We start from the raw sequence: 83,208 nt of genomic DNA, 5'->3' as shown, positions 1-83,208 counted from the left end.
TTTCTGTCCTTTTTTAGCCATACAAATATCCCCTTCAAGTTCACTCAATCCTCATGATACCATGCGGACTTTTTTGAGTGTCTACTTGAAGGGGATAATACCAGGAAGAAGCAGCCTTTATGGTGTGAACATATATAATTGGGTCAGTAAAGCCGCTTTGCTGTACTTATAAAGTACGATTATTATGTGCGCTGACTATACGAACATTGGGGATGTGCACTATGGCGATGTGGCAACCGGTGGCTTAATAATAAGGCAGCAGGCTAATCGCAGTTAGCGCAGCCAGTGGCAGAATCAGACGATTAAAGCGTCGGCGCCCGTAAGGGAAACCATATCCATATCCATAAGGTGGTATGGGGCCTAGATAAGGTGGATAGAACGCATATCCCCCATAAGCACGGGAGCCACCACAGCCGCAATTGTTGGGTGGATAAGGGAGATTCGCGTTTACGTTCATGTTCGCGTTCACGTTTGCGTTCTCCATCTCCCCCCCGGGAACGGCTAAATACAATTTTTCATCATCCACATGTTCTACGATCCCATCATACATGGTCCCGTCCTTCACCCATACGCATACATAACGATGCATATGCTTTTGACATAGTGTTTTAGCATCCGTTTGTTCCGGTGCTGTAACGGTTGGCATACTATTTTCCATGGTTGTTTCCTCCTAGGCTCTTGCATGTATACCGTATGTTATTCAAAAACGGGCTATGTGCTACAAGAAATTGGGCGAATTTCGGGTTGCAAAAAAAAAGAAGCACCCCGGAGGCTCTTGGCAGAGCCCCTCTGAACGGACGTATACCGGGAAATACCTTCCTCAGCATACGTCCGCCGGGGTGCTGTATGATTAACTTGTCGGCTTAGCTGTATTATAACAACACTTTGAAACTGTATCTGTGATCTGCATCACGTCACTTCAAAATGTTTCCATGACTACTCTGGAGCCGCCTCCAGCCTGTTCAGCAGGAAGAACGACCAGCTTACGTGGAAGACGAGCCCTTAGTTCAGGGACATGGCTGATTACACCAACAGACAGTTGATCGTGATGCAGCTTTTCGAGTGAGGTGATCACCGTGTCCAGCAAATCAGGGTCGAGCGTTCCAAAGCCTTCATCCAGAAAGAAAAATTGAAGCGGGTATTGGCCCCGCAATTGAATCTGAGCTGATAGCGCAAGCGCAAGCGACAAGGAGGTCAGGAATGTCTCGCCGCCGGACAAAGTCGATACCGGACGCTTGACTCCACCGTTGGCATCGTCACTAATGACAAAACCACCACTGGAATCTACCTCTAACGCGTAACGCTGCTTGGTCAGAAAACGCAAACGTCGTGAAGCAGACTGACTTACCTGCATGAGCTGCTCCTCTGCAATGTATTCAACAAAGGCATTGCCCCGAAAAACAGACTGGAGCTTGGACATCTTTTCTGCCTCGCTTCGCAATTGGATACGATTGGACTCCAGCTCCACCCAGCGGACATGCCGGCGCTGCAAATCCTCCAAATCACGCTCAGCCTTGGCACGATTCTGAAGCGCCTCTTCGTCACGTGTACGGCAATCGCGGAGCTGCGCAGCAGCCCTTTCCCACTCTTCCGCTGTGACCGTTGCTCCATTCAGCTGTTCTTCCACGTGTTTTAAGCGGGAAGACAGCTCTTGTTCCCGTTGTCGATGCAGGCTCACTTCACGTTCATAACGTGCGGCTTCATCCGGTTCCAAACAGCATTCCATGACCTCTGCTTCCGTCGCAAAAGATGAATCTGCCAGACGACTTCCCCACCGGGACTCAGACGTCTGCCGTCTTTCTTCGGCCGAGTCGGAAGCCTGCCGGGCAATCAACGAAGCATGAACGGCCTGCTGCTTGCGTTCCTCTGCTTCAGTACGTCGACGTGCCGCGGCTTCAGCTTCTTTTTTAAGTCTCTGCAGGAATGAAGTCGCTTCTGCCAACAAGGAGGCTGCCTGCCCTTCGCCAACCCATTTTCGGAGCTGTACCTGCTTCTCACGCAACGAATCGTCTTTGCTTTGGAGCCCGGTACGACGGGCAATAATGATTTTATCTTCCTCGATGATGCTCTGCTGTATCTGCTGAATACGTGCAGCTTTTTGTTCGAGGAAGGTCACGCTCGTCTCCAGCCGCGACCGCAGCTCTTCCGCACGCCCGTCGCGTTCCTGCATGGCGCGATAACGCTCCGCGGCTTCGCCTGGTGCCACGTCCGGCAGCTGCGCGGCCCATTCGGCACGCAATCCTTCGCTGCGCTTAGCGCATGCCTCGCGCTTGCTCCGCGCCTGCGTCAGCGCTGCGGCAGCCGCTTCCTGCTCCGCAGCTGCACGGATGCGCCGCTGCTGTCCGGCGGCGTCTGCCTCACGCAAGGCGTGCGCCTCCGCGGGCAGCGCATGTGCACGGGCGGCTAGCTCAGCCGCTGCCCGTTCCAGCGCCATGCAGCGCTCCGCCCAAGCGGCGGCACCGCGCGGCTCAGCTGGCGCTGCCGGGGACGCGTTAGGCTCGCCCGTGGCAGCAGCCCCACTGTCTGCGACGACGGGCTGCATCAGCAGGCTGCGCTGCTCGTGCAGCTGCTGGCGCAGTGTGAGGCGCAGCTCCTGTAAGCCAAGCCGCAGGCGATGCAGCTCGTCCGGTGCCGCCGCATCCGCGTCACGGACAGCCGTGGCGGCAGGTGCAGGGTGATGCAGCGAGCCACATACCGCGCACGGCTCGCCCTCGCGCAGCTCAGAAGCTAGACGCTGTGCGAGACGGCCCAGTTCCTCTACGCGGAGCTTGTGGCGCAGTTGCTCCTCCTCGGCTGCCAGTGCCGACACGTCGGCCGTGATTTCCGTCTCCAGCGTCAGTAACGCCTCGATGCTCTCAGCAGCCTGTGCAGCAAGGGCAGAACGCCGCGCCTCCGTCTCCTGTGTCTCCTGCTCCGTCAGCTTCAGATGTTCGTCAGCTTGCGCAAGCCGTTTCTCCTGAACGTCGTACTCCTGTTCAGCTTCACGCAATTGCTCATTCACCGTCTCCAGCTGTTGCAGACGTTGAATGGCCTCTTGCAGCATACGTCGCTCATCTGCCCGTACTTCATTTTGCTTTAGCTCCTGTTGCAGCTCCTGCTGTCGCTTCAAGCCTCGTACCTGCAGCTCTTGCTCCTTGGCGAGTCCTTCGCCATATGAAGCAAGGGTTTGCTCACTTTGCAGCAGCTCTGCCGCCAGACGTTCTCGTTCAGTGTGCAACACTTCCGTATCACGCTCCAACTGAAGCGCCTGTTCCAGCTGATCGATCCGGAGCAGCAGCTTTGGCTCCTCCGCGCTCAGCGCTTGCCGGGCCTGTTCGTCGGCTTGTGCAGACACAAGCGCAGCCTCCTGGGCTGATGCGACCTGAACCGCAGCTTCTTCGGCAGCCTTTTGACGTTGATCCGCTTCGGCAACGGCTTCCTTCCAATCCGTCAGCACTGGCAGCAATGCCTCAGCTGCCGATGCTTGACGCAGCTTGTGCTCCAGCAAAGCAATAGCTGGCTCCAGGGCAGCCAGCTGGCCCAGTTCCTTCGCCCGGCGGCTGCGCTCCATGACCAGCTCGCGGATTTTGTTCAGCGCTTCCGCCTCGCGAGTAACATGCTCCAGCTCACGGCGCGAAGCCTCTGCATTCGCAATCGCTTCTTTGAGGCGCAACTCCACCTGTTCAAGCGCTTCAGCACTCGCGTTTCCCAGACCTTGCTGCTCCGCCTCCAGTTCTTTCAGTGCCATGTCATTGTCCTTCACACGACGGCTGAGCTTCTGTGCGAGTTGATCGCCATACTTCTCCAGATGGAACAAACGCTGCAGCATCTGCCTGCGTTCACTGCCCTTCAAGGACAAAAATTCCGCAAACTTTCCCTGCGGCAATACGACAGCACGTGTAAAATCGTCCATTTTCAGGCCAATATACTCCTCCACACAGCGCGTCACATCCTGTACCTTGTCAGCAAGCACTTCCTCGCCGTCATCCGTGCATACAATAAAACGACTGAGCGTGTTATTCACCGATACACCTCCAGCGCGTTTGAAACGTCGTTCTACACGGTAACGGCGAGGTCCCTGGGCTGACATTAATTCGAACGTAAAAGCAACGGACAATGTATCCTCAGCATGATTCATAATGCCTTGAGTGCCATTCACCGCTCGCTCCACTTTACCGTACATAGCCAGCGTAATGGCGTCAAGCAACGTTGATTTGCCACTGCCCGTAGGGCCAAAAATCCCAAACAATCCAGTTTCAGTCAGCTCGTCAAAACGAATTTCCTGCGGTTCCCGATAGCTTTGCAGCCCCGCCAATTTCAGAAGAATCGGCTTCATGCATCATCCTCCTCAGCGTGGTCCCTTGCATCATCCTGTTCCACCAGTTCCAGAAACAGCTGCATCAATCCGTCATCCGGCTGCGCTCCACCTGTCTGTCGCTGATAGAAGGCCCGGAACAGCTCATGAACCGGCAGCTCTGATCGTTGATGCTCCAGCTGAGCCGCAGCCATTTCCGGATACATTGGACGAATGTGAATGATCCCTTCACGGCTTTTGCGCAGCCGCTGAATATCCCCCATCGACATCGCTTCGTCCAGCGTAATCTCCAGATCAATAAAGGCATCCGTATCCAGCCCTTCGTCCAACCAGCGGTATACTTCTTCCAGACCTCCCCGTGCACGCCACCTCACTAATGGACGTCCACTGGTAATATACAGTTCCTCGACCTGTGCAGGCTTGCCAGCAACCACGTCAATCAACGTAACCGATTTGGCTTGTCCTGCCTCGGAAAAGCTATATGCCAGCGGAGAGCCGCTATAACGCATCAGCCCGTCTCCCTTCACATACTGGGGACGATGCAGATGTCCTAGAGCTGTATATTGCGCCCCGATGCTCAGCGCTGACGGATCGACTGTATAAGCTCCCCCGACCTGAATCGGACGTTCCGAGTCTGATTCCAGCCCGCCGAGCACATAAATATGGCTCATCGACAAATTGACAGTGTCAGGCCGAAACTCTGTACCCAGCTGTGCCATCAGCAACCCTACACGGCGGCTATATGCCTCGCGCAATACCGTCTCATCTCCGTCCTCAGACAACAGCTCGTTCAGACGGGACTCGGAGGGATACGGCAGGGCTGCGATGCATGCCATTTCACCCGTTCGCGGTGTATGAACCTGCACCGCCTTTCCGCTGGGTAGTCCCAGCAGTGTAATTCCGCGCCCGCTTACCAGCGGCGTGACCGAGGATACCCTTTCCGGCTGATCGTGATTGCCCGCAATAACGACCAGGGGTCTTCCTCCAGCCGTAAGGCGGGCAGATGCTTCATAAAACAACTGCTCGGCGGCCGCCGAAGGATTAACCGAATCGTACACATCTCCAGCCATCATAATTAAATCTGCCTGCTGATCATCAGCCATTTTCGCCAATTCTTCCAAAAACGCTTCCTGCTCCTTCAAACGGCTGCGTCCTTCCAAAGTGCGACCCAAATGCCAATCACCTGTATGCAAAATCCGCATGCTCTTCCTCCTCCCTCTAGTACATAACTACAGCCGCACACTCTCTCCAGCCTCAAAAAAATACAACCATTTCTCAGCAACCTTTTTTCCTGTAATTTCTTCGATCACGCGGGCATAAAGCTCCAATTGAAAACGATACTGCTCCGTTAAATGAGATAGCGTACGGTACTGCGATACTCGATCTGTTTTATAATCTACCAACACAAGTCCTTCCGAAGTTTCAAACAGGCAGTCAATAATCCCGTTCATCAGCACTTTATCGTCCTGACCGCCTTCCGAATCTATTTCCTGTGTTTCCTGTGCTGGCAGCATCGATGGCAGGCTGTGGTTCCAGTAATCGGCTGCCCGCATCGTATAAGTAAACGGAAGCTCACGTTGAACATGGGATGCCTCCAGCATTCTGCCACCCAGCTCACTGGTGAAAAAGCGCAATATTTTGTCCGTATCCAGCACCTTCGCATGAATCTCCAGCAATATGCGTTGATTCAACAGACGGGCCTTGGTTTCCTCAATAACCTCGGCGTTCATCACCCCATCCAACGGCAAATGCAGCATTAGCATATGATACACTGTTCCGCGTTCCGTCGGAGTCAGACGTTGATTTCCCATAAACCTAGGTCTGCGCAGATGTAATCCATTGCCGCCTGTACGAGAATCTTTTTGATCCTCCGGTAACTCTGCTAGTTGGGAGGCAGATAGATTCAGCCAATCTTCCGCTCCAATCTCCTGCATTTCCAGCCATCTTTTCATCTCGGTAACCGACGTATTGGCTGCCGTCTTGCCTGCCCGTTCATACGGATAGGTCCAGGAAAGAGCTGCGGCCATATCCGTTTCACTCTTTGCGTTCACGTCAATCGGCTGTGCATTTCTCAGCGCTTCCGTTTTCTTGTGTCGCTCCTCGCCGGATATCTCTTCCTCATGGGCCGAGCTCACACGGGAGCCGGAAAGAGTCTCCGAAGCCACAATTTTAAAAAGCCAGTCTGCCCCTGGCATATGCTCCAACCTGTGAAAATATCCAGCTTGAACACCCGCCGCTTCCCGCAATGCAACAGCAGAAGGATGGCGAATCAAAGCGGGACCTACCCAGTCCAGGTAACTGCGGCCTGCCGCTAGCATATAGTCTGGCAGGACGGTTTCGGTATGCTCTTTGGCACGTGCCCAGCCTGCTGCGCGTGAAGCGAGGTCCTTCACCGTTCCGGTCATGATAAGCTTTTCGCGTGGACGTGTAAGCGCCACGTATAACACCCGCATTTCTTCAGCCAATAACTCCAACTGGGAGCGTCGACGAATCGCCAAATTAGGCAGCGTCGGGTAGCTGACCCGATTTTGTTCCTCCACATATTTGGGACCAAACCCCAACTCCTTGTGCATGAGAAACGGCGCGTTCAGATCCTGCTGATTGAACATTTTAGCCGTCCCGGCAATGAACACAACAGGGAATTCAAGTCCTTTACTTTTATGAATGGTCATAATACGAACGGCCTGATCGGGCTCTGTACCACCACTGCTGGAACCCAAATCACCACCTCGCTCCCGCAAACGGGAAATGAAGGTCAGAAATCGGAACAATCCACGGTTAGACGTTGAAGTCTCATATTGTCTGGCCCGGTCATACAGCGCCCGCAAGTTGCTTTGACGTTGTGAGCCGCCAGGCAGACCGCCTACCCAATCCAGATATCCCGTTTCCTCCAGCAAATTCCAAACCAATTCACTTAAGCTGCCTTGTCTGGCTTCCTTCCGCCACGCTTCCAATTTATGCAAAAATGAACGCAGTCGGGTAGACAACGTATTCCCGTTATTTCTGTCACTAAATTCAAATGAAGAGAGCGAGTCCTCGGTGAAAAGGTCCGGTCCCATGATGTCAGCGGAGCTTGCATTTTCTCTCTCCTCAAGTGGGGCGGCCTCTGCTGCCGCCAGCAAAGCACCATAAAACAGTCCGTCAGGCTTCTGTAATCGAATTTGAGCCAGCTCGTCCTCGGTCAAGCCCACAATCGGCGAACGAAGCACAGATGCAAGCGGGATATCCTGCTGCGGATTATCAATAATATGCAGTAAGGACAACATCACCTCTACCTCTGTTGCTTTGAAAAAGCCTGTCGTCTGCTCCCCGGAAGCCGGAATGCCCTCAAGCCGCAGTTCCTCCACAATTAAAGGAGCCCACACGCTGGCTGAACGAAGCAAAATGACGATATCACCGTAGACTGCCGGGCGCATCGCTTTTAAACCTCTGTCGTAAATCAACAGTGGTTGTCCCGTATCTCCAGTCAGCTCCTTAATCCGTTGCGCGATCGCACGCGCTTCTAACTGCGCCGTTTCCAGCTCAGCAAGCTCGGCCAATTCGTTTTCCTGTACAGCAGACTCATCATTTGCTTCAGCTTCTTCCAATGCATCCGAAAGACCTTTCCCGCCTTTATCAACTAGCAGCAACTCGGGTGCGTAGGCAGATGCAGCATCTTTCTCCGTCTGCTCGGGATAGGATGCGCCGTGTACCAGCCAAGCCCGTTCGTCATATTCAATTTCAGCCACATCAACGCTCATAATCTGACGGAACACCAAATTGACCGCATCGACAACTTCCTCCCGACTGCGGAAATTACGCGCCAAATCAATCAAAAGGCCATCTTCCTGCTCCTGCAACCCATATCGTTGATACTTATTCAAAAACAGACCTGGCTCTGCCAGCCGAAACCGGTATATACTCTGCTTCACGTCTCCTACCATAAAACGGTTACCCGGTTCCTCGCGAGAAACCAATCTGACGATATCTTCCTGTACGGTGTTCGTATCCTGATATTCATCCAGCAATACTTCATCGAATTGCGCCTTGTATTCAAGCGCAGCGTCCGAAGGCAGCAATCTATCTGGAGTAGAATCAGGATGACGCAATATTTTTAGACAATAATGCTCCAAATCCCCGAAATCCACCAGCCCTTTAGACTGCTTGTGCTGCTGAAATCGTTCCCCGAATGCAATGACGGTCTCTACTAGTTCGTCCATCAGAGGAGCCGCTGCGTGTAATTCCTCCAAATAAGCTTCCGCTCTCCTGCCGAACAGGGAAGCTTTCATATCTGTAATCATTTTTTTCGCTGCCTCACGCAGCAGCTTGACCCGTTCCTGCAATGCAGGCTCGGTCTGATCTTTTTTGACCGGCTTGAGCTTGCTGAAGGACGCCAGCTGAAAGTGATCATACAGGGTCGCCCACGGCTGTATCTCCAACTCCTGCAGCAATCCCTTCACCATCGCCGCATCCTCTTGCAGCGTTGCTGCATAAGGTGCAGGACCGCCGGGCTGCATAGCTGTTTCATACGCCTGTTCCAGCAAGCTTGCAGCTCCGCGCAGGGAAAGTGCGGCATCCGCCACAATGCTGCGAACCCAAGGAGTCTCTCCCAAAGCGGCCACATCCTGTACACGGAAAGCTGCTGCTGTCTGCTTCAACCAATGCTCCGGCCAAGGATGACTTTGAGAAAAATCGTACAGCCGCTGAACAAGCACATACATCGCATCATCGGTGCGTTCTCCACTAAACCAGTCCACCAGTCTGCGGAACGTGCTGCCTTCATCATGAGCCTCATATTTTTCCTCAAACAGCTCTTCCAGCAGCTCCTGTCGCAGCAATTCCGTCTCATGCTCATTCATAATCCGAAAACCGGGATCTAGGGGAATGGCCTGATAATGCCTGCGAATGACCTCCATACAAAAAGAGTGAAGCGTCGTAATCGAGGCCCGATTCAGCAACGATAGCTGACGACGTACATGCTCACTTTCCGGTTCCTGTTCCAGCACGCGCTCCAGTGCTTCCCGTATCCGTTGACGCATTTCGGCAGCTGCGGCCTTTGTAAAGGTCGCCACCAACAACCGATCCACGCTGAAGCCGAGCTGGGGATCGACGATTTTGCGAATAATACGCTCTACAAGCACCGCTGTTTTGCCAGACCCCGCCGCTGCGGCCACCAGCATGTTGTTGCCGGATTCCGAAATTGCGCGCCACTGGTCATCACTCCACATGCTGCCTTCCGGCTTCGGTATGCCTTTTGTGTTGAGTATGCTTTTCGTGTTAGAAGCTTCTATCATTGGTCCATTCCTCCTTTCCCTTCCTCTGTATAACCCAGCAGATTCCATATTTGATCCTTACCCGGTTTCCCCCATTGATTGTAGCCACTGCCTTCCAGACTGTCGTCAAATTGACAAACTGGCTTGAATGAGCAGAATGTACATGCCGTCTCCTGCTGAATACGATAAGGTTCAATGGCCACATCGCCCTCTGTCATCCGTGTTCCAATCGTTCGAATATTGTTACGCACCGAAGCCAGCAGACGATCCCACTGTTCCGGCGAAGCGACTGAGGCACTGCTGTAAAAGCTGCCGTCTGCTTTCACCGCAACAGGTAAAATGGAGGAATACCCTTTATCCAGTGCCGTATCCATCTGTCCAACCACATCTCGATCCGCCAGCAATAGTCCCTTCATCTTGAAGCGTTTCAAAAGCTCCTGACGAGCCTGTTCCGCACTAAGACCGTTAGGCGACTGCAACATCGGATTGTGAACGTGGAAATATAGCGTCCCCGCCGGATAGGCCGTTTCGCCCAACCATTCCTCTGCTGCATTTAACAGCACGTCCAGATATGTGAGCATTTGCAGGGACAAGCCATAGTACACCTCATGCAGCTTAAGATCCTTTTGGCTGGACTTGTAATCAATGACCCGCAATAGCAAACCTTTTTCTCCCTCTGCTACATCCACACGGTCAATTCGTCCGACAATTTCCATGATAACGCCGTTATCCAGTCGAAAGGTCAGGGGCGGAAGCGGTTGACCCGGCCCAAAGTCCAGCTCCAGCCCAATCGGCTCAAAGCTGCCTCTACGCGCATGCTCACCCAAAATCAATGAAGCACGGCTCACAATATCCTTCAGCTTGCGTAAAATGTAGCCGTATCGCTTGGAGCTCATTAAAATCTCGCCTTGCAGGCGAGGAGCCAAACGCTCCACTGTCGTTTCCGCCTCCTGGCGGCACTCCTCCGTGCTGAGACTCCCCCAGCTAATGTTTCTTTCGCGCAGATTGATCGCCATTTCACCGAGCGCTGCATGGAATAATTGTCCGATATCCGGTGCCTTCAGACGATACATCTGGCGCTCTTTCAAACGAAGACCGTGAGAGACAAAATGCGAAAACGGACATGCGACAAAACGTTCCATCCGAGATACACTCGTACGCAGCTTGCTGCCGTACAGACGGTGACTCGTTTCCTTCTGCAATTCGGCGTGGTTTTCGTAAAAAAGAGAGGTCAGCAGCTGACGCAGCTTGTCCTTCTCACACCCTTGCTGGCTGGCATACCAGTTGTATACCTCCCACCAAGGAGATAAAATATCACCGCCACGCCGCCAATGCCGTAATTGCTCAATGAGCTGCGGCAAAGCCTCGGACGGATGGGAAGCATACTCCCATTGCGTCGCCCAGTCATCCCCAGGCAGAGGGTATCCAGCCAATGGACGTTCTTCCAGACCGGGAAACAGCTGCCGGACATGCCGAACCAACTCTGACGGCAGCAGCGACTTCCCTTCTTCATCGGTCACAGCATAACTCATCCACAGGCTTTTGCCAGGTGATGTAAGAGCCGAATAAGCGAGAAAACGTTCATCCAACAGACGTCTTGTCATATCCGGTGCCAGCTCCACGCCTCGTTCGTTTAAAGCGGTACGCTCCTGCTCATTCAGCACACCGTCCTCATGAAACACAGCTGGCATCACACCTTCGTTCATGCCGAGAACAAAGGCATGCTGTATGCCCGCTACACGTGTCCGATCTGTGTTGCCGACAAGTACCTGATCCAGAGCCGGCGGCACAAGTCCCATACGGAACTCAGCCAAGCCCGTCTCCAGCACCCCCGCGAATAAAGAGGTATCCAGTCTCTCATCACCCATCATTTCGACGATCTGATCCAGCAGCTCAAGCACTGCATCCCATACCTGACGATGCTCCTTGGCCTGCTCAGGATTTCCGGCTTCCTCAGCCTGACGAATAAAGGCATCCAGCTTATGACCGATGTCTGCATCCTCCAGCAGCAGATATACAGCTTCACACTTCTCAAGTGCCGTGCGGGCCTTGCTCAGACGTTTTTCAAACACACGTATAGGCGTCACGATCACATCACGGCATAGCTCCATCAAATCTAATGTCTCATCTCTTTGCCGATTCCGCTCCTGCTCCTCCAACTCCAGCGACAGGCTGGGAACAGCCTGCCACGGTCGTCCGTCTGTCCAACGGCTGCCTTGTATTCCGCAGGCCAGTGCATAATTTTCCAGACGGTCCATGTCCTCACGGCTAACCCGACCATCCAACGGCAGCAGAAGATCTGTTTTGACCGCACGGAATACATCCTCATACCGCCAACGCCGCTGGACAATATCCAGCGAAGCCCGAATCATTTCCACTAAGGGATGGTGCAAAACACTTCTCCGCTGATCCAGAAATACCGGAACCTCATATTGTTTGAATATCGGCTCCACCCATGGCTCATAATCTTCAATATGACGTACAAACAAAGCCATTTCCCGATAACGCGCGCCCTCATCACGGGCCAGACGGCGCATTTCGCGTACGGCCCCTTCCAACTCAGCACGACGATTGGCCGCAGCGTACAGCTTTATGCCTTCCGGCTGTTTTTCTGGCCACTGCTCCCGTTGCTGCTGCCGCATCCGAAATCCTGTGCGATGTTCAAAATGTGCCTCCAAATATGCTAACGCCGGACGCTCCTTAAATCTCGGCATTGGATCAGGGCGCAGCAATTGCGTCTGCGTCTCCAGCATCAGCTCATCCGCCATCCCTTTAAGCTTTACATAGGTAGCTGCTGGCGGATGGAACAAATCCAGTTCATGCGGAAGCTGTCCGCTCTCATAGCTGCGGTTGCAGGTCAGCGCCACCGTCAACGAAGAAGCGTGCAGCATAAGCTGCTCCACCACCTTATATTCATGCGGCGTAAACCTGCGGTAGCCATCCATCCAAATATCTGCCCCGCGCACAAGGGAAGACTCGGCAATCTGTTCTGCCAGCATACGCAGCGTATCCTCACCGTCAATAAATCTAAGTGACAGCTCGCGTTCAAAATCCTCATAGATTAAGCTGATATCTTTGAGCTTACCGCGCAAAATCGGGGTTGACTCTCCCGCGGCATGCATGCGCTCCAGTTGCTCAGGTACAGACCGGGTATCATTCCCGTACTGCTTCAGCTCCGTAAACAACGTATTCAACCGATCCACAAAGCCAAGCTGGTCACCCGATTCCTTAAACAAACTCAGTTCATCCTTGCGACGACGAATAATTTTATATAAAAGCATCTTCTTGCCCTCTTCTGTCACTGGCACCAGCGCTGAACCGCCGGTTTCCTGCATGACTAAATAAGCAAGACGATGAAATCCCATCACCTGGGCGCGCACCGACCCCTGAATACCGTTTCCGGCTTCTGTAAGCAACGCATGCTCGGAAGCAAATGACGATTGCTCCGGCACAAGCAGCAGCATAGGCTTACCTAGCGACTGCTCGCGTAACATGGACGTCATCTCATGACGGATTAACGTGCTTTTCCCGCTACCCGAACGGCCAATCAACAAACGGACCGACATGATGCGGCCTCCTTTCCAACGAACAACATTCTATTAAACAGTATAGCACACGAGGCAAGGGAGAAAAGAACGTACGTTTGCCATTTTACAGCATGCATCCTTCCTAAAAAAACAAACAGTCCCGCAGGTTGGCTTGTGCATGCCTTCTCTACAGGACTGATATATACATTAAACGAGCCTATTTTTCTTATTTAACCATCCAAAAGGCGGTGGACTATGTTTGACACCTACAGCTGTTTCTGGCTGCGCACCTCAAAGATAGCGAATTTCAAATAATGGCCTTCCTCCACGCCCAAAATTTGGGGATGATCCTTGCCGGCTGCTCTCCAATCTACCAGACGAAGGATCTTCCCAGCATCAGCCGCTGCTTCCTTAATCGTATCCAGAAACAGCTCCGGCCGCATATGGTACGAACAGCTTGCCGTCACCAAATAGCCACCCTCATTAACAAGCTTCATCCCGTGCAGGTTAATATCTTTATATCCCCGCATAGCTCCTTTGACCGCACTCTTCGTTTTGGCAAAGGCTGGTGGATCAAGAATAACCACGTCAAATGTGCGCCCGCCACCAGCTGGTAGCGGCTTGGATGTATCCCCCTTGCCACCAGCTCTCGCGGCTCGTTCCTCTACACCTTTGACCTGATTGCGCAAATATTGAAAAGCATCATCCACAACAAACTCGACACGTTCCTCGAAGCCGTTCAACTTGACATTATCCCGCGCGCTTTCAATCGCATGCTCGGAAATATCAAGACAAGTTACTTTTTTTGCACCGTATTTACATGCATTAAGTGTAAAGCTTCCGGTATGTGAAAAGCACTCTAAAACAGTTGCGCCATCCCAAAATGGAAATTCAACAACCTTACCGCTTTTATTTACAGGCTTCATGACCGTGGTGCCAGAGCCGTCTTGCTCTGCCACTTCCTGGAGCGTAATTCCGCTGCGTGCACCCCAGCCTGTCATCAACGGTGCAATGGCTGCACGATTCTCACGTTGGTCGAAGAAATAACCTGTCTTCTGGCCTTCTACGATATCTACCTTGATTTGCAAGCCATTTTCTGTTACCACGACATGACGCGGGCAATCACCGTACAAAGGCCCTTTCGTCTGTTCTAGTCCTTCCAGCTCGCGGATGGATACATCACTGCGTTCATATATACCGACAGGGCTAACCACTTCAACGAGCGCGTCCCTGATTTCTTCCCTGCGCCGATCCATGCCCAGCGTCAACAGCTGCACGACCAACACATCTCCGAATCGGTCGACAATTAGTCCAGGCAAAAAATCAGCCTCGCCGTACACTAGCCGATAAGCGTCTCCTCCGGTCACAAAACGTTCACGGTGCTCCAAACAATTGCGGAAGCGTTCAACAAAGAAATTTTTGTCCATGGCTTGCAGCGGCTCGTATGATATCACACGCACTGTAATTTGTGAAGCCGGATTATAGTAGCCTGTCGCCAAATATCTACCTTGATGATTAACAATGCTAACCAGATCGCCCGCCTCTGGATCACCCTCGACCTTGGCTATTTCGTTTTTAAACACCCAAGGGTGTGAGTGCTCCAGCCTTTTTTTGCGGCCTCGTTCCAATATTACTGAAGGCAAAACCCTCACTCCTATCTTGAATTACTCAAAGTCCTTAAAAGCATGGAGTTCGATTGGGGCGCGGCTCCACGGTTCATTTGATCTTACGATCGCTGTTGCAACGGGATTATTGGATTTTCTAAATGAATTAGAGGTAAGAATCCCATTAGGTTTATGCTTCCGAAGCAGCTTTCCTTTGGAAAGCTTTCAGGCGAACGCTACCGCTTCTCCAGATTCAAATGAACCGCTCCGCTATTGCCCGCCTTTATATCGACGTCACGCTTTTAAAGCTTGTGTAGATACTACAAATTATCGTTCCGTAAAAAACAACTCGGCCATGCTTGTCATGGCTGTCCTCGGCAGATCATAGGCTGTTACATAAGTGTTTTAACGATACTCTGGAGAAGCGATATGCTTCGGTCCTCGTTTATAAGTAACTAGTGAAGATATGGTGATTTTAAGGCAGGCAACAGCGATTAAAAGATCAAATAAGCTGCGAAGTGCCTAGTTCAGCAACATTAAATAACCTTAGAAAAGGGGGTTAGGCCCGTGTTTATACACGTTATTTTGCCGCTGTGCGGTGGGCTGCTTATTTTTTTGGGCGGAATGAAGCTGATGGAAGCAGCCCTCCGGCATTTGGCTGGCCCCTTCCTCACCCACTGGCTGAATCGGGCCACCGTCTCCCCTTGGCGGGGCCTGCTGTTCAGCTCAGGCATTACCGCCCTGCTGCAAAGCAGCACCGCCGTAACGGTGATGACCATCGGCCTGGTCAACGCCGGGCTGTTGACCTACGGCCGCACGCTCGGCATCATCCTCGGCACCAATATTGGCACCTGCCTGACCACCGAGCTGATGGGACTCCAGCTCGGCAAGCTGGCTGTTCCGCTGCTATGCGGCTCACTGCTCTGCTGGAGCACTGCCGTCCTGTGGGGAGAAGCTGTCCCCGGCCGCCAGTATGCATCTGCCGGAGCTTCACCCGGTTCCAATGGGCTTAGCCGCCCGCAGGCTGTACAATTTATCAGCCTCGTCATCGCCGGATTTTCGCTCATCCTGGCGGGTATCCGCGTGATGCAAACAATCGGCCCCTGGATTGAGCAGGCCGGACTATTCCGCTGGTTTCTTGATCACGCTGCGGCCAACATGTGGTGGGCCTTCACCGCTGGAGCCTGCCTGACCGCACTGGTACACAGCAGCGCAGCCGTCATTGGCATGGCGATCAGCCTTGCTGCGGCGGGCGCCCTGCCAGCCGATGTGGGTATCGCCATCGTCATCGGCTCCAATGTAGGCACCTGCGTAACCGCTCTGATCGCCGCTGTTGGCGGCAGCGTGTCCGGCAAATTTGTGGCCTGGTCCCATGTGCTGCTGAACGTAGGCGGGGCATTGCTATTTATGCCATTGATTCCCGGGCTGGAAATAGCGGCTACCTGGATATCCGCCGAGCCCGGAGCCAAAGTAGCTCATGCCCAAACCCTGTTTAACGTGATCAGCTCTCTGCTTGTCCTGCCCTTCTGCTATTTACCTGTATGGACACGCTTAGAGGAACATATGCCTCTCCCTAGAATTAAACGTTAATTCCCAGCATAGACAGCGCCTTGCTCAGAATGATGTCATTGTTGTCGTATCCACCCTGGCGCTGAAGGCGCCATGCTTCCTCAGGCGTATGCCATGCGACACCTTTTATTTCTTCAATCTGTGCCTGTAAATCCCCATCCAGTGCCTCCACGAGATAATAATGAACTTCCTTGTCCACTTCCCCATATTCAGGGTGCTGGTACGTATAAGCAATTATATCCACATGCTGAATAATTCGCCCGTTCAGCCCTGTTTCCTCGCGAATTTCACGTAAAGCCGTTTGTTCGATCGTTTCTCCTGGCTCCATTTTGCCTTTAGCCAAGGATACCTTGCCATATCGGTCAGTAATCAGCTGGATTTCAAGTTGCTCCCCCTGTTTGCGAAACACAACACCACCTGCGGAAATTTCCTTTTTTGCTGTCATCCTGTAATCTCCCCTTCCTTGCGCAACAAGGATTCCGTCCTCTCTGTAAGGAAAGGCGAAATCCTTGTTTGCCATCGCTATTGCCTGTTCAGGCTTTTTATGTTCTTAGAGAGCTGCTTGCAGCCCATTCTCCAGTACGCGGACCAATTGACCTTCACATTCATTAACGCCCGCCTTCGTCAGCTTCACGCGGCACACTTTGCCCACCATATCCTCAGTACCTTCAAACACCAGTTGAATGTAATTGTCACTATAACCGTAGAGTATGCCGTCTTCGGTTCCTTTCGGCGCAACTTCCGGAATGACCTCCAGCACCTGACCTACGAACTTCTCAGCATAGGCCAGTTGCATTTGCTCTGACAGTTCAATCAGCTCATGTACACGTGCATTTTTCACGTCCTCGTCGACCTGATCCTCCATACGCGCCGCAGGCGTTCCAGTGCGCTTGGAATATGGGAACACGTGCATTTCCGAAAAACCGATTTTTTTCATCAGCTCATAGCCGTTGCGGAACATTTCGTCCGTTTCCCCAGGGAAGCCGACAATCACGTCTGTTGTAATCGCTACATCCGGCATTGCTTTTCGAATCATAAGCATCTTGTTATAAAACTCTTCTGTCGTGTACTTGCGGCGCATCCGTTTCAGCACAGTATCATCCCCTGCCTGAAGCGGTATGTGAAAATGACGGACCAGCTTGTTGGAGCGTTTCAGCACATCAAGCATTTTTTCATCGATCTGGCTGGCTTCAATCGAGCTGATACGGATGCGTTCCAGCCCCTCCACCTTCTCCAGATCCCACAACAGATCGGACAGGTCATAGTTTTCCATATCGTCACCATAGCCGCCAGTATGGATACCTGTAAGTACGATTTCCTTGTAGCCTGCGTGCACCAGCTGACGCGCCTGTGCAATAATGCTCACGGCATCACGGCTGCGGGATAGACCGCGCGACCACGGGATGATGCAGAAGGTGCAGAAGTTATTGCAGCCATCCTGAATTTTCAAAAAAGCACGGGTGTGATGAGCAAAATCAGGCACATCCATTTCCTCAAACACACGAGTCTTCATAATATTACGCACGGCGTTCACCGGTTGACGTGACTCTTGAATCTCCTTCACATACGGAATAATCTTGTCCCGATCCTGCGTACCAATAACGAGATCGACACCGGGAATATCCATAATTTCGGCAGGTGAAGTTTGAGCGTAACAGCCCGTTACTGCCACAATGGCATCTGGATTTCGGCGGATCGCGCGACGAATAATCTGACGACTCTTTTTATCGCCGGTATTCGTAACCGTACATGTATTAATCAAATAGACATCAGCAGTCTGCTCATCAAAATCCACCTGCTCATAACCTTCTTTTTTGAACAGCTGCCAGATTGCTTCCGTATCGTAAAAGTTTACTTTACAGCCCAATGTGTAAAATGCCACTGATGGCATGTTAAATCCCTCCCATTTCTCCTGACTCATATAAAATGCACGCCAATGCAGCCATACCTGCGGTCTCTGCGCGCAAAATACGTCTTCCCAGCCCTGTAGACTGAGCCCCGGCCTGCTCGGCCTCCTGGCTTTCTTTTTCAGTGAAGCCGCCTTCCGGACCTACCACCAACAGAACACGCGGCTTGTCTGCCGACGCCCATTGTCCTGCCAACGGCTGGATCACATCCCGTAGCTGCCGACCCTGCTCTTTTTCATAACAATAGCATATCAAATCATACCCCGCAAAAGAAGCCAGCAGCTCTTTCCACGTCATGGGTGCGCTAATTTCGGGAATCCGATTGCGATGGCTTTGCTCAGCCGCTTCCTTCACAATCTTGCGCCAGCGCTCCAGTCGCTTGCCTTCTTTTTTGGCATCATACTGCACGACTGTACGCTCGGACAAAAACGGTATAAAGCCCGCTACTCCAATTTCTGTACATTTTTGCATCACCGTCTCCATCTTGTCTCCTTTAGGAAGACTTTGAGCGATAGTGACCTGCACATGCGGTTCAGAGCTCATTTCCAGTTGCTCGACGATCGTCGCCGTAACCTGATCCTGCTCAATCGTATCCAGTGCAGCCAGCGCTTCTCTCGATACTCCGTCACTGACTATAATTTTGTCACCGCTACGGCCGCGCATGACTTTAGCGATATGCCGCGCGTCCTCACCCGCAACAATCACGTGATCTTCCAGAAATTGCTCTGCCGGAATAAAATAACGCTGCATCATCTCTCACACCTATTCTAAAAATAACTGTTTATCCACTGACTTTCCGTACAAAATCCGAATAAATCACCAAGCATCATCATATCATCTTTTACGCCTGAATGACCAGCCTGTTCCCTTTTCCATTAGCGTAATATTTATCTGTTCTCGCAAAAAAAGGAGCCCTTAGGCTCCAAATAATCCGGTGATATAAAAAGAGAACTGCAAAAACTGTATATATATCACTTGGGCCAGCGTGTAAAGAGGTTCAATCGTTACAGCCCGCACCTGTGGAATGACCAGTATAAGCAGAAAAATAAAGATGGACCACTGTTCAAACTGCTGAAGCTTGCGGCGCACAGGAGTTGGAGCTACATCCTCCACAATCCGGTATCCATCCAGCGGAGGCAGTGGAATCAAGTTAAAGATAAACAAAAACAGATTCAAATTGATCAGTGCATTGATAAACAGATAAATCGCCTGAGCAACCCGCTGGTTCTCCATGCCCGGCAGCACTTGAAAATGAAGGAGCATGGCATAGATCAATGTAGTGACAAATGCAAGCAGCAGATTACTCAGCGGACCGGCAGCCGAAACGATAATGCCCATGAGGCGCGGACGGCTGAAATTGTCACGGTTAACCGGAACAGGCTTGGCCCAGCCAAAGCCCCCGATCAGCAGCAACAACGTACCCAGCAGATCAATATGCACGGCCGGATTTAAAGTCACGCGCCCAAGCAGCTTGGCTGTGGGATCACCAAATTTATTGGCATAATACGCATGCGCAAACTCATGCACTGTAAAAGATATGATCACAGCCAGTAAGTAAAATGGAAGAACATTTAAATTTACGCGAAAAATACTTTGTAGAAAATCCATGTTTACCTCTTTCTCGCCACAAAAGCCAGCCAATCTTCATCGCGGCGTATTTCGGCAATTTCAAAGCCAGCTGCCTTCAACGCAGTTTCGACAACCTCTTCTTTATTCTTCCAAATCCCTGAAGCAATATAAACCCCGCCTGGCTCCAGAGCCTTATATACATCATCAATGAACAGCAAAATAATCTCGGCCAAAATATTAGCAACCACCAGCTTGACCGGCAACTGGATACCCAGTGTTGGATCGCTTGCATTAAGCACGGATAGCAGATCGCTTTCTTTGATGGTAATATGCTCCTCCAGTCCATTCAGACGCGTATTTTCTCGCGCACTTGAGACCGCTACCGGATCCAGATCCAGGGCAAGCACATGCTTCGCTCCCAGCTTTACAGCTCCAATGGCCAAAATACCGGAGCCTGTACCGACATCAATGACTTCTTCTCCACCCTTAATTACAGATTCCAGTGTTCTCAGGCAAAGTGATGTCGTAGGATGCGTTCCGGTGCCAAAGGCCATACCCGGGTCCAGCTCAATGATTTTTTCATCCTCACTTGCAGGCTCATAGTCCTCCCAAGTGGGTTTGATCGTTAGACGATCCGACACACGTAAAGGCTTGAAATATTGCTTCCAGGCATTTGCCCAGTCATCCTCATTGACCGTTTTCAGCTCATACCGAACCTCACCGGGGTCAATGTCGAAGGTTCTTAATTGTTCGACCCGCGGCTCAATTTCTGTACGTATGCTGTCCATATCCACTTCTTCGGCAAAATAGCCTTTGATAATCGCTTGTCCTTCAGGAATGTCGTTCAAGGGGCGATCATACCACTGCCCGTAAGACGTATCACGCGGTTTGTTGAGCGAGCCGGATTCTTCAATGGAAACCCCTCCCGCACCAGCTTCGTGCAAGAAATTCGAAATCATTTCGACGGCTTCTTCGCTTGTATGTATTGTTATTTCATTCCACAACATGGTTTTCATTTCCTCCTCATTTCACATGCATACACTACATTGTACTATATACATGCATTGGAGTTCAAAAAAGCTCAGGAGTTACACAAAATAAGACGAGCTATCCCTTAATTTGCTTCAAATAGGGATAACTCGTCTTATGAATCCTACTCGTTGTCGTTAATAATTCGCTCCTGACGACGATCAGCCACTTCAGCGCGCCGAATCGCTTCCAAATCCTGAGCATCTGCCTGCTCTGCCGAGAACTCAATATCCTCATTTTTAACAGATTGCGCACGCTTGATTTTCTCCGTTTTGGTCAGCACTTTATCAAAGCGTTTGTTTTTCGACATCGGTCACTGCTCCTTCCAAACTGTTCACAGCATTCCGCCTGCTTGCTCCACGATGGACATCGCCTGATGATGAATGGATTCATCTACCACAGCAGTCAACAAAATATCGCGGCCAGTTGGTCCGCCCTGTCCTCCATCGCTCATTCCGCTGGCAGCCGGATCAGCCGCAGCCAGTATCGCCGGACTAGCATCTGTAAATTCTACTCCCTGCGTTAGCGAGGACAAGCTGGTAATTTTCCCTGAAAATACAGGTAATCCATCGTTGCCAGTGGACTGTCGCGGATATCGGCTAAATCGGTCTATCGACACATCCGCTACCCGGAGAGCTTCCAGTTTTCTAGCAGCTCCCTGTGCTTCTTCAGGGCTTTTAAAATACGCCAAAATATTTTTTTCACCCATCCCCAAAACTCCCTGTATGATATTGAGCGCAACTTTTGTTCAAGAACGATACAATTGCGCTTTGCTATATCCTGCTCATTGGCACGAATTTATATTCTCCACAGAGATGGAACGGAACAGACACACCGGACATAGTAGGCGAAACACTGGAAACATCGTTTGTGAAGATTATAACTTTTCCGGGTGCAGGACAGCAGCGGGCATTTCTCCTGCCTTCGCTACCCCCGTCTCCCACGCAGCGCGAACGACAGCATCTCGAACCTTTTGCACCACCTTGGGATTAAACACATTAGGTATGATATAAGTTTCACTTAGCTCTTCAGGACTGATTGCATCCGCAATGGCAAGCCCGGCAGCCAGTTTCATTTCTTCATTAATCGTGGTGGCATGACAATCCAGTGCGCCCCGGAAAATTCCCGGGAAACACAGCACATTGTTAATCTGATTAGGAAAATCAGAGCGGCCCGTAGCCAATACACGTACAAAAGGCGCTGCTAAAGCTGGATCAATCTCTGGCTTCGGATTCGCCATGGCGAAGACTATAGGATCAGCGGCCATGCTCTGAATATCCTCCACAGTCAATAAATCCGGACCTGATACACCGATGAAAACATCAGCTCCCACAATCACCTCGGATAAACTTCCACTCAGATTATGGGGATTGGTCATATTGGCATACTCTGTCCAATGCGGGTTACTGTATTCCACTCCACGATGAATGGCTCCTTGCCGGTCGACGCCAATCAAATTGCGTACTCCCGCCTTGAGTAGCATACGAGAGCATGCCATACCAGCCGCACCGATACCTGCAAATACAACCTTGACATCTTCCATTTTCTTGCCGCATACCTTCAGTGCATTGACCAAGCCCGCCAATACGACGACTGCCGTGCCGTGCTGATCATCATGAAATACCGGAATATCCAACTCCTCTTTCAATCGTCTCTCGATCTCAAAACAGCGCGGTGAAGAGATATCCTCCAGATTAATGCCTCCAAAGGCAGGAGCGATCATTTTGACGATTTGAACAATTTCATCAGGGTCCTTCGTATTGAGACAGATTGGAAATGCATCGACACCTGCAAACTGTTTGAACAGGACCGCCTTCCCCTCCATCACAGGCATAGCCGCCTCCGGTCCGATATCCCCTAATCCAAGCACTGCAGTTCCATCCGATACAACGGCGACTGTATTTTTTTTGATTGTTAGCTCATACGCTTTGGCTGGATCATTCGCAATTTCCATGCAAATTTCAGCCACACCCGGCGTATAAACCTTGGATAATCCCTCCATCGTTTCAATCCGCTTTTTCGGTAAGGTCTCCATTTTGCCACCTTCGTGCAATTCTCTGATTTCGTCCAATAAACTACTCATATTTCTCTCCATCCTCTCGTGTCTGTATTTGAGCTATGAATTTCATATCTATATATAAACTCTTCAGCTCCATAAATTAAGTAACAAAGTTGCTAAAATGACCGTGGCCGCCCCGCCAATACGAGTTGCAATTTGCGCGAAAGGCATCAGTTCCATCCGATTTGATGCAGACAAGATGGCCACATCCCCCGTACCTCCCAATCCGCCACGACAACTAGTTACTATTGCAGCTTCCACTGGATACATATTAATCCATTTTCCGGTAAAATACCCGGCAATAATTAATGCAACGACAACCGACGCACAGGTGATGGCATAAGGTATCGTCAGAATCCCAACCACACTATCCAAAGGCACGTATAAAATCCCTAATCCTACCATCAATGGCCACGTCAGGCTTGCCGTTATACATTTATACAAATGAAAAGCTCCCTGCTCCAGCTGATTCGGCATGACTTGAACACATTTAATGATAGCCGCTGCCAAAATCATCAGAATCGGTCCTGGAATATGAAGATACGGCTCCAGTAGCTTGCCTACGATGAAGAAAGTACAGGCCAATAGCAGTCCTCCACCCATTAATGGGAAAGAAACGGGTTGATCCAAACTTGCAGGAGACAATTTCTCTTCTTTACCGAGTTTTAACAACATTCCGTTACCAGAAGTATTTGGTCTTTTCTCCGCTAATCTCTTAAGAACCCCCGCACCTATGATTGCAACAATGTTCCCGATGATTGCTGCCGGGATAAACTGGGATACGAATATCGCCGAATCTTTGCCCAAGACCAATCCATACGAGATAGACAAAGGTAAAATTCCTTCCCCAATCCCACCGGAGATAATGGGAATAATGATGTAAAAGAACGTATGATAGGCACTGTAGCCAAATGCCATCCCCACAACCATACCTGCTGCAACAGCTGCAATGGAGCCTACTATAATAGGGGCAAAAATTTTAACAATTCCGTTCATCAGCATTTTGCGATCCATACCAAGAATACTCCCGGTTACCAAACAAGCGATGTAGAAATAAAGAAAATTAGAGGTTTTCATGAGCGTGTGTACCGCTCCCATCGCGGACGGACTGAACATATTCCAAAATACCATCAACGATGGAACCATGAGTGACAAAATAGCTGGGCCACCAATATGCTTGAGCAGCGGAAGCTTGGAGCCCAGTTCACTGAGCAGTATGCCCAAAATCATGATGACGGCGAACCCGCCCAACATATCGTTCGGAAGTCTTTGTGTGATCGCAGCAAAGTATATAACCAACGCGATCACGAGGTAAAGCGGGAGTGGAATCACCCCTAGTTTTATCTTACCTAGCATCCTGATTCCAGCTACTGGACTTTTATTCCATTTTTGCTCCTTTTGAATGACAGCCCGGTTTGTGGCATTTTCCATAAAGCTCCCTCCTTGTAGTAAAGAACGATGATCATGCCTCGTAGTAAGGAACGATGATCATGCTTCCATTCTACACCTATGGAAAACGCTTTATTTGGTTTTAAAACTAATAATCTACTTTTGTAACTAAAGTAATCAAAGGGAGCCTAAATCATAACCGGTCATGATTTCTTCCGCCTGCGGCAAAATATGATATTGGTACACAGGTCGTCCGATGGTCCCATAAATCGTTTCCATAGCAAGCACCTCAATCTCCGTCAAAAAAGTCAGGTATTTACGCATAGACACTCTGGATATCCCTGCACTTTCTGCAATGTCCTCGGTGGAAAATAGCAGCGCTTCATGTTGCCGGATACAATTCCATATCATAGCCAGCGTTGACTTGGTTACCCCTTTGGGCAATCGGGCTAGGTCCTTGGTAGAGCTTTTATGATACAGGAGACGATCCAGCTCCTCCTGTGAAAGCAAGCTGTGCTCACGCACGATGCTGATATGCTCCCGATAACCCGTGAGTGCCTCCAGAAAACGATTAAAGTGGAACGGCTTAATCAAATAATCCACCGCGCCGAAATTCATCGCCTTCTTGACACTGTTCATGTCACTTGCAGCTGAAATCACAATGACGTCCGCATTTACTCCCGCCTCCCGGATGAATGACAGCAAATCCAGGCCATTGCTTTCCTGCATATACACATCTAATAAAATCAGGTCAACGGCCCGTTCAGCCAAAAATTTCTTGGCATCTTTTACAGAAGAAGCCCAGCCTACACATTGAAAACCCTCTACCTGCTCCATATATTTGCGGTTAAATTCGGCAACCATCGGATCATCTTCTACAATCAGGACATTAATCATGTTCATCATTCCCCGTTATCGTATATGGAATTGTAATCTCAAAACAGCACCCTTGCTCAGCTGGAATCAGTTCTACACTACCCTGTAATCTTTTCACGCTTTGCGCCACCAGATAAAGCCCCATTCCCCGTGACTCTCCCTTGGTCGAAAAACCTTTTTCAAATACCGTCTTTACAAGCCCTTCCGGTATACCTGGACCACTATCACACATGATACAGGTCAGACATCCATTCTCCTGATGCTTCTCATAATAAAGCGAAAGGGTGATCCGCTTGTGCTGGAGAGATTCCATCGCCTCTACCGCATTATCAAACAAATTACCAAGAATGGTAATCAGTTCATGGATCGTTTGAGTTTGACCCGATTCGGGCAAATAGCTACCTGGAGTCAATTCAAAACTCACCCCGACCTCTCTAGCCCGGCTTAATTTCCCCAACATAAAACCCGCCATGACAGGGTCTTTAATCTGCCGGGTAATGGAGCCAATCTCCACCTGATGATGCTCAACGGCATCCATAATGTAGTGCTCCAATTTATCGTACATTCGCAGATGCACCATCCCCATAATAACATGCAGCTTATTCATAAATTCGTGAGCTTGTGCACGCAGTGCCTCCGTATACAGAGACACCCCTGTCAGACGCTCAGCAAGCTGCTTCATCTCCGTTTTATCCCGAAAGGTTACAATCGCGCCCACGATTTCCCCTTTTACCCGGATCGGAACACTGGTAGTGAGCAAGGTTATTCCCCCCAGCTCCATTTCCTCATCCATCTGTGGAGTGCTTGCCTTCAAGACCTCTTGCAATCGGAAAGCAGATAAATAAGTGGTAATTTCCTGTCCAGAGGACGAAAAATCTTCAATTCCCGCTTGCCTTAGCATACGAATCGCTTCTGCATTCATTAACATAACACGTCCGGATTCATCCACCGCAATGACGCCTTCCTTAATGGACTGGAGCATAGCACTTCGCTCCTCCAGCAAGCGCGCGATTTCCGGCGGCTCCAGACCGGCCAGCATATTTTTAATTTTACGGGCCAGCACAACAGCTCCTCCGGTGCCGATTAACATTCCGACACCAATAGCGATAGCAATAAGGCGGTAGTTGCCTTCCTGAGCCCTTAGCACATCTTGCATGGATATACCGACGACAATCGCTCCCAACTGCTTCCCCGTCGAGCTAAACACGGGAGAAAAGGCACGCATGGATAAGCCCATTGTTCCCTTTGCAACAGATACACTCTCATGACCATGAAGTGCAGTGTATTCGTCTCCACCAACAAAGGCTTTGCCGATCATCCTGGCATCCGGGTGCGTTTTGCGAATCCCCTTCATGTCCATAACTACAATAAACTGAACATGATTAGCAGATGATACCTTCTGCACATACTTCTGCATGGAAGAAGACGAACCGGGTTGTTGCAATTGTTCGACAATAAGAGGCGTGTGGGCGATTGTACGCGCGATGGACATTGCTTTTTCCTCTAGCCCCATCTCGGTTTCATGCTCAACTCTATCCGCAAATAACAGTGTTACTGGCAGAAGTACAAGCGCCATAACGAGACAAACCAGCAGTGTAATCAGCCTTCTGAGTTTTATTGGCGGTTTCCCCCGACGCAGCTTTGACTGTGAAATTGCGATGGAACTCACCCCTTTCTACTTGAGATTAAGCGCCAATAGCTCAATACGCTTATACAAAAATGGATATGTATGTGTTTACGTAAATCCGCATAGCTATACTCATACCTCTTTATTTTATACGCTTTCTGATCCGGAATAAAAAAATGGAACTACCCCGCAATTGCGGAATAGTCCCCTCTGATTCATGGTTGAAGCTCCGCGATGCTTACCTTGGATTAGTCGCCTCGGAAGGCGCGCTTCACACGGTCAAAAAAGGATTGCTCATTCTCATGTGTCTGCTCTCCGCTAAGCGCTGAGAATTGACGCAGGAGGTCCTTCTGTTCCTCACTTAGCTTGCTAGGCGTCACCACGACCACCTTAATATGCTGGTCACCCTGACCTACACCACGCAGCTTAGGCACACCTTTACCTTTAAGGCGGAAATAGGTACCTGTCTGCGTACCCGCTGGAACTTTCAATTTCACTTTCTCGGTCAGCGTCGGGATTTCAACTTCATCTCCCAATGCCGCTTGCGAGAACGTCAGCGGAATTTCACAGTAGATGTCGTCTCCCTCACGCTCGAAGAAGTCATGCGACTTCACACGGAACACGACGTACAAGTCACCTGCCGGTCCTCCGTTGATACCGCCTTCGCCCTCACCGTTGATACGCATTTGCGCGCCATCATCCACACCCGCTGGAATACGGATATGAATTTTACGCTGCTTGCGCACACGGCCAGAACCGCTACAAGTTGTACATTTTTCTTTGATGATTTTTCCAGATCCGCCGCAATTGGAGCAAGCGCGACGATTAACCATACGACCAAACGGTGTATTCTGTACCACTTCTTCCTGTCCGCTACCATGGCAGACGGAGCAGTTTTGTGGCTTGGTGCCCGCTTTGGCTCCCGTACCGTGACACGTATCACAGGTTTCCGTACGTCCAATGTTAATATCGGTTTCCTTACCGAACACTGCTTCCTTGAATTCGATCGTCATCGTATATTGGAGATCATTCCCACGCTGTGGTGCGTTCGGGTCACGTCGACCGTTGCCGCCACCACCAAAAAACATATCAAAAATATCGCCAAACCCGCCACCGAAGTCGGCTCCACCGAAGCCGCCTCCCATGCCCTGGTTCGGGTCTACATGACCATACTGGTCGTATCTTGCCCGCTTCTGACCATCGCTAAGAACGTCATAGGCCTCTTTCACTTCTTTAAATTTGCTTTCCGCGTCCGCAGCCTTGTTCACGTCCGGATGATACTGACGAGCAAGCTTACGGTAAGCCTTTTTGACTTCTTCATCCGAAGCGCCCTTCGCAACGCCCAGCACCTCATAATAATCACGCTTATCAGCCAATGTTCCACCCCCATGCCTACACGCGTCTGCACTACATATAAAAGGAAAGCCAAAGGCACGGGATGACCCGGCTTTGACCTTCCCATCATTTCAAGGCAGTACAACCCGTAATATGCTTATTTATCCTGAAAATAACGGTTCCCCTTCGGTCTCATCGTTATTTATCAAGGCAGCTACGCTGCTAGATACTATTCAGTGTATTATAACGCACCGGTGTACCGTAATGCCACTACCGATCCGTAGCTTAGTCTTTCTTCTGGTCTTCATTAACGACTTCATAATCTGCGTCAACCACATTGTCACGGCCTTTGCTGTCTGCTGTACCATTTTGAGCCTCTTGAGCTTGCGCTGCTTGAGCAGCTTGCTCGTACAGTTTTACAGACAATTGCTGAACAATTTCAGTCAGCTCTTCAGTAGCCTTTTTGATGTCTTCGAGGTTGTCGGTTTCCAGCGTTTTTTGCAGATTTTCTTTAGCTGCATTTGCCTTTTCGACTTCAGCCGCATCTGCTTTTTCGCCCAGATCTTTAATCGTTTTGTCTACGGAGTAAATCAGTTGGTCCGCAGCGTTTTTCGCTTCTACCAAATCTTTGCGTTTTTTATCTTCTTCCGCATGCAATTCGGCATCCTTCATCATACGTTCTACTTCCTCGTCGCTCAAGCCGCTGGAAGATGTAATCGTAATTTTTTGGCTCTTGCCAGTTCCTTTATCCGTAGCGGATACGTTCACGATACCGTTCGCATCCAGATCAAAGGTAACTTCGATTTGCGGTACGCCGCGTGGTGCTGGAGGAATATCTCCCAGTTGGAAACGCCCCAGCGTTTTGTTACCTGCTGCCATTTCACGTTCACCTTGCAGTACATGAATTTCTACGCTTGGCTGATTGTCGGCATATGTCGAGAATACCTGTGATTTGCTTGTAGGGATCGTTGTGTTACGCTCAATCATTTTAGTGAATACGCCACCTGCGGTTTCAATACCCAGGGACAGTGGAGTTACGTCGAGAAGAACGACGTCTTTCACATCACCTGTCAATACGCCCGCTTGAACTGCCGCACCCAAAGCTACCACTTCATCAGGGTTTACGCCTTTATGAGGCTCTTTGCCTGTCAATTTTTTGATTGCTTCCTGTACAGCCGGAATACGAGTGGAACCACCGACCAGAACGATTTTGTCGATGTCGCTGGCACTCATGCCTGCATCTTTCATCGCTTGACGAGTAGGTCCCAAGGTACGTTCTACCAGACCTTCAGACAGTTCTTCAAATTTCGCGCGAGTCAGGTTTAGCTCCAAATGCTGTGGAACGCCATCAACGACTGTGATAAACGGCAGAGAAATCGTCGTAGTCAGTACGCCGGACAGCTCTTTTTTCGCTTTTTCCGCTGCGTCTTTTAGACGTTGTACAGCCGCTTTATCTTTACTCAAGTCGATACCTTGATCTTTTTTGAACTCATTTACGAGGTAATCAATGATCACTTGGTCAAAGTCATCGCCACCCAGCTTGTTATCACCGCTTGTTGCTTTAACTTCGAAGAAACCGTCGCCCAGTTCCAGAATGGATACGTCAAATGTACCGCCACCCAGGTCATACACGAGGATCGTTTGGTCTTCGGATTTTTCCATACCGTATGCCAAAGCAGCTGCTGTTGGCTCGTTGACGATCCGCAGAACTTCCAGACCTGCGATTTTACCTGCATCCTTGGTTGCTTGACGTTGGCTGTCATTGAAGTAAGCTGGAACCGTAATAACGGCTTGAGTTACCGGTTGACCCAGATAAGCTTCAGCATCGGATTTCAGCTTTTGCAGAATCATAGCGGAGATTTCCTGTGGGGAGTACTCCTTGCCGTCAATGCTTTCTTTATGGTTTGTACCCATATGGCGCTTGATTGAGATGATTGTACGATCCGGGTTCGTAATCGCTTGGCGTTTTGCCGTTTCCCCTACAGTACGTTCTCCATCTTTTTTGAAACCAACAACGGAAGGGGTTGTGCGCGCGCCTTCCGGATTTGGAATAACGACGGCTTCGCCGCCCTCCATAACAGCCACACAAGAGTTGGTTGTACCTAAGTCAATACCGATTACTTTACTCATCGGACAATTCCTCCTTCTGTATATACGAGGCCCGCAGGCCAGAATGGTTGAATTTCAATTCATGTGTTGCTAAATGTATATTAAAAAAGCTACATGCTTACTTTTACCATAGCAGGACGAAGTACCTTGTCCTTCAGCATGTATCCTTTTTGCACCTCTTCAACGACGATACCTTCCTCATGCTCTTCACTTTCCACCTGCATAATAGCCTGATGGAAATCAGGATTAAACGGTTGACCCACCGAATTCATGGCCGTTACCCCCTCAGCCTGCAGCACGCCCTCAAACTGGCGGAAGATCATCTCTACGCCCTTGGCGAATGACTCAGTCTCTGCTCCCTGCTGTGCTGTTGCCAGCGCACGCTCGAAGTTATCGAGAACAGGTACCAGCTCGGTAACCAGCTTCATGGACGCATATTTAGCAAGTTCTTCTTTCTCTTTCAACGTGCGGCGACGGAAATTGTCAAAATCCGCCTGTGCGCGCAAAAAACGCTGTTGATGCTCCTCAGCCTCCGCACGAAGTTTTGCCACCTCTGTGTCTTCTTCCTGCGCTTCCAGTGCTGCCGCTTCGTTTACTGGCTCTTCCTGCTCCTGGATCGTCTCGGAAGCTTCCTCTGTGCTTACATTTTGTTGTTGTTTTTCTTCTTGGAACGCTTGTTCTTCCTTCAAAATGTTTCACCTCCTTCAAGTTATAACTACCCTTATAAAAACACGCAGCAATACACCCGCGCAGGATACAAAACGTATCTGAGCGCGGAACATGTAGAACTATACGCATTCTTGTTCTATTTAAACCGCTGCGTAAGCATTGCGGTCAAATCCTTAGATAGAATATCCAGAATGTTAATCACTCTCGCATATTCCATTCGCGTCGGTCCCAGTATACCTATGGTACCCAAAGCTTCCCCATCTATGGCATACGTAGCGGTGATCAAACTGCAATTGGCAAACGCCTCATGATCATTTTCCGTGCCGATGCGTACCTGCATTTCAGGTGCTCCGGGAACAGGTGTCATCAGTTTAAGCAGCGTTGGTGTTTCCTCCAGCAGATCAAGAATATGTTTAACCTTATCCACATCTTTAAATTCAGGTTGATTGAGCATGTTCGTGGCACCACTCAAATACAGGCGCTGATCTGATTCACTATCCAGTGCTTTATCCAGTACCTTCATAGCGTCCTCAAAATGAGACACATGCTTCTCCATTTCCTGACCAAGCGCAGTGTAAAGACGTGATTTAAGCTGATAAATCGGCACACCGACCAGCTTGCTGTTCAGCAAATTCACAACCTTTTCCATCTCGGAAATCGAAATTCCCGGCGGAATATCCACCGTCTTATTCTCCACCTGACCGGTATTGGTCACAATAATCGCTACAGCCGTCGTTTCGTTGAGCGGCAATAGCTGAAAATGACGCAATGAAGTATGAAAAACCTCCGGCCCAAGCAGGATGGAAGTATAATTGGTCATATGGGACAAAATGCCTGACGCATGTTGGATCACTTGCTCCATTACATTCAGCTTTTCGGCGTAAAAGGCTTTAAGTTCCCGCATTTCCACAGGCTTCAATGTATTTAGTGGCACCAAGTGGTCCACATAATAGCGATAGCCTTTATGAGACGGGATGCGTCCCGCAGAAGTGTGGGGTTGCTCCAGATAGCCCTGTTCCTCCAAATCCGACATTTCATTGCGGATCGTGGCGGGGCTGTATCCGACATCCTGCCTTTTGGATATGCTGCGGGAACCCACTGGCTCAGCCGAACGAATGTAGTCATCAATAATCGCATTCAAAATGAGTCTCTGACGTTCGGTTAACAAGCGAATCCCCCCCTTGTTGTATCCATATAGCCTGATTGTAAAATGGAATCATTAGCACTCGTTCGCGATGAGTGCTAACCGATAATACAAAAATACCAAACGGACCTGATCATTGTCAAGTCAGATCAGTATTTTCAATAAACGAGATTTATTGCGACCATTTGGATTACACGCAATGAACACAGCTTGCTTACATTTTTTCTAACGTAGCCCGCAAATACGATCCAATGAAAAAAAAAAAAAAAAAAACGAACTAACCTCATTGTTGACAGGTCAGTTCAGTATTTTCAGCACTGCGATTTCATCGCAATTATTTTGTTTGCTACAGTGTATGCAGTCGGTCCATACCTTTTCAGGGAAAATCTCTTTGTTTACTACATCAAAACCGTTTTTTATAAAAAAGGAGACCTCATAGGTCAAAGCCATAATTTTAGGGATACGTTGTCGCCGTGCCTCTATAATAAGGCCCTCTACGAGCTTGGAGCCAATGCCCATTCCTTTATGTCCGTCAGAGATGCCAAGGGAACGAATCTCTACCAAATCAGAGCCCAGTTTGCATAAAGAACCACACCCTACGACTTCGCCGTCCACTTCTGCAACAATAAACAGCTCCAGTTGGCGCGTAAGCACTTTCCTTGAACGTGGCAGCATAATCCCTCGCTCCGCATAGCCGCTAATCATTTGATATAAAGGCTCCACATCTTCAGGAACCGCACTTCTGCACAATACATCTTTACACACTGAAGCCATCTTGCTCTCCTCCTGCCGCTTGCCGCATATAATGAATAAATATACAACATTACGCATAGAATCGCAATACTCCATTTACCCTGCTGTGACAGAATGATGTTATCAATTGATTGGCCCGGCCTGCGAAGTTGAAACGTGCTGTATTGAAGCTCTTCCTTACGAACTTATGGACGTATGACTTATGAATTTACCGTAATGGAGCCGATGAACTCTGCAAATACATCATTTCCGAATAAAATACCGCGTTCGCTCAGACGGTAACCGTCCTCGACCGCTTCAATTAATCCCGCATTCAGCATTTTTCCAAGAGGAACTGTGAACGTATCCTCCAGCGCCTGACCAAATTGAGCTTCAAAGCGGGACTTGGACACGCCCTCCAGCATTCTCAAGCCCACCATGAGAAAGTCCTCCATCGCTTCCGCTGCCGGCACCTCAAAGCTATCCAGACGGGGCAGACCGTTACGAGTAGCCTCTACATATGGGGTAATGCCCTTTATGTTCATATGACGCTCTCTGCCAACGTATCCATGCGCCCCGGCACCGAGACCGTAATAGTCCTCATTACGCCAATAGGTCATATTGTGCTTACTCCCCAAACCGGGTTTCGCGAAATTGCTGATCTCGTACTGCTCATAACCCGCTTCTTTCATACGGCGCATGAGAAGCAAATACATTTCCAATTCGTCGTCCTCATGTGGAAGCGGAAGTTGATTTTTCTGGTATAGCGTGTGGAAGAGCGTATTTTCTTCAACCTTTAAACTATAGATGGAGTAATGAGGGAGCTCCAGCTCCAGCGCTCTATTAACGCTCTCATTCAACATGTCCACGGTTTGGTTCGGCAAGCCGAACATCAGGTCAATCGACAGATTGTCCAATCCGACCTTACGTGCATTTTCCAGACTACGATATACATCATCTGTATTATGAATGCGACCAATACCTGTAAGCAGCTCGTTCTGAAAAGCCTGTACCCCGAAGCTGAGTCGGTTGACACCGCCCTCTTTCATCACAGAAAGTTTTTCATAATCGGTTGTACCTGGATTGGCTTCCATGGAGAACTCAATATCCTCCGACCAGTTCGGAAAGTAGGTACGGACACTCTTCAGGAAATATTCCATTTCCTTCGGATTGAGCGTTGTTGGCGTTCCGCCCCCGACAAAAATAGTTTTGATTTCTCCTGGGGGGTGAAGCTTAACCGTATTTTCCATCTCCCGTTCCAGTGCATACAGGTATTCCATAACAGGCTGATCCTTTAGCACATAAGAGTTGAAGTCACAGTAAAAGCATTTATTCGTGCAAAAAGGTATATGCAAGTAAACCGCTTGAGGCGCGGAAGAATGTTCATGTTTTTGTATGGATGCGGTCATTTCCGATCCTCCTTGTTAATTCAGGGTGTGGTGATGGAAAAAATAGGCTGATGAGGGGGGGGGAGGTCGCTCCGTGGATGGATCATTCTTCCGATCGCTGTTACCCCCGGATTTTTTCATTGTAAATAACCTTAAAAGGTTAAAATCCGGGGGTAAAGGCGAACGCTACCGCTTCTTCAGAACGATTCCATCGACTCCGCTGCTGCCCACCGTCAATCGCCCATTTTTTTACTCTAAACCAGAACTTGAACGAACTCTCAGTCCTGAATAGCTTGCTCAAATAAAGACGCCCATTCTCCATGCACGGCAAATGCCCCATGAAAGAATGGACGAGACTTCAAGCAGCTTTACTCATCTATTTTCAGTACTGCCATAAATGCTTCCTGAGGTACTTCTACGTTACCAACCTGCTTCATGCGCTTCTTGCCCTCTTTTTGCTTCTCAAGCAGCTTCCGTTTACGGGAAATATCGCCACCATAACATTTGGCCAAGACGTTTTTACGCATAGCCTTAACGGTTTCACGCGCAACAACCTTTGTTCCGACGGATGCCTGAATCGGCACCTCGAACATTTGACGTGGAATGAGCTCGCGCAGCTTCTCACAAATGATACGTCCGCGATGGTAAGCCCGATCTCTATGCACGATGAACGAGAGTGCATCGACCTGCTCACCATTCAACAGAATATCCATTTTCACCAGATTGGACTGGCGATAGCCTGAAATCTCATAGTCAAAGGAAGCGTAGCCCTTGGTACTGGATTTTAGCTGATCGAAGAAATCATACACGATTTCAGACAGCGGGATCTGATACGTAATGGTTACCCGTGTCGTATCCAGATACTCCATATTCACGTACTCGCCGCGCTTGGTCTGGCAAAGCTCCATGACCGTACCTACGTAATCATTAGGCACGATAATGCCTGCCTTTACGTATGGCTCTTCCACATGTTCAATCCGTCCGATTTCCGGATAATTCGAAGGGTTGTCGATCTGAATCGTTTCGCCATTCGTCAACTGAATACGGTAAATAACGCTCGGCGCTGTCGTAATCAATGGAATGTTAAATTCACGTTCAATACGTTCCTGAATAACGTCCATATGGAGCAAACCGAGGAAACCGCAACGGAAACCGAAGCCCAACGCGCTCGACGTTTCCGGTTCAAAACTGAGTGAAGCATCGTTCAGTTGCAACTTTTCAAGCGCCTCACGCAGGTCGTTATACTCGGATGTTTCGATTGGATAGAGACCGCAATATACCATCGGATTGATTTTTCGATAGCCTGGCATCGGTTCTGGTGTTGGATTTTTCGCATCTGTCACAGTATCCCCGACACGTGTATCGCCCACATGCTTAATTCCGGCAACGATAAAGCCAACATCACCGACATTCAGCTCGTCCACGATAGTCATACGTGGCATGAAAGCACCAACCTCGATGACCTCGAACGTTTTGTCAGTCGCCATCATCTTAATTTTCGAACCCGCGCGGATACTGCCATCCACAACCCGTACATATACGATAACGCCTTTATAAGGATCATAATGCGAATCGAAAATAAGCGCCTTGAGCGGGTTATCCGGATTTCCTTGCGGAGCAGGCACACTTCTGACCACCTGTTCGAGTATTTCCTTAATACCGATTCCAGCTTTGGCTGAAGCATGTACGGTTTCGCTTGTATCCAGGCCGATAACATCCTCAATTTCCTGCTTTACCCGTTCGGGATCGGCACTCGGCAAATCAATTTTGTTAAGCACCGGCAAAATCTCCAGATTGTTGTCCAACGCCAAATAAACGTTAGCCAATGTCTGTGCCTCAATCCCCTGCGCTGCGTCTACTACCAGCAAAGCACCTTCGCAGGCTGCCAAACTACGGGATACCTCATACGTAAAATCGACGTGTCCCGGTGTATCAATCAAATTCAAAATGTACTCTTCGCCGTCATCGGCCTTATAAGTGAGTCGCACTGCCTGGAGCTTGATCGTAATCCCGCGCTCCCGTTCCAGCTCCATCTGGTCAAGCACCTGTTCCTGCATTTCACGGGAAGTGAGTGCACCGGTGTACTCCAAAATCCGGTCAGCCAGCGTGGATTTACCATGGTCTATATGTGCAATGATACTAAAGTTCCGAATTTTACGTTGTCTTGCCAAAATGTCAGTCATGCCTTACCCCCACACAATGCCTAGTGTCAATCAGCTTATTATAGCAGTTGTACGGGGGGTCAGCAATATTTCTATTCGGTTACTCCATCAAATACAGATACGACCCAACGAATGCTCTTCCTTGACAGGTTTTGCAGCAGTCCAGCGGTTTTATCTGCCATGGTATCCACTGAGGCCTGCTGTGCCTGAACGGCTAGTAGTTCACGAGGTGTCGCTCGGCTCTGCTGAGTACTGGCATTCTGTGCAGTTGTCGTATACCATTCGCGCGTCCCGCGTGCATCCTGGTCCTCATTTCGTTCGTTAGTATTCGTTTCATTCGTGTCCGTTTGCGGCTTAAATTGGACAGTTCCACTTGTGTTATTCGTACGGTTATAGGCTTGGCCATTGGCTGCCGGGGTATCCTCAATAACCGTCTGCTCATATTCGGCTTTCTGTTGATTTACGGATTGAATCGGGTCCCCGTCCCATTCCGGGCCATAGACTGAGCGCAGACCAGAGCCTGCCAGTTGCATACCAAGTAATACCCCTACCCCAATCAGAAGCACAAATCCAAGCGCTTTTTTACGAAAATGTCCGGACATTATATTTTCCCCTTTCCACCTTATATCTTTCCTCTGTCCACCGCCTTAATTTAATTGCCATTGTTGCTCTTTTTAGCATCAGATACCTTAGTGCCCGCCTTCTGTGCTTTTTGGTCCTCCCAATACACTTCGCTGATCATATCCGCCAAAACGTCCGAGGTGCGCTTTAACTCCTCCTCGGTGTTATCAATACCGCCGATTTCAATCAAAATACTATGGGGAGACAGGCTTTGATTGTACTCTCCATTGTTGCCTTTACCGCCATCCTTTCCCCATATTCCGCGTGATACGCCGTGATACGATTTTTCCAGTTTTTCATGAATACGGGCAGCGAAAGCTTCATTTTTACGCCAATTTTTATTGTCATGACCGATAATGAAATATACCTTGGCATAAGAAAGTCCATTAATAGTGGCTGTCGTTTTACTGTGACGTTGAGAGTCTCTGTGGATATCAAGCAGATAAGTTAAATCCTCATTACTCGCCAAGGCTTCCTTGACGGTTTCACGTGAATATTTATAGGAGTAGTTCCAATTGTAATTTTGCACTATGGAGGCATAGTCCTTATTTACATGCAGCGTGTTTATTCCTTGTTTCTCCAGTCTCTTTTTCACAAAGTCCCCCACTCTGGACACATTCGCTGATTTAGAACCGGAATTGGGATTGGAACTGGTTTTGCTGAGTAGTGGGTTATATGCTTCTCTGGGATGAGAATGGTAGATTAATATGCGTTTTTCACCTTTGGCTGCATCACCTGAATCATCCTCTTTTGCAGGGTCCGTTTCCGGTGTTGTCGGCAAATCTGGCGTAGTAGTACCATGATTCGGCGGGTTCGTAGAAGCATCTGAGCCACCGGGAGCATCCGTCGTTCCCTGATCGGGCTGATAATCTGTAGGACCCTCTACCTTGTCGTTTCCTGATCCCTTGCGTAGCAAGACAGGTGCATCTGCAGACATACCAGGAATTTCGCGTGAAATAAGACTTTTCGGATCTTGTGGATTAATACCTGTAAGCATTTGAAAAACAAAAGGCGACCACTGTTCACCCGACAACGAAGATTGTTGCTTCTTTTGTGCAAAATGAGGTACCTCCATACCAAGCAGGTCTGCAAAAAAGCCGCTGGACACCGAACCTGCAAATCCTTTCATCGAAGAAACAGGGGATGTTTGCAAACGATTTTCGGCCAGTCCCCCTAGTCCCAGTACGACAAATAAAAGCGCCGAGCCCATAATAAGCAGCACAAGCGTATGTCCCATCGCCAAAATTTCGATACCCTTTCTTCTCCATCTTCCGACGTTCCAGGTTTGAATTTTTTTCATGTGAGCCTTGTCCTCCTTCGTCCCGTCGAAACCCGCTTTTACATTCGGAACATAGGGTTCCTATCTGCTGCGGAAATCTCTTATACTTCAACTCTATGAACGAAGAACAATTGCTAGAACACAAAAAATCTCTATCCACAGGTAAATCCCATCCCTTTTTGAGAGAGATAGGTTACCTGTTAAATAGAGAACTTGGCGTCTTAGAAAGATGGTTTTGCTAACCTTGCATTAATGCGTATAAGCGGCAACATTGCCGGGGTCAACAGCCTCATGCAGAGCAGCGTTCAGTCCGGTTGCAATGATATTCGCGATATCTTCAATAAATTCATCAATCTCTTTAGGGGTCACAATCAGATCATGCCCCAACGGTTGAAGTACCTCTCTCACCAACCCGAGTCTCTCAGGCTCTGAAATATCGTCCAACATCCCCAGTATTGCTTTCGTAGGTGCCTTTTCTTTGGCAAAATGTGTTTTCATCAATTCAATTACATTATTTACGATGGTCGAAGCGTAGCATACCGTTGGCACGCCAATGGCGATGCACGGAACGCCCATAATATCCTTGGTGATACCGCGCCGTTTGTTACCAATTCCTGAGCCTGGATGTATCCCAATATCTGCCACCTGAATGGTCGTATTGACGCGCTCCAGTGAACGTGATGCGAGAGCATCAATAGCAATAATCAGTTCTGGTTTGGTGCGATCTACGATGCCTTGAACGATTTCACTGGACTCGATTCCCGTAATACCGAGAACACCCGGCGCAATTGCGCTCACATCCCGATAGCCGGGGTTGACTTGATCAGGCGTCAACTCAAAATATTGACGAGTCACCATCAGATTTTCAACGACAAGCGGACCCAGCGAATCGGGAGTTACGTTCCAGTTCCCCAAACCCACCACAAGCACCTGTGCCGTATTGGAGATGCCTATCTTTTGTATAAAATGCTCCATCTCTTTCGCAAATGCAATAGCTACTCGTTGCTGAAGTCCGGTGTCACCTCCACGTAAGCCAGGTACCTCTAGCGTGACGTAATGCCCTTGTACTCGCCCAATACGATTGGCCCCTTCTTTATTTAGTACATCCAAACGTGTAATTTTAATACCGTTATCTTCCTCCACGTCCTCACTGATACCCGCCAGCGGTACAGGCTGATCCCGTTCTGCCAGCTCTCTCGCCTCCAGTGCCAAATCCGTGCGTACCGCATATTTCTGCAAATCCAGATCCATCTTTTAAACCTCCTTGTATACCATCTCTGGCTATAGTGTGCGAGACACCCAACAGGTTTATGCACATCCATTTTCATCCTGTCATTTGCATAGCCACTGAATGTTTTCTTATTGCATTTTGAGGTGTAGCGTGCTAAAATATTTTAAGTTGTGAAACGTTTGTGTTCATAAGTAATGCCTTTACAGGAGGTGAATGTAATGCCAAACATTAAATCCGCTATCAAACGCGTTAAAACGAGCGACAAACGCCGTGCGTTGAACGCTTCCCAAAAATCCGCGCTTCGTACAGCAGTTAAAGCTGCCGATACAGCGTTGGTGGGTAACGAAGCTGAAGTTGCTGCTGCTGCTTTCAAAGTAGCTTCCCAAAAGCTGGACAAGGCTGTAACTAAAGGTCTGATCCACAAAAATGCAGCTGCTCGCAAGAAATCCCGCTTGGCGAAAAAACTTAACGCTCTTACAGCTCAAGCGTAAGCAAGAGCTACTTCTATACGTTAATGAAAAAAACCTGACCAGCCTCGGCTGATCAGGTTTTTTTAGTTTTCATCGTCTGTGTTCTCACTGCCAGTGTCCCTTACAAATCACTCACTTAAAAATCACTCAGCACCTGGGAGGGGTTAGACTGAAGCCCCCATACCCATTTTCATTAAAAACAGCTCCAGTCCCAGTACCTTATCAACAATACCTGTTTTCATATGATAATCCAGCTCGCCCAACTCGAAGAGAAGCTGACGCAGCTGTTCAGGATGAAACCTCCTCGCCTGCTCGCCCGCAACTTTTACCCCGTAAGGATGCAGGCTAAGCTGACTCGCAATTTGCTGCTGGGAATAACTCTGACCCGATAGCTCCTTCACCTGCAATATAATACGGAACTGCCGTGTAATCAAAGCCGCAATCTTAATCGGTTCCTCTTTTTGTTTGAGCAGCTCATAAAAAATACTAAGCGCCTTATCAAGCCGCAAATTAGCCAGATCCTCAACCATCGCAAATACGTTTTGCTCCGTACTACGAGGCACCAGGGATTCGATATCCGTAGATGAGATCGTTCCTTGTGCTCCGGCATACAAGCACAGCTTGTCTATCTCGGCAGCCAAGGATTGCAGCCCTGTACCTGTATATTGAATGAGCGTCTCAGCAGCTCCTGCAGCTAATTGTACCTCTCTTTCCCCTGCACGCTTATGAACCCAAGCTACAAGGTCATCTCCACCCAATGGGGAAAAAGCAATCACCGAAGCATCACTTTTCAGTCTTTTGACAATCTTTTTCCGTTCATCCAGCTTTTCGGACTGAACCATAAAAACGATGACGCTATAGTCAGTCGGGTTATCCATATAAGTCAACAGCGTCTCAATGCGGTGCTCAATCTTGCCGCTATCTTTGCCTGCTGCGAATACACTCGTGTCCCGGACAATAATCAGCTTTTTCGGTACCAGAAAAGGTGCAGTTTCCGCCTCCTCCACGACCACCTCGATTGGCGTTTCCGTCAGATCATAGGGAATAATGGCAAAATCACGATGCTCCTCTTCCATCACTTTTTCCTTGAGCATCTCAACAAACTGCTTCATTTGGTATTTTTCACTGCCGTATAGCAAATACACGGGCGAAATATCGCCCTTGCGAATAGCCTTAGCGGCTGTTTTTACATCCATATTCCGTTCCCCCCATCCACTGATCGTACCCGACATCCGGCCGGAAGGCAAGTCAATATACAAACAAAGGGACCCTGCCTATAGGCAAGATCCCTTCGCCACCATCTATATCAACACGGCAGCAGAAAGCTCTAGAAACTTTCGGCCGTCGGGATACGACGTCGGTTCATATATTCTATTCCTTAATTTTAAAGGTGTGACTACTTTCGGCAATTATTTTCCAGTGCTGCGCGGGACAGTATACGTATATTTACTTGCTGTACCATCTTGCTCTGTCTCGTACATGAAGGTCTGACTATCATCCGACCAGCTGCCCTTGACCCAGGCTCCTTTCAAGGTACGAACCTCTAAGGTTGTTCGATCTACACCATTATCGGAAAGCTTATATACTTTCAGCTTTTTGCCTTCAATGACCACCGCATAGCTGCCATCAGGTGAGTTGAACTGATCTTCGGACGTAGACTGGGCACCAAAGGTGGATGCACTATTACTGTCTGGAGAGATCAGCGAATTAGATACAAAGCCCTCTTTGCGTACCGAGTCCTGTGACACGGAAGATGGCTGGTCGTTAGAGGCTGTATTATCGTTATCTGCCCCTGAGGCATCCCCTGAATCCTTGGTAATGCTTTTGGAGTTTGTGTCTATCGACGATCCATCTGAAGCTGCTTGATCCTGGTTCTTCAGTTCCTGACTCAGTGAAGAAGATGAATCATCCGTAGCTGTGTCGTTATTACCGTCCTGAGCAGTCCCCGCACCTGCTATGGGTGCTTTCTCCATTCTTGATTCCAGTTGCTGATCAGGGTCTATCGTTGGTTGGTCGGACTTAGGAGTATCCTGCACGAAATTTTCCAACTCCGGATTTCCCTTGTTCGCCTGACGATCCGCATCTGGCTGCCCCTGCTTTCGATCTTGACGGGACGAAGTTCCTGCTGGCGCAGACTTCGTCGAGTCTCTCTCTCCAGCAGGCCGATTTTCACGTTTTGCAGCATCCGAGTTGGAGGCTTTATTTTCGTGATCTGCACCCTCTACACCCTGTTTGCTCGAATCAGGCTCTTCGCCTGCAGGTGGCTGAGATGTTTCCGTTCCTTGTCCTTTCTCTAAGGGCGGGTTGGTCGAACCCGGTTCAATTGCTGCATCGTGGCCTCCACTACCATTCGTCGTACCTGGAATGTCCGTCTGGTTCTGCGGAGTCGCCACTTCAGGCGACTGGGAGGTAAACATGCCTTCCGCATCCTGCACTGTTTTAGGCTGGAAATTGAATACTACAATTCCCAGTACAACAGCAGCGGCAGCCACACCCATGGCCGCACGCCCTCCCATCCCGTTCCACCAAGGAGTAGGCTGGGTACGCTGTCTAGGCCCCGGTCCAGGATCAACAGCCATCGGCTGCATTTCCTGAAGCGCACTTCCCTGCTCCTCACGTGCGCGATCAATGGCATCAAGCTGAGGCATGATGGAATCCACCAGGCTGAACGCCGGGGAAACCGCAGGTAATTCCTCCAGCTCGCGGGAGAGTGTCTGAAGAATATGAAATTTTTCCGCACAGTCTGGGCAAGTCGCAATATGGTTCATTAATTGGGACGTCTCTTCTTCGCCCAGCTCATGATCCACATAACGCTGCATCCAATCCATCACCTCTTCCTCACACTTCATCCTGATACACCACCTTTCTGATAATCCTGAAGTAGCCCTTGTAATTGCTGTCTTGCACGATATAAGTATGACTTGACCGTATTGAGCGGCAAATCCAAAGAATCGGCAATTTCGTTATAGGAGAAATCCTGCAAATATCTCAAGACGATCACTGTCCGATGGTGCTCTGGAAGCTGCTGTATCGCTTCACGAACATCCTGTGCCATGTAAGAGGTCAACACCTCAACCTCTACATTTTGGGGATCGTTGAAGATCATGTCGTGCTCGTCAATGGAAACCGAGGGTTTTGTCCTTCTGAATTTGTCGATACATATATTCGTAACAATGCGTTGAACCCAGGTTTTGAACTGCGCTTTTTCCTCATAAGAGTTAATTTTGGAATAAATCCGTATGAGAGCTTCCTGTGAAGCATCCATGGCGTCCTGCTCATTGTTCAGAATGTAATATGCCGTACGGTATACATGCTGTTCTATCTCTCTTAATAGGGTAATGAGAGCGTCGCGATCGCCCGATTGAGCGGCTCGAATGAGTCCCTGCTCTACCACAAAGGATCCCCCTCTCCCTGCAATATTACAGACGTATCCTCTTTGCAAATTGTTGCAGGATAGACGTCTGACGCTAATTTTATTTTTTTAAAGTAAAAAATTATACCATAAAGCCCAGAATCCCCATTGTAGCCTTCCTTAGAATAACAGAAAAAAGGAAGGCAGTCACCTTCCCTTGGCTCACATGACATCAAAATGTTGGAATCTGTCGAACTGCATTGGCATGCTGTTACTATTTGAGTCAATTTTCGAGTTATTTTTGTGGGTTACTTTTTGGAAATCAGGAAATCGGATATCAGTTCTAAAGTGAAATTCTTGCCCAGCCCTTCTCGAACCTGCTTTTTCTACCTTCTCCGGAGCATGAAGTCCCAGCTCATCATAAAGTATGGCTTCACTCCGCCCATAGGATTTTCCATAAAGATATAATTCTTTTCCTGTAATCTCGAAAATAGCAATTTTTTTATCTGAATCAATGACGTCGGACAAGGTTTGTTTTTTCTCAGCGATTTTAGCCGCAAAATCAGCAAGACACTTCTTCGCTTCTTGCTCCTTGTTCAGCACTTTGCCCAGCTCCATTAAGTGACTCTTATAATCATATTTACCATATGGAGTTGGTGCTATTTTCTTAAGATTTTCATAAAACAGTATCCGGAGTGTCTACAGATGTAACCCCAAGTTCAAGCACATCGCCCACATAGTCGCCAACTGCTACAACGACACGCTGTGGATGCTCAGGAAGAGTAACTGTAGCTTTGTCACTTTCATATGTACGTGTAGCAGTTGCATCATCGGTCAAGGCTGTCCTGGTGCCGTTTGGCCCTCAACAGCTGCGTTCCCGCTCCCACTTGTAGCGCATGCGCTCAGTACAAGCATTAACGAAATGATGAATAAGCAAGCCGATACTCGAAATTTTGAATCAAAACTTACAGCTTATGTCCATGCCAATTGAACTCAAGTAAACAGCCCACTCCTAAGAGTGAGCTGTTTACTATTTGGACTGAGAAAATTCAAAGCGTAGATGACGCTTCAATGATACTTAGAATTGAGCACTTGGCCCAAAAAATCTTCAAGGAACTATAGAGGATTAAGTCCATAAGTCAAAAGCAGGCTGCTACAATGCCTGTTTTTTTGTATTTGAGGATTGGCAATCCTTATGATTTGATGTCTATAACAACAATAATCGGAAAATCATTTTGTATCCGCTTGTTCACGTTTGTGTTTGTATCGCACGCTCAATCTTCCTTCCTGCGCACGAATTTGTATCTCTCCCATCGTATCCGTTCGGTATATAGCAGAGCCCGCCACCGATAAACGTTCCAATACCGCTTTATTCGGGTGCCCATAGGTATTGCTTGCACCGACCGAAATGACAGATATCTCGGGTCGCCAGTACGTTAGCCACTCTTCCGAGGTGGAATACTTGCTGCCGTGATGTGCTATTTTCATGACGTCGACAGCTTGCCTTACCGTCCCCGTTTTCCCTGTATCTTTCATACGGGATGAAGAATGGGTTAATTCAGAAAGCAACAACGATTCTGCTGCATCATCCATATCTCCTGTGAACAAGAAAGAGACTTCCTCCATTTCCAGTATCATTGCAACGGAATAATGATTCTGCTCCTCTATAACAGGTAACGGCTCAGATTCGTCCTCCTGCAACGGAAACGGATAAAGAAAGCGGATTTTCGTATCCTGATCCGGTTCCCACTCCATACCATGATATGCACCGTACAGCTTGATCTGCTTGTTTAAAGCCGTGCTCAACAGTTTGCGAAACGGTGCTTTGTCTGTCAGGGTACCGTTGAAAAATAAGCTCGATACGGGAATCTGGTCAAGCACGGCCTGTAATCCTCCGGCATGATCATGATCTCCGTGTGTTAAAATGACGGCATCCAGCCGCTGCACACCACGCTGCTTCAGCAAGGGTACAATCGTATCCGCACCAACCTCGTAGGGATCTTTACGTTTGCGCCAAGCATTTTTCCCTGTCGCAAAATTCATTGTGCCCCCGCCATCTACCAAAATGTGTTTGCCGTCCGGCGTTGTAATTAAAATGCTGTCGCCTTGACCCACATCCAGGTATTGAACCATTCCCGTATTTCCTCCGCCTGGAGATTGATAACCTGCACACAGTATGCCAAGCCAGACTATACCGCTTAAAACCAATGCCAAATAACGATAACCATTCCACTGTCGGCGCGCATATCGGCCTGCACCTTCAAACTCATGAGCTGTTTGCAGGATAGCTGCCCACTCCGCAGAAGCTGCTAATCCTGTATGTATAGGCGATGGGTCGGGAGTAGAGCTTATAACAGTCATTTCGTCCGCTTGCCTTCGGGATTCCAGCCACGTTTTGAGCCAGTACAGAACACTGTACAAAGCTGCATAATACGCCATGACCCACAGAATAGAGGAAGATGGCCAAATACTCACATAAACATCATCCACGTTCAGCCATTTCACAAGCAAAAAGGTCAGATCGTTTAATCGCTCTGCCGGCCACGCAAGAATACGAGCCCCATCCTCCCATAAAAAGGCGCTTCCCATCGCTACTGTACCCAATGGAAGCACGATATACGTAATAAGTGGTGCGAGCACAAAGTTAGCTATAAACGATAGCAGCGAAAATTGATTAAAGTAGAATACCGTCATTGGAAACGAAACAAGCTGCGCCGTAATGGTAATCGCAATTTCACCGCCGAGCAGGAGAGGCCATTTGGCGAAAAACGGCTTCATAAGCGGCATGTAGATGAGCAGCCCACCTGTCACCAAAAAGGAAAGCTGAAAGCTGACGCTAAGCAGATAATAGGGATTCCAAAGCAGCATCAACAACGCTGATATACTTAAAATGTTAAGCCCGTCTTTGAGCATACCTCGTCTGGCTGCAAATAACCCGATCATCGCCATAATCCCGGCCCTCACAACAGACGGAGAAGCACCTGTCAACAGAACATAAGCTGGAATAAGTACCATCACGACGGTCAGTGACGTCTCGCGGCTCACTCGCATCAGCTTGAGTAAATATAGCAGTGTAGCTGCATATACCGCCACATGCATACCAGATATCGCTAAAATGTGCGTTAACCCGAGTTGTGTAAATTCGTTGTACGTTGCCGGGTCCAGCTCATCTGTAACCCCTAGTACCAGTCCCTTCATATATCCTGCGTGATTAAGGAATGTAAATGCCGTTTCCATTCGTTGCCCTAGCTGCTCCCTAAGCTGATCATTCCACCTGAGCAAAATGTAACGGTTCCACAAGGAAGCTTGCTGTTTCTGTAGTGAAGTGGCTCCATTTCCTTTGAAAAGCCAGTGAACCTCTTGGGTGTGAAGGTATTCACTATAATCAAAGCCACCAAAGTTCCCCGCTTTGGCAGGAGCCTTCAAGCTACCATGTAATTGTATGGCATCTCCTCGCTGCCATACTGCCGCAACTTGCTGTTCCTGTTTGGCAGCCAGCTTGATGTGAACGATAACCTGTTCAGAGATCGGTGCAAGCTGCTTGTCCTTTTCTGAATTACGTCCCATCTGATGGATAGCCGTGACTCTCATCTCAAACTGCGCTCGATCACCATCTACCTGCACCTTGGAAGCAATAAACCCTGCTGCTTGAACAGGCATGTCTTCCAACTTAGAAGCCGATACATGAAGTGCATCGGGAATACTACTCACATTATGCATATCATGCCAAGTCCAATGAAATGCGCCACTGCTCAAAGCAAGCCATAGCCATATCACATGCCGAACGGGAATTTTCATCAGTAGAGCTATGAGAGGAAGCATTAAAGTAACTCCCGTCCAGAGCATCAAAAGCATACGTCCAGAATAAAGGCAAGCTCCTGCACTTCCTGCAATCCAACATACGGTCAGGGTCAAAATAGGTCTGGTTAGAACAAATTTGGCCTGAATACAATCACCCCTATAGCAAAATACTACTTGCTGTCCAAACTGCAAAAAAAAGAACCCCTGACTAAATAGCATTCGTCAGAGGTTCTTCCTCGTTTACTCTTTAATTCTTAACATCCATTAACGTTTCCTTGGGTGGATGATAGGTCTCCAGCATGCGGAAAGCAATTCCCTTTTCCTCCATCATGGCACGAACCTTGGCTGCATCCTTGGGATAGGGCCGATGGTATACAATCTCCACGATACCGCTGTTCGCCAGCATATTGGCACACGTCCAGCATGGCTGGTCAGTAACATATACTGAAGAGCCTTCCCGATCAATCCGGTCCGTGAACAGCAACAGGTTCTGCTCCGCATGAATCGTGCGGACACAGCGTTGCTTTTTAACCATTTCCTCACGGCCATCACGATGAACAACCTCATACTCCTCCGAGAGCATACACCCTGCCTCAGAGCAGTCAGGTACCCCGGACGGTGCACCATTATAGGCGGTCCCCAAAAGCTTTTTACCTTGCACAAGTACGGCTCCGACATGACGCCGCGAGCAGCGCGAACGGGTGGATACCATATAAGCAATATCCATAAAGTAAGTGTCCCAGTCCTTGCGTACATCTGCACTCATAACCATCTCTCCCGTATAAACAAGTTAAAACGTATATCATATCCGCTAAAGTCATTCTCAGAGCCTGGACACTATAAACTTGTAAAACTTACAAGCTGACGTAAGGCTTCATTTTCGCCAGCATCTTAGCACCGATGCCCTTCACCTGATCCAAATCGTTCACACGTTGGAACGGCCCATGCTGATTACGGTAATCCAAAATGGCTTTGGCCTTTTTAGCTCCAACCCCCGGTAGCTCCGTTAACTCGTCAGCAGTCGCGGTGTTGATGTCTACCTTTTTTTCACCAGCTACGGATGTAGTTGCTGAATTTGCATTTCCAGTAGCAGGGTTTTCGCTCACGGCAGCCGGTATACCAGCAGACCCCTGCATCGCATTATGCTTCACATTGCCAGCAGCTTTGGTGTCTGTGCTGCGTTCCTTTTTGTCTGAAGCCTCTTTTACAGCCTGCTTTCCTTGGGTAAGGTCGCTGTTGCTCTGCGACTCATTTGGCTTTGACCCCACCGCTAATACCTGCTCCACCTTGCGGTTAAGCAAGGTCCACTCTTCTTGCGGCTCAGAGCGCTGCCCACCGGCAAACAGAATAAGCCCACTCCCGATTACAGCAAGCGTTATTGCTGTTCCTGTCCATACGCGTTTCATGTTCGTATCATCCCCTACTCCACATGGATTTTGGGAGGATGTAAACAACCTCCATACGGTTTCGCTGTGAGCCATTCTTCCAAAGAGAGGTACAACCCCGGGAACGATCTAACATACTCAGACATAAAATTCGTCATGTCGGTCAAGACCAGGTGCATACACTAAGAAGAATGACAGCGTCTATACCGCAAAGTATGAAAGGAGGACGTTGAACAATGAAAGTTGGATTTATCGGGACTGGCAGCATGGGAAGTCTGCTAATTGAATCTTTTATTCATTCGGGTGCACTCAAGCCACAGCAAATATCAGCAAGCAATCGAACACATTCCAAGGTAGCCGAGCTGGCCCGTCGTTATCCAGGTGTGCATGCAGCTCAAAGCAACCGTGAAACGGCAGCGGAAAGCGATATTTTGTTTATCTGCGTGAAGCCGCTGGAATCAAAAGCCGTAACGGATGAAATACACAACGTCATTACAGAAGAGCAAATCGTCGTATCTATCACAAGCCCGGTGCAAGTGCGCATTTTGGAGCATGCCCTGAAAGCCAAAGTATCCAAAATTATTCCGAGCATCACCCACCAGGTGGGGGGCGGAGCCTCACTTTGCATCCATGGCAGCCGGATTACAGAGGAGGACCGCTCCCTTCTGGAAGAGCTTATGTCCCACATTAGCAGGCCGATTCGAGTAAAAGAATCTTATACGCGGATCACGTCCGATTTCTCCAGTTGCGGACCTGCTTTCTTGGCCTTTTTTATGGACCAGTGGATTCAAGCCGCTGTTCAAGCCACGGGTATGGACCGTACAGAGCTATGCGCCCTGGCCGGTGAAATGATCATCGGCACAGGAAAGCTGCTCACAGAAGGCGGAATGACACCAGCCGAGTTGCAAGCCAGGGTAGCGGTTCCCGGAGGTATTACCGCCGAAGCCCTTGCACTGCTGGATATCAGCCTGCACAGCGTCTTTCCCGAGCTGATACGGGCCACACACAACAAGTATGAGGAGGACATGCAAAAGATAGATGTCTCCTTCGGCTTAAAGCCGATTAACCGGCAACAATATTAACCAGCTTGCCTGGAACTGCAATTACCTTGCGAACCGTTTTGCCAGCCAGCACCTGCTGAACGTTGTCCAGAGACAAAGCAAATGCTTCCATCTCTTTGGCATCAAGGTCCTTGGCAATCGTTGCACGCTGCACGATTTTACCATTCACCTGTACGACAATTTCTACTTCGGCGTCTACCGTCCATGCTTCATCATAAGCAGGCCAAGCCGCGTAGGTAATGCTCTCGTTGTGCCCCAGCAACTGCCACAGTTCCTCGGCCAGATGCGGTGCAAGCGGCGACAGCATTTGCACGAAGTTTTCCATCGCTGCACGCGGCAGAAGGTCTGCTTTATATGCATCGTTGGTGAAAATCATCAACTGGCTGATCGCCGTATTAAAGCGCAGCGCATCCAGATCTTCGGTTACTTTTTTCAGCGTTTTATGCCAAGTCCGCTTGAACTCATCGCTTCCGCCGTCATTTGTAATTTTATCGTTAGGGCTACCATCCTCTGAAACAAACAGGCGCCATATGCGAGACAGAAAACGATGTGCTCCCTCAACCCCGTTCTCGTTCCATGGCTTGGTCGCTTCGAGCGGCCCCATGAACATCTCATAAATACGCAGCGTATCGGCGCCATACGTATTCACGATATCGTCAGGATTGATGACATTACCACGCGATTTACTCATTTTTTCATTGTTATTGCCCAAAATCATGCCTTGGTTGACCAGTTTGTAGAAAGGCTCTTTCGTTTCCACTACGCCGAGATCATACAGTACCTTGTGCCAGAAACGAGCATACAGCAAATGAAGAACCGCATGTTCCGCTCCGCCAATGTACAGATCAACAGGCATCCATTCGCGCTGCTTCTCCTTGGATACAAGCTCTTTATCATTTTTTGGGTCAATAAAGCGCAGGTAGTACCAGCAGCTTCCTGCCCATTGCGGCATTGTGTTGGTCTCGCGACGTGCTTTCATGCCTGTCTCAGGATCAATGGTTTCTACCCATTCTTTTGCATTGGCCAATGGGGATTCACCCGTGCCTGAAGGCTTGATGTTGTCCATCTCCGGCAGCATGAGCGGCAGTTGATCCTCAGGAATCGTTTTGATCGTACCATCTTCCAGATGAATTACCGGAATCGGCTCACCCCAATAGCGTTGACGGCTAAACAGCCAATCACGCAGACGGTAGGTCACTTTGCCCTGTCCTTTACCCTCAGCTTCCAGCCATTCAATCATCTTCGGAATCGCTTCCTCGTTGGTAAGTCCATTCAGCAGGCCTGAATTGACGTGCGGACCATCCTCGGTGTATGGCTCATTAGCCACGTCTCCACCTTGGACAACCTCCGTGATTTTCAATCCGAACTTCTTGGCAAATTCCCAGTCACGTGTATCGTGACCCGGTACAGCCATAATTGCGCCTGTTCCGTAGCCTGCCAACACATAGTCGGCAATCCAGATCGGCAGCTTTTCACCGTTCACCGGATTCACCGCATATGCACCTGTAAACACGCCTGTTTTATCCTTAGCCAGATCCGTACGCTCCAGATCGCTTTTACGAGCAGCTTGCTCACGGTATTGATATACAGCATCCTTTTGCTCAGGTGTAGTGATGATTTCCACCAGCTCTTGCTCTGGAGCCAGCACACAGTAGCTTGCACCGAACAGCGTATCCGGACGAGTTGTAAATACCGTCAGCTGCTTGTCATGGCCTTCAATTGGAAAATGAACCTCTGCCCCAGTAGATTTACCGATCCAGTTCCGTTGCATATCCTTAATGCTCTCGGACCAATCCAGCTCCTCCAGATCATCCAGCAGACGATCCGCGTATTCCGTAATTTTCAGCATCCATTGACGCATTGGCTTACGGATGACCGGATGACCGCCGCGCTCACTCTTACCGTCAATCACTTCTTCGTTCGCCAGCACTGTTCCCAGCGCAGGACACCAGTTCACGGGTACCTCAGCTACATAAGCTAGACCGCGCTTGTACAATTGGATAAAAATCCATTGTGTCCATTTATAGTAATCAGGATCAGTTGTGCTGATTTCACGCTCCCAGTCGTACGAAAAACCGAGCGATTTGATCTGGCGGCGGAAGTTATTTACGTTTTTCACCGTAATTTCACGCGGGTGCTCACCTGTATCCAGCGCATGCTGCTCGGCAGGCAGACCGAAGGCGTCCCAACCCATCGGGTGCAGTACGTTGTAGCCGCGCATTCTCTTATAACGTGAAACAATATCCGTCGCCGTGTAACCCTCCGGATGGCCTACGTGCAGACCGGCTCCAGACGGATACGGGAACATATCCAAAGCATAAAACTTCGGTTTGCCCGGCTCTTCCCCGGTACGAAATGTCTTGTTCTCATCCCAATATTTCTGCCATTTTGGTTCAATACTTTGCGGTTGATAGCCGTGCTTCGGCTGTGTGTCTGTCATTGTCATTTCCTCCTCAAACGGTATGCAACAAAAAAACCTCTGCATCCCGTAGCGTGTCAGCGCTAGGGACGAGAGGTTATATTCCCGTGGTACCACCCTAGTTAGCAGAAAGCGTTCTTCGCCTTCTACTCCCTTTGCACCTGATAACGGAGGTGATCCGATGCGGGTTAATAACAGAATATAAGCACCTGTATAGGGCGTTCCTGCGTTGGGCGCATATCTCCGAGGTGAGTTCATTTTGCGCTGTCAACCGGCTTGCACCACCCGCCGGCTCTCTAAATGTCCAGACAAAACTACTATTCCTCATCAGCGATTGTTTAACCGTTAATAATGGCACTATTATATTGAAAACCGCGAAAAAAGTCAAATAAGGACTGCATTTGGTGTTAACACCATCTTTATTGCATTGGGTCCATGACATACAAATGTAAATGCTTTATAATAAATCCAAGTTAAATTAGATTGAGTTGAGTTAAGTTGAGATGAGTTCAGACAAGAAAGGTGAGATGAGACATGGCACAGATTAAAATTTACGGACTAAAAGAAGCTCTGAATCCCATCAAAGAGCAGCTTTCAGAGGTGATTCATTCCGCTGTGGTGGATGCGTTCAAATATCCTGCCGACAAAAGATTTCACCGCTTTTTTCCTATGAGTCAGGAAGACTTTATATTTGCCCACGATCGCTCGGAGGCCTACACCATTATTGAGATCAGTATGTTTGAAGGCAGATCGACAGAAGCCAAGAAGCAGCTCATTAAGCTGTTATTCCAAAGAATTACCGATCATTTGGGGATTGCTCCCCAGGATCTTGAGATTACTATATTTGAAACGCCGAAGCAAAATTGGGGCATTCGTGGTGTACCTGGCGATGAACTTCAACTGAACTATAAAGTAAACATATAAAATTTGAGCACATCAGCCTCTCCTCCATACAAAAAGACGCCCTTCATGTCATCATGAAAAGCGTCCTTCTTTTTTTCATATTCGCTCAATATAAAGTCTCATTATTTTACAGCAACATAAAAAAGTCTCGCTGCATCATCCTGAGCTTCTACCCATTCAAAATCCGCATACACCTTCACATCACGAAAACCCGCTTTGAACAATTCTGCCTTCATCCAGTCCGGGTCATAGGCACGCTGTACATGAATTTCCTCAAACCGCTGGTACAGATCGCGTCCTTCATTTTCTGCTCTTGCAAAAATACTAAGATGATGCTCAATTTCACAGCGAGGCGTGTCCAGCGCACAGGTCCAGATATATGAGATAGAGCGTTCGTCCAGTACAAAGGGCTGCTCTTCATCATAACGCAAAAACGTCTGGGGATGATGTACATCAAACAAAAAGGTACCGCCGGGCTTAAGACCAGCATACGTTCTGCGAAAAGTAGCCGTTATGTCTTCTTCCTCCAGCAAATAATTCAAACAATCGCAAAAAGAAATAACCGAATCCACGGGCTCCGGTAAAATCCATTCCCGCATATCCTGCTGTAACCAGCGGATGCTTCCCTCACGAAACAATCGTTGTCCTTGCGGGGTAGTTTCCATTTTACGACGGGCTACCGCCAGCATATCAGAAGATACGTCGATGCCAGCCACCTCGAAGCCCGAGTTAACCAAAGGAATCGTAATGGAGCCCGTTCCGCAGCCCAGCTCGGCCACCATGTGCGGCATACCGTGCTCTTCCCAAGCCTGCCGTGCAAATCGCAACCAGTCCGGGTAGGGCATATCCTGCATCAGCTCATCATACACATAGGCAAACTTCCGGTAAGAAGCCATTTTCTATTCCTCATTCCCGTCCTTCGGTTTAGGCATTTTCTCCACCAGGTAGGTCCAGTTTTCCTTTTGTGTAACCAGTCCTTCCTTCATCAGCTTGCCCATCGCACGCTTGAAGGCGGATTTACTGATGCCAAACCGTTGCTTGATAATGTCGGCCGGGGTTGCATCAGAATAAGGCATACCTCCGCCCGGGCGCTCTTTCAGAAAAGCTATCAGCCGATCTGCATCCTCATTGCGGCCCACTTCCTTACGCGGCGACATTGCTAGATTGACACGACCGTCTTCACGAACAAGTGTGACCCGTACCTTAACCTCTTCGCCCAAGCGAAGCATCCGGTTACGTTCCGAGGAATGAATCATACCAATAGTCCCAAAACCAAGTACACCTCCGTCTACCAGGACAAATGTGCCCATCTGAAGCGGTTTGTACACGGTCGCCTGCACCCACGTATTTAGCCACGAACTAGGAGCATAGAAGCACAGCGGAGCCAGCTCCTGCTCCCCTGCCAGCTTAGCCCGCAGTCTGCCCTGCTTGTCATGCTCCATGATCGCATACACGTAGTCGCCCACCCGAGGATGCAAATCTCGGTTCTCCGGCAGCTCGCGAATCGGCAGCAACAGCTGGCGGCCCAGTCCCATCTCCAGGAAGCATCCCAAACGCGGATGCACATCAGCCACCTCAAGCTTTGCCATTTCGCCCAGCGACAAAAACGGCTTTTTCATGGTTGCGGCCAAACGGTCCTCTGTATCGTAAAAAATAAATACCTCCAACCGTTCGCCTACCTCGATCTCGCGTGTCAGCTCCGTATAATGCAGCAGCACATCCTGCTCACCAACGGTGAGAAAGTAGCCGAAAGGGGACACCTCACGATCCACCATAATGGTGACATAAGTACCAGCAATCAGACTCATACCTTCTCCACAACCTTAGCGTCCGACCAAAGTCGTTCAATGTTATAATATTCACGCTCATCGCGATGGAAAACATGCACTACGACATCTCCCAAATCCATCAGAACCCAGCGTGCGGAATCCATACCTTCGATACCTTTAATGGTTACGCCTTCATCATGGGCACGTTTGCGAATTTCTGTTGCAATCGCCTGTACCTGTGTGTCCGAATTACCATGGCAGATTACAAAATAATCTGCGACGAGTGATACTCCACGCAAATCCAGTGCGACAATATTCATTGCCTTTTTATCATTAGCGGCATCAACCGCAGTTTGCATCAATTGCTCATTAGTTAAGGTCATTCATGAACCTCCGTTTTTCTTAGTTTTAGTTGTTGAATCAAGTCATTGCGCGACAAGACCGTCAGCGGAAAAATAACCTTTTGCTTCTCCAGCAACAATGAAATCGTAGAGTCAAAGCCAGCGACAAGACCCTTCTCCAAACTTTTTTTGGCCTGTTTTCGGATATGATCGACCCCGGGGAAATCCCGGCCCGGCTCGATGTAATCAGCCAGACACACGACTTTGTCCAGCAGGCTCATGCCTACACGCCCCGACGTATGCCAGCGGATCGCATTCCGTATTTCCGGATCGTCCACTCCGTAATCTCTTGCGGCAATACAGTACCCCACCTCAGAATGCCAGAGCTGCTTGTCATGCTCCAAAAGCTCCTGATCACATTCGGGATGACTGCGAATCACTTCTTCCATCTGCTGAACAGGCCAATATTTTGCTACATCATGCAAAATAGCCGCCAGTTCGGCCTTCTCCGGGTCTGCGCCATAGCGCTTGGCTAGCTCCACGGAGGAATGCATAACACCCAGCGTGTGCTTCCAGCGTTTTTCAGGCATCTGACCGGATACGGCCTCCATCAATTGTTCACGGCTGTACTTCATACAAACCGCCCCTTGTTATATAGTCATGCACACGGTCAGGCACAAGATAACGAATGGTGCGCCCTTCCGCAGCACGTTCCCGAATATCCGTCGAAGAAATATCCACCACTGGCATATCCGCCAGCAATACCTTGTCCTGCAAATAATGCGGCAACTCATGTAAGGCAAGCTGGAAACCCGGGCGCCTGACACCGATAAAGCAAATCCGCTGCGCCAGCTCCTCAATTCCCTGCCAATGAGGTAAGTAGTTCACCATATCCGCGCCGATAATAAAATAAAAATCCACAGCAGGATGCAGCTCCTGAAGCTCCTTGATCGTGTCAATGGTATAAGATACCCCACCGCGAAGCACTTCAATATCCAGCACTTCAAAAGCGGGATGCCCAGCCACCGCTTCTCTCGTCATCTCCAAGCGCTCCGTACCGCTCGCCCCCGCTTGATGCTTGTGCGGTGGGATATGAGAAGGCATAAACCATACTTGATCCAGCGCATAGGCATCCCTTGCCGCTTCCCCAGCCAGCAGATGTCCTATATGAATCGGGTCAAATGTACCGCCCATAATACCGATTTTCATAGTATTCTCCCCGCGTGTTATCCTCTTGGCAACTCGATTTGCTTGTGGTCACGGGACTCCTTGTACAAAATAATAGTGCTCCCGATGATCTGCACAAGTTCGGAGCCTGTTTCCGCAGCCAGCTCTTCCGCAATTTCGTGCTTGTCGTCCAAACAGTTGTTCAAAATTTGCACCTTCATCAATTCACGTTTTTCAATCGCATCGTTGATGTGACGCATAAGATGCTCATTTGTACCATTTTTCCCTACTTGAAAAACCGGGTCCAAATGATGCGCCATTGAGCGCAAATATCTTTTTTGTTTACCTGTTAACATGTATAATTAACCCCTTCATCACCACATATACAATGCGGCATTTCCATAATTTTAATGTAAAACTGACTTAGGACAGACTTCTCAGGACCACCGCTCTCATTTGATCTACCGCCGGGGCAATCCCCGTAAAATACTCAAAGGCGACTGCTCCCTGATACACAAACATCCCCAAGCCTCCATGCACAATACAGCCGCGGTGTTCACGGCTTTCACGTAAAAGCCTTGTTTCCAGCGGGTTATAAATCAAATCACTCACAATGATTCCCTCCGGAATCAAGCTTGTTTCGAGTGGAAGCTCATCTGATAAAGGAGACATTCCCACCGAGGTTGTATTAATCAACACATCCACCGTTGCAAGCACGTTCTTTGCCTCATCGTTGGAATAGCCCGTTACTGGAATCGCTTCCGTCGTCCATTCCTCTGCCAGCAGCTCAGCTTTGTCACGTGTTCGGTTCAGAATAATGACCGATTCCGGCTGTTCCTCCAATAGAGCATGAATCACGCCGCGAGCAGCCCCCCCGGCTCCAAGAACGGCAATTCTTGCCCCTTTCAATTCGACCGCAGTCTCTTCCTTGAGGGAACGCACATAGCCTATTCCGTCGGTGTTGTAACCCTTGAGTCGTCCGTTGTCATTCACAATTGTATTGACGGCGCCGATAAGCCTGGCCCCTTCATCAATCTCATCCAGATATTTCATAACCTCAACTTTATGGGGAATTGTCACATTGACTCCGCGGAAATGCAAAGCCCGAATTCCCTTCATGGCATCCTCCAGCTGATCCGGTTTGACGTGAAGGGGTACAAAATCTCCTTCAATCCCCGCTGCCTGTAAAGCTATTTTATGCATAAGAGGCGATTTGGAGTGCTTGATCGGATCCCCCAATACACCTAATAGTACATGACCTTGTTCGGTTGCTCCGGACTCCGCGCTGTTCATCGTTGTTCTCCCCCATATTGCAAAATATTAGGCCGCACAAATACATGAATGGCGGCAGGAACCTGAACATGTTCCTTGCCGCCCTATAACATGGCTTACAACATCCGTTAAATCAACGCAGGCCGCAAAAGGACACGGATTCCCCGAGGGACATGAACCGCTACCAGAGCTCCACTATCGCTATTCACCCTGATCCATCCCAAACCGGAAATATAGATGTCCGATGGAGCTTTACGGGGAACACGGAACTCATGTCTCGTCCATTCAGGCATTTCTGCCAATTGATCGCGCGTTGGCGGAGAAAGCAATTCCCCGGCATGATCAGCGAACAGTTGATCAGCCCGCTCCAGCTTCGTGCGATGTATTTTAAGCCCACCGTTAATGTAGCAGGTAAAGGATTGGTGCTGACCGTCTACAAAATCAAATCGGGCCATCCCACCGAAAAACAAAGTTTGCCCAGAATCCAACTGATATGCTGCAGGCTTCAATGGCTTGTCCGGCATAATGGCACTCAAATCCTGACGGGAGACGATCTCACTGAATCGCCAAGGGTACACAATACCCGGAGTATCAATAATATGCTTGCCGTCATCGAGTGGAATATTCACCATATCGAGTGTAGTTCCCGGGTAACGGGACGTTGTGAGTTCCTGCTCCATATCGCTGTAATCACGAATCAGGCGGTTAATAAGCGTGGATTTACCTACATTTGTCGCACCGACCACATACACGTCTCGGTTGCCACGCAGCTCAGATACCACATCCAGCAAACGGTCAAAGCCCTGATTTTTCTTAGCCGAGCACAGTACAATATCCGCTGTCCGTAGTCCTTGCTCCTTTGCTTGCTTTTGTACCCAGTTAAGCACCTTGTTCCAATTCGTTACCTTAGGCAGCAAATCGGTCTTGTTCACAGCCAGTACAACCGGATTAGAGCCTACAAAACGTTGCAGACCGGAAATCAAGCTGCCTTCAAAATCAAAGATGTCTACAATGTGGATGACGAGCGCGTCCTTGTCCCCAATCTGACTGAGCAGCTTTAAGAACTCGTCCTGATCTACTGCCACCGAAGACGTTTCATTATAGTTTTTGATCCGGAAGCAGCGCTGACAGATGACAGGCTCCCGTGTAAGTAATTTTTCCGGAATATATCCCGGAAGCTCCGGGCTAGTGATCTGCATAGTGATACCGCAGCCACTACATTTGACGGCAGTTCCGCCGTCAGGTCTTTCAGTCATTCTTCTTTTCCTCCTCAAGCCATAAGCCTTTCTTACGTAACCTTGTGAGCGCGATTCGCTCCAACCGCCGATTAAAGCGGGTCATGAATCCTTCATCGTGGATGGATATCGGCAACACCAATACCGTATGCAATCCCAGTCGGTTGCCACCTAATACATCCGTCAACATTTGGTCCCCGACCATAATAGTCTCTTCCGGAGTAAGCCCCATCATACGAATGGCTCTGCGAAAAGATGAATTGGAAGGTTTCCGTGCAGCATGTATAAATTCAATGTCCAAAGGTGTAGCAAACATGGATACACGGTTCATATTGTTATTGGACACGATGACAAGCTTAAAACCCGCCTGTTTGACCTTTTCGAACCAGGCCACCAGCTCGGGAGTCGCATTCGGCGCTTTTGCACCGACCAGCGTGTTATCCAGATCCGTAATAATGCCGCGATATCCTTGCGCATACAAGCCTTCAAGATCAATATCAAAGACGGTATTCACCCGTAATTTGGGCATCAGCATTTCAAACAACATCGGTCACCTCAGTTTCATACGACAAACTATACCATATTACTATGGCTTAGTAAAAAGCTATCCGCAACAAACGGACAGCTTTTTTACCAAGCTTATAGATAAAGATTATAAATCGGCGGCATTCGAGCCTGGAGAAAATAACTAACCTTTATCCTTTTGATCTGGCGCAGCTTTTCGTCCAGCTCCTCGTCTCGTCCGTCCTTCTTTATGCAACAGGGAAGCTTGCTCTCGAACCTGACGCCAATCTTCCGCGCTCACTGAAGTGGGACTATAACGCGCTTGCTCAAACCATCCGAGCAACTGTTGTAAAAGGGCAGCACGCTCCGGTGCTTCGATCGACCATCTGCCAATCGATTCTCGCAGCGTCTCGTGGCTGGCACGCCCAAATCCCTTTCTTCGCATGAACCGTAACCAGTGCTCTGTTTCGACAATCACCTTTTCATCTGGAGTCAGCGGCTTTCCTCTGCGCAAGCGCAGCAGGTAAAAGTGGATATCTGCGCGATTACGCCAGATAATATATGCAGCCCACAGCACAAGGATTGCAGCAGCTATAGCTATGATGACCGGATGAATCTTTAATCCCTCTTCTGGATGATTCTGAGGTGCCTGTTCAGATTGTTCTGGTTCAGGCTGATCTTTCACCTCGGGAGCATCTGGCGTCTTTGTATCCTCCTGTTCCGTAAGCAACGGCATATCAAAGCCCGGCGTAGCTTCTACAGGAACCCAGCCGTATTCACCCAAATATACTTCCGCCCAGGAATGAGCATCCGCGTTGGTTACAGAGTAAGAGGACATATTTTCGTCACCATCACTTGTTGTTGCTTCATCCGAAAACGTCTGCTGGCCAGGCGCGTATCCTTTGACCCAACGGGCTGGAACCCCAACCGAGCGAGCCATCATGACTAACGAAGTGGAATAATAATCGCAATAGCCCTCCCGGATTTCAAACAGAAAGGCATCTACAAAATCCTTGCTTCTTTTTCGTGAAAGGTCCGGATTATTGGTATATGCATAATTTTGCTGTAAATACCGCTGTAGCAGCCCGACCTTTTCATACGGTGTTTTGGCTGTGGCCGTTATGTTTTTAGCCAAATCGCGCACTCGCTGCGGCAATTCATCTGGAATTTGTAAGTAAGCTTCCTGTTTGTTTGCCCCATATAGATCACTATAGGTTTTTTTGCGCAGCTCTTTCTCGGGAATTACAGGCACATGTGATACCAGGGTATACGTTTTGGGATAAGCAGTTCTTTGGGAGCCTGGGCTCCAAAGCAGTTCTGCCTGTTCCGGGTTCCAATGTAACCCGTTTGACTGTGAATCTCTGTCCACAGATTGGACACGATGTATCGAATAGGCGCCAAACAGCACCGGATAGCTCTGATCATTTTGCATCGTAATCGTCTGAACAACCTGCTCGGTCGAATGCCGCGTTTCCTGTGTATTTTCCAGCTCTGCAGTCATTGACACATCATTCAGTGTTTGATCGTCGTTGCCCGCATCACTCCAGCCTGTACCCGAATACATCCGTTTCGATTCCCCCCGCCAATAGCTTCGCTGATTGGTCGTAATCGTCATAACGGGAGAATAATCAAAATTAAAACCTCCACCCAACCGATTATCCTGGCGACTATAACCCGAAGCAGTGCTCATCCGCTGATTCATCGCCCCGGTTCCATTGTTGATGCCAACGGTAGTAGTGCTATTGCGCTGAGTCCACGCCGTATAGGGGTCCGTCAAGGTGGGCTGTACCTCAGGCATATTCACGCCAACCATGATAATCAGCGCAAAAATGACCGCAATATTGGCTGCGATTTTATATGGATAGCGGCGAATATGCTTCCAGCCTTGTGGATAATGCTGACGAAAATACTGCAAATGCTGCGTTACCAGCCAGCCCATACCGGCAAAGACGATCCAGGCCACTTCCTCCCAGAGCACCGTTGGGGTGAATGAATCAAGCACCGCCAGTGCAGCAATATTGATACCTACAAATACGATAATCCGCTGCTTTGTCGTAACAATGAGCGGCACCATTTCAATGATCAGCCAAGCGATAAGAGAAAACCAAATATAAGGAGACATATTAGATATGAATTGATCCAAGCGGTTGGCTACACCCCCGAAAGGGATCATGATTGAGTAGGCCACGAGTGTCCGATATAAGATAAAAAAGAGCGTCGCCGCCTTAATGACAAATTCAATCCATGGTCGGAATGGCAGTAAAATTTTCACCAGAGCCAGCATCGTAATCGTCATTAATACAAGTGTTCTTGTCTCCTCCATCCACAATTCGGAAGCAAAGGACACCCATTGCATGGCAATAATAATAATCCACAAAAAGGTAAAGGCCAGCGCCCCGGAACCCTTCAATGATTGTAACCAGCTCTTCATAGTGTCCCTCCTCCCATCACAGCCGGGAGCTCTTCAAGGCTCGGAATATGATAGCCCTGTATTCCCCTTGTACGAAGCATGCTTATCCATTCTTCAGCCTTTCTCTCAGTGGAGCCTTCTCCGATACGGACGTGGCAAGGAGTCATCCCCCGGGTATCAGCCCAGCGAAGAAGTTCCAGCGCTCGTTGATCCTTCAACGGACTGACCAGCACAAAATAGCAGCCTTGCGGAAATTGACGCACACTGCTCTCCACAGCGGCCATCAAGCTGCCTTGTGTAGTCATGTGTATGTCTACCAAGTGATGCATCATCCGTTGTCGTTCCATCATCTGCTCACTGGGCTGAAAAACCGTTCCCTTCTCTCCGGCCGTGCACAGACCGACCCCCATTCGCTCCCGTCCGCCATATTCCAGCAATGAAGCGGTAGAGGACACAGCCAGTTCAAACTGGTCAGCGTTTATATAATGCTTCGTTTGCAGGTCCAGTACAAGCATGGTTTTGGGAACCGTTTCATGCTCAAATTCTTTGGATTTCCAGCTGCCTGTACGAGCAGTCGCATTCCAGTGAATACGTGAAAACCGATCCCCATATACATAGTCCCGCACACCGTTAATTTGCGTCGTTTCACGCCGTGTTCGAGTTTGAATCGTTTGCGGCCCAGACATCCTTGAGCGACGGTCATTCACCTGCCAATACGGAATGAATACCGTTCGGGGCAGGACCCGAAATTCACCGCGCGCATTCAACCTGCCTTTGTGCTCTAACAGGCCGAAGATGTCCTCACTGACACATTCAGTTTCCTCAAAATGATAGCTTCCCCGCTCTAAAGCAGGAGTCTGAAATGTAAGCTGTCCGCCCCCCTTTAGACTGGGAATGACACTATCCTCAAACGACCAGGATTCACCTGTATGTCGCTTGAGGACCTCGCGGACAATGATATACGGCAACGGAAGTAAGCCGGGAATACGCAGATTCAGCTTTACATGCACCTGATCTCCCGCATGTAACAGCTCCCCAAACTCCGAGCCTTGTGAGAGCTGCCGCGAGCCCTGGACACGGCGAACCCCGCTTAGACCAACGATCCATAAATAAACACCCAACAGCGTAACCATAGACAACAGCATCACCGACGTCTTGCCGCCCTGAAATAACAAATACAGCAGGCACACCACCCATATGACCATCAGAAGCCAGATGCGGCCGGACAGACGGGGTAGCCTGCGTTTTCTTTTGACCATGTTCATTTCCTAAGAACGCTCCATCCGTACGGGGACATGAACCTGCCGAAGAATAGCCTGAAGCACGGACTGGGCGTTGGAACTATCCAGACGCGCCTCGGGGCGGAGCAACAAACGGTGCGTTAGCACAAAGGGTGCCAGCGCCTTCACATCATCAGGCAGCACATAATCACGGTTGTCCAGAAAAGCGTACGCCTTGGCGGCCATCACAAAAGCAAGCGCCGCCCGTGGGCTGGCTCCCAGCAGCACCGACGGATGTTCTCTCGTGGCACGCACAATATTAAGTAAATAGGACGTTACTGCCTCGTCCATATAGATTTCTCGGATTTCCTGCTGGATCGCAGCAATCTGTTCCATATGGGCTACAGCCTCCAGACGGTCTGCCGGCTGACCCACCTGATGATGAAGCAGCATGTTCCGCTCTGTCTCCATGTCAGGATAGCCCAGGCTGATTTTAAGCATAAAACGATCCAACTGCGCTTCCGGGAGCATATAAGTGCCCTCAAAATCAATCGGATTTTGTGTTGCACACAGCATAAAAGGATGAGGCAACATATGCGTTTCCCCATCCACCGTCACACTGCGCTCTTCCATCACTTCCAGCAGAGCCGATTGAGTTTTCGTCGTGGCCCGGTTAATTTCGTCCGCCAGCAAAATGTTTGTCATCACAGGACCCGGACGGAAATAAAAACGTTCATCCCGTGGATGAAATATGGAAACCCCCGTAATATCACTTGGGAGAATATCAGGATTACATTGGACACGGCGGTAATCACCGCGCATGGATTTGGCAAGGGCCTTGATCATTTGCGTTTTTCCCGTACCCGGAACGTCCTCGATCAGAATGTGTCCACCCGCCAGCATAGACGTAAGCAGTAATTTTATTTCAAAGGATTTACCTAATATGCATGATTCCAGATTAGAACGGATTGCAGATACAATCTGCATAGATTCTTGACGTACGGGCATAACTCTGTAAACCTCCTAGATAGCAACATGTTTCCTATTATTGTACATGAAGGTCGGCACAGAGTACACTTAACCGGCTGTCCATATTATTCAAGGCCAACCTTCTTTCGTATCGTTCCATGTGCAGAACAATCAAAAGCCCTTCGGCCATTAGATCCGAAGGGCTACGTAACCACATATTTACTTATGTCATATCCCAAAGGTATACGCTGCTTTTAAATGCTTCCTTTTGGACGAACAAACAAGCATGCCAAAAATGAGAAAATAATCGCCGAGGAAATCCCTGCACTTGTCAGACTAAAGATCCCTGTAATGACACCAAGCCATCCGTCCTTTTCCAATTCGGTTAATGCGCCGTGTACGAGTGAGTTACCAAAACTGGTAATTGGAATCGTCGCACCCGCTCCTGCAAATTTGATAAGCGGATCGTATATTCCGACTGCATCCGCAATTGCACCTGCTACCACCAACGTGCTCATTGTATGTGCCGGCGTCATTTTAATGACATCCATCATCAACTGACCGACGACACAAATGGCACCACCCACTAAAAAAGCCCATAGAAATATCATACTTTTCCTCCCGCTTCAAAAGCTACAGCATGTGCAATGCAGGGAATGCTTTCCCCCTGCTGGGTGGACAAAGGAGATAATAACGCTCCGGTCGCCACGACCAGTACCTTTTGTAGCTCTCCCTTTTCGATCCGCTTTAACAGATGCCCATAGGTTACAACAGCTGAGCATCCGCAACCACTGCCCCCTGCTATAACTTTCTTTTGCTTATTGATATCGTAAATCAGTAAACCGCAATCATTAAATTTTGTCTGATTCATATCGAAACCATCTTTTTTGAGCAGTTCCTTGGCAATCGGCAGCCCCACTGAGGCTAAATCCCCTGTTACAATGAGATCATAGTAACCAGGATCACGGCCTGTATCTCGAAAATGAGACAACAGGGTGTCCGCCGCCGCTGGAGCCATGGCTCCCCCCATATTAAAGGGATCTTTAATGCCCATATCCATTACGCGGCCAATAGTAGCACAATCGACCACCGTGCCTGACTTGGCATGTCCCACAACGGCCGCGCCGGAACCCGTAACGGTATACTGAGCCGTGGGCGGCTTCTGTGATCCATATTCCGTAGGGTAGCGGAACTGCTTTTCCACAGTACAGTTATGACTGGTCGTCCCCGCCATTACGTAATCGCCCGCCTCAGAGTCCACAATAAGCGCTGCCAAGGCCAAGCTTTCCATTGATGTTGAACAGGCCCCAAAAACGCCTAAATAAGGAATAGCCAGCTTACTAGCCGAAAAGGAGCTGCTGATAATCTGATTCATCAGATCACCACTGATAAAAAACTGCACTTCCTCTTTGTTTAAATTGGCATTAATGAGCGCCAGCTCGGTAGAATGCTCAATGAGTCTGCGTTCCGCTTTTTCCCACGTTTTCTCGTTAATTTCGATATTGTCATAAATATAATCAAAATCTGTGGACAACGGCCCCTCTCCTTCATCCGGGCCAACGACAGTTGCACTTCCAATGATGCGCGGTCTTGATTCGAACTTCCAGGTTTGTCCTCCCTGCCTTTTCATAAGTGATTGCCCCCCACACCGAGGATAGCGTATATAACGCCCACGATAAATGCGGCCACAACCCCGAATACGACAACCGAGCCTGCCAGCTTGAACATATTCGCGCCCACCCCGAGCACCAGTCCCTCGGAACGATATTCCAATGCAGCCGAACACATCGAGTTGGCAAAGCCTGTAATGGGTACAGCGGTTCCCGCTCCTGCCCATTGGGCAACCTTATCATAGACACCGATGCAGGTTAATATGACCGCCAGCAAGATCATCATGGATGAGGTCGGCGCAGCAGCCTCTTTGGCTGAAATGTGCATCCCTGCCATAAAAGCCTCCTGAATCGCCTGCCCAATCACACAGATGCCTCCCCCAACCAGAAAGGCGCGCACACAATTGGCAAATACTTTTCTGGAGGGTTCATGCTTTTGGGAAACACTCTGATAGTCCTTCTCATTTATGGACAGCGGAGACGTATTGGTACGAAAACCACGCTGCCCGGATTTAGCTGGCATCATTCACCACCCCTTATTCGTAAGTTCCGCGCTTGGCGGTTCAGATTGCTTGGGTCTTTATCATTATGAGCTTTTTGGGGAAATGTTATGTCAGGAAAATGATATCGTGGACATTCCATAAAAATGCCTTCATACTAAACACATGACGACCACTGGTTAATTAATAAGGAGTGAGGAATACACCATGGAATCAAAAACTTTGGAATTGTTTAAAACTTTAACGGAGTTTCCTTCCATTCCCGGTCACGAGCGTGAGCTGCGGGCATGGGTTAAAGAACAGATATCCGGTTATACGGATGAAATTGTGCAAGATCGTTTGGGCAGTCTTTTTGGCGTACTACGCGGTGAAGAAAGTGGACCACGTGTGATGGTGGCAGGCCATCTGGATGAGGTCGGTTTTATCGTGAACGGCATTACGGAAAATGGAATGATTCGTTTTCAGCCGGTTGGAGGCTGGTGGAGTCAGGCCATCATGTCACAACGTCTTCAGGTGCTGACCCCTAATGGTCCAGTGATCGGTGTAGTCGGTTCTGTCTCGCCTCATTTGCTGGATGAGTCTCAACGCAGCAAGCCCATGGACATCAAGCATATGTATCTGGATATCGGTGTTGACAGCCGTCAGGAAGCGCAAAAGCTGGGGATCGTACCTGGAACGGCCATTGCACCGATCTGTGAATTCACGCCACTCGCAAATCCTAAAAAAATCATGGCTAAAGCATGGGATAACCGCTATGGTGTAGGCTTGGCAATTGAACTGCTGGAGGCATTACATAAGGAAAAGAACAAACTTCCTAATACGTTGTATGCAGGAGCTACTGTCCAGGAGGAAGTGGGACTGCGCGGTGCACGTACAGCGGCCAATCTGATTCAGCCGGACATTTTCTTTGCACTGGATTGCAGTGCTGCCAACGATATGGGCGGTGATCCGAATGCATACGGGCAGCTTGGCAAAGGCGCACTGCTGCGGGTATTTGATCCAGGTATGATTACGCATCGCGGGATTGTAGAATATGTACAGGACATGGCGGAAACACACAAAATCAAATATCAATATTTTATTTCTACAGGGGGAACAGATGCAGGGCAGGTGCACTTGAGCGGAATTGGTGTACCCTCTACCGTCATTGGTATTTGCGGACGATACATCCATACTTCCTCATCTATTATTCACACCGATGATTACGATGCAGCCAAAGAACTGATCGTCAAGCTGGTACAAAATCTGGATCGTACCACGCTGAATACGATTATTGAACGAGCCTAAGATATCATAGAGAGTCACAGCCTATTAAAAAAACAGTCAAAACACGTTGTACGTGCATTGACTGTTTTTTTGATTTGATAGAACAGAATGAAAGTCTCAAATTAAATGCTTATAACGAAGTAAAGCAATAACGACAAGTACAGCTGTTAAAGTGATGCAGACGTTCTCAACCTTTGCCCCCTTGCGGGTTCCGGTACTCATCAGCTTAAACCGCAGCTTCCATTTGAACGGCGGCAAAGGTTTAATACCGTTATTCGTCAAGGAATCAGCGAGCAAATGCAGCAAGTACGCCATACCTCCGGCCAGCCATATGCTATCCCCATGCAGACGAGTCGTGCCGTACAGCAAAGCAGTCCATGCCGCTGTCCCGTACACCGTGTGTGTCAATCCCCGGTGTGGGACAAGCGTACAGATGATCAGCAGACACCCGGCAATGTAGTTCCACGGCGCATATGCTTCCCCATACCAGGCTAAGCCAATACCAATTAAAAAGATAATGACCTTGCGCATGGATCGTGAAGGCATAAAGGAAGCGCTGATCATCAGCAAAGCCAGAACAAGATTCCACGGCGGTGGGGCCATACGGGTGAAAAATACCCAGCCGGCAGCCCCAATCATCAGAAGCTGTACGAGTCTAAGCATTTTCGTAGGCAACGCACGACTCACGAGCATCGAGTTAGGTTCATCAATATCCGGCAACAGTGAACCGACCACAGCAGCAGCCACGGCAGCTAGTGTCACTTCGTGTCCACTCAAAGCTAATACCGACAGGGAGACCCCGGTTCCAATAATCAAATGGGCTCTTCCCATCATGGTGCATAACATCCTTTCGTTGCAGCATACAACAGAGTTCAAGTTACTCTATTAGAATCAGCATGATTCGATTGTATACGACAAACAAAAGGAGAACAATAGTTCGCTTATTCTATTTACAGGACATCCTCCAAAAGTCCTAGTCCAAACATGCGCTTTCCAGTGCAGGCACTCCCTTTAAAGTATTTTTTGAAACAGAGCATTAACTTCCTCTTTGGTCGGTTGAAATGGATTACCAGATGCAGATGCACATGCATCTTTCATCGCATTGTCTGCTAACAGATTAAGGTCCGGATCGGTTACTCCCAGCTCAGACAAACGTTTCGGGATTCCGACCTCCTAGGATAAACCACAATAGGCATCCACAACAAATTCAGCGCATTCCTCGTCAATTCGCCCTTTAACTGAAAATTCGTTTAGCGATGGGTCTGAATTTACGGGGAACATGCTGTGCATTGGCCTCCTGTACATAGGGCAGCATCGCATTATTCTATAATCATTCTGCGAAAAAAAGCACAGTTTACCCACTTCCCAAAACACGACATATGGCCTATACCAATGTTGACAAACAACTTTTAAATTCTCCTTTTTTCCTTAAAGGCCTATTGTACAATTTGAAATATTATGTAATATAGTGTTTATATTTACTATATAAATCTATTAAATGAACAAGGAGGAAATGATTATGCAAAAAAAATCTGCAATCCGCAAGTTTAAAACTGTCGGTCTGACATCACTGCTCAGTCTTGTTTTGTTCGCTCTTCCCGCTTCAGCTGCTTGGAATGATACATATACGGGATATGCCACCTATACAGGATCAGGTTACTCGGGAGGGGCATTATTACTTGATCCCATCCCTTCAGATGCCAAAATTACAGCTCTTAACCGCACACAGCTGGATTATAACGGAATCAAGGCTGCATTAGCTGGTGCCTATTTGGAAGTTCAAAGCCCCAAAGGAAAAACGACCGTATATGTAACAGATCTTTACCCTGAAGGTCCAAGCGGTGCGCTTGATCTGTCCCCGAATGCTTTCAACCAAATCGGCAATCAAATTGATGGAAAAATCAATATTTCGTGGAAGGTTGTCAAGGCTCCGGTTACCGGCAACGTTTCCTACCGCATTAAAGAAGGCAGCAGCAGATGGTGGGCAGCCATTCAAGTACGCAATCATAAATATCCGGTCTTGAAAATGGAAGTCCAACAGAATGGACAATGGCTCAATCTTGAAAAACAGGACTACAACCACTTTTTGGGAACTAATTTAGGCAACCAGCCTTTAAAAATCCGGATTACGGACATTCGCGGTGTCGTACTGAACGATACCATTCCAGCTTTAGCGGAAAATGGCTCAGGCGGAGCCTATATCGTTAAAGGTAACGTGCAGTTCCCTGACTGATTAAACAACCGTCATCTTTCCTTCTATTATTTGAACTGACAAACCCGGCCGGGAACCGACGCAATCGAATCTGCGTATGGTGTTCCTGGCCTTTTCGCGAAAAAGTCGCTATTGTTCACAAAAAATCGGTTTGTTCACTGTCCTGTTCACAGGAACACACGTATAATGAATACATAAAAAGGGTGTACTCAACAGCTATGTGCACACAGACAGGAGGCCTGTCCACATGAGCAATTTCAAAAAGCATCACAAGATTCACAGCAAATTGCTGATCAGCATCACGTTATGTATCACGCTTACGTTGCTGGTATCTACCACTGTGTATTATTTCTACTATATTCGGGTGGAAAAGAAGCAGGCGTTCGAGGCCAATCACGGCAGCTTGACATTGAGAAGCAAAGAGGTCATTAACATGACATCAATCGCTCAATCGCTGGCGTTTCAAATGTATCGCAGCAGTACCCTGTCCAAGTTGCTGTATTATCCCGAGCCCAATGTATATGATGTAACCGCTGCCATGACTGAATTAAATAATTATCTCAATTCGATGCCGTATATTGAATCCATCTATGTGTATAATCCCAAAAGCAGAAATTTCTATATTGCGTCCTCACAAGGGCAAAATGGGTTATTCAGCAAAAATGAGCTGGTGGACACAGATATCATGCGCGTACTGGATCATTACCAGGACTATAAACCATTCACACCTATCCCACGCACGTATCCGCTGCTGTCTGCCTCAGACTCCGCAGCTGAAGCAGAGCATGCAAGCACAGATATCGCAGCTTATACGTATTTATGCTATGACGCAATCAGCTCGAATGAAGCTATGAATTCGGCCGTGATTGTGAATGTGTCTGCGGCCTGGATGAACAAGGAAATGGCGGAAAGCCCAGCCTCAGGTGGAGCTGCTTATATTTTGGATGATCAAAGCAGACTGTTGTCCGGCACAACACTGACAGAAGAAGCCTTGAACGAAAAAGAGCAGCTATGGCTGCACACACGTGTCAAAAAGCAGGAAACAGGCTATTTTGTAGAAGACTTTCATGGTAAAAGATCACTTATGTCCTATACCTCTCCGGATGGTCTAGGCTGGCAGTATATTAGTGTCACTCCATATGAAAGCGTTATCAAAATGGCGAGTGTCATTCGTAATGCCATGCTCCTGATAGCCGCCATCATTGCACTCGCAGGCTTCGTGGCTTCGTGGCTGCTGTCCAAAATGCTGTATACGCCTATTGGGCAGATTGTTATTCATATGAATTCCCTGGAATCGGAGAAACGCAACAGCATGTACACGATTCGGCAAAACATTTTACGGAATATTATTCGGGGTATCCAATTGCTCCCTGGCGGAGAAGAGCCAGAACGACTGCGTGAGCTTGGAATTACATTCCAGTTCGACAAAGACTACCGTCTTGTACTATTGCGGGTCGATGAGTATGCCCGGTGGCAAAACGAACGCGGCCCTGATCTTCTCCCCTATAAGTTTGCCATTATGAATATTGCTTCTGAAATATGCGGGCAGACATACCGGGTGGAAACCGTTGATACGGACGAGGACAGCATCCTGTTGATGCTCAATATTCTTGATGCCGCGGAGTACACAGACCCTGTACTGCTGGAAACCTTATTGAGGCAAATACGCGAAGCCTGCCTTGAATATTTGAAGCTGAGTGTATCGCTTACCTATAGCGCCATCACGAGTCAGCCGGAGCGGTTGCATTTGCTGTACCACCAGGTACAGGAAGCATCTATGCACCGATTTTTTCGCGGTCATGGCTGTATTATTAACGCACAAAACACAACAGACGAAGATGTGCAAAAAAATTACGTATACCCGGCGGATAAGGAAAAGAAGATGCTCGATACCCTGCTATCCGGTCATACAGAGGATGCTCACAGCATGTTTAAAGATTTGCTGATGCATATGGAAGAATATCCGTTTTCTGCCGTTAAGGTAGCAATTTCCCGGCTCATCATGAGTGTGAATAATGCCGTTCGGCATATGAGCGAGCACAATGGATTTGCAGTGGAATCCAAGCCTGAATTACCATCCCCAGATCGATTAGAGACCGCAGTGGATCTGATTGAGCATTACCAATTGGTTTTTGATCATGTTCGTTCCAGTCTAGCGGAAAAACGAAATACGAAGCAGGAACGACTGGTACGGCAAATTAATGAGCGAATTGAGCAGGCTTATGCTGATCCCGACTTTTGTCTCAACCAGATTGCGGAAGAGCTGGATATGTCGCCGATCTATGTCAGCAGGCTGTATAAGCAGCAAACGATGTCCACCATCGTTGATGTCATTCAACAGCTACGCATTCGCAAAGCCTGTGAACTGCTGGAGCAGACCGACTGGTCGGTGGCTGACGTGGCAGAACAAACCGGATTTGCGAGCAGCTCCTATTTTCACCGCATGTTCAAGCGCAGTTTGGGCGTAACCCCGACAGATTTTCGCCGTTCTAAAGCAAATGCGCAATAAGTGGGGCATAGTTAGACGCTCTATACCACCGCTCCGAGAACGGAACGTTGCTCCCATCGCTGTTGTCTCCGGATTTTTAGATTTTCCCTTAGCGGTATAAATCCGGAGACAAAGGCGACCGCTGACGCTTGTACGCAATCGTTCCTCCCTCTCCGCTACTTTCAGCGGTTTACCCCTACAAACTTCAAACTTCCCAAAGAAAACACCGGCTACGCCAAGCCCTCCAAAAATAAGCGAATATTAGAAAAGCAAGCCTCCAACTTTCTGGAGACTTGCTTTTCTTCTTGCTATCATAACAACTTTTGAAATCTTGCTCACCTTACCAAACTATTTAATTCCCTTCTCCTTCACGTAGGCTTCCCATTGTTTGGTATATTCCGTCTGGATTTTCTCCAGACCAGCTTGGTTTGCCTTTTGCATGAAGGTCTGCAAACCTTGATCCACATTGTCAATCAGTCCAGCTTGGAGCGGATATAGATATTGTTTCTCAACTTGCTCCAAAGCCGCTTTTTCAGCTTGATAGGTTGTATAATCCTCTGCAAAGCCAGTAAACAGGTCAGGCTTCTGGATTTTATCCAGCTCAGCAAAAATCTTCTTCACACGGTCGAAGCCTGAATCAAACAGCATGTACTCCGGATTACGCCAAGCCCAGCTGTTCATGCCTTCCCGTGAAAAACCGTTCGTGCTGCCGTTGCCTATCATTTGATAGTAACCATCTTTGACTTCATAGTTCTTGCCTTCAATACCGTATTGTGTGAGCAGGTTATAGCGTTTATCCGTCACAAGCTTTTCATAAAAGGCCAATGCGCGTGCTGGGTTAGGACTGCTTTTTGGAATCGCAAAGCCGTTATGAATCGGATGCACCGGAGTTGCAAAACCCGTCGTCAGTGGGAACGGATAATAATCAAGCTTCCAGTCCGGGTGAGACGCTTTGAGCTTAATGACCATATCATTAAACCGGGTTGGATTGTCACCGAAAATACTCGCTGCTTTACCGGAAGTCACTTGATCCTGAAGCGTATCTTTTACGTTCAGTACATTTTTAGGAATAAATCCTTTTTCAGCCCAGCGTTTGTAAGTGCTCAGCTCTTCTTTTTGCTCATCTGATCCCCAATACTTGTAAACCTCTGTTGGTTTTACATACTTAATGCCGATGCCATAAGGCAAAGCTCCTACACTCTTTGTTACCAATTCGGAATAACGATCATGCAGGTTCCCTTTAATATCGCTATTTAGAGAGATGGGTTTCATATTAGGCTCATGCTGACGGATACCATCCAAATAAGCCTCATAGCTCTTTATGTCCGTAGGTTTAGACAAGTTGTACTTCTCGCGTAAATCCTCACGCCATACAAATCCGTCTGTTACATACTCCTTATATGTGCCAGGTACGGTGTAAATTTTGCCACCAATTTTAACGCCATCCCACATTTCCTGAGGCACAAATTTTTGCAAGGCAGGTGCGGCCTTCGGCAGCAAATCATCAAGCGGCAGGAACGCGCCTTTCTTGGCATAGGCCTGATACTGTGTCCAGTCTGCAGTGAATATCAGGTCAATCGGCTGACCCGAAGATAACAGCAGCTTATACTTCTGGTCCCAGTCCGTCCACGTCGTATAGTTGAATTTGACGGTGGCATTCAGATCTTTTTCCGCCAATTTATTGATTTCAGCCTCAACCGCTGGCAAATCCTTTGGAGCATCACCCAGCATATAAAATTGCAGCTGTACTTTTTGGGATTTATCATCCTCTCCGTTTGCTTTTTGTGCGCTGTTTCCGCTGCCACCTCCGCATCCGGCCAATAGCGCCATGATGACCATTACTGCAATCAGGATGGACATGCGTTGTTTTCTTTTCTTTGTAAATGTCATGTGAATCCTCCTTTTGAAATGGCTGTCTGTTTAAATAAAACGCTTACAAAAAGTGCTGCTATGATGGCACAACGTTAGCACGTTATGCCATCCCAGCCCATAAATGCCGCTTTAGCCTTTTACCGCACCAATGGTCAGGCCCTTGACGAAGTAGCGCTGAATGAATGGATACAGCAGTAAAATGGGCCCGGTAACCACGATAGCCATTGCCATTTTGGTCGACTCGGTCGGCATGTCGTTGGATAGTGATACGCCAGTACCTGCCCCCATTTGGGCGATAAATTGCATAGAGTTAATTACATTATACAGATAATATTGCAGCTGGTATTTATGCGGGTCATTAATAAAGAGTGAAGATGAGAACCAGTCATTCCAGTAAGCCAGGGCCAAAAACAGCCCTACAGTGGCAATGCCCGGCGTAGATAAAGGCAGCACAATCCGATAATAGATTTTAAAATCACCCGCACCGTCAATTTTAGCAGACTCGAACAGCTCTTCCGGCATGGAGGAACGAATGAAGTTTTTCATCAAAATGATCAGAAACGGAGTCATTAATCCCGGGAAAATAAGCACTGTATACGTATCTAGCAATCCTAAATACTTCGTCAGCATAATGTACCAAGGTACTAAACCGCCCCCGAACAACGTCGTAAAATAAATATAGAATGAAAATGCGTTTCGGTATTTAAAGTCTTTGCGTGCCAGCACGTAGCCTGCCATCGTCATCAGGAACAGGCCCAACGTTGTGCCTACGACAGTGGTAAAAATCGTCACTCCGTATGCTCGCAGCACCTCTTCTGGAAAGGTGAACACCGTCCGGTATCCTTCCAGCGAGAATTGCTGTGGAATAAAGTGATATCCATCTCTGATAATCGACTCATTACTGGTCAGTGAAGCCGAAATAATAAGTAAAAACGGGAGTAAACAAGCAATAGAAGCAACAATAATGATCGTATAAGAGATTATTTTAAAAATTCGAGTGTATGCATCCTCTTTGATCGCCATCCGTTTGGGTCCTCCTTTCTAGAATAAGGCGTACTCGTCGTTCAGCTTGCGGATGATATAGTTCACGGTCATGATCAGTACAAAGCCGAACAAGGACTGATACACGCCTGCGGCTGAAGCCATCCCCACATCAAAGGTTACTTTCAACGAACGGTACACATAAGTGTCCAAAATATCCGTCGTATTGTACAGCACCCCATTGTTGCCGATTAATTGATAAAATAAATCGAATTGTCCTTTCATAATACTGCCGAGCGCAAACAATAGCAGCACGACAAACGTCGATTTGAGCATAGGGACGGTGATGTACCAGATTCGCTGAAAAATGTTGGCTCCATCCATTTTCGCCGCCTCATAATATTCGTCACTGATCCCCGTAATCGCTGCCAGGTAAATCACCATGCTGTAACCGAGATTTTTCCACAGATAGAATAGGATAATCAGAAAAATCCATATCCACGGTTTGTTATATACATCCACGCGTTCACCGCCAAATTGCAGCAGCAGCGTGTTCAGAAAGCCGTTATCATAATTAAATATGTTATACACGATAACGCTCAGAATAACGAAAGAAACAAAATAAGGCAGGAACATCACCGATTGAGCGATCTTTTTAAAGTAACGGCCCCGTAGCTCATTCAGCAAAATCGCGAGAACAATCGCTAACACGTTGCCAAATAAAATAAATGCTGCGTTATATCCGACCGTATTCAATGTCAACTTCGTCAGCGTGCCGGATTGCCATAGAAATTGAAAATTCTGAAGTCCGACAAACTTGGCATCGAACAAGCTGGTATTGAAGTCAAACTGGGTAAATGCATAATAGATGCCCACCATTGGAATGTAAGAGTTAATGAAGAAAAACACCAAGGTCGGTAGCAGCATCAGAAATAATATCCGATTACGAATCAATTCATGGAAAAATCCGTTTTTCTTACCGCTTGCCAGCCTCCTCTCGTTCAGACGGGAATCTGTGGTAAGCATAGCGGTACTCTTAGGTAAAGGTTGATTCAATGTGAGTCACTCCCCCTCTGTATACGTTACCGACAGCATGGTTTGCAGCACTGCCGCCGTATGACCTTATCTTATGTAAGCGCATTCAAAATGAAAAGTGAAGCCTTTCATGCTTCATGAACAAAGGAGTGTCCTAAGGAGTGAACAATTCGGATATTTGTGAAGTATTGTGTAATATAAGGCGCCAGTAGGCGCCTCGCTCTATTCCTTTTGCCCACCTTGGAAAGCAGTCTCATCCTGTTTTACCCGAAATCCGTTTTTCTGTGCCTGCTCCAGCAGCTCGGCGGCATTATCCTGCGGCTTATATCCGATTAGCTCTTCCAGATAGCCGATATCATAATAATTATCGGTGTTGGCGGATGTGCCGTACAAATTAAGATAGCCCATTTCCGAGCGAGCCTCGATACAGCAGATGGTCAGATGAAGCATATCGCGCTCGGAGATCCAAATATGCGCGGCACGCTCCGAATGAGGCCGATCATCCCCAGGAAAATTGCCGATACGAATGTTAAATGAGGATATTTTGCCCTGATCAGCATACAGCCGGCCCAACAGCTCAATGTAGCATTTACTCAATCCATAAAAACTGTCCGGTCGGTAGGGATCTTCCACATCGATGGTCTCGCCCACTTTATAAAAGCCTGTCGCATGATTGGAGCTGGCGAAAATAATACGCTTTACCCCATTTTGTACCGCCGCTTCATATAGCTTATAGGCTCCGCTTACATTGCCAGATAGTACTTTGCCGAGGAAATCCCCTTCATCCTTGATCCATGCAAAATGCAGTACCGTATCCACCCCGCGTGTCAGCTCATCCAGTCGTGCGGCATCATGTATGTCCATTTCGACAATTCCCGCCTCTTCATCCCTCTTCAAGTCAGCGGCGGTGATTTCATATTTCCCTTCACGTTTCAGCCCTTCATATATTACTTTCCCAATTGTACCCGCCGCTCCCGTTATCAACAATTTGCGTGTCATGGTCTGCTGCTCCCTTCTTTGATTGGCTGTACGCTGTCACCCATATCTTAATCTTAACCAACTCCCCAGGGAGGAAACCCCTTCAACAAGGCAGCCAACTGCCTTGTTGAAGATCTTAACGAATTGAATTAATTACTCAACCGGAACTATTAATCCCTGCGGATCAGAAATTTTACGATCATAACCGTGAATGTGGAAAGTAAGCGGCTGAGGATAATGCTTATCCAAAGTGTAGTAAAAGAAGCTGTTATCGTATTTTTCCTGTGATTTATACAAATGCACTTCTTTCGACCAATCATATCCTTCAGTAAGCTTGTGTTCGACATGATCACCGTCTGTAAAAACGGGGTCAAGAGAAAGCATACGGTGTTTTCGCCCGTTATGGGAAAGTTTCAGCGTAAGCACTCTAGCTTGGGCTTCTGCAACGAGCTGTGATTTTTCCCCTTCGGGAAGCGCTACAACCGAGACGGAATCATCTGGGCCAGCAAGTATTTGTTTTTTATCCATGTCGACAACTAATGTGGACTTGGCTTTTTCAATCCCCTGAATTCCTGCTGCTTTGAAGCGGATTGATTGTATATGCAGATCTTCCACACCCTCATAATCTTTGAATAATGTCGTTATCCGACCATCGGAACCGCTAAACGTCGGCATCAGGAGTGAGGAAAATAAGTATTCCTTCCCGGACTTCGATGTGATCACCAGGCTTGGGTTCACCAGCTCATGAATATCAAACGTATTCCGCTAATCATAGCGATAAACGAGGCTTATCCCGGCAGGGGACACAACTGCCTTTTCCACGTCAATCTTTTGACCGGCAATTTCCATCGTTTTTTAATGCTGAATACGCGATTATTAGACACCAGCGATTGAGATGCAAGCTCAAAATCGAGGCTAAAACGGTTTCTAATTTGGGTTGTATCGGCAAGAACTGCTGGGTCCTTAAATTCAAAACGAACCGCATTTTTAGGGATATTGATATTCGTCTGCAAATCTTTGGCCGTCTGTGCAGGGACTAACGTCGTGTTCAACTGCAATTTCAGCCAATCCGCTTTCTTTGCCACATAAAATTCCATGATCCCATAGCTGGTCCCGGGCTCAAACTGATGTAGTAGTCCTTTCATCATTTCCGAGCGTGCTCTATGGATAGATGATACGTCGATCATAGTAAAACGGGCGGAGGCTGGCTCCGAACGATCCACTATGGAAAAATGATCCAAATCGACGGGTTTGGTGCCTTTATTTTCAAAGCTGTAAAGCAAGGTAATCCGGTCACTTCCGGCATAAAAACCGTTTATGGTGAGTTTATAGCTTCCTTGTTCCTGATGTGATCTGTAGCGGCTGTACCGCATTGAGTTCGAAAGCGCTACGAATGGCGGGCTCCCGCTCGGCCAGCATTTGAAAACCGCTGAATTCGTTGGAATCCAATGAAACGGTATGGGCATCAAAATGAGCGTTCGACGGGCCTGAAGGTGTCAAGGCTCCATCATGAACGACAAATATAGCCCCGATCACGGCTGCCGCTCCCAATACGGCTGTCCCCAGCAATCGTCCTTTTTTCCTTAATCCCTTCTCTTTACGCTGTCCTTCCGCGATCCCTCGCGAAATTGCAAAGTCCAGGACACGGTCATCCATTCTTTTCTCCGCAATCTTCATTTCATGACTCGCCGTCCTTAATAAACTTTCTTCCTCACGCATGATTAAGCCCTCCTTCTTCGATCCCCATTTTGCGTCTCAGCTGCTTCAAACCCTGATACACCCAACTTTTTATCGTTCCCTCCGGCTTTTCGAGAATACGCGCAATATCCGGCACCGTCATATCGTGCATATATTTCAGAATCAGGACATGCCTGTGTTTGGGTTTCAGTTTGGCGAGCGCATTCTGTACATCAAGCATGCTGTCGTTAATCATCTCATTCGTTTCGATATCGATGCGACCATCTGCCAAAACCAATCTTTTGCGCCGCCTCTGTTCATCTACACAAACATTGATAAGAATACGAGTCACCCAGGAATCGAAGCTGTTCGCATCCTTTACCTGCTTGCGCTTCATCCACGCTCTGCAGGTAGTCTCCTGTACCGCATCAACTGCATCCGTTTGATTCCGCAAGTAACTAAATGCGATACCGAACAGCCTTCTTTTTTGCGCTGATATTTTCTGGAAAAATAGATCTTCCTCCACTGCTGTACTGCCCTCATTCCAATGTGCTAAAATGTTTTCTCCCTCGAATCCATCCGTTACACACCAAATTAATCTTTAGTTACAAGGTAAGACGAAGCTCCTGGGCAAATCGTTTTATTGAGGTCTATCTTTTGGGTTGCGTTTCCCACACAAGTCACTTACTCACTTCACTGTATCTCCTGCCGGCATATAAAAAGGGACCCTGCTTACCTGCGCAGAGTCCTTATTCGTTACTTCATGATCGTTATTATATTCAAGCTTGTTGTACTACTCTCGCTCTACGATTAACCAAATAAATGCTAAGCCCGATTAAGACCAGACCGATGAGCAAGAAAGCCGTAATCGCTTCGCCCAGTACCAACGAGCTGACGAACACCGAGATCACAGGTACCAAGAACGTATAAGACGCCACCTTACTCGCATCTCCCGAATTAACAAGTGCAAAATACAGCAGCCAGGAAAGTGAAATTCCCAGCACCGTTCCGAATATCAGCCCTGACAAATACGGTACATTCCATACGATGTCTGACCAGCTTTCCGTCACCGTTCCGGCTCCCGTCAACACGATGCCTCCCAGTGTACATTGAAATGCAACCAGCCACAGCGAATCCACACGCTGGTTTACTCTTTTCACATAGACCGTTCCCAATGCCCAGCTGACGGCTGTAATAATCGCGATGATCACACCCACCACAGCCACATGTCCTGAGAAGCCTCCCACACTGACTGCTGCAACGCCTAAAAATCCGATGACCAATCCAGTTACCTTGAGTCCAGACATCGCTTCACCCAGCCACATCCATGCAAAAATGCCTACCAGTACGGGCTGGAGGTATACCAGCACAGAAAACAGCCCGGATGGTACGTACATCAGCCCCACCGTTTGCAGACCATAGAAAAGTACCACATTAAAAATACCGGAAATAGCATACACCCGCCAATTTTCTTTCCAACGGATACGATTCCAGCGAGGCGCTAAAATCGCCCCCAGCAGCAAACCTCCTAGCAGTGTACGTAGCCCTGCAAACAGAAGTGGAGGCGTGAATTGCAGTGCCACTTTATAGATGGGCCAAGAAATGCCCCATAATACAACCAATAGCGCGATCATCATTATTCGCTTGGCTGTCGTCAACTCTCCCATGATGCTCTCGCTCCTCTATGAAAAAAATCCTTAGATTTTATATACTACGCCTATAAAACAACTTTTTCAAACAAAATATGTGAAATTTCCGGGCAGAGGAAGCGGGTAATTGTCTATGTTACAATATACCAAAAAGAAAGATAGAGCTTATAAGGATAGGAGGTTGTCTGCACTTGATTTATATCATCAAATTTTTGTACAGCTTCGTGCTCCCTCCCGGTTTGTTTATTCTCGCCATGGCTGGGCTTGTAGTCTGGTTGTGGAAACGTGCACGTAAACCTGCTGTCGTGCTGCTTGTGGTCACATTGCTGCTATATGCTTTCTCCACCAACTTGGTTGGAGATTCGCTAATCAGCAGTCTGGAAAAGCAGTATCCACAGCCTCGCACCGTTCAAGGCGATGTTATTGTCGTGCTGGGAGGCGGAGCCACAGCTGGAACCCCGGACATCAATGGACAAGGCAATCTGTTAGGCTCTGCGGCCAACCGATTACTCACTGCAGCCCGGCTGCACGAAGCAACAGGCTTGCCGATTCTTTTTTCAGGTGGACAAGTGTTTGGCGACAGTGGTAATGAAGCGGATATTGCCCAAAGGCAGCTTCTCGGACTCGGTATTCCGGCAAAGGATATCCTGATCGAAAACCGTTCCTTGAACACACAGCAAAATGCCGCATTTACAGCTCGAATTTTGAAACAGCATCAGCTCACAAAACCCATTCTGGTGACCTCTGCTTTCCATATGCCACGTGCTGCGCTGGAATTTCAGCGTGCAGGCATACAGGTCACACCTTATCCAACCGACTATCTGGCAAGTGAAAATCTTTCACTGTATGCCGCCAAGCTCTCGCCGTCCGCCGGAGCGATGTCAACAACCGGAACAGCCCTCAAGGAATATCTAGGAATTTTGGCATTAAAGCTTAAATAATGGGGCGCCTATGGTGTAACAGCACACACGAACAAGCGTCTTGGCCCGCAGGTGTATGAGCCTGTAAGCTGTCAAGACGCTTGATTTTCCATTACATTTCCTTAGGTAAGAATATTTCCGATATTTGTTCTTCCGAGATCACCTTAAAGCCTTCTTTTTTTAACAAAGCCGAGGTTACTCCATTACCTGCAATTTTACGGTTTTCGAATGCCCCATTATAGATGGCTGCTGATCCGCAGGACGGACTGTTTTCTTTTAAAACGATAAGAGTTGCGTTAACCTCTCTAGCTATGCTTAAAGCCTCGTGTGCACCTCTAATGTACATATCACTGACATCGTTGCCCGAGAACTCGACCACCTTGGCTGTACCGTTCAGCACATCCTCTCCCGTCCCCCCAACAATTTCCGCAGGCTCTCTCGGAGTCATAAAGCCTCCCAGCAGCTCAGGGCAAATCATCATGGCCTTCTTTTCCTCTACCAGCTTCTGAATATTTACATCCAGGCTATCCGTTCCATTATATCGCACCTTCATTCCTGCCAAACACGAGCTGACTAAAATCATTGACTTCCTCCTCGAATCTATTACGCTCTTCACTGCTTAAGTAGTTTAAGTATAAACAAATTTTCTCACAGCGTCATTGTACGAAAATTAAACTTCAGAAATGTACTCGTATAGGATGGACCCATAAATTGTTATGTAGCAGTTTTAGGAGTACAGGCACGGATAGACACCTGCCCACATACAATAAACAGACCGCAAGCCCGGTAAGTAACAAAGGCTGGTAAGTTCGCAACTACCTCAGGAGGTGTCATCCGTGCCCGGACTATTTAGTGCTATTGCTCTGTTCATCAAGGAATTGACGTTACTCGTCTCTTACGTGAAAAACAACGCCTTTCCGCAGCCATTGACCGAGAAAGAGGAAGCACGACACCTAAAGCTGTTTGCCGAAGGCAATGCACATTCCCGCAACACACTCATTGAGCATAACCTGCGGCTGGTAGCTCATATTGTGAAAAAATTTGATAATACAGGCGAAGATTTGGAGGACCTCATATCCATCGGCACCATCGGACTGATAAAAGCTATCGAAAGCTTTCAGACCGGGAAAGGCACAAAGCTGGCAACATTTGCAGCTCGTTGTATAGAAAATGAAATTCTAATGCATTTAAGATCTCTGAAAAAAACACGCAAAGACGTATCTCTGCACGATCCTATAGGAACGGACAAAGAAGGTAATGAAATTACCTTAATTGATATCCTCGGTACAGATACAGACGACATTGTAGATAAGGTACAGCTTAAAATCGAAAAGAGTAAAATCTATCGCAACCTGGATATTTTAGATGAGCGTGAAAAAGAAGTGGTAATTGGTCGATTCGGCCTGGAAGCCGGAGGAGAGGAACGTACACAACGCGAAATTGCCCGAGAACTCGGGATTTCTCGTTCGTATGTATCACGGATTGAGAAGCGTGCACTAATGAAGTTGTATCATGAATTTTACAAACAGAAGGGGTAATGAATCAGGAAATACGTAAAACATTGTATGAGGAGCATAATAATGTACATTAGGATCAATAAGATATTTAACCTGTTAGGAAATGGTAAGCATATCCTCTCAGTTTTTGCAAGAGTAAACTCTTATTTGAGAGACAGTGGAAGACATGTTGGTTTTCCCGTTGTTTGTACTGTTTCACTGCGGTAAGCAAAGGCCTAGAAGTATCAACCATGCCGAAATACAGGAGCCTGGCCATCAACGGTCAGGTTCCTGTTTTTTCATGCAGTTCTATATGAAGATATCCCATTTCTGAAACGAAACAATCGTACACTTTCCGCTCGCAAACGCACGAATGCCCAATGATTCCAGTCCAGGATACACCCTTTCTGTTAGGACGTATTCACCGTCACCTATAAATATTCCCACCGAGCTTTTATCGACGAAAATCCGAAGCTCCAGACAGCCCTCGTGCAAGCCCACGGGCACTCTTCTCTCACCACCCGCTCCGATACCAGCACACTCACGGTTGAAACGGAACAGACCGTCATCGGGACGGTACGATAGTCTCCTCTTCGCTACCCACCCTGAGTTTCAAGCCGAATTCATCGGTGTTACCAGCCTCATACTCAAATACGACCTTCAATTCATAGCTGTCCCCGCCTGTCTCCATAATCTGCTGGCCTGTCAGTAAGATATCCCGCTGCTCGAACAGATTGGATCGGTAATTCTTTACCTCTTCAAGCGGACGGAACAGCAGCCTGCATATACTTCGATTGAGAAATAAATTGATCTGCACGCTCTCTCGTATACACTCTAGTTTGTTTCAAGACCTCCTCTCCCCTACCGTTATTTA

At 48.3% G+C, this 83,208-nt stretch carries 76 protein-coding genes, 1 pseudogene and 1 other annotated feature (1 of these 78 cut by a window edge); of the genes and pseudogenes, 10 read left to right on the top strand and 67 right to left on the bottom strand.

Going from position 1 to position 83,208, the window contains the following annotated elements; all coding sequences use genetic code 11:
* Window positions 1–244: 244 nt before the first annotated feature.
* The 6 genes from LCF57_RS23220 to LCF57_RS23195 form a co-directional block, all read right to left on the bottom strand.
* On the bottom strand, window positions 245–658 hold the full coding sequence (locus tag LCF57_RS23220; protein WP_226002824.1) for a hypothetical protein: 414 nt from the start codon (window positions 656–658) through the stop codon (window positions 245–247).
* Between the two features lie 261 nt (window positions 659–919).
* Entirely contained in the window at window positions 920–4,315 is a 3,396-nt protein-coding gene (locus tag LCF57_RS23215) for an AAA family ATPase (protein ID WP_226002823.1), read from the bottom strand.
* Complete coding sequence (locus LCF57_RS23210) at window positions 4,312–5,496, bottom strand: exonuclease SbcCD subunit D (RefSeq protein ID WP_226002822.1); 1,185 nt, start codon at window positions 5,494–5,496, stop codon at window positions 4,312–4,314. The genes LCF57_RS23215 and LCF57_RS23210 overlap by 4 nt, the downstream gene beginning before the upstream one ends.
* Window positions 5,497–5,523: 27 nt before the next feature.
* Window positions 5,524–9,567, bottom strand: coding sequence for a helicase-exonuclease AddAB subunit AddA (gene addA, locus LCF57_RS23205; RefSeq protein ID WP_226002821.1), 4,044 nt, complete (start codon window positions 9,565–9,567; stop codon window positions 5,524–5,526).
* Window positions 9,564–13,112, bottom strand: a complete 3,549-nt coding sequence (addB, locus tag LCF57_RS23200) for a helicase-exonuclease AddAB subunit AddB (RefSeq protein ID WP_226002820.1) — start codon at window positions 13,110–13,112, stop codon at window positions 9,564–9,566. The genes addA and addB overlap by 4 nt, the downstream gene beginning before the upstream one ends.
* Window positions 13,113–13,339: 227 nt before the next feature.
* Window positions 13,340–14,716 carry a class I SAM-dependent rRNA methyltransferase gene (locus LCF57_RS23195; RefSeq protein ID WP_226002819.1) on the bottom strand — a complete coding sequence of 459 codons (1,377 nt, stop codon included), beginning with the start codon at window positions 14,714–14,716 and terminating at the stop codon, window positions 13,340–13,342.
* Window positions 14,717–15,244: 528 nt separating this feature from the next.
* Here LCF57_RS23195 and LCF57_RS23190 point away from each other — a divergent pair.
* Entirely contained in the window at window positions 15,245–16,267 is a 1,023-nt protein-coding gene (locus LCF57_RS23190; protein ID WP_226002818.1) for a Na/Pi cotransporter family protein, read from the top strand.
* Here LCF57_RS23190 and LCF57_RS23185 read toward each other — a convergent pair.
* The 9 genes from LCF57_RS23185 to LCF57_RS23145 all read right to left on the bottom strand — a co-directional run bounded on the left by LCF57_RS23185 (window position 16,257) and on the right by LCF57_RS23145 (window position 24,166).
* Window positions 16,257–16,691, bottom strand: a complete 435-nt coding sequence (locus tag LCF57_RS23185; protein WP_226002817.1) for an NUDIX hydrolase — start codon at window positions 16,689–16,691, stop codon at window positions 16,257–16,259. The genes LCF57_RS23190 and LCF57_RS23185 overlap by 11 nt on opposite strands.
* 105 nt (window positions 16,692–16,796) lie before the next feature.
* Entirely contained in the window at window positions 16,797–18,137 is a 1,341-nt protein-coding gene (gene mtaB, locus LCF57_RS23180; RefSeq protein ID WP_226002816.1) for a tRNA (N(6)-L-threonylcarbamoyladenosine(37)-C(2))-methylthiotransferase MtaB, read from the bottom strand.
* Window position 18,138: 1 nt separating this feature from the next.
* Window positions 18,139–18,903: a 16S rRNA (uracil(1498)-N(3))-methyltransferase gene (locus tag LCF57_RS23175; protein WP_226002815.1), complete on the bottom strand. Its 765-nt coding sequence runs from the start codon at window positions 18,901–18,903 to the stop codon at window positions 18,139–18,141.
* Between the two features lie 165 nt (window positions 18,904–19,068).
* Window positions 19,069–19,761 (bottom strand): site-2 protease family protein, encoded by a 693-nt coding sequence (locus LCF57_RS23170; protein WP_025718802.1) that lies wholly within the window; start codon window positions 19,759–19,761, stop codon window positions 19,069–19,071.
* A gap of 2 nt (window positions 19,762–19,763) precedes the next feature.
* Window positions 19,764–20,729: a 50S ribosomal protein L11 methyltransferase gene (prmA, locus tag LCF57_RS23165; protein ID WP_226002814.1), complete on the bottom strand. Its 966-nt coding sequence runs from the start codon at window positions 20,727–20,729 to the stop codon at window positions 19,764–19,766.
* A gap of 146 nt (window positions 20,730–20,875) precedes the next feature.
* A complete protein-coding gene (locus LCF57_RS23160; protein WP_226002813.1) occupies window positions 20,876–21,061 on the bottom strand; it encodes a YfhD family protein in 186 nt (61 codons plus the stop codon).
* Window positions 21,062–21,085: 24 nt separating this feature from the next.
* Window positions 21,086–21,460, bottom strand: a complete 375-nt coding sequence (locus LCF57_RS23155; protein ID WP_226002812.1) for a hypothetical protein — start codon at window positions 21,458–21,460, stop codon at window positions 21,086–21,088.
* Between the two features lie 168 nt (window positions 21,461–21,628).
* Window positions 21,629–22,834, bottom strand: a complete 1,206-nt coding sequence (locus LCF57_RS23150; protein WP_226002811.1) for an NADP-dependent malic enzyme — start codon at window positions 22,832–22,834, stop codon at window positions 21,629–21,631.
* 63 nt (window positions 22,835–22,897) lie between these two features.
* Entirely contained in the window at window positions 22,898–24,166 is a 1,269-nt protein-coding gene (locus tag LCF57_RS23145) for a 2-hydroxycarboxylate transporter family protein (protein WP_226002837.1), read from the bottom strand.
* On the opposite strand from LCF57_RS23145, the gene LCF57_RS28355 reads away from it, so the two are divergent.
* Window positions 24,138–24,212, top strand: coding sequence for a hypothetical protein (locus LCF57_RS28355; protein ID WP_413232221.1), 75 nt, complete (start codon window positions 24,138–24,140; stop codon window positions 24,210–24,212). The genes LCF57_RS23145 and LCF57_RS28355 overlap by 29 nt on opposite strands.
* A 164-nt stretch (window positions 24,213–24,376) precedes the next feature.
* Here the strand turns inward: LCF57_RS28355 and dcuR are convergent, their stop codons facing one another.
* The 13 genes from dcuR to gpr form a co-directional block, all read right to left on the bottom strand.
* A complete protein-coding gene (gene dcuR, locus LCF57_RS23135; protein WP_226002810.1) occupies window positions 24,377–25,096 on the bottom strand; it encodes a two-component system response regulator DcuR in 720 nt (239 codons plus the stop codon).
* Window positions 25,089–26,744: a DcuS/MalK family sensor histidine kinase gene (gene dcuS, locus LCF57_RS23130; protein WP_226002809.1), complete on the bottom strand. Its 1,656-nt coding sequence runs from the start codon at window positions 26,742–26,744 to the stop codon at window positions 25,089–25,091. The genes dcuR and dcuS overlap by 8 nt, the downstream gene beginning before the upstream one ends.
* Before the next feature lie 206 nt (window positions 26,745–26,950).
* Complete coding sequence (dnaJ, locus tag LCF57_RS23125; RefSeq protein ID WP_226002808.1) at window positions 26,951–28,078, bottom strand: molecular chaperone DnaJ; 1,128 nt, start codon at window positions 28,076–28,078, stop codon at window positions 26,951–26,953.
* Between the two features lie 244 nt (window positions 28,079–28,322).
* Window positions 28,323–30,167, bottom strand: coding sequence for a molecular chaperone DnaK (gene dnaK, locus LCF57_RS23120; RefSeq protein WP_226002807.1), 1,845 nt, complete (start codon window positions 30,165–30,167; stop codon window positions 28,323–28,325).
* Window positions 30,168–30,256: 89 nt separating this feature from the next.
* A complete protein-coding gene (gene grpE, locus LCF57_RS23115) occupies window positions 30,257–30,835 on the bottom strand; it encodes a nucleotide exchange factor GrpE (RefSeq protein ID WP_226002806.1) in 579 nt (192 codons plus the stop codon).
* A 116-nt stretch (window positions 30,836–30,951) separates the two neighbouring features.
* Window positions 30,952–31,983 carry a heat-inducible transcriptional repressor HrcA gene (gene hrcA / locus LCF57_RS23110; RefSeq protein WP_226002805.1) on the bottom strand — a complete coding sequence of 344 codons (1,032 nt, stop codon included), beginning with the start codon at window positions 31,981–31,983 and terminating at the stop codon, window positions 30,952–30,954.
* A gap of 273 nt (window positions 31,984–32,256) precedes the next feature.
* Window positions 32,257–32,733, bottom strand: a complete 477-nt coding sequence (locus LCF57_RS23105; protein ID WP_226002804.1) for an N-acetyltransferase — start codon at window positions 32,731–32,733, stop codon at window positions 32,257–32,259.
* A gap of 179 nt (window positions 32,734–32,912) precedes the next feature.
* On the bottom strand, window positions 32,913–34,100 hold the full coding sequence (gene hemW / locus LCF57_RS23100) for a radical SAM family heme chaperone HemW (protein ID WP_226002803.1): 1,188 nt from the start codon (window positions 34,098–34,100) through the stop codon (window positions 32,913–32,915).
* Window positions 34,101–34,239: 139 nt separating this feature from the next.
* Window positions 34,240–34,419 (bottom strand): hypothetical protein, encoded by a 180-nt coding sequence (locus tag LCF57_RS23095; protein WP_226002802.1) that lies wholly within the window; start codon window positions 34,417–34,419, stop codon window positions 34,240–34,242.
* A gap of 28 nt (window positions 34,420–34,447) precedes the next feature.
* On the bottom strand, window positions 34,448–36,262 hold the full coding sequence (gene lepA, locus LCF57_RS23090; RefSeq protein WP_025718827.1) for a translation elongation factor 4: 1,815 nt from the start codon (window positions 36,260–36,262) through the stop codon (window positions 34,448–34,450).
* Window positions 36,263–36,333: 71 nt separating this feature from the next.
* On the bottom strand, window positions 36,334–36,843 hold the full coding sequence (locus tag LCF57_RS23085; protein WP_226002801.1) for a DUF3679 domain-containing protein: 510 nt from the start codon (window positions 36,841–36,843) through the stop codon (window positions 36,334–36,336).
* A 50-nt stretch (window positions 36,844–36,893) separates the two neighbouring features.
* A complete protein-coding gene (locus LCF57_RS23080; protein ID WP_226002800.1) occupies window positions 36,894–38,162 on the bottom strand; it encodes a stage II sporulation protein P in 1,269 nt (422 codons plus the stop codon).
* A 228-nt stretch (window positions 38,163–38,390) separates the two neighbouring features.
* The gene (gpr, locus tag LCF57_RS23075; protein ID WP_226002799.1) at window positions 38,391–39,392 is read right to left on the bottom strand and encodes a GPR endopeptidase; all 1,002 of its coding nucleotides are present in this window, start codon (window positions 39,390–39,392) and stop codon (window positions 38,391–38,393) included.
* Between the two features lie 198 nt (window positions 39,393–39,590).
* Here gpr and rpsT point away from each other — a divergent pair, with 198 nt between their 5' ends.
* A complete protein-coding gene (gene rpsT / locus LCF57_RS23070) occupies window positions 39,591–39,863 on the top strand; it encodes a 30S ribosomal protein S20 (protein ID WP_007431285.1) in 273 nt (90 codons plus the stop codon).
* Window positions 39,864–40,006: 143 nt separating this feature from the next.
* On the opposite strand, the gene holA is transcribed toward rpsT, so the two are convergent.
* From holA to LCF57_RS23030, 8 genes are all read right to left on the bottom strand, one after another.
* The gene (holA, locus tag LCF57_RS23065; RefSeq protein ID WP_226002798.1) at window positions 40,007–41,038 is read right to left on the bottom strand and encodes a DNA polymerase III subunit delta; all 1,032 of its coding nucleotides are present in this window, start codon (window positions 41,036–41,038) and stop codon (window positions 40,007–40,009) included.
* 213 nt (window positions 41,039–41,251) lie between these two features.
* Complete coding sequence (locus LCF57_RS23060; protein ID WP_226002797.1) at window positions 41,252–42,691, bottom strand: zf-HC2 domain-containing protein; 1,440 nt, start codon at window positions 42,689–42,691, stop codon at window positions 41,252–41,254.
* Window positions 42,688–43,236 (bottom strand): RNA polymerase sigma factor, encoded by a 549-nt coding sequence (locus LCF57_RS23055; RefSeq protein WP_010345316.1) that lies wholly within the window; start codon window positions 43,234–43,236, stop codon window positions 42,688–42,690. Before LCF57_RS23055 ends, LCF57_RS23060 begins: the two co-directional genes overlap by 4 nt.
* A gap of 180 nt (window positions 43,237–43,416) precedes the next feature.
* On the bottom strand, window positions 43,417–43,812 hold the full coding sequence (locus tag LCF57_RS23050) for a hypothetical protein (protein WP_226002796.1): 396 nt from the start codon (window positions 43,810–43,812) through the stop codon (window positions 43,417–43,419).
* Between the two features lie 58 nt (window positions 43,813–43,870).
* Window positions 43,871–44,032 (bottom strand): hypothetical protein, encoded by a 162-nt coding sequence (locus LCF57_RS23045; protein WP_226002795.1) that lies wholly within the window; start codon window positions 44,030–44,032, stop codon window positions 43,871–43,873.
* A 392-nt stretch (window positions 44,033–44,424) separates the two neighbouring features.
* The gene (locus LCF57_RS23040) at window positions 44,425–47,049 is read right to left on the bottom strand and encodes a DNA internalization-related competence protein ComEC/Rec2 (protein ID WP_226002794.1); all 2,625 of its coding nucleotides are present in this window, start codon (window positions 47,047–47,049) and stop codon (window positions 44,425–44,427) included.
* A gap of 193 nt (window positions 47,050–47,242) precedes the next feature.
* Entirely contained in the window at window positions 47,243–47,761 is a 519-nt protein-coding gene (locus tag LCF57_RS23035) for a deoxycytidylate deaminase (RefSeq protein ID WP_226002793.1), read from the bottom strand.
* An 88-nt stretch (window positions 47,762–47,849) separates the two neighbouring features.
* A complete protein-coding gene (locus LCF57_RS23030; protein WP_226002792.1) occupies window positions 47,850–48,401 on the bottom strand; it encodes a ComEA family DNA-binding protein in 552 nt (183 codons plus the stop codon).
* Between the two features lie 215 nt (window positions 48,402–48,616).
* Between LCF57_RS23030 and comER the strand changes: the two genes are divergently transcribed.
* On the top strand, window positions 48,617–49,462 hold the full coding sequence (comER, locus tag LCF57_RS23025; RefSeq protein ID WP_226002791.1) for a late competence protein ComER: 846 nt from the start codon (window positions 48,617–48,619) through the stop codon (window positions 49,460–49,462).
* On the opposite strand, the gene leuS is transcribed toward comER, so the two are convergent.
* Complete coding sequence (gene leuS / locus LCF57_RS23020; RefSeq protein ID WP_226002790.1) at window positions 49,443–51,881, bottom strand: leucine--tRNA ligase; 2,439 nt, start codon at window positions 51,879–51,881, stop codon at window positions 49,443–49,445. The two genes, comER and leuS, sit on opposite strands and share 20 nt — an antisense overlap.
* A gap of 61 nt (window positions 51,882–51,942) precedes the next feature.
* Window positions 51,943–52,200 (bottom strand) — a binding site (T-box leader).
* A 194-nt stretch (window positions 52,201–52,394) separates the two neighbouring features.
* Between leuS and LCF57_RS23015 the strand changes: the two genes are divergently transcribed.
* On the top strand, window positions 52,395–52,784 hold the full coding sequence (locus LCF57_RS23015) for a tautomerase family protein (protein ID WP_226002789.1): 390 nt from the start codon (window positions 52,395–52,397) through the stop codon (window positions 52,782–52,784).
* A gap of 101 nt (window positions 52,785–52,885) precedes the next feature.
* Here the strand turns inward: LCF57_RS23015 and LCF57_RS23010 are convergent, their stop codons facing one another.
* The 15 genes from LCF57_RS23010 to spoVAC form a co-directional block, all read right to left on the bottom strand.
* Window positions 52,886–53,659 carry a class I SAM-dependent DNA methyltransferase gene (locus LCF57_RS23010; RefSeq protein ID WP_226002788.1) on the bottom strand — a complete coding sequence of 258 codons (774 nt, stop codon included), beginning with the start codon at window positions 53,657–53,659 and terminating at the stop codon, window positions 52,886–52,888.
* A 3-nt stretch (window positions 53,660–53,662) separates the two neighbouring features.
* Window positions 53,663–54,571: a S1 RNA-binding domain-containing protein gene (locus tag LCF57_RS23005; RefSeq protein ID WP_226002787.1), complete on the bottom strand. Its 909-nt coding sequence runs from the start codon at window positions 54,569–54,571 to the stop codon at window positions 53,663–53,665.
* On the bottom strand, window positions 54,568–54,915 hold the full coding sequence (gene rsfS / locus LCF57_RS23000) for a ribosome silencing factor (RefSeq protein WP_226002786.1): 348 nt from the start codon (window positions 54,913–54,915) through the stop codon (window positions 54,568–54,570). Before rsfS ends, LCF57_RS23005 begins: the two co-directional genes overlap by 4 nt.
* A complete protein-coding gene (gene yqeK / locus LCF57_RS22995) occupies window positions 54,912–55,508 on the bottom strand; it encodes a bis(5'-nucleosyl)-tetraphosphatase (symmetrical) YqeK (RefSeq protein WP_226002785.1) in 597 nt (198 codons plus the stop codon). Before yqeK ends, rsfS begins: the two co-directional genes overlap by 4 nt.
* Window positions 55,492–56,082 (bottom strand): nicotinate-nucleotide adenylyltransferase, encoded by a 591-nt coding sequence (gene nadD, locus LCF57_RS22990; RefSeq protein WP_226002784.1) that lies wholly within the window; start codon window positions 56,080–56,082, stop codon window positions 55,492–55,494. Before nadD ends, yqeK begins: the two co-directional genes overlap by 17 nt.
* 17 nt (window positions 56,083–56,099) lie before the next feature.
* The gene (gene yhbY, locus LCF57_RS22985) at window positions 56,100–56,396 is read right to left on the bottom strand and encodes a ribosome assembly RNA-binding protein YhbY (protein WP_025718850.1); all 297 of its coding nucleotides are present in this window, start codon (window positions 56,394–56,396) and stop codon (window positions 56,100–56,102) included.
* A 67-nt stretch (window positions 56,397–56,463) separates the two neighbouring features.
* The gene (aroE, locus tag LCF57_RS22980; protein ID WP_226002783.1) at window positions 56,464–57,333 is read right to left on the bottom strand and encodes a shikimate dehydrogenase; all 870 of its coding nucleotides are present in this window, start codon (window positions 57,331–57,333) and stop codon (window positions 56,464–56,466) included.
* A gap of 107 nt (window positions 57,334–57,440) precedes the next feature.
* On the bottom strand, window positions 57,441–58,568 hold the full coding sequence (yqeH, locus tag LCF57_RS22975) for a ribosome biogenesis GTPase YqeH (RefSeq protein WP_226002782.1): 1,128 nt from the start codon (window positions 58,566–58,568) through the stop codon (window positions 57,441–57,443).
* Window positions 58,561–59,091: a YqeG family HAD IIIA-type phosphatase gene (locus LCF57_RS22970; protein WP_226002781.1), complete on the bottom strand. Its 531-nt coding sequence runs from the start codon at window positions 59,089–59,091 to the stop codon at window positions 58,561–58,563. Before LCF57_RS22970 ends, yqeH begins: the two co-directional genes overlap by 8 nt.
* 144 nt (window positions 59,092–59,235) lie before the next feature.
* Entirely contained in the window at window positions 59,236–61,482 is a 2,247-nt protein-coding gene (locus LCF57_RS22965) for a DUF4129 domain-containing transglutaminase family protein (protein WP_226002780.1), read from the bottom strand.
* Complete coding sequence (locus tag LCF57_RS22960) at window positions 61,479–62,726, bottom strand: DUF58 domain-containing protein (protein WP_226002779.1); 1,248 nt, start codon at window positions 62,724–62,726, stop codon at window positions 61,479–61,481. Before LCF57_RS22960 ends, LCF57_RS22965 begins: the two co-directional genes overlap by 4 nt.
* 3 nt (window positions 62,727–62,729) lie before the next feature.
* Window positions 62,730–63,689: an AAA family ATPase gene (locus LCF57_RS22955; RefSeq protein ID WP_226002778.1), complete on the bottom strand. Its 960-nt coding sequence runs from the start codon at window positions 63,687–63,689 to the stop codon at window positions 62,730–62,732.
* A gap of 215 nt (window positions 63,690–63,904) precedes the next feature.
* Window positions 63,905–64,261, bottom strand: coding sequence for a stage V sporulation protein AE (gene spoVAE / locus LCF57_RS22950; RefSeq protein ID WP_013372209.1), 357 nt, complete (start codon window positions 64,259–64,261; stop codon window positions 63,905–63,907).
* The gene (spoVAD, locus tag LCF57_RS22945) at window positions 64,258–65,280 is read right to left on the bottom strand and encodes a stage V sporulation protein AD (RefSeq protein ID WP_226002777.1); all 1,023 of its coding nucleotides are present in this window, start codon (window positions 65,278–65,280) and stop codon (window positions 64,258–64,260) included. The genes spoVAE and spoVAD overlap by 4 nt, the downstream gene beginning before the upstream one ends.
* Window positions 65,277–65,783, bottom strand: a complete 507-nt coding sequence (gene spoVAC, locus LCF57_RS22940) for a stage V sporulation protein AC (RefSeq protein WP_226002776.1) — start codon at window positions 65,781–65,783, stop codon at window positions 65,277–65,279. The genes spoVAD and spoVAC overlap by 4 nt, the downstream gene beginning before the upstream one ends.
* 184 nt (window positions 65,784–65,967) lie before the next feature.
* Between spoVAC and LCF57_RS22935 the strand changes: the two genes are divergently transcribed.
* Window positions 65,968–67,047, top strand: coding sequence for a M42 family metallopeptidase (locus LCF57_RS22935; protein WP_226002775.1), 1,080 nt, complete (start codon window positions 65,968–65,970; stop codon window positions 67,045–67,047).
* Window positions 67,048–67,143: 96 nt separating this feature from the next.
* On the opposite strand, the gene LCF57_RS22930 is transcribed toward LCF57_RS22935, so the two are convergent.
* The gene (locus tag LCF57_RS22930; protein ID WP_226002774.1) at window positions 67,144–67,860 is read right to left on the bottom strand and encodes a metal-dependent hydrolase; all 717 of its coding nucleotides are present in this window, start codon (window positions 67,858–67,860) and stop codon (window positions 67,144–67,146) included.
* A gap of 177 nt (window positions 67,861–68,037) precedes the next feature.
* Window positions 68,038–68,350 (bottom strand): annotated as a pseudogene (locus tag LCF57_RS22925) (iron-containing alcohol dehydrogenase); the annotation flags it as partial.
* Window positions 68,351–68,545: 195 nt separating this feature from the next.
* Here LCF57_RS22925 and LCF57_RS22920 point away from each other — a divergent pair.
* Both LCF57_RS22920 and LCF57_RS22915 read left to right on the top strand, forming a co-directional pair.
* Window positions 68,546–69,259 (top strand): expansin EXLX1 family cellulose-binding protein, encoded by a 714-nt coding sequence (locus LCF57_RS22920; protein ID WP_264083765.1) that lies wholly within the window; start codon window positions 68,546–68,548, stop codon window positions 69,257–69,259.
* A 226-nt stretch (window positions 69,260–69,485) separates the two neighbouring features.
* Window positions 69,486–71,747 (top strand): helix-turn-helix domain-containing protein, encoded by a 2,262-nt coding sequence (locus tag LCF57_RS22915; RefSeq protein ID WP_226002773.1) that lies wholly within the window; start codon window positions 69,486–69,488, stop codon window positions 71,745–71,747.
* A 327-nt stretch (window positions 71,748–72,074) separates the two neighbouring features.
* On the opposite strand, the gene LCF57_RS22910 is transcribed toward LCF57_RS22915, so the two are convergent.
* The 9 genes from LCF57_RS22910 to LCF57_RS22870 form a co-directional block, all read right to left on the bottom strand.
* Window positions 72,075–73,616, bottom strand: a complete 1,542-nt coding sequence (locus tag LCF57_RS22910; RefSeq protein ID WP_226002772.1) for an extracellular solute-binding protein — start codon at window positions 73,614–73,616, stop codon at window positions 72,075–72,077.
* Window positions 73,617–73,727: 111 nt separating this feature from the next.
* On the bottom strand, window positions 73,728–74,621 hold the full coding sequence (locus tag LCF57_RS22905) for a carbohydrate ABC transporter permease (protein WP_226002771.1): 894 nt from the start codon (window positions 74,619–74,621) through the stop codon (window positions 73,728–73,730).
* An 18-nt stretch (window positions 74,622–74,639) separates the two neighbouring features.
* Entirely contained in the window at window positions 74,640–75,635 is a 996-nt protein-coding gene (locus LCF57_RS22900; protein ID WP_226002770.1) for an ABC transporter permease, read from the bottom strand.
* A gap of 201 nt (window positions 75,636–75,836) precedes the next feature.
* The gene (locus LCF57_RS22895; RefSeq protein WP_226002769.1) at window positions 75,837–76,613 is read right to left on the bottom strand and encodes an NAD-dependent epimerase/dehydratase family protein; all 777 of its coding nucleotides are present in this window, start codon (window positions 76,611–76,613) and stop codon (window positions 75,837–75,839) included.
* A gap of 132 nt (window positions 76,614–76,745) precedes the next feature.
* Complete coding sequence (locus tag LCF57_RS22890) at window positions 76,746–77,207, bottom strand: hypothetical protein (RefSeq protein ID WP_226002768.1); 462 nt, start codon at window positions 77,205–77,207, stop codon at window positions 76,746–76,748.
* 173 nt (window positions 77,208–77,380) lie between these two features.
* Entirely contained in the window at window positions 77,381–77,965 is a 585-nt protein-coding gene (locus LCF57_RS22885; RefSeq protein WP_226002767.1) for a hypothetical protein, read from the bottom strand.
* Window positions 77,919–78,311, bottom strand: a complete 393-nt coding sequence (locus tag LCF57_RS22880; protein WP_226002766.1) for a hypothetical protein — start codon at window positions 78,309–78,311, stop codon at window positions 77,919–77,921. Before LCF57_RS22880 ends, LCF57_RS22885 begins: the two co-directional genes overlap by 47 nt.
* Window positions 78,304–78,795 carry a sigma-70 family RNA polymerase sigma factor gene (locus LCF57_RS22875; protein WP_226002765.1) on the bottom strand — a complete coding sequence of 164 codons (492 nt, stop codon included), beginning with the start codon at window positions 78,793–78,795 and terminating at the stop codon, window positions 78,304–78,306. The genes LCF57_RS22880 and LCF57_RS22875 overlap by 8 nt, the downstream gene beginning before the upstream one ends.
* A 253-nt stretch (window positions 78,796–79,048) precedes the next feature.
* Complete coding sequence (locus tag LCF57_RS22870; RefSeq protein ID WP_226002764.1) at window positions 79,049–79,936, bottom strand: DMT family transporter; 888 nt, start codon at window positions 79,934–79,936, stop codon at window positions 79,049–79,051.
* Between the two features lie 173 nt (window positions 79,937–80,109).
* Here LCF57_RS22870 and LCF57_RS22865 point away from each other — a divergent pair, with 173 nt between their 5' ends.
* Window positions 80,110–80,859 carry a YdcF family protein gene (locus LCF57_RS22865; RefSeq protein ID WP_226002763.1) on the top strand — a complete coding sequence of 250 codons (750 nt, stop codon included), beginning with the start codon at window positions 80,110–80,112 and terminating at the stop codon, window positions 80,857–80,859.
* Between the two features lie 91 nt (window positions 80,860–80,950).
* Here the strand turns inward: LCF57_RS22865 and LCF57_RS22860 are convergent, their stop codons facing one another.
* The gene (locus LCF57_RS22860; protein ID WP_226002762.1) at window positions 80,951–81,421 is read right to left on the bottom strand and encodes a DUF523 domain-containing protein; all 471 of its coding nucleotides are present in this window, start codon (window positions 81,419–81,421) and stop codon (window positions 80,951–80,953) included.
* 253 nt (window positions 81,422–81,674) lie between these two features.
* On the opposite strand from LCF57_RS22860, the gene sigK reads away from it, so the two are divergent.
* Entirely contained in the window at window positions 81,675–82,376 is a 702-nt protein-coding gene (sigK, locus tag LCF57_RS22855; RefSeq protein ID WP_007431325.1) for an RNA polymerase sporulation sigma factor SigK, read from the top strand.
* A gap of 267 nt (window positions 82,377–82,643) precedes the next feature.
* Here sigK and LCF57_RS22850 read toward each other — a convergent pair whose 3' ends face one another.
* The 3 genes in view from LCF57_RS22850 to LCF57_RS22840 are tightly spaced (at most 50 nt apart) and all read right to left on the bottom strand, a layout consistent with a single transcriptional unit that may run on beyond the window.
* Window positions 82,644–82,865, bottom strand: a complete 222-nt coding sequence (locus LCF57_RS22850) for a GH32 C-terminal domain-containing protein (RefSeq protein ID WP_318840774.1) — start codon at window positions 82,863–82,865, stop codon at window positions 82,644–82,646.
* A 34-nt stretch (window positions 82,866–82,899) separates the two neighbouring features.
* A complete protein-coding gene (locus LCF57_RS22845; protein WP_226002761.1) occupies window positions 82,900–83,151 on the bottom strand; it encodes a hypothetical protein in 252 nt (83 codons plus the stop codon).
* Between the two features lie 50 nt (window positions 83,152–83,201).
* Window positions 83,202–83,208, bottom strand: the 3' end of a protein-coding gene (locus tag LCF57_RS22840; protein WP_226002760.1) for a carbohydrate ABC transporter permease. It continues 821 nt past the right edge of the window; 7 of the gene's 828 nt are visible here — the last part of the coding sequence; the start codon falls outside the window, past its right edge — the gene reads right to left on this strand; it ends in the stop codon at window positions 83,202–83,204.

It is taken from the genome of Paenibacillus sp. BJ-4 (assembly GCF_020404765.1).
Lineage (GTDB): Bacteria > Bacillota > Bacilli > Paenibacillales > Paenibacillaceae > Paenibacillus.
The sequence above is the reverse complement of the archived record's forward strand: the minus strand, read 5'-3'. Positions and strand labels throughout refer to the sequence as shown.

What these genes read in the sequence shown, in the direction of transcription:
- addB (WP_226002820.1), bottom strand. Translation starts at nt 13,112, where the DNA reads ATGTCGGTCCGTTTGTTGATTGGCCGTTCGGGTAGCGGGAAAAGCACG.
- LCF57_RS23170 (WP_025718802.1), bottom strand. Translation starts at nt 19,761, where the DNA reads ATGGATTTTCTACAAAGTATTTTTCGCGTAAATTTAAATGTTCTTCCA.
- LCF57_RS23175 (WP_226002815.1), bottom strand. Translation starts at nt 18,903, where the DNA reads ATGCAGCGTTATTTTATTCCGGCAGAGCAATTTCTGGAAGATCACGTG.
- LCF57_RS23215 (WP_226002823.1), bottom strand. Translation starts at nt 4,315, where the DNA reads ATGAAGCCGATTCTTCTGAAATTGGCGGGGCTGCAAAGCTATCGGGAA.
- LCF57_RS23030 (WP_226002792.1), bottom strand. Translation starts at nt 48,401, where the DNA reads ATGAAACGCGTATGGACAGGAACAGCAATAACGCTTGCTGTAATCGGG.
- dnaK (WP_226002807.1), bottom strand. Translation starts at nt 30,167, where the DNA reads ATGAGTAAAGTAATCGGTATTGACTTAGGTACAACCAACTCTTGTGTG.
- nadD (WP_226002784.1), bottom strand. Translation starts at nt 56,082, where the DNA reads ATGAAAATCGGTATTATGGGCGGTACATTTGACCCGATTCATATAGGA.
- LCF57_RS22905 (WP_226002771.1), bottom strand. Translation starts at nt 74,621, where the DNA reads ATGGCGATCAAAGAGGATGCATACACTCGAATTTTTAAAATAATCTCT.
- spoVAD (WP_226002777.1), bottom strand. Translation starts at nt 65,280, where the DNA reads ATGAAAAGGCAGGGAGGACAAACCTGGAAGTTCGAATCAAGACCGCGC.
- LCF57_RS23060 (WP_226002797.1), bottom strand. Translation starts at nt 42,691, where the DNA reads ATGAAGTGTGAGGAAGAGGTGATGGATTGGATGCAGCGTTATGTGGAT.
- gpr (WP_226002799.1), bottom strand. Translation starts at nt 39,392, where the DNA reads ATGGATCTGGATTTGCAGAAATATGCGGTACGCACGGATTTGGCACTG.
- mtaB (WP_226002816.1), bottom strand. Translation starts at nt 18,137, where the DNA reads ATGCCATCAGTGGCATTTTACACATTGGGCTGTAAAGTAAACTTTTAC.
- spoVAC (WP_226002776.1), bottom strand. Translation starts at nt 65,783, where the DNA reads ATGCCAGCTAAATCCGGGCAGCGTGGTTTTCGTACCAATACGTCTCCG.
- LCF57_RS22910 (WP_226002772.1), bottom strand. Translation starts at nt 73,616, where the DNA reads ATGACATTTACAAAGAAAAGAAAACAACGCATGTCCATCCTGATTGCA.
- rpsT (WP_007431285.1), top strand. Translation starts at nt 39,591, where the DNA reads ATGCCAAACATTAAATCCGCTATCAAACGCGTTAAAACGAGCGACAAA.
- LCF57_RS22895 (WP_226002769.1), bottom strand. Translation starts at nt 76,613, where the DNA reads ATGACACGCAAATTGTTGATAACGGGAGCGGCGGGTACAATTGGGAAA.
- LCF57_RS22870 (WP_226002764.1), bottom strand. Translation starts at nt 79,936, where the DNA reads ATGGGAGAGTTGACGACAGCCAAGCGAATAATGATGATCGCGCTATTG.
- LCF57_RS23220 (WP_226002824.1), bottom strand. Translation starts at nt 658, where the DNA reads ATGGAAAATAGTATGCCAACCGTTACAGCACCGGAACAAACGGATGCT.
- LCF57_RS23040 (WP_226002794.1), bottom strand. Translation starts at nt 47,049, where the DNA reads ATGCTTTTGATGCTCTGGACGGGAGTTACTTTAATGCTTCCTCTCATA.
- holA (WP_226002798.1), bottom strand. Translation starts at nt 41,038, where the DNA reads ATGGATGTAAAAACAGCCGCTAAGGCTATTCGCAAGGGCGATATTTCG.
- LCF57_RS22935 (WP_226002775.1), top strand. Translation starts at nt 65,968, where the DNA reads ATGGAATCAAAAACTTTGGAATTGTTTAAAACTTTAACGGAGTTTCCT.
- aroE (WP_226002783.1), bottom strand. Translation starts at nt 57,333, where the DNA reads ATGAACAGCGCGGAGTCCGGAGCAACCGAACAAGGTCATGTACTATTA.
- LCF57_RS23010 (WP_226002788.1), bottom strand. Translation starts at nt 53,659, where the DNA reads ATGGCTTCTTACCGGAAGTTTGCCTATGTGTATGATGAGCTGATGCAG.
- LCF57_RS22885 (WP_226002767.1), bottom strand. Translation starts at nt 77,965, where the DNA reads ATGCGGTACAGCCGCTACAGATCACATCAGGAACAAGGAAGCTATAAA.
- yqeH (WP_226002782.1), bottom strand. Translation starts at nt 58,568, where the DNA reads ATGACTGAAAGACCTGACGGCGGAACTGCCGTCAAATGTAGTGGCTGC.
- LCF57_RS23150 (WP_226002811.1), bottom strand. Translation starts at nt 22,834, where the DNA reads ATGAGTAGTTTATTGGACGAAATCAGAGAATTGCACGAAGGTGGCAAA.
- LCF57_RS22920 (WP_264083765.1), top strand. Translation starts at nt 68,546, where the DNA reads ATGCAAAAAAAATCTGCAATCCGCAAGTTTAAAACTGTCGGTCTGACA.
- LCF57_RS23015 (WP_226002789.1), top strand. Translation starts at nt 52,395, where the DNA reads ATGGCACAGATTAAAATTTACGGACTAAAAGAAGCTCTGAATCCCATC.
- addA (WP_226002821.1), bottom strand. Translation starts at nt 9,567, where the DNA reads ATGATAGAAGCTTCTAACACGAAAAGCATACTCAACACAAAAGGCATA.
- yqeK (WP_226002785.1), bottom strand. Translation starts at nt 55,508, where the DNA reads ATGAAGTACAGCCGTGAACAATTGATGGAGGCCGTATCCGGTCAGATG.
- LCF57_RS23160 (WP_226002813.1), bottom strand. Translation starts at nt 21,061, where the DNA reads ATGTCGAAAAACAAACGCTTTGATAAAGTGCTGACCAAAACGGAGAAA.
- yhbY (WP_025718850.1), bottom strand. Translation starts at nt 56,396, where the DNA reads ATGTTAACAGGTAAACAAAAAAGATATTTGCGCTCAATGGCGCATCAT.
- LCF57_RS22930 (WP_226002774.1), bottom strand. Translation starts at nt 67,860, where the DNA reads ATGATGGGAAGAGCCCATTTGATTATTGGAACCGGGGTCTCCCTGTCG.
- LCF57_RS23145 (WP_226002837.1), bottom strand. Translation starts at nt 24,166, where the DNA reads ATGCTAGGTAAGATAAAACTAGGGGTGATTCCACTCCCGCTTTACCTC.
- LCF57_RS23085 (WP_226002801.1), bottom strand. Translation starts at nt 36,843, where the DNA reads ATGTCCGGACATTTTCGTAAAAAAGCGCTTGGATTTGTGCTTCTGATT.
- LCF57_RS23035 (WP_226002793.1), bottom strand. Translation starts at nt 47,761, where the DNA reads ATGAGTGCAGATGTACGCAAGGACTGGGACACTTACTTTATGGATATT.
- LCF57_RS23185 (WP_226002817.1), bottom strand. Translation starts at nt 16,691, where the DNA reads ATGACAGCAAAAAAGGAAATTTCCGCAGGTGGTGTTGTGTTTCGCAAA.
- LCF57_RS22955 (WP_226002778.1), bottom strand. Translation starts at nt 63,689, where the DNA reads ATGCCCGTACGTCAAGAATCTATGCAGATTGTATCTGCAATCCGTTCT.
- prmA (WP_226002814.1), bottom strand. Translation starts at nt 20,729, where the DNA reads ATGTTGTGGAATGAAATAACAATACATACAAGCGAAGAAGCCGTCGAA.
- LCF57_RS22915 (WP_226002773.1), top strand. Translation starts at nt 69,486, where the DNA reads ATGAGCAATTTCAAAAAGCATCACAAGATTCACAGCAAATTGCTGATC.
- hemW (WP_226002803.1), bottom strand. Translation starts at nt 34,100, where the DNA reads ATGACCGCATCCATACAAAAACATGAACATTCTTCCGCGCCTCAAGCG.
- LCF57_RS22965 (WP_226002780.1), bottom strand. Translation starts at nt 61,482, where the DNA reads ATGAAGAGCTGGTTACAATCATTGAAGGGTTCCGGGGCGCTGGCCTTT.
- LCF57_RS23050 (WP_226002796.1), bottom strand. Translation starts at nt 43,812, where the DNA reads ATGGAGCTGGGCAAAGTGCTGAACAAGGAGCAAGAAGCGAAGAAGTGT.
- comER (WP_226002791.1), top strand. Translation starts at nt 48,617, where the DNA reads ATGAAAGTTGGATTTATCGGGACTGGCAGCATGGGAAGTCTGCTAATT.
- rsfS (WP_226002786.1), bottom strand. Translation starts at nt 54,915, where the DNA reads ATGACCTTAACTAATGAGCAATTGATGCAAACTGCGGTTGATGCCGCT.
- leuS (WP_226002790.1), bottom strand. Translation starts at nt 51,881, where the DNA reads ATGACAGACACACAGCCGAAGCACGGCTATCAACCGCAAAGTATTGAA.
- dcuR (WP_226002810.1), bottom strand. Translation starts at nt 25,096, where the DNA reads ATGATTAATGTCCTGATTGTAGAAGATGATCCGATGGTTGCCGAATTT.
- LCF57_RS23210 (WP_226002822.1), bottom strand. Translation starts at nt 5,496, where the DNA reads ATGCGGATTTTGCATACAGGTGATTGGCATTTGGGTCGCACTTTGGAA.
- LCF57_RS23005 (WP_226002787.1), bottom strand. Translation starts at nt 54,571, where the DNA reads ATGAGTCTGATTGCTGGTACTTATGTCACCATTATGGTGGATCGTGAG.
- LCF57_RS23105 (WP_226002804.1), bottom strand. Translation starts at nt 32,733, where the DNA reads ATGGCTTCAGTGTGTAAAGATGTATTGTGCAGAAGTGCGGTTCCTGAA.
- lepA (WP_025718827.1), bottom strand. Translation starts at nt 36,262, where the DNA reads ATGACTGACATTTTGGCAAGACAACGTAAAATTCGGAACTTTAGTATC.
- LCF57_RS23155 (WP_226002812.1), bottom strand. Translation starts at nt 21,460, where the DNA reads ATGGGTGAAAAAAATATTTTGGCGTATTTTAAAAGCCCTGAAGAAGCA.
- LCF57_RS23095 (WP_226002802.1), bottom strand. Translation starts at nt 34,419, where the DNA reads ATGGGGCATTTGCCGTGCATGGAGAATGGGCGTCTTTATTTGAGCAAG.
- LCF57_RS22860 (WP_226002762.1), bottom strand. Translation starts at nt 81,421, where the DNA reads ATGATTTTAGTCAGCTCGTGTTTGGCAGGAATGAAGGTGCGATATAAT.
- LCF57_RS22880 (WP_226002766.1), bottom strand. Translation starts at nt 78,311, where the DNA reads ATGCGTGAGGAAGAAAGTTTATTAAGGACGGCGAGTCATGAAATGAAG.
- spoVAE (WP_013372209.1), bottom strand. Translation starts at nt 64,261, where the DNA reads ATGATATTTCTATGGGCTTTTTTAGTGGGTGGTGCCATTTGTGTCGTC.
- LCF57_RS23080 (WP_226002800.1), bottom strand. Translation starts at nt 38,162, where the DNA reads ATGAAAAAAATTCAAACCTGGAACGTCGGAAGATGGAGAAGAAAGGGT.
- LCF57_RS22960 (WP_226002779.1), bottom strand. Translation starts at nt 62,726, where the DNA reads ATGAACATGGTCAAAAGAAAACGCAGGCTACCCCGTCTGTCCGGCCGC.